The organism is Burkholderia sp. BC1 (assembly GCF_052683555.1).
The window spans coordinates 1-88,795 of record NZ_JBQYLP010000024.1 but is presented as its reverse complement, the minus strand read 5'-3'; the positions used below and the strand labels follow the sequence as shown (position 1 = coordinate 88,795).

Annotated in this window: 71 protein-coding genes and 3 pseudogenes; 15 read left to right on the top strand and 59 right to left on the bottom strand. The window is 69.0% G+C overall.

The genetic code is table 11. The annotated features are described in order from the left end of the window. The 4 genes from ACSHSS_RS14320 to ACSHSS_RS14305 all read left to right on the top strand — a co-directional run. A partial coding sequence (locus ACSHSS_RS14320; protein ID WP_445545149.1) for a DUF1427 family protein occupies nucleotides 1–307 on the top strand: 307 nt, incomplete at its 5' end. A gap of 25 nt (nucleotides 308–332) precedes the next feature. Further along, nucleotides 333–1,913 carry a cation:proton antiporter gene (locus ACSHSS_RS14315; RefSeq protein ID WP_445545148.1) on the top strand — a complete coding sequence of 527 codons (1,581 nt, stop codon included), beginning with the start codon at nucleotides 333–335 and terminating at the stop codon, nucleotides 1,911–1,913. A 54-nt stretch (nucleotides 1,914–1,967) separates the two neighbouring features. Further along, nucleotides 1,968–2,360, top strand: coding sequence for an OsmC family protein (locus ACSHSS_RS14310; protein ID WP_105853483.1), 393 nt, complete (start codon nucleotides 1,968–1,970; stop codon nucleotides 2,358–2,360). A gap of 25 nt (nucleotides 2,361–2,385) precedes the next feature. Continuing rightward, nucleotides 2,386–3,279, top strand: coding sequence for a pirin family protein (locus ACSHSS_RS14305; protein ID WP_059782255.1), 894 nt, complete (start codon nucleotides 2,386–2,388; stop codon nucleotides 3,277–3,279). A gap of 34 nt (nucleotides 3,280–3,313) precedes the next feature. Here ACSHSS_RS14305 and ACSHSS_RS14300 read toward each other — a convergent pair whose 3' ends face one another. From ACSHSS_RS14300 to ACSHSS_RS14240, 13 genes and pseudogenes are all read right to left on the bottom strand, one after another. After that, entirely contained in the window at nucleotides 3,314–3,508 is a 195-nt protein-coding gene (locus ACSHSS_RS14300; RefSeq protein WP_039224773.1) for a hypothetical protein, read from the bottom strand. Then, nucleotides 3,490–5,045, bottom strand: a pseudogene (gene bcsG / locus ACSHSS_RS14295) (cellulose biosynthesis protein BcsG). Before bcsG ends, ACSHSS_RS14300 begins: the two are co-directional and overlap by 19 nt. Nucleotides 5,046–5,070: 25 nt before the next feature. Then, entirely contained in the window at nucleotides 5,071–7,614 is a 2,544-nt protein-coding gene (gene bcsA, locus ACSHSS_RS14290; RefSeq protein WP_445545147.1) for a UDP-forming cellulose synthase catalytic subunit, read from the bottom strand. Next, a complete protein-coding gene (gene bcsQ / locus ACSHSS_RS14285) occupies nucleotides 7,611–8,390 on the bottom strand; it encodes a cellulose biosynthesis protein BcsQ (RefSeq protein WP_105757914.1) in 780 nt (259 codons plus the stop codon). Before bcsQ ends, bcsA begins: the two co-directional genes overlap by 4 nt. Then, entirely contained in the window at nucleotides 8,387–8,596 is a 210-nt protein-coding gene (locus tag ACSHSS_RS14280; protein WP_039224778.1) for a hypothetical protein, read from the bottom strand. Before ACSHSS_RS14280 ends, bcsQ begins: the two co-directional genes overlap by 4 nt. Beyond that, nucleotides 8,593–10,626 carry a cellulose biosynthesis protein BcsE gene (bcsE, locus tag ACSHSS_RS14275; protein WP_445545146.1) on the bottom strand — a complete coding sequence of 678 codons (2,034 nt, stop codon included), beginning with the start codon at nucleotides 10,624–10,626 and terminating at the stop codon, nucleotides 8,593–8,595. The genes ACSHSS_RS14280 and bcsE overlap by 4 nt, the downstream gene beginning before the upstream one ends. Before the next feature lie 8 nt (nucleotides 10,627–10,634). Then, nucleotides 10,635–14,585: a cellulose synthase subunit BcsC-related outer membrane protein gene (locus tag ACSHSS_RS14270; RefSeq protein ID WP_445545145.1), complete on the bottom strand. Its 3,951-nt coding sequence runs from the start codon at nucleotides 14,583–14,585 to the stop codon at nucleotides 10,635–10,637. Next, complete coding sequence (gene bcsZ / locus ACSHSS_RS14265; protein WP_445545144.1) at nucleotides 14,570–15,832, bottom strand: cellulose synthase complex periplasmic endoglucanase BcsZ; 1,263 nt, start codon at nucleotides 15,830–15,832, stop codon at nucleotides 14,570–14,572. The genes ACSHSS_RS14270 and bcsZ overlap by 16 nt, the downstream gene beginning before the upstream one ends. Nucleotides 15,833–15,835: 3 nt before the next feature. Then, nucleotides 15,836–18,157 (bottom strand): cellulose biosynthesis cyclic di-GMP-binding regulatory protein BcsB, encoded by a 2,322-nt coding sequence (gene bcsB / locus ACSHSS_RS14260; RefSeq protein ID WP_445545143.1) that lies wholly within the window; start codon nucleotides 18,155–18,157, stop codon nucleotides 15,836–15,838. A 210-nt stretch (nucleotides 18,158–18,367) separates the two neighbouring features. Continuing rightward, nucleotides 18,368–18,658 carry a hypothetical protein gene (locus ACSHSS_RS14255; protein WP_217104732.1) on the bottom strand — a complete coding sequence of 97 codons (291 nt, stop codon included), beginning with the start codon at nucleotides 18,656–18,658 and terminating at the stop codon, nucleotides 18,368–18,370. A gap of 111 nt (nucleotides 18,659–18,769) precedes the next feature. Further along, nucleotides 18,770–19,081: an AtuA-related protein gene (locus ACSHSS_RS14250; RefSeq protein ID WP_060044212.1), complete on the bottom strand. Its 312-nt coding sequence runs from the start codon at nucleotides 19,079–19,081 to the stop codon at nucleotides 18,770–18,772. Beyond that, the gene (locus ACSHSS_RS14245) at nucleotides 19,078–20,439 is read right to left on the bottom strand and encodes an acyclic terpene utilization AtuA family protein (RefSeq protein WP_445545142.1); all 1,362 of its coding nucleotides are present in this window, start codon (nucleotides 20,437–20,439) and stop codon (nucleotides 19,078–19,080) included. The genes ACSHSS_RS14250 and ACSHSS_RS14245 overlap by 4 nt, the downstream gene beginning before the upstream one ends. Nucleotides 20,440–20,481: 42 nt before the next feature. Continuing rightward, nucleotides 20,482–21,780 carry a CitMHS family transporter gene (locus tag ACSHSS_RS14240; RefSeq protein WP_445545141.1) on the bottom strand — a complete coding sequence of 433 codons (1,299 nt, stop codon included), beginning with the start codon at nucleotides 21,778–21,780 and terminating at the stop codon, nucleotides 20,482–20,484. A 98-nt stretch (nucleotides 21,781–21,878) separates the two neighbouring features. On the opposite strand from ACSHSS_RS14240, the gene ACSHSS_RS14235 reads away from it, so the two are divergent. Then, a complete protein-coding gene (locus ACSHSS_RS14235; RefSeq protein WP_006416221.1) occupies nucleotides 21,879–22,772 on the top strand; it encodes a LysR family transcriptional regulator in 894 nt (297 codons plus the stop codon). Between the two features lie 64 nt (nucleotides 22,773–22,836). On the opposite strand, the gene ACSHSS_RS14230 is transcribed toward ACSHSS_RS14235, so the two are convergent. The 5 genes from ACSHSS_RS14230 to ACSHSS_RS14210 all read right to left on the bottom strand — a co-directional run bounded on the left by ACSHSS_RS14230 (nucleotide 22,837) and on the right by ACSHSS_RS14210 (nucleotide 28,498). Continuing rightward, nucleotides 22,837–23,430 (bottom strand): flavin reductase family protein, encoded by a 594-nt coding sequence (locus tag ACSHSS_RS14230; RefSeq protein WP_012213612.1) that lies wholly within the window; start codon nucleotides 23,428–23,430, stop codon nucleotides 22,837–22,839. Between the two features lie 120 nt (nucleotides 23,431–23,550). Beyond that, a complete protein-coding gene (locus ACSHSS_RS14225; protein WP_445545140.1) occupies nucleotides 23,551–24,312 on the bottom strand; it encodes a hypothetical protein in 762 nt (253 codons plus the stop codon). Between the two features lie 52 nt (nucleotides 24,313–24,364). Next, entirely contained in the window at nucleotides 24,365–26,947 is a 2,583-nt protein-coding gene (locus tag ACSHSS_RS14220) for a TonB-dependent siderophore receptor (protein ID WP_445545139.1), read from the bottom strand. Between the two features lie 52 nt (nucleotides 26,948–26,999). Next, a complete protein-coding gene (locus ACSHSS_RS14215) occupies nucleotides 27,000–27,986 on the bottom strand; it encodes a FecR domain-containing protein (protein ID WP_445545138.1) in 987 nt (328 codons plus the stop codon). Between the two features lie 2 nt (nucleotides 27,987–27,988). Further along, nucleotides 27,989–28,498, bottom strand: coding sequence for a sigma-70 family RNA polymerase sigma factor (locus ACSHSS_RS14210; RefSeq protein ID WP_445545137.1), 510 nt, complete (start codon nucleotides 28,496–28,498; stop codon nucleotides 27,989–27,991). Nucleotides 28,499–28,535: 37 nt separating this feature from the next. Here ACSHSS_RS14210 and ACSHSS_RS14205 point away from each other — a divergent pair, with 37 nt between their 5' ends. Continuing rightward, entirely contained in the window at nucleotides 28,536–28,667 is a 132-nt protein-coding gene (locus tag ACSHSS_RS14205; protein WP_302055182.1) for a hypothetical protein, read from the top strand. A gap of 16 nt (nucleotides 28,668–28,683) precedes the next feature. Here the strand turns inward: ACSHSS_RS14205 and ACSHSS_RS14200 are convergent, their stop codons facing one another. Beyond that, a complete protein-coding gene (locus tag ACSHSS_RS14200) occupies nucleotides 28,684–29,016 on the bottom strand; it encodes a hypothetical protein (RefSeq protein WP_445545136.1) in 333 nt (110 codons plus the stop codon). A gap of 109 nt (nucleotides 29,017–29,125) precedes the next feature. Between ACSHSS_RS14200 and ACSHSS_RS14195 the strand changes: the two genes are divergently transcribed. Both ACSHSS_RS14195 and ACSHSS_RS14190 read left to right on the top strand, forming a co-directional pair. Then, the gene (locus tag ACSHSS_RS14195; RefSeq protein ID WP_006414743.1) at nucleotides 29,126–30,286 is read left to right on the top strand and encodes a porin; all 1,161 of its coding nucleotides are present in this window, start codon (nucleotides 29,126–29,128) and stop codon (nucleotides 30,284–30,286) included. Nucleotides 30,287–30,558: 272 nt separating this feature from the next. Then, nucleotides 30,559–31,770, top strand: a complete 1,212-nt coding sequence (locus ACSHSS_RS14190) for a lytic transglycosylase domain-containing protein (protein WP_088923379.1) — start codon at nucleotides 30,559–30,561, stop codon at nucleotides 31,768–31,770. 40 nt (nucleotides 31,771–31,810) lie between these two features. Here ACSHSS_RS14190 and ACSHSS_RS14185 read toward each other — a convergent pair whose 3' ends face one another. From ACSHSS_RS14185 to ACSHSS_RS14050, 28 genes are all read right to left on the bottom strand, one after another. After that, entirely contained in the window at nucleotides 31,811–32,131 is a 321-nt protein-coding gene (locus ACSHSS_RS14185; protein ID WP_053297375.1) for a hypothetical protein, read from the bottom strand. A gap of 123 nt (nucleotides 32,132–32,254) precedes the next feature. Beyond that, a complete protein-coding gene (locus ACSHSS_RS14180) occupies nucleotides 32,255–32,983 on the bottom strand; it encodes a winged helix-turn-helix domain-containing protein (RefSeq protein ID WP_445545135.1) in 729 nt (242 codons plus the stop codon). 76 nt (nucleotides 32,984–33,059) lie between these two features. Next, complete coding sequence (locus ACSHSS_RS14175; protein ID WP_105774760.1) at nucleotides 33,060–33,800, bottom strand: TenA family transcriptional regulator; 741 nt, start codon at nucleotides 33,798–33,800, stop codon at nucleotides 33,060–33,062. After that, nucleotides 33,797–36,214, bottom strand: a complete 2,418-nt coding sequence (locus tag ACSHSS_RS14170) for a putative bifunctional diguanylate cyclase/phosphodiesterase (protein WP_445545134.1) — start codon at nucleotides 36,212–36,214, stop codon at nucleotides 33,797–33,799. Before ACSHSS_RS14170 ends, ACSHSS_RS14175 begins: the two co-directional genes overlap by 4 nt. A 93-nt stretch (nucleotides 36,215–36,307) precedes the next feature. Continuing rightward, nucleotides 36,308–37,084: a Crp/Fnr family transcriptional regulator gene (locus ACSHSS_RS14165; protein ID WP_445545133.1), complete on the bottom strand. Its 777-nt coding sequence runs from the start codon at nucleotides 37,082–37,084 to the stop codon at nucleotides 36,308–36,310. 408 nt (nucleotides 37,085–37,492) lie between these two features. Next, nucleotides 37,493–38,521 (bottom strand): lipase secretion chaperone, encoded by a 1,029-nt coding sequence (locus tag ACSHSS_RS14160; RefSeq protein WP_445545132.1) that lies wholly within the window; start codon nucleotides 38,519–38,521, stop codon nucleotides 37,493–37,495. Nucleotides 38,522–38,523: 2 nt separating this feature from the next. Further along, nucleotides 38,524–39,621 carry an esterase/lipase family protein gene (locus ACSHSS_RS14155; RefSeq protein WP_445545131.1) on the bottom strand — a complete coding sequence of 366 codons (1,098 nt, stop codon included), beginning with the start codon at nucleotides 39,619–39,621 and terminating at the stop codon, nucleotides 38,524–38,526. Nucleotides 39,622–39,643: 22 nt separating this feature from the next. Next, a complete protein-coding gene (locus tag ACSHSS_RS14150) occupies nucleotides 39,644–40,066 on the bottom strand; it encodes a DUF4345 domain-containing protein (protein ID WP_445545130.1) in 423 nt (140 codons plus the stop codon). 16 nt (nucleotides 40,067–40,082) lie between these two features. Then, on the bottom strand, nucleotides 40,083–41,414 hold the full coding sequence (locus ACSHSS_RS14145) for a hypothetical protein (protein ID WP_445545129.1): 1,332 nt from the start codon (nucleotides 41,412–41,414) through the stop codon (nucleotides 40,083–40,085). Next, nucleotides 41,411–42,190: an outer membrane lipoprotein-sorting protein gene (locus tag ACSHSS_RS14140; RefSeq protein ID WP_060152538.1), complete on the bottom strand. Its 780-nt coding sequence runs from the start codon at nucleotides 42,188–42,190 to the stop codon at nucleotides 41,411–41,413. The genes ACSHSS_RS14145 and ACSHSS_RS14140 overlap by 4 nt, the downstream gene beginning before the upstream one ends. 37 nt (nucleotides 42,191–42,227) lie before the next feature. Further along, entirely contained in the window at nucleotides 42,228–43,655 is a 1,428-nt protein-coding gene (locus ACSHSS_RS14135; protein WP_445545128.1) for an ABC transporter permease, read from the bottom strand. Continuing rightward, the gene (locus ACSHSS_RS14130; RefSeq protein WP_006402202.1) at nucleotides 43,652–44,368 is read right to left on the bottom strand and encodes an ABC transporter ATP-binding protein; all 717 of its coding nucleotides are present in this window, start codon (nucleotides 44,366–44,368) and stop codon (nucleotides 43,652–43,654) included. Before ACSHSS_RS14130 ends, ACSHSS_RS14135 begins: the two co-directional genes overlap by 4 nt. Continuing rightward, nucleotides 44,365–45,741 (bottom strand): flavin-containing monooxygenase, encoded by a 1,377-nt coding sequence (locus tag ACSHSS_RS14125; protein ID WP_445545127.1) that lies wholly within the window; start codon nucleotides 45,739–45,741, stop codon nucleotides 44,365–44,367. Before ACSHSS_RS14125 ends, ACSHSS_RS14130 begins: the two co-directional genes overlap by 4 nt. Then, nucleotides 45,738–49,847: a cytochrome P450 gene (locus ACSHSS_RS14120; RefSeq protein WP_445545126.1), complete on the bottom strand. Its 4,110-nt coding sequence runs from the start codon at nucleotides 49,845–49,847 to the stop codon at nucleotides 45,738–45,740. The genes ACSHSS_RS14125 and ACSHSS_RS14120 overlap by 4 nt, the downstream gene beginning before the upstream one ends. Beyond that, on the bottom strand, nucleotides 49,844–56,077 hold the full coding sequence (locus tag ACSHSS_RS14115) for an SDR family oxidoreductase (protein ID WP_445545125.1): 6,234 nt from the start codon (nucleotides 56,075–56,077) through the stop codon (nucleotides 49,844–49,846). Before ACSHSS_RS14115 ends, ACSHSS_RS14120 begins: the two co-directional genes overlap by 4 nt. A gap of 76 nt (nucleotides 56,078–56,153) precedes the next feature. Continuing rightward, the gene (locus ACSHSS_RS14110; protein ID WP_445545124.1) at nucleotides 56,154–57,755 is read right to left on the bottom strand and encodes an acyltransferase domain-containing protein; all 1,602 of its coding nucleotides are present in this window, start codon (nucleotides 57,753–57,755) and stop codon (nucleotides 56,154–56,156) included. Next, the gene (locus ACSHSS_RS14105; RefSeq protein ID WP_445545123.1) at nucleotides 57,737–59,170 is read right to left on the bottom strand and encodes a TolC family protein; all 1,434 of its coding nucleotides are present in this window, start codon (nucleotides 59,168–59,170) and stop codon (nucleotides 57,737–57,739) included. The genes ACSHSS_RS14110 and ACSHSS_RS14105 overlap by 19 nt, the downstream gene beginning before the upstream one ends. Further along, nucleotides 59,167–61,377, bottom strand: a complete 2,211-nt coding sequence (locus tag ACSHSS_RS14100; RefSeq protein WP_445545122.1) for a peptidase domain-containing ABC transporter — start codon at nucleotides 61,375–61,377, stop codon at nucleotides 59,167–59,169. The genes ACSHSS_RS14105 and ACSHSS_RS14100 overlap by 4 nt, the downstream gene beginning before the upstream one ends. An 11-nt stretch (nucleotides 61,378–61,388) precedes the next feature. After that, nucleotides 61,389–62,666 (bottom strand): HlyD family secretion protein, encoded by a 1,278-nt coding sequence (locus tag ACSHSS_RS14095; protein ID WP_445545121.1) that lies wholly within the window; start codon nucleotides 62,664–62,666, stop codon nucleotides 61,389–61,391. Nucleotides 62,667–62,796: 130 nt separating this feature from the next. Continuing rightward, on the bottom strand, nucleotides 62,797–62,991 hold the full coding sequence (locus tag ACSHSS_RS14090; protein WP_006403005.1) for a hypothetical protein: 195 nt from the start codon (nucleotides 62,989–62,991) through the stop codon (nucleotides 62,797–62,799). Between the two features lie 772 nt (nucleotides 62,992–63,763). Then, nucleotides 63,764–64,744, bottom strand: a complete 981-nt coding sequence (locus ACSHSS_RS14085; RefSeq protein WP_445545120.1) for an NADPH:quinone oxidoreductase family protein — start codon at nucleotides 64,742–64,744, stop codon at nucleotides 63,764–63,766. An 86-nt stretch (nucleotides 64,745–64,830) separates the two neighbouring features. Then, the gene (locus ACSHSS_RS14080; protein WP_445545119.1) at nucleotides 64,831–67,152 is read right to left on the bottom strand and encodes a molybdopterin cofactor-binding domain-containing protein; all 2,322 of its coding nucleotides are present in this window, start codon (nucleotides 67,150–67,152) and stop codon (nucleotides 64,831–64,833) included. Continuing rightward, entirely contained in the window at nucleotides 67,149–67,610 is a 462-nt protein-coding gene (locus ACSHSS_RS14075) for a (2Fe-2S)-binding protein (RefSeq protein WP_012213640.1), read from the bottom strand. Before ACSHSS_RS14075 ends, ACSHSS_RS14080 begins: the two co-directional genes overlap by 4 nt. Nucleotides 67,611–67,713: 103 nt before the next feature. Next, nucleotides 67,714–68,832 (bottom strand): porin, encoded by a 1,119-nt coding sequence (locus ACSHSS_RS14070; RefSeq protein ID WP_445545118.1) that lies wholly within the window; start codon nucleotides 68,830–68,832, stop codon nucleotides 67,714–67,716. A gap of 56 nt (nucleotides 68,833–68,888) precedes the next feature. Then, nucleotides 68,889–69,647, bottom strand: coding sequence for a class II aldolase/adducin family protein (locus ACSHSS_RS14065; RefSeq protein WP_006403013.1), 759 nt, complete (start codon nucleotides 69,645–69,647; stop codon nucleotides 68,889–68,891). Between the two features lie 59 nt (nucleotides 69,648–69,706). Further along, entirely contained in the window at nucleotides 69,707–71,068 is a 1,362-nt protein-coding gene (locus ACSHSS_RS14060) for an MFS transporter (protein WP_445545117.1), read from the bottom strand. A 133-nt stretch (nucleotides 71,069–71,201) separates the two neighbouring features. Next, the gene (locus tag ACSHSS_RS14055; protein ID WP_445545116.1) at nucleotides 71,202–71,990 is read right to left on the bottom strand and encodes an SDR family oxidoreductase; all 789 of its coding nucleotides are present in this window, start codon (nucleotides 71,988–71,990) and stop codon (nucleotides 71,202–71,204) included. A gap of 77 nt (nucleotides 71,991–72,067) precedes the next feature. Then, a complete protein-coding gene (locus ACSHSS_RS14050; RefSeq protein WP_445545115.1) occupies nucleotides 72,068–72,538 on the bottom strand; it encodes a 2,4'-dihydroxyacetophenone dioxygenase family protein in 471 nt (156 codons plus the stop codon). A 243-nt stretch (nucleotides 72,539–72,781) separates the two neighbouring features. Here ACSHSS_RS14050 and ACSHSS_RS14045 point away from each other — a divergent pair, with 243 nt between their 5' ends. After that, complete coding sequence (locus tag ACSHSS_RS14045; RefSeq protein ID WP_253576628.1) at nucleotides 72,782–73,828, top strand: AraC family transcriptional regulator; 1,047 nt, start codon at nucleotides 72,782–72,784, stop codon at nucleotides 73,826–73,828. A gap of 15 nt (nucleotides 73,829–73,843) precedes the next feature. Here the strand turns inward: ACSHSS_RS14045 and ACSHSS_RS14040 are convergent, their stop codons facing one another. From ACSHSS_RS14040 to ACSHSS_RS14030, 3 genes are all read right to left on the bottom strand, one after another. Beyond that, entirely contained in the window at nucleotides 73,844–75,256 is a 1,413-nt protein-coding gene (locus ACSHSS_RS14040) for an amidase (RefSeq protein WP_445545114.1), read from the bottom strand. Nucleotides 75,257–75,331: 75 nt separating this feature from the next. After that, nucleotides 75,332–76,654: an MFS transporter gene (locus ACSHSS_RS14035; RefSeq protein ID WP_445545113.1), complete on the bottom strand. Its 1,323-nt coding sequence runs from the start codon at nucleotides 76,652–76,654 to the stop codon at nucleotides 75,332–75,334. 214 nt (nucleotides 76,655–76,868) lie between these two features. Continuing rightward, nucleotides 76,869–77,357 (bottom strand): MarR family winged helix-turn-helix transcriptional regulator, encoded by a 489-nt coding sequence (locus ACSHSS_RS14030; protein ID WP_105841662.1) that lies wholly within the window; start codon nucleotides 77,355–77,357, stop codon nucleotides 76,869–76,871. Between the two features lie 162 nt (nucleotides 77,358–77,519). Here ACSHSS_RS14030 and ACSHSS_RS14025 point away from each other — a divergent pair. Continuing rightward, nucleotides 77,520–77,711: pseudogene (locus tag ACSHSS_RS14025) on the top strand (hypothetical protein); the annotation flags it as partial. A gap of 147 nt (nucleotides 77,712–77,858) precedes the next feature. Here ACSHSS_RS14025 and ACSHSS_RS14020 read toward each other — a convergent pair. Next, the gene (locus tag ACSHSS_RS14020; RefSeq protein WP_445545112.1) at nucleotides 77,859–78,734 is read right to left on the bottom strand and encodes an aldo/keto reductase family oxidoreductase; all 876 of its coding nucleotides are present in this window, start codon (nucleotides 78,732–78,734) and stop codon (nucleotides 77,859–77,861) included. Nucleotides 78,735–78,838: 104 nt separating this feature from the next. Between ACSHSS_RS14020 and ACSHSS_RS14015 the strand changes: the two genes are divergently transcribed. The 4 genes from ACSHSS_RS14015 (at nucleotide 78,839) to ACSHSS_RS14000 (ending at nucleotide 81,019) form a co-directional block, all read left to right on the top strand. Continuing rightward, nucleotides 78,839–79,741, top strand: a complete 903-nt coding sequence (locus tag ACSHSS_RS14015) for a LysR family transcriptional regulator (RefSeq protein WP_369717442.1) — start codon at nucleotides 78,839–78,841, stop codon at nucleotides 79,739–79,741. Nucleotides 79,742–79,916: 175 nt separating this feature from the next. After that, nucleotides 79,917–80,471, top strand: coding sequence for an RNA polymerase sigma factor (locus tag ACSHSS_RS14010; protein WP_060099689.1), 555 nt, complete (start codon nucleotides 79,917–79,919; stop codon nucleotides 80,469–80,471). A gap of 12 nt (nucleotides 80,472–80,483) precedes the next feature. After that, entirely contained in the window at nucleotides 80,484–80,792 is a 309-nt protein-coding gene (locus ACSHSS_RS14005; protein WP_059938651.1) for a hypothetical protein, read from the top strand. Between the two features lie 2 nt (nucleotides 80,793–80,794). Continuing rightward, nucleotides 80,795–81,019, top strand: coding sequence for a hypothetical protein (locus tag ACSHSS_RS14000; RefSeq protein WP_181157951.1), 225 nt, complete (start codon nucleotides 80,795–80,797; stop codon nucleotides 81,017–81,019). Nucleotides 81,020–81,338: 319 nt separating this feature from the next. Here the strand turns inward: ACSHSS_RS14000 and ACSHSS_RS13995 are convergent, their stop codons facing one another. Beyond that, nucleotides 81,339–82,253 carry a LysR family transcriptional regulator gene (locus ACSHSS_RS13995; protein ID WP_059938655.1) on the bottom strand — a complete coding sequence of 305 codons (915 nt, stop codon included), beginning with the start codon at nucleotides 82,251–82,253 and terminating at the stop codon, nucleotides 81,339–81,341. A gap of 94 nt (nucleotides 82,254–82,347) precedes the next feature. Between ACSHSS_RS13995 and ACSHSS_RS13990 the strand changes: the two genes are divergently transcribed. Then, nucleotides 82,348–83,415 (top strand): SDR family oxidoreductase, encoded by a 1,068-nt coding sequence (locus ACSHSS_RS13990; protein WP_105841666.1) that lies wholly within the window; start codon nucleotides 82,348–82,350, stop codon nucleotides 83,413–83,415. A gap of 8 nt (nucleotides 83,416–83,423) precedes the next feature. On the opposite strand, the pseudogene ACSHSS_RS13985 reads toward ACSHSS_RS13990, so the two are convergent. From ACSHSS_RS13985 to ACSHSS_RS13955, 7 genes and pseudogenes are all read right to left on the bottom strand, one after another. Beyond that, nucleotides 83,424–83,966: pseudogene (locus ACSHSS_RS13985) on the bottom strand (POTRA domain-containing protein); the annotation flags it as partial. A gap of 55 nt (nucleotides 83,967–84,021) precedes the next feature. Continuing rightward, nucleotides 84,022–84,237 (bottom strand): hypothetical protein, encoded by a 216-nt coding sequence (locus tag ACSHSS_RS13980; protein WP_373421889.1) that lies wholly within the window; start codon nucleotides 84,235–84,237, stop codon nucleotides 84,022–84,024. Between the two features lie 21 nt (nucleotides 84,238–84,258). Beyond that, nucleotides 84,259–85,218: a hypothetical protein gene (locus tag ACSHSS_RS13975; RefSeq protein ID WP_445545111.1), complete on the bottom strand. Its 960-nt coding sequence runs from the start codon at nucleotides 85,216–85,218 to the stop codon at nucleotides 84,259–84,261. Between the two features lie 44 nt (nucleotides 85,219–85,262). Further along, complete coding sequence (locus tag ACSHSS_RS13970; protein WP_445545110.1) at nucleotides 85,263–85,835, bottom strand: hypothetical protein; 573 nt, start codon at nucleotides 85,833–85,835, stop codon at nucleotides 85,263–85,265. A gap of 122 nt (nucleotides 85,836–85,957) precedes the next feature. After that, on the bottom strand, nucleotides 85,958–87,709 hold the full coding sequence (locus ACSHSS_RS13965) for a ShlB/FhaC/HecB family hemolysin secretion/activation protein (RefSeq protein ID WP_445545150.1): 1,752 nt from the start codon (nucleotides 87,707–87,709) through the stop codon (nucleotides 85,958–85,960). A 67-nt stretch (nucleotides 87,710–87,776) separates the two neighbouring features. After that, nucleotides 87,777–88,097 carry a hypothetical protein gene (locus ACSHSS_RS13960; RefSeq protein ID WP_080559133.1) on the bottom strand — a complete coding sequence of 107 codons (321 nt, stop codon included), beginning with the start codon at nucleotides 88,095–88,097 and terminating at the stop codon, nucleotides 87,777–87,779. Beyond that, nucleotides 88,097–88,702 (bottom strand): DNA/RNA non-specific endonuclease, encoded by a 606-nt coding sequence (locus tag ACSHSS_RS13955; RefSeq protein ID WP_249470587.1) that lies wholly within the window; start codon nucleotides 88,700–88,702, stop codon nucleotides 88,097–88,099. The genes ACSHSS_RS13960 and ACSHSS_RS13955 overlap by 1 nt, the downstream gene beginning before the upstream one ends. Nucleotides 88,703–88,795 lie beyond the last annotated feature (93 nt).

The following is an 88,795-nucleotide window of genomic DNA, read 5'->3' as shown; positions in this document are numbered from 1 at the left end:
CCCACCCTTGAAATCAAATCCATTTTGGTCCGGTCTGGGTAGGAATTACCTTTTTTTTCAGGCAAACCCGATACGCTCTCATGACTTCGACCGCACCGTTCCGGCGCCGGTCGGCCACCCTCGGGCATTCCTCATGAAAGCGCATTCGTTCTCGCTGCTCGCCGGCCTCCTCGCCGTCGCGATCGACGGCACACTCGGCGTGAACTCTCCGGCATCTCCCGTCATCGCGCTTGTCGGCCTGTTCTGCAGGCTGCCCGGCGAACCGGTGCTGCCGGGCAGCGGCACCCGCGCGCGCAAGCCGTCGTGATCCGGCACGTCGCGAGCCGCCGCCGATGAGCAACGTCGAACTGTTCCATTACCTGCTGCTGTTGATCTGCGGCGCGGGCGCGCTGACGTGGCTCGCGGAGCGCCTGTCGATTCCGCCCGCCGTCGTGCTGCTGCTCGGCGGCTGCGTCGTCGCGGTCGCCGGCAAACGCGTGCCCGACATGGATCCGGCACTGCTGCTCGCGGCCGTGCTGCCGCCGCTGCTGATGTCGAGCGGCTTCTATACCGCGTGGAAGGCGTTCCGCCACGAGCTCGCGTCGATCGCCTCGCTTGCGCTCGGTGCCGTCGTATTTACGACGGTCGCGGTCGCGCTCGCCGTGCATGCGTTCAACCCGGCGCTGCCGTGGGCCGCGTGCTTCACGCTCGGCGCGATCGTGTCGCCGCCCGACGCGGTCGCCGCGAAGGCGATCCTGCAGCGCCATCCGCTGCCCGCGCGGCTCGTCGCCGTGCTCGAAGGCGAAAGCCTCGTCAACGATGCGTCGGGCCTGCTGCTGTATCAGATCGCCGTGTCGGCCGCGCTCGCGGTCACGATCACGACCGCGAGCGCGGCCGGCCTGTTCCTGTCGCTCACGCTGATCGGCATCGCCGTCGGCTTCGCGTGCGGTCAGGCGATGTGCTGGGTGCTGCAGCGGCTGCGCGAGCCGATGCTCGGCATCGTCGTGACGTTCGCGATGGCGTGGGGCAGCTACGGCATCGCGGAAGCGCTGCACGGCTCGGGCGTGCTGTCGGTCGTGAGCTGCGGGCTCGTGCTCGGCGTACGGCAGCATCGCGTGTTCGACGCCGACATGCGGATCAAGGCGAAGGCGACCTGGGAAGCGATCGTGTTCGTGCTCGACGCGCTCGTGTTCATCCTGATCGGCCTCGCGCTGCACGCGATCCTGGCCGGCGTCAATCGCGAAGGCGCCGTGCTGATGGCCGGATTGCGCGTCGCGCTGCCGGCCACCGCGGCCGCGATCGTCGCGCGCATCGCCTGGGTGTTCGTCGCGATGTGGCTGCCGGGCCGCCTGCGCGCGCCGCGTGCAGGCCATGCACCGTGGTCGTGGCGGGAAGCCGTCGTGCTCGGCTGGTCCGGCATGCGCGGCGTCGTCAGCCTCGCCGCCGCGATCGCGTTGCCGGCCGGTTTTCCCGGCCGCGACCTGATCCTGTTCAGCACGTTCCTGCTGATCATCGCGACGCTCGTCGTGCAGGGCGGCACGCTCGCCCCGCTGATCCGCGCGCTGAAGCTGCAGCCGGCCACGCGCCACACGATGTCCGAGCATGCGGTGCGCGCCCACACGTTCGGCGCGGCGCTCGCGGCCCTCGATGCGCGCGGGCAGCACGGTGCGCATCTCGAGCGCGCTTCGCTCGAGCGGCTCTTGACCGAATACCGCAATCGCGTCGCCTTCAACGAACGCGCATACCGCGAAGGCGCCGAACCGGCGGACGTGCGCGCGCGGATGCTGCGCGTCGAGCTCGAACTGGTCGGCGTGTCGCGCGATGCGTTGCTCGCGCTGCATCGCGACGGCCGCGTCGACGATGCGGTGCTGCACCGCATAGAATCCGAGCTGGACTTCGAGGAGCTGCGGCTGCAGCGCCTGCTCGAACCGTAAGTCCGGCGACGGGCGGCCGCACGCTGCCCCTTCCCTTCCCCACATGGAATTTCAATGAGCGAACTGTCCGTCGAAGCGAGCATCGGCTCGGTCGATTATCTGGTCCACTTCACCGACGGCGCCCATCAGTGGCGCGCCGACGAACCGGCGCCGCTCGGCGGCGGCGATGCGGCGCCGACGCCCGTCGCGCTGCTGCTGTCGAGCCTCGGCGCATGTACCGCGATCACGCTGAAGATGTACGCGCAGCGCAAGGGCTGGCCGCTTGCCGAAGTGCACGTGAAGCTCGCGCACGAATCGGGCAGCGGCGGCAGCACGATCGTGCGCCGCATCACGCTCGACGGCGAGCTGTCGGCCGAGCAGCGCGAGCGTCTGCTGCAGATCGCGAACGCGTGCCCCGTGCACAAGATCCTCACGCACCCGATCGCGATCGATACCGCGATCGCGTGACACGCCAACGAACCGGAACGCCGCGATGCCTGCCCCGATCAAGACCCTGCTCACGCCGCGCGAAAGCGACATCGGCAACCTCGTCGTGCGTCGCGTGCTGCCCGCGCGTGCCGCGCGCCTCGTCGGCCCGTTCATCTTCTTCGACGAGATGGGCCCCGCCGTGCTGCCGGCCGGCCGCGGCATCGACGTGCTGCCACATCCGCATATCGGTCTCGCGACCGTCACCTATCTGTTCGACGGCACGCTGATGCATCACGACAGTCTCGGCTTCCGGCAGAAGATCGTGCCGGGCGACGTGAACTGGATGACGGCCGGGCGCGGCATCGTGCATTCCGAGCGCTCGCCCGACGAAGACCGCCCGCGCGACCAGCCGGTGCACGGCATTCAGACCTGGGTCGCGCTGCCGGTCGAGCACGAGGACACCGCGCCCGCGTTCGTCCATCACGCGGCCGACACGCTGCCCGTATTCGAGCGCGACGGCGCGCGCGTCTGCGTGATCGCGGGCACGGCGTTCGGGCTGACGTCGCCGGTCGAGGTGTTTTCGCCCACACTCTATGCGTACGCGCAATTCGCGGCCGGCGGCCGGCTCGCGCTCGATGCGGAGCACGACGAGCGCGGCGTCTATCTCGTCGACGGCGACCTGCGCATCGACGACACGCCGCTCGCGACGTCCACGATGGCCGTGCTCGAACCGGGCGCGACCGTCACGCTCGCGAGCACGCACGGCGCGCGCGTCATGCTGCTCGGCGGCGCACATCTGCCGGGCGAGCGTTTCGTCGAATGGAACTTCGTGTCGAGTTCGCGCGAGAAAATCGACGCGGCGCGCGACGCGTGGGCCGCGCAGACCTTCGGCAAGGTGCCCGGCGAAGAAGACGAATGGACGCGCCAGCCCGCCCGCAAGCCGCAGTCGTCCGCCTGAGCACGCGAACGCGCGCGGCGCGGCGCGGCGCCGCTCAGCGCGCGAGCCCCATCAGCTTCGCGAGCACGGGCCAGCGCGCGAGCGCATCGACGTACGCGCGCCGCGCCTGTTCGTCTACATAGCGCTCGGGATCGAACGCCGGCACGTGGCGCGCGAAGCCGAGCACGTCGTTCGGTTGCGACAGGCGATCGTCGTCGATGTCGCCGCGGTTTACTGTTCGTCGATCCATACGCCGTCCGGAGTCTTGACCGCGTAGCCCGCGGCCGTCTGCATCGTCACCGTGCCCTCGTTCTCGCCGATCATCCGCGTGCGCGGCAGGTCCGCCGCGTATTGCGCGAGCGTCACGCCGAGCTTGAACGGGCTGTTCGATACCAGGTTCGACAGCAGCTGCGCGAGCGCGAGGAAACTCGTCGGCTGGTCGATCACGGTCGTCGTGCCGTGATCGCCGGCAAAGCCGACGAGCCGCACGCCGACCGGCCCGTGCACGATGCGCGGCGTCGGAATCTCGCGCAGGCCGGCACCTGGTTCCGGTCGCCGCGCAGCGCGGCGCCGTGCTCGGGCACGAACACGATCACCGCGCGCCGGCCCGATTGCGCGACGAGATCGGCGAGCCGGTCGACGTCGCTCATCAGCTTCGCCGCGCGCTGCGGATACGAGTCGATGCTCGTCAGCGCGCTGCCGACTACGCGGTTGCCGTCATGCAGGCTGATCGTGTTGTAGTACAGCGCGACGGGGCCCGCGACCGCGCCGCGCTGCGCATACCAGTTCGCGAGCGTCGCGTAGTCGTCCTTGATCGCCGAGCCGTCGAACGCGTGCATCGCGACGGGCGCCGCCTCGTTCGACACGAGCGGCGCGCCGGGCACGCCGATGTTGTCGCGAATCACCTGCAGGAAGTTGTCGAAGTGGCCGTCGTGGTTCAGGAGCGACTGCACCGTGTAGCCGGCGCTCGCGAGCTGCGCGAACAGATGGCATTGCTGCGGCGCGGGCTTGTACAGATCGGCATGCGCTTCCTGTCCACAGCTCGCGCGCAGCACGCGGATCGCGGCCGGCCCGCTGTAGCTCGCCGCCGTGCTGAAGTTCGTGAACAGGTAGTCGAAGCGGCTCAGCATCGGATGGTTGCGCAGCTTCGCCGCATCGAGGTCGTCCCACGACAGCGAGCACACATGCACGACGATCACGTCGAACTGCGCGGCCGGATCGCTGCCGAGATGGCCGAACGCGACCTGCCGCTGCGACTCCTGCGCGCGGAACGTCGCGAGCGCCGCGTTGTAATCCTCGGGCTGGCCCGCGCGCGCGGCCGTCGCGGCGCCGCCCTGCGTCGTCGTCGCCTGCGCGACGCGCGTCGCCCATCCGCTGCCCGCCTGCCACAGCGGCATCGCGATCAGGGCCGCGATCACGAACGTCGCGACGCGCAGCCAGCGGTTCACGACGAAATAGACGATCAGCACGCCGGCCACCGTCAGCAGCAGCGTCGGCGGCAGCAGCCGCGGCAGGATCTCGAGCCAGTAATCGGCGCGAAACGTCGCGACCTCGCGCGCGGCCTCCGCGAGCCGTGCCAGCGGCGGCGCATGCAGTTCGCGCGCGAGCAGCGGCACGGCGATCGCGACGGCCACGACCTGCCGCACGATGCGTGCGACGCGCGAACGCAGCGGCGCGCTCGCCGCGAGCGCCAGCGCGAACACGAGATTCGCGGCCCACATCGGCTGCAGATGCCCGGTCGCGAACAGCGCGAACTTCAGGATGAAATACAGATTCCAGAACGTCATCGATACCACTCCGTGATGCGCGGCATCAGTCGCGCGCGCGCTCGAGCTTCGGCGCGAGCAGCGCCTGCAGCCGCTGCGCGGTCCCCTTCCACAGCCGCACGTAGCCGTCGAGGCCGACGCGCAGCACTTCCTTCAGTCCGCGCAGCGGCGTATCAGCCGGCGCGCCGTCGTGCCAGTCGAGCCACGCATCGGCGCGGCCGAACGTGCACTGGATCAGCAGCCGCTCCTGCTCGAGCGTCAGCGCATCGAAGCTGACGCCGACATGCGTCGGCGTCACGCGGCTCACGCGCACCGGAAACGGAAACGACCGGTCGCCGCGCGACACGCACACCTGCAGCCGGTCGCCGACGGCGAGCGAGAGGCCGGGCACCGCGTCGAGCCCGAGGCCGCCCGTCGAGTAGTCGCTCGTGAAGCATGCGGCGGTCGTGCCGTCCGCGAGCAGCAGCGTGGCCGGCACGCGCATCGCGATCCGATGCGTGACGCGCACCTGCTTCGTCTCGCGCGCGACGGCGAGCGCGGCGCCGAGCATCGCGAGGTTGTAGACGGTCCAGCCGAGCGTGATCAGGATCGTCGTCGCCTCGTCGCCCTGCTCGGCGACGAGCCGCCACAGCCCGGCCGCGATCGCGAGCGCGTTCAGCGCGAGCAGCACGAGATACGGCTTCGACGTCGACCAGTCGACGTAGCCTTCGTCGATTCGCCCGCCCTTGTCGGTCACGTTGAACTTGCCGTGCTTCGGGCTCAGGAATGCGACGGTCGTCGGCAGCGCGATATACCACGCGAGCACCGATTCGTAGACTTCCGCCCAGAACGAATGGCGAAAGCGCCCCTGCATCCGCGAGTTCGCGACGTTCGCGAGCACGAGATACGGGATCACGTAGCTCGCGAGCGCGAGCGCGGACGCGTTGATGAAGTACAGATGAAAGAACAGATAGGCGAACGGAATCGTCAGGAACACGAGCCGCGGAATGCCGTAGAAGAAATGCAGCATCGCGTTGCCGTAGCAGATCCGTTGCACGAAACCGAGCCCGCGTCCGAGGAACGGATTGTCGATCCGGAAGATCTGCGCCATCCCGCGCGCCCAGCGCGTGCGCTGCTTCACGTGGCCGGCCAGGCTCTCGGTCGCGAGGCCGGCCGCCTGCACGGTCGGCAGATACGCGGACGTGTAGCCGCGGCGATGCAGCTTCAGCGCGGTATGCGCATCCTCGGTCACCGTTTCGACCGCGACGCCGCCCACTTCCTCGAGCGCGCTGCGCTTGAGCACCGCGCACGAGCCGCAGAAGAACGCCGCGTTCCACAGATCGTTGCCCGACTGCACGAGCCCGTAGAACAGGTTGCCCTCGTTCGGTACTTCGCGGAACGTCCCGAGGTTGCGCTCGAACGGATCGGGCGAGAAGAAATGATGCGGCGTCTGCACGAGCGCACACTTCGGATCGCGCAGAAACTCGCCCATCGTCGTCTGCAGGAACGAGCGCGTCGGCACGTGATCGCAGTCGAAGATCGCGATGTACTCGCCGTGCGTCTTCGGCAGCGCGCGATTGATGTTGCCGGCCTTCGCGTGAAGATTGTCGTCGCGCGTCAGGTAGCCGATGCCGGCGTCGCGCGCGAATGCCGCGAACTCCGGGCGGCGGCCGTCGTCGAGCAGATAGACGCGCAGCTTGTCCGTCGGCCAGTCGATGCTTTGCGCGGCGAACACGGTCGGCTTCACGACCGACAGCGGCTCGTTGTAGGTCGGGATGTAGATGTCGACGCTCGGCCACGTGTCGGGATCGGCCGGCAGCGGCACGATCGGCCGGTCGAGCGGCCAGGCCGTCTGCACGAAGCCGAGCAACAGGATCATCCACGTATACGCTTCGGCGCCGTACAGCAGATAGCCGGCGATCGCCTCGGCCGGGCCGCGGAAATCGAGCGTCTGCGTCGTGCGCCACCAGACGTAGCGCACCGCCGCGAGCAGCGCGAGCGACGCGAGCGCGAGCGTCGGCAGATGGCCCGGGACGCGGCGCAGCGCAAGCGCGAGCAGCGCGACGATCGCGAAGAACGCGAACTGCGCGCCCGGCATCAGCGGCGACATCCCGGCGGCCGCCCACAGCAGCGCGCCGGCGAGCAGCAGCAGCGGCGCAAGCCAGCGACGCCGGCCGACGCCGTTCGCGCGCGCATCCAGCCAGCCGCCCCAGCGCGTCCACGGCAGCCGCGCGAGCGCCGCGTCGATGCGCCGCATCAGCGCGCGCGCGGCGACGTAGACGGGCACCACGTAGCTGTCGAACCACGCGAGCGGGTCGCGCGCCGCCGGGCGCTCGACATCGACGGCGCGCGGCGCGCGCACGCAGGCGCGCCACAGCCATTCGCGCGGACTGAGCGGCTGCAGCACGCCCCACTCGCGCGCGAGCCGCAGGAACACGGCGCGCACGCCGCGGCGCACGACGTCCGGGCGGCCGGGCGGCGGCGCATGGAAGAACAGCCGCACGAGCCAGTCGAGCAGCGTGCGCTGCGCGGGCAGCCCGAGCCCGCGTGCGATCCACGCCGTCGTGCCGCGGCGCGCGGCGCGCAATCTTGCGACCAGGGCCGCCTTCATCGCGACGCTCCCGCACGGCCGGCGACGGCCGCCGTCAGCCACGCGTCGACCCAGTTCGCGACGCCGTGCAGGTCGTGCGACGCCTGCGAATACGGCGCGTCGTCGAAGATCCAGCTGCCGCGCGCGAACGCTTCGGGCACCGCGGCATCCGCATGGATGCGCTGTTCGAGCAGCGCGGTCGGGCCCGCCACCGCGCGCAGCATCGCGAGCGCGTCGCGCTGCATGTCGCGCGCGGGGTTCAGGCGGTTCACGACGATCTGCCATGCGCGGCCGCCCGCGCGCAGCGCGTCGAGCCGCGCGGCGAGCGTCGCGCATGCGGCGGGCTCCGGCGGCACGACGACGAGCGTCAGGTCCGCGCAGCGCAGCGCCTGCTCGGCCTGCTGCGACGGCTGGCGCGCGGTATCGATCAGCACGACGCCGTCGGGCGGCAGCGCGATCTCGTCGAGTGCGCGTGCAAGCCAGGCGCGATCGGCCGCGAGCCGCGCGTCGCAGGCGGCGGCGCCCGCCGCGTCGACCGGCCCGTACGGCACGAACAGCACGCCGTCCGCATTGCGCCAGGTGTGCGCATGCCAGGGCTCGGCGCCGCCGAGCAGGCTTTGCGCGAGGCCCGCGTCGGCGAGCGTGTCGAGGCCGAGCAGCGCGCCCATCAGGTTCTGCGGATCGAACTCGACCGCGACGACGGGCCGCCCGCGACGCGCGAGCAGCACGGCGAGCGCGGCCGCGAGCGTCGTGCGGCCGGCGCCGCCTGCCGTCGACGTAATGGCGATCGTCTTCATTGCGTGCCCTCGTCGGCGCGCGCCGCTTCGGGCAGCAGCCGCCCGCGCAGCGCCACCGGCACCAGCGTGCACGGCACCGCATCGCGCCGGCCGAGACCGCGCGGCGCCTGAAAACCGCGGCCGACGCCCAGATGCTGCGCGACGATCCAGACGGGCACCGCGATCGCGATGCCGACGAGAAATCCGATCACGAGTTCGGCGATCATGCGCCCTCCGGCTTGCGCAGCGGCATCGCGCTGCGCGTAGCGCCGCGCGCGTGCGCGGCGGGAAATACGGGATGTGCGGTGTCGGCGGCGACGGTCTGCGCGGCGGCCGCATCGGCGGACGATGCGGGCGACATCGTGCGGGCGGGCGTTGCGTCCTCGTGCCGTGGGCCGGCCGCCTCGACTGCGGCGCCGGCATCGTCTGCATCGTTTGCATCGTTTGCATCGTCTGCATCGTTTGCATCGTCTGCATCGTCTGCAGCGACCGCATCGATCGCACGGGCCGCCTCCGCTCCGCCGTTCGGTTCCGGCGACGCGAACAGGTCGCTGTAGTCGGCCACCGGCGCGCGCCGCTGCTCGGCCTTCAGCGCATGCAGTTCGGCCTCGATGCTGCCTTGCCCGAGACAGAGGACGCGGTCGGACAGCGTATCGACGGGCACGTCGAAGATGCGCGCGAGCGCGTCGTCGGCATCGGTCGGTTCGCACGCGAACAGAAACACGTACAGGTGCGTGGCGTCGACCGTCACGACGTCGCCGGTGCGGCGCGGCCGACAATGCCGCAGCGCGTCGACGTGCGATACCGCGGGCAGCAGCGTCAGCTTCGCGAGCGTATGTGGCAGCGCGAGCACCGCGCCGCGCTCGAGCACGGCGGCAATCCGCGCGCAGAACGTGCCGACCGGCAGATAGCCGAGCACCGGCTCGCCGAGCGCGGCCGCGAGCGCCGCACGATAGTCGGCCGGCACCGGACGCGCGAACAGTTGCCCGCGCAGCGCCTGCACGGCGGCCTGCACGCGCGACAGCGGCACGTCGCGGCCGACCACGCGGTTGGCGCCGACGCTCAGCACGAGTGTTTCGAACTGCTGACGCAGCACCTCGCCGCGCTCGACGACCGCGATCTTCAGCGCGCCGCCGCTGCGTCGGCGTAGCGTATGCACCTGTGCGCACAGCGACTCGAGCTGCGCGTTGGTGCGAAACGCGAGCACGGCCGTCGCGGCCTGCGCCTGCGCGCACGCGGCGACGACGGCCGCATTGTCGTCGACGATCTCCCAGCCGGCCGGCACGTGTGCGACGCCGTCGATCACCGCGCGGCTGACGACGACGCGATCCTCGTCGATCGCGAGCCGCGTGCGGCGCGCCGGTTCGGCCGCGCCCGCATCGACGATCGCCGACAGCCGGCCGTTCGCCGCGAAGCGCAGCGGGCGCACCTCGCCGGCCGCGAGCGTGCCGCCCGCGCGCCAGAATTCGACGAGCCACAGCAGTTCGCCGTGCGTGCGCTGCAACTGCGCGACGCCCGCGCATACGCTGTGCAAACCGCTGCGCGACGTGCGATCGGTGTCGCGCACGAACGGGCGATCGTCGGTACGCGCGTCGTCGGCGGCATCCGGATCGAGCAGCAGCACGAGCGCGATCCGGTGCGCGCGGCACCAGTCCGCGAGTGCGCGCGCTTCGTCCGCGAGCGCGGCCGGATCGTCCCAGCTGAACCAGCGCTGCGCGCCTTCGACGACATACAGCGACCGCGCGCGAAAACCGTAGCGCTTCAGCGCGCGCAGTGCGCCCGCGAGCCGCGCGAACGGCCGCGGCGCGACAGCGCGCGGTGCGTCGCGATGCGCGTCGGCGTCGGCGTCTGCGGCCAGCGCGTTCTGCACGGCGTCGCGCGCCTGCGGCGGCATCGCCAGCACGTTGAGATTGCGCGGCCAGCCGGCCGGCTGCGCGCCGCCCGCGAAGCCGCGCGTCTCCATCTGCGCGGCGACGTGTGCCGGATCGCGCGCGAGCACGACGGTCACGTCGCGCGTGCGCGCATGGCGCGCGCTTTCCCATACGAGCGCGTCGCAGGCGGGCGTCTGCGCGGCCGCGTAGAGCGCATAGAGGCCGCCCGCTTCGAGCTGCGTCCACGTATCGGGCAAGCCGTCGATCGCGAGCCGGCCCGGCGCGCCGGCGCGAGCGCCGGCCGCTCCGCTGCGCCAGAGCGTACGCAGCCGCTCGACGATCGCTGTGCCGAGCGCGGGGCGTGTAGCGTTGAAATCGGTATTCACGCGTTCCCCTAATAGTCCGAGTAGAGCCGCACGGGCGTCGGCGTGACGAGCCAGCTGCGCTCGGCGCGCGCGTCGAACGCATAGCGCAGATAGACGAGCGCCGAACTCGGCGCGTAGTCGTGCGACCGGTCGACATGCAGTTGCGCGCCCACGCTCAGATGCGCGTTCACGCGGTATTCCGCGATGCCGTTCACGCCGTACGAGAACGACACGCCGCGCGTCGAGCTGCCCGTGTAGACGAGGCCGGCCGCCTGCTGCTCGGCGCGCCGGTCCGCGAAGGTCGGATAGAACAGCGAATCCTTCTCGTAGCTGTTCGAGATGCCGGCCGTGACGGTCAGGTCCCACGACAGCGCGTCGCGCCGCCCGGCCCATTCGATCGGCACGCCGAGCGACAGATAGCGCTGCGGACTGTAGTAGCCGCCCTGCCCGTACGCGTAGTACCGCAGGTTCTGCGCGTAGTGCCACGCGTTGCCGACGAGCCCGGTGGCGACCTTCATCGTCGCGCGTTCGTAGACGGGCACCATGAAGCCCGTGCGCAGCGTGACCTCCGCATTGCGCTCGACGTTGCGGCCCGACAGCACGCCGGCGCCGAGTTCGGCGAACAGGTTCGCGCGGCCGACGTCGACCGACGCGCGCAGGTTCACGCCGTCGCGGCGCACGCCGCCCCACACCGCGCCCGTCCACGGGTCGCGCATGCCGGCATACGACAGCACGCTGCTCGTTTCCGGCCGCCGCGACGCGTTCACGCTGACGCTCGCGCGCCCCGCGTCGAACCGGTAGCGCACGCCGCCGACCAGGTAGTGCACCGGAAAGCCGAGCGGCGACGTGCCGAGATCGACGCGCCACGCGTCGGACCGGTAGCCCGCGCCGAGCGCGACGCCCGTCGTCGACTGGTGCAGCGCGCCGGGCGGATGCGCGATCAGCGCGCCAGCCGACGCCGCCGGCGCAAACGGCGGCGGCAGGCCGTTCAGCGCGTTGAGCGCCGCATACGTGCCGAACGTTTTCAGCGTGTAGGCGTCCGGGTTGCTTGTGTCGAGCGTGCCCGCATCGAGATGCACGGTGTCGAGCTGCAGGAACGCGTGGCCGTCGTAGTGCACGGGCACCTGCATATAGATCGGCACCTGCTGCGCGCGATACGCGGAAATGCCTTCGTCGCCGGACTTGTAGGCCGGCAGCCAGCCGATCTCGATCTCCGGATCGCGCCGCTGCTCGAGATCGGCGAACGCGGCCTGCGCGGGCGTCAGCCCGTCGCGGCCTGCGCGTACGCCGCTCGCGCGCTCCTGCGACATCGACAGCCGGTACAGCGACGCCGCGTCGTCGTAGCGGCGCTGCCCCTCGGCGACGCGGCCGGCCGCGACCGTCACGTCCGCGCGCGCCGGATACGCGGCCTGCAGCCGGTCGGTCACCTGCACCGCCGCATCGGAGCGGCCGAGCGCGTTCAGCCGCCGCACGACGGCGAGCCGCGTGTCGACGTCGTCGTCCGGCGTGCGCGCCAGCACCGCTTCGACGCGTGCGAGCGCGGCTGCGCGACGGCCGCTCTCCTCGTCGATCCGCGCGAGCGCGAGCTGCGTGTCGGGATCGTCCGGCAGGCGCGCGACGACTGGCGCGAGCGCGTCGCGCGCGGCATCGTAGCGGCCCTGCGCGCGTTCGACGTCGGCGAGTTCGAGCGCGTAGCGCTTGTCGGCGCGGCCCGCCGCACTGACGCGCGCGAGCAGCGCGCGGGCGCGCGCATCGTCGTGCTGCGCGATCGCATCGTCGGTCTGCCGCAGCACGACGCGCAGCGCCTGATCCTCAAGCCGCGCGGTCTGGGCGGGCGTCAGCGCCGGGTCGCGGCGCAGCGCATCGAGCCACGCGACGAGCGCATCGTCGCGCCGCGCGCTGCCGAGCAGATCGCCGTAGCGCAGCCGCACGTCGGCATCGGCGTCGGCCGGATGCGCGGCGATCCAGTCGTGCAGCGGCGCGAGGCCGCGCTCGGTCTCGCCCGCATCGATCCACTGCGCGCCGATCGTGGCAAGCAGGCCGGGATCGTCCGGTGCCTGCCGTTGCGCACGCTCGAGCGACGCGGCGAACGCCGTGCGGTCGCCGCGCGCGAGCGCGTCGCGTGCATCGGCCAGCGCGCGTTCCGCGTCGAGCTTGCGCGCGAGCGCGCGCATGCCGTCCGAGCGCTGCGCCTCGTCGATGCCGGCGAGCACGGCCTGCGCGCCGTCGACATCGTCGAGCGAATGGCGGTACAGCGCGCTCGCGTAGCGCATCTCGGCCGTATCGCGATACGCGAGCCCTTCGTCCATCACCGTGCGGCCAAGCTGCGGCAGTCCCATGTCGCGATACAGGCGCGCGAGCGCGAAGCGCGTCCAGGCCGCGTCGGGCGCCGCGCGCACGGCCGCTTCGTAGCGTTGCGCGGCCGGCCCGCGTTCGCCGCGCGCCGCGAGCGCGCTCGCCTGGCTGGCCAGCAGGTCCGCGCGCAGGCCGTCGAGCGCGCGCCGATCGTCGCCGCCCGTCACGCGGCCTTGCAGCGCATCGAGCAGCGGCCCGACGCGCTCCGCGCGGCCGGTGTTTTCGTAGAGCGTCGCGGTGTCGCGCACGGCCGCGATGCGCGGCGCAGGCGCGGCCAGCAGTTCGCGCAGCAGCGGTTCCGCGCGCGCCCAGTCGCGCTGGGCCAGCAGCGCATCGGCAAGTTGCAGCTTCGCATCCGCGCTGTCCGGCTGCATCGCGAGCGCGGCGCGCGCCGCACGCTCGGCTTGCGCCGCGCGACCGGCCGACGCCGCCGCGCGGCCCTGCGCGAGCAGCCCCCAGAATTGCGCGGTGCGCGCGAGGCTCTGCCACTTGCCTCGCTGATCGGTCGCGAGCGATGCGGCGCGTGTGAACAGCGCGCGCGCTTCGTCGTGCCGCCCTTCGCGCAGCCGCAGCAGCCCGAGGCCGCCGACCGCGTCCGCATCGTCGGCACGCGCACGCACCGCGCGCGTCAGCAGCGGCTCGGCCGCCGCGAGATCGCCGCGCGCGAGCGCCTGCAAGCCGCGCTGCTGCGCGATGTAGTCGGGATCGCGTTCGAGCCGCCGCCGCGCGTCGCGTTGCCGGTCGAGCTCGGCCGCGCGATCGCGGAACTCGGTATCGTCCGGCACGAGCGCGAGATAGGCATGCAGCGCGTCGAGATAGGCGGAATCGGCGCCGGCCGATTGCAGCACGTGCCGCCACAGCGTCATCGCGTCGGTATGGTCGGCGTCGGTGCGCGTCGCGAGCGACCACGCGATACGGTTGGCTTCGGCGCGCGTGTCGTCGCGCTGGTTCAGCAGCCGCGCGAGCGCGAGCGCCGCATCGGTGTCATGCGGATCGGCCGCGAGCGCGCGACGCAGCGCGGCGATCGCCGGCGCACGGCCGCCCGGCGCGTTCGCGACGATCTGGTAGTACTCGGCGCCGAGCGCACCGGACGGCGCACCGTTCGGAAACAGCGCGACGATCCGTCGGGCCGCTTCGTCGGTCCGGCCGCTACGCGCGAGCAGCCGGATCTGCGCCATCTCGCCGCGGCCGCTCGTCGCGACGCGCAATTCGTCGGCGCCGCGCCGCGTATCGGGCGCGTCGGGTGCGCGCGCCTGCAGCCGGGCGAGCGCGGCCTGCGCGCGTTGCGCGTCGCCGAGCCGCAGCAGCACGCGCATCTGTTCGGCGAGCAACTCGGGATCGTCGGGCGCGATCAGCAGCCCCTTGTTCAGCGCGTCGCGCGCGAGATCGTCGCGATGCTTGACGCCCCACATCCGCGCAGTCGCGAGCAGCCGGCGCGCATCGACCGCGTCGGCCGATGCGGGCGCCGCGCGCGCGGCTTTCGGGCTCGCGGGTCGCGCCGCGGCCGCGGGTGGCGTTGCAGCGGGCGCCGATGCGGCAGGCGCCGATGCGGCAGGCGCCGACGCTCCGATCGACGCCGCGAGCGCCGTGACGCCCGCGACGACGCGAATCAGCGGGCGACGCACGAACGCTCTCCCCAGCGCACGTCGAGCGAGCCGTCCGCGCCGAACCGGTAGCGCCCCTCGCGCCAGCCGAGGCCGAACAGCGTCAGCACGCTCGTGTAATAGCCGGGCGCCGACTCGCGCGCGAGCGCATCGACGCGCGCCGCCTGCGCATCGGCCAGCGCGTGCTGGCCGCGTGCGTCGAGAAACGGCACCGCGGCCGCGGAGAAGCCGCCGTTGCCGTCGTTCGGCCCGGCAACGCCGGTCGTCGTGTCGACTTTCTCGGGCGGCGCGCCATGCGCGGCGATGTAGTCGGCGAATGGTGCGAAGCGCGCGAGCAGCGGCGCGGCGAGCGGATCGGCGCGATCGAGCATGCCGGCCCACAGATAGACGCGAATCGCGTTGTACGCGCTTTCCGCATGCGTCTGCGGATCGGGACCGAAGCCCGCGCCCGCGCGGTACAGCGCCCAGTCCGGTGCAAAGCCCTTCGGTGCGGTATCGAGCAACACGCGGCCGGTGCTGGCGGCAAGCGCGGCCCAGCGGCGATCGTCGGGCAACCGTGCGGCGAGCGCGCGAATCACCTGCGGCGGCGAATAGCTCGGGTTCACGCGCCATCGGTCGCGCGCGAGCGCGAAGCCGGTCGGCCCCGGCAGCAGCGTGAGCCCGAGGCCCGGCACGTTCGCCGTCTCGTCGTCGAGCACGCGTTTGGCGAGCAGCATGCCGCGCGCGGTATAGCTGCGCTCGTGCCAGAGCCGCCCCGCTTCGACGAGCGCGTACGCGATCCACAGATCGGCATCGGACGCCGCGTTCGCGTCGAGCACGCGCCACGTGCCGTCCGGCGCGCGGCCCCACAGCCACGCCGGCAGCCGTGCGCTCAGATCGCCCTGCGCGAGATTGTTCTCGGTCCACGCGAGGATCGAGTCGAACGTGCGCCGGTCGTTCGCGACGAGCGCGAAGAACAATCCATACGCCTGCCCCTCCGATACCGTGCGCGAATCGCCCGAACCGACGTCGATCACGCGTCCGTCGGCCGACACGAACGCGCGCTTGAACGCGTCCCAGCGCGGCCAGTCCGCGCCGCAGCGCGCGTCGCCGGCGTCCGTCGTGCTTGCCGCGCCTGCTCCGCCTGCCGCACCGCCCGCCGTACGCGGCGCCGCTGCCGCGCGCGCGACCGTGCCGCCTGCCGCACACGCCGTCGCGACGGCCAGCACGAACGTCGCGCCGAGCCGGCGCGCCGATGCCGCGCGCCGCGTTCCGATTGCCCGCACCATCCGTTACATCCCCCGTCGACGCGCGGCGATCCGCTGCAGCACGCTGAACGCACCGAGCGCGAGCAGCAGCCCGGCGACCACGCCGACCGCGCCGAGCACGACCGGATGCCGGGCCGCATGCGTCCACACGCGCGCGTACCACGGCACGAAGCCGACGACGTACGGCTCGCCGACGCGCAGGCTGTCGACGGCGCCCGCCCGCACCAGCGCGACGTCGCCCTGCACCTGCGCGACGAGGCCGGGCTTCTCGAACACGTCGAGCAGCTCGCCGAGCCGGCGCGGCTCGGTCGCGGTCAGCGCGACCACGCTGCGGCCGTGGCTGCCCGGCAGCTCGAAACCGGCGAGCGTCGCGAGCGGCCCGCTCTGCTCGATGTGCGCGCCGCCGTCCGGCCGGCCGACGCCGTTGCGCCAGCGCTCGTCGACGGAAAACGCGACGCGCGTCGCGCCCGCGCCGCGCGGACCGCCGATCGCGACCGGCAATGCGGCGCGCCAATGCGCGAGCAACGGCGACGACGATGCGCCGTCGATCACGAGCAGATCCTTGCTGCCGCCGAGCGCGGCGACGTCGGCCGCGCGCGCGACCTGCACGCGCAGCGCCGGGAAGCCGGTCCATTCGCCCATGTGGCCGAGCATCGTCAGATACGCTTCGAGATCCTGCGCGCTCGGGCGGTCCGGCAGCACGACGGCGGTCTGCGACAGGTCCGCGAAACGCGTGAACGGAAAGCCGCTGTTCGCGAAGTACGCGAGGTTCGGCAACTGCGCGTAATGAACGAAATGCGAGAAGTCGATCGTCGAATCGGGATCGATCGCCGCGCGCTGCGGCTCGCTCGCGGTGCTCGAGCACAGGCCCGTCTTCTGCGAGTCGAGCGTGAAGCGCAATTGCAGCTGGTTGCCGCTGCCGACGCGGAACGCCGGGATGTCGACGTCGCTCGTCACGCGCCCGTCCGGCACCGACAGCAGCGGCAGCTGCAGGCGGCCGCGCGCATCTTCGGCGCGCGCAGGCGCGAGCCGGTACGACTTCACGAGCTGGTCGTTGATCTCGACCGCGAGCGTCGAATTGTCCTGCACGGTCGGCGCCGTATAGCGATAGCGCAGCGTGATCGGTACGCCGCTACCGTTCCACGAATGCAGATCGGCGGGCACGCGCAGGTTCAGCCGGATCGCGTCCGGCGCGGTGCCGCGCACTTCGAGCGCACGCGGATCCGACACGAGCTCGCGGAACGCGATCGGCCGGTTGACCGGCAGCCAGCGCGGCGCGTCGTACGGCTTGCGCGGCGCACCCGGATCGACGTGCGCGACCGTCGCCGCCGGTCCCGACAGCGCCGCGCGGCCGAGCACGAGCGTCGCGACCGCATCGTCGACTTCGGCGGCCGTGCGGCCCGTGACAACGAGCAGCTTGCGGCCCGGCGCGGCCGGGTTGTCCGCGACCGCGAGCAGCGGGCCGTTCACCGACGGCAGCGCAAGGCCGGCCGGCAGCGTCGCGGCCGTGCCGATCACGACCGCCTGATCGTCGGACGGCAGCGTCGTCGTGACCGGAAAGCGCGCATGCCGATAGTCGGCCAGCGCGCCGAACCACGAGGCGAGCACGCCCGCGCTGCGCAGCGTCGCCGAATCGGCCGACGCGGGCAGCACGAACGGCAGCCGCACGAGCCCGTTGTCGCGGCGGTCGAAGAACGGCGCGGGCAGCAGCGCGAGATCGTTCGGCAGACGCACCGGCGCCTCGTCGAGAATCAGTTCGCTCGTCGGGCTCACGTCGGCCCACAGCGCGGAATTGGCGGGATCCTCGCAGTGATCGAGCGTGTAATGCGCGATCAGCCGCACGCCGATCTGGTTGAAATCGGAGAAGTAGCGCGGATCGATCGGAATGTCCTGCGTGACCGTGCGGCCGGCCTGCGCGGCATCGAACGGGACGGTCGCGATCACCTCGCCGTTGACCGACACCTTCAGGTGCGACATCGGGAACACGAGCGACGGCGAATACGCATAGGTCAGGCGCAGCCGCGCGCCCGTCACGATACGGTCGAGCCGCACGCCGGCGTTGATCGTGCGCGCGTCGTCGGCGCCGCGCAGCCGCAGCGGGTCGAACGCGCCGAGCGACGCGAACGGCAACCGCACGGTCGTCGCGGGCAGCGCGGCCGACGGCGCGCCGGCCGCTGCGCTTGCAACCGATGACGGCGGCGCAGCCGTCCCGGCCGGTGACGCCGCGCCGGGCGCCGCCGACGCAACGGCCTGCCCGCCAGGCGCCGTCGCGGCGGCCAGCGCAGCTGCATGGAATGTGCCGGCCGCCGCAGCCAGCAGGACGAACCGCGACACGACCGGCGTCATGCGCCGCTCCGTTCGGTCCGGGACGTCCAATCCTCGATCACGCCGGATCCGGCGCGCGCAAAGCGGCTATGCCTGTGCGTGCACATCCCGTCTGCTTCCCCTCATCAATGGCCTTGATTCATTTATCGAAACGGCGCGGCGATTCTTTAGCCGCCGGCTCGTCGTACGGCGCGCGCGTCGCGGCGTCGCGCACCTGTTCGTCACGTTATCTCAAAAGTAGGACAAAACGCTGCCGGATTCCGGACAACGAAGCGAGAAAACGCTCGATTCGGTCAGAAATACCGTATGCGAAGAAAGAATGGCAACGATTGCGCCGCGGTTGCCGATCGGGACGAACATGATGCTGCCGGCGCGGTCGGGCGATGCCCGCCGGGTCGACATGCCGGCGGCGGTCCGTTGCGGACCGTCGTCCGGTGCGCGCTGCCGCGTGGGCGGCGCGTATGCTACCTCAAGCCCGCGTCGTTGCGCGCGGTTTGAGTGCGAAAAAGTGATCTGGATCAAATCGGCGACACGGCGTAAGTTGCGCGGCCGTAATCCGGGGGCCTCATCGTGTCGCCGGGGAGACGGCCGAAGGCTTCGTCGACGGCGAGCCGCTCGCCGCGCATCAGCGCCTCACACCGGATCGGGTACCTCGAGCGCGAGCAGCGCCGAACTGACCGATTTGCCATGCGCATCGAGCGCGAGCGAACGCGTGACGCCCCCGCCCAGCGCATCGCGCAGCACGAAGTTGAACGCCGCGAGCGCCGGCAGCTCGTAGCGCACGACGTCGCCGCGCACGATGCCGGCAAGCCACGCCTTCACCGCGTCCGCGCTCAGATGCGTGCGCAGATGCGCGTAGTGCCGCGGATCGTGGCAGATCACCGACACGTTCAGCGTATTGCCCTTGTCGCCCGTGCGCGCATGCGCGAGCTCCCGCAGTTTCATGATGCCTCCACGAACGAAAACGACGGCGTCACCGCGTCGCGCGGCAGCAGCACCGACTGCACGGCGACCACCTCGCGCGTCGACTTGAACGCGCCGCCGCCGCCTGCCGGCCCGTTCGTGTACAGCGTTTCGACCTCGTTGCCGATCCGCGCCGCCTGTTCCGCCGTGTCGGCGCGGCCCGCGACGCGCACGCGCACTTCGGCCGGCTCGCCGCCCGCACCCGTTCGTACGTCGCCGTACAGCGAATCGACGCCGATCAGATCGAAGCGCAGCTCGCTCGCCGCGACGCCGGTCAGCGCGAGCCGTTCGCGGACGATCTCGAGCGCCAGCCGCGCGCGCTCGAGCGCGCCCGGGCCGCCGTACGAGATCTGCCCTTCGCCGATGAAGCCGTCGACGTACGCGACCGACGCCTTCAGCGTGTCGGGTCGCGCGGCGCCGCGCCCGCCCGTCACGCGCACACGATCGCGCGCCGCTTCGACGATGCTCACCTGCGTGAAGTCCGCGACGACGTCCGGCTGCAGATAGCGCCCCGGATCGTGGATCTCGTACAGCAGCTGCTCCTTGCAGGTCGCCGCGCTCACGCGACCGCCCGCATGCGCGACCTTCGTGATCGTGACCGCGCCGTCGGCATCGACCTCGCCGATCGGAAACCCGAGCCGCGCGAGATTCGGCACGTCCTTGTAGCCGGGATCGACGAAGTAGCCGCCCGTGATCTGCCCCGCGCATTCGAGCAGATGGCCGACGACCGTGGCCTGACCGAGCGTGTCCCAGTCGTCCATGCGCCAGCCGAACGCGTGGATCAGCGGCGCCGCGAACAGCGACGGATCGGCGACGCGCCCCGTCAGCACGACGTCCGCACCCGCGTCGAGCGCCGCGACGATCGGCGCCGCGCCGAGATACGCGTTGGCGGCGACGATCCGCTCGCGATACGCGGCGACCTCGTCGCCCGATTCCTCGAAGCGGAACGCGCCGCGCAGCACGACGTCGAGCACGTCGTCGCCTTCGACCGCGGCGACCTTCAGTTGCGCGAAGCCGAGCGAGCGCGCGATCTGCGCGGTGCGGCGCGCGGCCGCGCGCGGGCTCGCGGCGCCCATGTTCGACACGATCCGCACGCCTCTCGGCACCGCGGCCGGCAGCACCGCGCGCATCCGCGCGTCGAGCAGCGGATCGTAGCCGTGCGCCGGATCGCGGCGCTTCGCCTGCTGCGCGATCGCGATCGTGCGCTCGGCCAGGCATTCGAAGACGAGATAGTCGAGTTGCCCGTGCTCGGCCAGTTCGACCGCGGGCTCGATGCGGTCGCCGGAATAGCCGGCGCCCGCGCCGATGCGCACGCGCCGTTTGTGTGGGATTGCTGTCATCTCTGCACCGTCGTGCGGCAGGTTGGCGATCCGGAGATCGAATCAAAATACGCCGAGCACGACGCATGCGATCGTCATCACGATCGATGCGCCGAACAGCAGCGGAAACGTGAACTTCTGATGCTCGGCCAGTTCGATGCCGCACAGGCCGACGACGAGAAACGTCGCGGGCGTGAGCGGACTGACCGGGAAACCGGTCGTCATCTGGCCGAGCAGCGCGGCCTGCCCGACCCTCACGGCCGGCACGCCGAGCTGGCCGGCGACCTCGGCGATCACCGGCAGCACGCCGAAATAGAACGAGTCGGGATCGAACAGCATGCTGAGCGGCATCGATACGATGCCGAGCACGACCGGAATGTGCGCGGCCATCGAGGCCGGCACGAAGCCGACCGCAGCCTGCGCCATCGCCTTCAGCATCCCGCTGCCCTGCATGATCCCGGTGAACACGCCGGCCGCGAGCAGGATCGCGGCCATCATCAGCGCCGCGCGCGCATGCGCGTCGATCCGCTTGCGCTGCATCGCGACGTCGGGATAGTTGACGGTCAGCGCGATGCAGAGCCCGACCATGAACACGATCGCGGGCGGCACCTTCTCGCCCATCGCGACCATCGTGCCGAGCACGACGAGCGTCAGCACGATGTTGAACCAGAACAGGTGCGGCCGGCGCAGCGCGCGTTCGTCGGCCGTCAGCTCGCGCGTCGGCAGCGCGATCGCCGGGTCGTGCCGCGTCAGGCCGAGCCGCTTCTCCTCGCGCCGTCCGAGCCAGTAGGCGACGCCGAACACGAACACGAGGCCGACCGCCTGTACCGGAATCAGCGGATTGAACAGCGTCGACACGGGCAGATGCAGCGACGCCGATGCGCGGATCATCGGCCCCGTCCACGGCAGGAAATTGATGCCGGCCGCCATCGACACGGCGGCCGCCAGCACGCGGCGGTCGATGCCGAGCCGGTCGTACAACGGCAGCACGGCCGGGATCGTCACGAGAAAGCACACGGCGCCCGAGCCGTCGAGATGGATCAGCAGCGCGAGCAGCGTCGTGCCCGTCACGATCCGCGTCGGCCGCGTGCCGACCGCCCGCAGGATGCGGTCGATGATCGGATCGAGCGTGCCCGCATCGGTGATCGTCCCGAAATAGAGAATCGCGAACACGAACATGCCGACCACGGGCGCGAGGCCCTTCAGCCCGTCGAGCACGAACTTGCTGGTCTGCAGCCCGAACCCGCCGAGCAGCGACGCGACGATCGGCACGACGATCAGCGCGACGAGCGGCGACATGCGGCGGGACAGAATCGCGGCGAGCAGCACGACGATCGTGCCGAGCCCGAGTAACGGCAGCATCGGTTGTCTCCTGTCTTGTCTTTTGTTGGAGACGAGCGTAAGGTCCGCGCAGCGATAGCACAATTGAAATGATTTGATCGCAGCAATCACGACCCGTTATGGATCTGAATCTTCGCGACATTCGCGCGTTCGTCACCGTCGCGCAGGCCGGCAACTTCACGCGCGCGGCCGCGCGGCTGCATCTGTCGCAGCCGGCGCTGACCGTGCAGATCCGGCGGCTCGAGGAAATCGTCGGCGCGCGGCTGTTCGACCGCAACAGCCGCAGCGTCGCGCTGACGCAGACGGGCCGCGAGCTGCTGCCGCTGCTGCAGCGCTCGCTCGACGACATGGAGCGCGTGCTGCGCGATGCGCGCGCGCTCGGCGAAGGCGCGAGCGGCACGGTGCGGCTCGCATGCCTGCCGACTTTCGCGTCGAGCGTGCTGCCCGAATTGATCCAGACGTTTCGCCGCGACGTGCCGCGCGCGGCGTTCGAGATTCGCGACGGCGTCGCGAGCCTCGTGACCGCGCTCGTGCGCAACGAGGAAGCCGATCTCGGCTTCACCGGCGGCGACGCGTTCGATGCGTCGCTCGACGTGCTGTACTCGGGCCACGATCGCCTCGTCGCGATCTGTCCGCGCGATCATCCGCTCGCCCGCAAGCGGCGCGTGACGACCGCCGATCTCGCGCGCGTGCCGCTCGTGCTGACCGCGCGCGGCACGAGCGTGCGCAGCGTCGTCGATGCCGCGCTCGACGCGGCCGGCTGTGTGCCCGAGCTCGCGTGCGAGCCGACCTACATGATGACGGCCGTCGCGATGGTGCGCGGCGGGCTCGGCGTGACGATCCTGCCCGCGACCGCGCGCGAGGTGCGCGCGGAACCGGATCTCGTCGCCAAGCCGATCGACGATCCGGCGTTCGTGCGGCCCGTTGCGCTCGTATGCAAGCGCGGACGCACGCTGCCGCGCGTCGCGCAGGCGTTCGTCGACACGATGCTCGCGCATTGGCGGCGCACCTGAGCCGCGCGTGGCGGGCGATGCGCGCGGCCGGCGCGCCAGCCGGCCTCGCGCGCGCCGCGGGCGATTACGCTGCGTCGGCCTCGCCCGTATCGGCGTTCAGCGCTTCGCCGATCGCATAGAACTTCCCGCCCGCGATGTAGTGCAGGCTGCGCAGTGCGGGATCGGCCGTCTCGAAATACCAGCGGCCGTCGCGAAACACGCGCGTGTCCGACCATGCGCCGACCACCTCGCCGACGAACAGGTCGTACGCCTGCTGGTTGTGCGGCTCCGGAATCAGACGACATGCGAGCCAGCCCGAGCAGCCGGCGACGAACGGCAGATCGTGGCCGTCGACGTCGAACAGCGTGACGCCCGCCTCGCGCAGCTTGTCGGGATGCTCGGCGAGACTGCGGCTGCCGACCGCGTGCGTGAGCTGCAACTGCGCGGCGGTCGGAATCTGGATCGCGAAGCGGCCGCTCGCCTCGACGAGCGCGCGCGTCTTCGTCGCCTTGTCGAGCACGACCGTCAGCTTCGGCGGCTGGAAATCGAGCGCGCACGCCCATGCGGCGGCCATCACATTGTCGACGCCGTCGTGCCGCGCCGAGACGAGCACGGTCGGGCCGTGGTTGAGCAGCCGGTAGGCGTGATTCGGCGCAACCGGGGCGATGTGACTGTCCATACGGGTTCCTTCGAAAACGAGGCGGCAAAGCTGCGCATTCTCGCATCCGGATGCGGGCGGCGCGAGCCAGGCCGGACCGCGGCCGCGCGAGCGGCGGCGGCCCGCCGCCGTAGCCGCGCGTCAGCGCCGCCCGGCCGCCCAGTCGAGCGCCGCATCGAACAGCGCGACACCGACCGGCGAGAGGTTCGCAAACGTGTCGTTGTCGAGAAACAGCATGACGCGGCGCGCGGGCGCGAGCGCTTCGTAGTCCATCGTCGCGCCCTTCTCGTACGCGAAAATCGCGGCCTTGTCGGGCTGCCCGTAGACGGTCGCGATCGTGATCGCGCCGAGCCCCGGCTTGCCCCAGCTCATCGGCGCCTGCCGGCCGTAGACGTTCGTCACGCCGGCCGGCAGCCCCGCCGCGATCGGATGCGGCGCGTTGACGAGCCACAGGTAGCGCTCGTTGCCGGTTTCGCCGAAGTCCGTATCGTGCCGCTTGCCCGTCATCGCGAGATCGTCGAGCACGTCGTTCTCCCAGGTGACGAGCGGCTTGTCGAACGTGCGCCAGCCCGGCTGCACGTGCTTCGACGAGACCGTCGACGAGATCACGACGAGGTCGGCATCGCGCGCGGCGTCGGGCGTGGCCGACTCGTCGAGCATGCGCACCGCGTAGCCGCGCGTTTCCAGATGGCGCGCGATGCGCTCGTCGGTCTTCAGGTTCGGGCCGCGCAGCTGCACGAGCAGCGCAACGCGCGCGACGGCCGGCGGCGCGTCGGCCGCCTGCGCGACGTTCATCGCGGCGGCCTGTAGCGCAAGCAGCGCACCCGCGAGCGCGCGCAGCGCGCGGCGCCGCGCACGATCGACGAGGCGGCGCGGTGTGCGCAGGTTCGTATTCGGTTTCATCGGGATCGACTCCGGCGTGGCGCGCGTGACGATACGCGCGCCGGTTGCATGATCAGAACTGCAGCGTGGTCAGCAGCGACACCTGCCGCGCGTCGCCGATCGCGACGAAGTAGCGGTTCGCGCTCGACGGGTAGTACGTGCGGTTGAACAGGTTCTTCACGTTCAGCTGGAACGACAGCTTCTGCTTGCCGAGCCGCGTGTCGTAGGTCGCGAACGCGTCGGCGAGCACGTACGACGGCAGCGTGAAGCTGTTCGCCGAATCGCCGGGCCGTGCGCCGACATAGCGTGCGGCCGCGCCGATGCGCAGATCGTCGCCGCCCGCGAGCGTGCCCACGTCGTACACGGCCGCGAGCGACGCGGTGTGACGCGCGACGTTCCACAGCCGGTTGCCGGCGTACAGCGGATCCTCGATCGTCTTCGCGTCGATGTACGCGTAGCTCGCGATCACGTTCACGCGTTCGCCGATGCGGCCCGACACGTCGAGCTCGACGCCGCGCGAGCGCGCCTTGCCCGACGTGCGCCAGTCGGTCAGCTTCGTCGCGTCGTTGAACTGCGAGACGAGCACGTTCTTCTTGTCGATGTCGAACAGCGCGAGCGTGCCGCTCAGTCCGCCCGGCAGATCGAGCTTGCCGCCGACTTCCCACGCGGTCGCGCGCTCGGGCGGCGTCGCGCCGTCGATCACGTAGCCGGACGCCAGCGGCGCGATCGACGACGACGGTTTCAGCGACTGCGAATAGCTCGCGTAGAGCGAGAACGTGTCGGTCCACTTGTAGACGATGCCCGCACGCGGCAGCCAGCGCGACCCGCTCAGATCGGTGTTCGCATGAAACGGCCGGCCGCGGCCCGCGATCTGGTTGTACGTGATGTAGCGCACGCCGCCCGAGACGATCCACTTGTCGGTCAGATGGATCGCGTCCTGCATGAACGCCGATGCCGCATGCAGTGTGTCGGTCTGGTCGCTGTCGCTCGCCGACACCGTGCTCGACGGCGGCAGCAGCCCGTACACGGGATCGACGTAGCTGAACGGCGTCTTCACCGCCTGCCGCAGCATGTCCTTGCGATAGATGCGGCGGTATTCGGTGTCGAAGCCGACCTGCACGTCGTGCCGCATCCCCGCGAGCGTCAGCTTGCCGTTCACGTAGCCGATCCCGTAGCTGTCGGTGCTCAGCGAGCCGTGCGTCGCATCGTTGCTGCGCGACAGCGTGCCTTTCACCGGATCGACGCCGGTCGTGCGCAGCTGGTTCGCGTCATAGGTCTCGCGGTTGTAGCTGTAGCCGAGATGCGCGCTCCAGTCCGCGTTGAATTGATGATCGACGCTCAACTGGGCGAGATGCGATTCGCCGTCCATGTTGTTGAACGGTTCGTCGATGCGCCGCCGCGCGGGAATGTCGAGCGGCGCGTTGGTACGCGGATCGAGCGCCGTGCCGCGATCGAACGGCGAGTGGAACTTGCGGTACTCGTACGACACCACGACCTGCGTGTCGCGGCCGTACCACGCGAGCGACGGCGCGACGAAGGTCTGCCGGTATTCGCCGAAATTGCGCCAGTACTGCTCGTTCGACTGGTCGACGATCAGCCGGTACGCAAGCCGCGAATCGCCGATCGGCCCGGTCGAATCGAACGTCGCGCTGCCGCCGTTCTTGCCGTGGCCGAAGGTCGACGCGCCCAGCGAAACCGCGTTGTAGCGCGCGAGCTGCGGCTGCTTGCTGACGACGTTGACGACGCCGCCCGGGTCCATCAGCCCGTACAGCAGCGAGGTCGGCCCCTTCAGCACCTCGACGCTGTCGACGGCGGCGTTGAACGAGCGCCCCTGCACGATCGGCATGCCGTTGTGCATGACCGAGCCGTCGCGGTTGTCGCCGAAGCCGCGCTTCATGATCGTGTCCTGCGTGCCCGCGAGCGTGTTGCCCTGCGTGATGCCGCTGACGTTGCCGAGCGCGTCGTCGAGGTTGCGCGGACGCTGGTCGCGCAGCACCTGCGCCGGCACGACGCTGACGGCCTGCGCGGTATCGAGCACCGGGATATCGGAGCGCAGCACGCCCGCCTCCTTCGGCGGCCGGTAGCTTTGCGCGCGCAGCGCACTGCTGCGCACCGCGATCGTCGGCAGTTCGGCCGCCGTATCGGCCGACGGCGCCGGCACGGCGGCACCGCTCATGCCGTTCGCGCCGTTCGCCCGCATCAACGTATAGCCGCCGCCCGGCTGACGCAGCGCGACGAGGCCGGTGCCCGCGAGCACGCGCGCGAGCGCATCGTCGACGTCGAAGCGGCCGTGCACGCCGCCGCTCGTCAGGCCGGCGGTCAGCTCGGGCGGGAACGCGATCAGCAGGCCGGCGTCGCGGCCGAACCGGTTCAGCGTCGCTTCGAGCGGCCCGGCCGGCACGTCGAATGCGCGGCGCGACGTGCGCGGCGCGGCGGCGGCCGCGTCGGTGTCGGCATCGGCGAGCGCGGGCAACGGCAGCAGCGCGGACAGCAGGACGGCGCCGGCAAGCCGGTGCGCGACGCGGTTCGGCGCGGCGGGCGCGATCGTGCGCCGCGTGTGCCGGGCGGACGCCGGACGGCGCCGCGGCATGAGACGGATGGAAACCATGATCGAGAAGTCGGTAAACGATGGGCCGGTGCGGCTTTCATTTCCCATGTCACGCGACGACCGTGAAATGGCTCACGCCGGCCGAAAATTTTTTGCGCGGTCACGAACGGGCCGGCACGACGGTCGCCCAGTAGCGCGTCACGTAGCGGACGTCGATCGGCAGCGTCGCCTTCAGCGTGTCGAGCACGCGCGCCGGATCGTCGAGCGGAAAGGTGCCCGACACGCGCAGGTCCGCGACGGCCGCATCGCAGCGCAGCGTGCCGCGCCGGTAGCGGTCGAGCTCCGCGACGAGTTCGGCGAGCCGCATCCGCGAAGCGACCAGCATCCCGTCGGTCCACGCGGCGGCATACGGCGCGAGCGGCGCCGGCGCGTCGACCGCGTCGCGCGTGAAGCGCGTGCCGCTGCCGGCCGCAATCGTGCGCGCGTCGGCCGCCGCGTGCGCCGGCTGCACGCGCACCGCGCCTGCGAACACGTCGACGCGCGTCGCGCCGTCGCGTGCGCGCACCGTGAAGCGTGTGCCGAGCGGTTGCACGTCGCCATCGGCCGTCGCGACGACGAGCGCACGCGCGGGCATGCGGTCGTCGTGGCCGCTCGTCACCATGATCGCGCCGCGCAGCAGCTGCAGCCGGCGCGCGCTCGCATCGAAGCGCACGTCGAGCGCGGTGTCGGTGTCGAGCACGACGACCGTGCGATCGGCGAGCGTCACCGTGCGACGTTCGCCCACCGCCGTGCGCAGATCGGCGGTGACGATCGCCCAGCGTCGCGCGGGATCGCCGAACGCGGCGAGTCCGCCCGCGAACAGCAGCACCGCGAGCGCCTTCACGGCCGCACGGCGACGACGCGAACGCGGCGGCGACAGCGCGGCGCGCGCCGCCTGCGCGTCGACGCCGGCCGCGAGCCGGCCCAGACGCTGCTGCATCGCTTCGAGATGACGCCACGCGGCGTCGTGTGCCGGGTCTTCGGCGCGCCAGCGTGCGAGCGCGGCCGCGCTCGCGCGCGTGTCGCCGCCCGCATGCAGGTCGACCCACCACTCGACGGCGCGACGCGCGACCTCCGGCGCGATCGCCGGGCTGCGGGACGCGGCCATCGTCATGCCGCCATCGCGAAGAAGCACTGCGCGCCGGCCTTGACCAGATAGCGCTTGACCGTCGCGAGCGACACGCCGAGCTCGCGCGCGATCTCCGCCTGCGTGAGCCCGTCGAGCTGGGCGAGCAGGAACGCGCGCTTTGCGGCAGCCGGCAGACCGTCGAGGAGACGGTCGATCTCGAGCAGCGTGTCGAGCACGACCGCCCGCTCTTCCGGCGACGGCGCATACACGTTCGCCCGCTGCGCGAGCGCGTCGAGATACGCGCGTTCGAGCTGCTCGCGCCGCCAGTGGTTGTACAGCACGCGTTGCGCGACCGTCGTCAGGAACGCGCGCGGCGCCTCGGCGCCGATCGGCTCGTCGCGCGCGAGCAGACGCATGAACGTGTCGTGCGCGAGATCGGCCGCGCGGTGCGCGCAGCCGAGCTTGCGGCTCAGCCAGCCGCGCAGCCATGCATGATGGCCGGCATACAGCGCGTCGATTTCTCGATGGAGGGACAGCTTGTCAGCAGACATGGCCGGATTCCGGAGGCGGTCGGGAGCGTTTCTGTAAATGAGAATGATTATTATATACAAAACCGACTACCCGACCGTCGCGGGCGGCGCCATGCGTGCGCTGCCGGTGCTGCGCTGGGAGACGCTTATCGAGATAGCGAGCGGAATCAACGTCCCACGTGGGGTGTGACGACCGGCACCGTCGATTACGCATCGCTTTCGGAGAGCGACATGCGCGATGACGACATGCATCCGCAATCGACGCGCGCGCGATGCACGATCGCATCGTCGCGAGAGCCGCACGCCACAATGGTTGCGCGCGCAAATAACATAATCGCGCCCGTTAAAGCGATTCGATTCATTAAAGAATCAATTGACGAATCCACGACAATCGGCCACCCGCTCGGCGCGTAATGAAAATCGCCAAAAATCGTCACGCGCCGCGTAAATTTCGAATATTGATACAGCGGATTCAGCGGCGATTGATACGCGATCGTCAATAATTCAGATCTCTCAATAGACCCTTCCGCAGCACGCATCTGTCTGCTTCAGGCCACAAAAGAGAATTTCATTTTTGTCGTTTGCGCGTGCATCGGTAGTCTCCTGCCATTCCGATTCACGCATACCAATCCACTCGCAGGAGATGAAATGAAACGCACGGCCCTCTCGCTGATTTCGCTTGCGTCGCTCGCGGCCGCGCCGCTTGCGCACGCGCAAACGAGCGTCACGCTGTACGGCGTGATCGATACGTCGATCACCTACGTGAACCACGCGCAAGGCAAGGACAGCGCGTGGCTGCTCGGCAACAGCAGCGCCGGCAACCTCGCGGGCAGCCGCTGGGGGATCAAGGGCGCCGAGGATCTCGGCGGCGGGCTGAAGGCGCTGTTCCAGCTGGAAAACGGCTTCGATCCGAGCAGCGGCCGCCTCGGCCAGGGCAACCGCATGTTCGGCCGCCAGGCGTTCGTCGGGCTGTCCAGCGATCGCTACGGCACGATCACGCTCGGCCGTCAGTACGATCCGCTGATCGATCTCGTCCAGGGCATCACCGCCGACAACTATTTCGGCAGCGTGTTCGCGACGCCCGGCGACGTCGACAACTACGACAACAGCTTCCGCGTCGACAACGCGGTCAAGTACACGTCGCCCGTGCTCGGCGGCCTGCAGTTCTCCGCGATGTACTCGTTCGGCGGCATCGCCGGCAGCACGGGTTCCGCGCAGTCGTATTCGGCGGCCGTGTCGTACAGCAACGGGCCGTTCAGCGTCGCCGGCGGTTACTTTCACGCGAACAACAGCCCCGCGTCGAACGGGCTGCGCGACGGCTGGACGAGTTCGTCGGACGGCACGTTCGACGGCCCGATCAACAGCGGCTACGCGAGCGCGCATTCGATCGGCATCGCGCGCGTCGCCGGTCAGTACGTCGCGGGGCCGTTCACGTTCGGCCTCGGCTACAGCAACGCGCAATACCGCCGCGACGGCAGCTCGGTGTTCGGCTCGAACGAGCACTACAACACCGGGCAGGGCTTCGTGAACTACCAGGCGACGAACGCGCTGCTGGTCGGCGTCGGCTACAGCTACACGCGCTCGGGCGGCGACACGTCGGCGACCTATCACCAGGTGTCGGCCGGCGCCGACTACACGCTCTCGAAGCGCACCGACGTGTATCTGACCGCCGCGTACCAGCACGCGAGCGGCCAGACCGGCGACGGCAGCGGCGGCACGATGGCGGCGCAGGCCTCCATCGGCTCGTACGGCTATGCGGGCACCAGCTCGCAGACGATCGTCAACCTCGGTCTGCGTCACCGCTTCTGAGCGGCGCGGCGCCGCGCCCGCTGCCCCTGTGCGGCGGTGCGCGGCACCGGTCCGGCGATCGATCGACACGGCGGCTTCGGCCGCCGTCGTCGTTTGCGGCGCGCGCACCGCGGGCGGGCCCGGCGCGGGCCGGCACGGCGCGCCGGCCGGAAACGACCACGCGCGAAATGCAAAGGAAGGTTCGACGCGAGCCATGGGTGCGTGCGCTATGGCACACTTCGCGTCTGCGTGATTTCCTTGCATCGGGCGGTCGCTTGCCGCCCCAACCTGCCATGCCGTGTCAGACCGTCCGTTCGATCAGCCGCGCCACGCTGAAATTCGCCGCGACCGCCGCGATGTCGCTCGCGCTGCACGGGCTCGCGCATGCGGACTGCCTCGACGACGCGGCTGCGTTCCAGCACGTGAGCGTCAGCCTGCTGCGCGGCATCGCGCAGGTCGAATCGGGGATGAATCCGAACGCGGTCAACACCAACGCGAACGGCACGATCGACATCGGGCTGATGCAGATCAACAGCTCGTGGCTGCCGACGCTCGCGCGCGAAGGCATCACGCAGCAGAGCCTGTTCGATCCGTGCACGAACGCCTATGTCGGCGCATGGATCCTCTCGCAGAACATCCGCCAGCTCGGCCCCAACTGGAACGCGATCGGCGCGTACAACGCCGCGTCGCCCGACAAGCGCCTCGCGTATGCGCGCAAGGTCTTTGATGCGATCCGCACGATGCCGGATTCTCCGGATACTCCGATGCCCATCCTTCCGCCTTCGTTCACGCCGCCGCAACAGCCGTACAACCCGTTCGCGAGCCTGACCGCACCCGCCCCGGCCGCCGCACGGCCGCGCGCCGCCGCCGCCGCGCCCGCCGCGCCGCCGCCGGCGGGCGGCCCCGCCGGACCGGCCGGCACGTATAACTTCGGCTGGACCGTCACGGGCGCCGACCAGGCGAAACCGACGCAGGTGTTCGACGACGGCGCGCGGATCTACGTACAGTTCAGCGACATGAAGCACGTGCCGGCGATCTTCACCGAAACGTCGTCGGGTCGCGTGCTGATGTCGTGGGAGCTGCAGTTTCCATATGCCGTTCTCACGCGTCCCGCGCAAACGTTGATCTTTCAGCTCGGGCCGTTCGAGGCGCGCGCGCAGCGCGGCGCGACGGGCGCGACTGCCGCCGCCGCCGCGCAGGCGGGCACCGGCGGCACGCCGCGGCCGGCCGCCGCGACGGTCGCCACCGGCCAGGCGCCCGCCCCGGCTTCGAAGCCGGCGGCCGGCGCGACGCCCGCGAAGCGGGCCGCGTCGACCGACGCGCTGTGGTATCTGAATACCGGCTCCCCGTCCGCGCCGGCCGCCAATACCGCAGCGGCCGCAGTGACGACGCCGAGCGCCGTGACCTCGAGCGCGGCGCCGGCGGCCGCGACACCGCAGCAGCCGGCTGCGCCGAGCCCGCGCTCGCGCGCGAGCGCCGACGCGCTCTGGTACATCTCGCAATGATGTGCGCCGCCGGCCGCGTCGCGACGCGGCGATGCGCGCGTCAGCCGCGCCGTACCCCGACGACCTTGCCGTCGCGAATCGCGAGGTCGCGCCGCTCGGGCCGATAATCCATCGTCCCCGGCAAGGACTTGCCGTCGCGTTCGATCACGCGCCACAGGCAGCCCTCGAGCAGCGCGGCCGCGTCGGCTTCGGTCTTGCCGATCAGCGCATCGTCGGGCGCCGCGTCGGCCTTGCAGGCGTGCCCCGCAGCGGGCGGCGAGGCCGGCATCTGTGTCTGCATCGTGTCGGCTCCATTCGCTGCGCATCCCGTGATGGTTGCGCACGCAACTGAAAATGCGATCGTCGTCATCGTTCGCTTCATCGATTTCTCCTTGTCCGATTGGGCTTGCGTGCCGCACGCCGCTTGCCGCGCGCCGCTTGCCGCACGCCGCTTGCCGCTTGCCGCACGCCAAGCCGTCCGCATGTTACCGCACCGGCAATGCGGTCAGCGCACGTCGTCGTCCGTCAGCGTGCCGAGCGGCACGAACATGTAGCCCTTGCCGCGCACGGTGCGGATATAGCGATAGCCGCCGACCGCGTTCTCGATCAGCCCGCGCAGGCGGAACACCAGCACGTCGAGCCCGCGCTCGGACTTCGCCGCCGCGCGCGGGCCGAGCCGCGCGAGGATCTCGCCGCGCGACAGCACGCACATCGGCCGCGACACGAACACGTCGAGCAGCGCGAATTCGCTGTCGCGCAGGCCAAGATCGCGGCCCGCGCGCGTCGCACGCCGGTTCTCGAAATCGACGGCGATGCCGCCGAACGTATAGGGCGGCCGCGTGTCGGGCCGCGGCACCGGCGGCCGTCGTGCGCGATAGCGGCGAAGCGCGCTGCGCACGCGCGCGACCAGTTCCATCGGCTCGAACGGATCGACCAGATAGTCGTCCGCGCCGATCTCGAGCGCGACGACCTTGTCGACGACATCGCGCGACCGGCTCAGCACGAGCACCGGCATGTCGTGGCCGGCGGCACGCAATGCGCCGAGCACCGCATGCGCATCGACGGCCGCGTGCGCGACGCGCAGCACGATCATCGCGGGTGGCGCTTCCGTCACGCGGGCCGCCAGCAACGACACGTCGGCGAGCGTCGACGCGTCGATCTGACAGCCGCGCAGCAGCGCGCCGAGCGCCTCGCCGGTGTGGCCGTCCGGATCGACGATCAGTACCGCACCCATCGCGCCCCTGCGCAGACGAACGCGGCGCGCCGCACCGTCGCTGCGTCAAGCGCAACGGGCTGTCGCATCGCCTGCGTCATCGTGCTTGCGTGCAGCAATCGAGGCTCGCCTCGAAATAGGTCAGGCTGTTGCGGATCGACTGCTCGACGGCGCGCACCTGCTCGGCGCTCGGCGCCTGGCCGAGCAGCGTCGCGACGATGTCGAGCGCTTCCCACGGATGCGTGTCGTCGTACTCCGCATGAAGCCGCAGCCAGCGCATCGCGCGATGGCGCAAAGACGGATCGAACTGCTGCTCGTAGTCCGTCTCGCAGAGCCGCGCGCTCCACTCGCCCGTCACGCCTTCGATCGCGTAATTGGTCGCGGCCATGCTTTCGGCGAGCCCGTCGGCGCTCGCGCTCTTCCAGCACCAGTGGCTCAGCGCGAAGCCGGCCGGCGGCGCATCGCCGCGCAGCAGCCGCTCGACCGCGACGCCGGACGCGTTCGCCCAGTTCACCCAGTGGTCGACGTGGTTCTGCTCGACGCGGATATTGCGGATCAGATAGCGCCGCGCCTTCTCGTCGCCGCGCGAACGCAGCGCGGCCGTCTTCAGCAGGTTCATCGCCATGTACTCGGGAAACTGGCTGACCACGGCCCAGCCCGTGACGAAAAAGGTGCGCAGCTGCGCGCCGCTCAGCGTGCCGCGGCTCATGTCCCCGAACACCGGATGCATGCGCACCCGCTCCTTCAATTCCGCCGTCGCGCCGACCACGTCGCGCAACCAGGCCGGGTAGCTGCCCAGATCCATCAGCTCACCGGTTCTCTCGAACGGCACTTTCATTCCACTTCTCCTTGTTGTACAGGCTCCCCGGCCTGCCATCGCGCGGGACGGCTGAAGTAGTAGCCCTGGCAGTAGTCGACGCCCAGCGAGCGAAGCATCTCGGCCGTCTCCTCGTCCTCGACGTGCTCCGCAACGGTCCGGTACTGCAGCAGGTGCGCGATATCGTTGATCGCGCAGACGATGCCGCGCTTCACGCAATCCGACGTCATGCGCGATACGAGCCCGCCGTCGATCTTCAGATAATCGATCGGCAGCTTGCTCAGATAGGAAAACGACGACATGCCTGCGCCGAAATCGTCGAGCGCGAACCGGCAGCCGAGATCGCGCAGCTCGTGCATGAAACGCGACGCGACTTCGAGATTGCGCACCGCGCTCGTTTCGGTGATCTCGAAACACAGCTGCGACGGATCGACGCCCGACGTCGTCAGCTCGCGCTTCACGAACTCGACGAAGCCTTCGTTCGTGATCGACATCGCGGACAGGTTCACGTTGCATTCGAAGTCGTTGCGCCGTTCGAACTGCGCGAGCCGCCGCACGACGGTGCGCACGACCCAGCGGTCGATCATCGTCATGTGCCCGTAGCGCTCGGCAGCCGGCAGGAATACCGGCGACACGAGCTTGCCGTCGGCGTCGGGGATGCGCAGCAGGATCTCGATGCGCTGCTGCGCGGCGAGCGCCGGCTGGATCGGCACGATCGGCTGCGCATACAGCTGGAATGTGTTCGACTCGAGCGCGGCCTTCACGCGGCGGCTCCACTCCAGGTGATACGCCTGCCGGCTCGCGCTCATGTCGCGCGGCTCGGCGACGTGGACGCGATTGCGGCCGCGATCCTTCGCGACGTAGCAGGCGACGTCCGCGAGCTGCATCGCCTTCTCGACGCTTTCGGGCCGGCAGTCGAGATTCAGCATCCCGATGCTGACGCTCAGCTTGAAGCGCTCGCCGTCCCAGCAGAACGTGTACGCCTCGAGGCTCGCGCGAAGCTGCTCGGCCTTGCCGCCGTCCGGCAGCGGGCCGCCCGTCGCGGTCAGCAGGATCCCGAATTCGTCGCCGCCGAGGCGGCCGAACGCGTCGTCGGCGCCGAGGCAACGCTGGAATACCGCGGTGACTTCGCGCAGCAGCGCATCGCCGGCCGCGTGGCCGCACACGTCGTTGACCTCCTTGAAGCCGTCGAGATCGAGCACGAGCAGCACCGTCGCCGCGCATGCGTTCAGCGCCTCGCCGACGCGCCGCTCGAACGCGGTGCGGTTGATCAGGCCCGTCAGCGCATCGTGCGAGGCCTGCCAGGTCAGCCGCTCGATCAGCTGATACTCGCGCGTCATGTCGCGCAGGATCAGCACGTAGCCGACGCAGCGGCCCGGCGCATTGTCCATCCGCGACAGCGACGCGCGCACGGCGACCGCCGGCGCATCGGCGCGGATCAGGTCGAGATCGCGCGTCAGCGTCGCGTCGCCGCTATTGCTGAGCGACGGCAGCAGGTTGATCGACATGCCGGTCGACGGATCGATCAGCGCCAGCACGTCGTTCACGGGCTTGCCGATGCAGTCGCGCGCCGATGTGCCGAGCAACTGCTCGGCGGCCGGATTGACGGTCTCGATGCCGCTCGTCAGACCGACCGTGACGATCGCGTCGGCAACCGAACGCAGCGCGGCTTCGGCGAGCGCCTGGCTGCGATCGAGCTCGCTCTGGATCGAGCGCTGCTGATGCTGCGCACGACCCGCCCAGCGCACGCCGAGAAAGACGATCAGCAACGATGCGGCGAGGTACGACAGGAACAGCTCAATGACGGCCGAGCGGAATTCCGCGCTCAGCTCGCTGGAAAACCGCTTCGGCAGCGGCTCGATCCGCGAGTTGATCTCCCATACGCGCTGCGCGAGCGCACGCGTGCGCGGCCCGTCGTGCGCCTTCACCGCATCGCGCAGCGCATGCGCGACGGTGCGCAACGCGTCGAGCTGCCGGTCGGCTGCCTGCCAGTACTGCAACGCGGGGTCGAGCCGCGCGAAGCTTGCGAGCACCGGATAGAACCAGACGACCGCGGCCGCATCGAGCGGATTGATGCCGGCCGCGATCATCGCGCCGCGCGCGGTCGCATGATCGGGCGGCACGGCCGTCATCGCCGCGCGCGCGACCGTCAGAAAGCGCAGCGTGCGATCGGTGCTCGCGTACGCGTCGAACAGACGCTCGTCGCCGGTCTCGCCGTAGCGGTTCAACAGGATGATCGCGTCCTTCTGCGCTTTGGACCAGTTGCTTTCGCCGCCGACGTACACGCGCAACGACATGATGATGATCAGGCTGACGGCGACGAAGCCCGCCAGCGCGACCATTACGACCACGATCGGCAGGATGCCGAGCGCGGGGCTCCAGGGCCAGACATGAAACGCACTGCGTTGACGCTGGAGCCTCGAAATGTTTTCCATACCGATTCACTGTTCTTATGCTAATTCGACACTCCCGGCCCGGAGTGTTCGCTGCTTGCGGCGCGGCTGCGCCGGTGACTTCGACTGCTTGCGCTACAGCGTATGCACGCGGCATTCGGCCGGCACGCGCGTCTCGCGATCGAACGCGAAGATGCGCCGCGCCTCGTCGCGAATCACGCGGTGGCAGCCGCACGTCGCGCTCGCGAGCGCCACCGGATCGGTCAGGACGACCGAGCCGCGATGCTGATGGATCAGCCCGAGCTTCTGCAGCGTCTGCGCCGTATCGGTGATCGTTTCGCGCCGCACGCCGAGCATCTGCCCGAGCATCCCGTGCGTGACCGGGATCTCGACGCTGCGCGAGCGGTCGTGCGCGATCAGCAGCCAGCGACCGAGCTGGTGCTGCATCGGATGGTGACGGCTGCAGAACAGCGTCTGCGAGATCTGCGCGAGCACGATCTGCACGCGCATGAAGATCTGCCGCCGGATCAGCGGCGACGCATCGCATGCGTCGGCGAAGCGCCGCGTGTCGAGCCGGTAGGCGAAGCCGCCGCGGTACACGACCACGCGCCGCGGCATCGCGCTGTCGCCGCCGACGACGTCGTCGCAGACCACGCCCTCGCAGCCGATTTCCGCGACGCCGAGCGTCGTCTTGCCGGCCATCGTGTATTGCAGCGACACGGCCGTCGTCACCGGAAAATAGACGGCCGACAGCGTCGAGCCGGCGTCGCACAGGATCTCGCCCGTCTCGACGTGACAAAGCTGCAGATGAGGCGCCAGTGCCGACCGATTCGCCCCATCCAGCGCAGACAAGAAGCGATTGGCATCGAGCGCATACGGCAGCTCGATGACGTTGTTTGTCTGATGTGTCACGGTGCACCTCGTACGATTGTGTTGCTACCCTCGGCCACCGAGCATGTCTTCGCATCGCCTTTGCGGTTTGCTCCCGCTTTTTGTCGCGACATTTTTGCAAAACGGTATCACGCGGGTCCGACGCCCGGAATGCCCCGCTTTCCTTACCTGAAGTAATTTGACAGTTGCGCGGCAGGCGACGCACGGGTGCGCCGGCGCGCGTCGCGCGATCCGTTTCGCGATGGCGCGCAATGCGATCGGATGCGCGGACAACCGACCGGTTTCGGCCGTCAATACCGCGCCGCGAGGAAACGATCGACCGCGATTCGCACGACTGTTTCGTGTCGCGCACGAAAGTGCGTTGAGTGGGATAGCCCGCATTTCCCGTGCGCATCGAACCGGGGACGAACCGCGCGCGGCGCGGTTGCGCTATTGCGCCGCAGCCGCGTCGCGCCCCGCGTCAAGCGCCGCGGCGCGCGTCGCCTCGGCCGGATTCGAGAACGCACGCTGCCGCCATTGCGCGAGCTGTGCATCGCGCGCTTCACGCGGCAGCGGCTGCGCGTCGATCCGGTCGCGCTCCGCCGCATAGTCGCGATAGCGCGCGCGCCATGCATCGTCGTCGTCGCGCAGCCGCTCGACACGCGCGGCCACGTCGGGCCCGAGCGTCGCGGCCGCCTGTGCGCGCAGCGTGTCCGTATCGCCGCGCGCGCGTTCGAGTCGCGCCACCGCGTCGAGCGCGTCGCGTTGCCGCTGTAGCCGCGCGTCGGCATCGCGCAGTGCCGCCGGTCGCAATGCGTCGAGCGCCGCAAGCCCGTCGCGCTTTTGTGCGTCGGTCAGCGCGGGATCGCGCACGATCCGCAAACGTTCGATGCGATCGCGCTGCTGCTGCCATTCCTCGTCGAAGAACGCGGCGCACCAGTCGCCGAGCGTGCGGCTCGCGAGTGCCGCGCGCCGGTCGAGCAGCGCCGCCAGCGCATCGGGATCGTCGCGTCCGTCTCCGACGCCGCCGCGCTCGCGCTGTTGCCCGAGTGCCGCGCGATACGCACGATAGCGCTGCCAGACGTCGAGCGCGTCGTGCTGCGCATCGGTGCCGTCCAGCTGCGCGGCGATCGCGCGTGCGACCTGCGCGTCGAGCGCTGCCGCGTCGAGGTCGTGCTCGGCCAGCAGGAAATAGTCGAAGAAGTCGCGCACTGCGCGCTGCTTCGCAAGACGGCCGCGCGCATCGAGCGGCAGCCGCGGCGCGCGCGAGCCGGCGAGCGACGCCGGCAGCGCAGCGGCGGACGCCGGCACGCTCGCCGTCGCCGCACTCGAGGCCGCCGTCCGCGCGGCCGGCTCGACACTCGCCACGACGAGCGGCGCCGACGCGCGCGTGCCGAACAGATGCCAGACCGCCGCGATCGTCACCGTGCCCACCGCCGCGTACGACGCACAGCGCGCGACCGTTGCCCGTACGCGCATGGCTAGACGCCCTGCAGCTTCAGCCGGTTCGCATGCACGCGCAGCGCGGCGACCGGATCTTCCGCATACGCGCCGCGGATCCCGAACAGCTGATTGATCTCGTCGAAGTGATTCCAGCGGTAGCCGGTCGAGATCACGGTGCCGAACCGCGCGCTGCACGTGGGCGTGAAGCCGTCGTTCGGGCCGCCGCCGCGCATCGCGATCACGGTGCCGGCGGTCAGGAACACGAGCGTCGACGGATCGAGCACGTTCGCCGGATCGACGAGCGGCAGCACGCTCGTATCGACCGCACCCGTCACGATGCCGAGCAGCGACGTCGGCTGATACGCGGTGCCGCTCCACGAGTACAGCAACTGCGTGTTGCCGCCGACCGATTCGACCGGCGCGCCGCCGCGGCAACTGCCGGCCGGCGCGAGGCCCGCACTCGGCAACAGCGCGTTGAAGCGCGTCGCGTAGGGCGTGCTCAGCGCGTTCAGCGCCGCGATCGCGTCCTGGTTCGTGTTGTGCGAGCCGCTCGTCAGCACGCCGAACACGTTCAGCAAGGCGCCGAACACGGGCGTCGACAGCCCGGTCGGATCGAGCTTCAGCGCATCGAGCACGAAATCGGCGAACGGCGAGCCGCGATGCGGCGTCGCGATCGTCGTCACCGACGCGACGCTGTCCGGCGCGACGGCCGCGACGTAGCGCGCGGTGAGCCCGCCCTGGCTGTGCCCGATCAGGTTCACCTTCGTCGCGCCCGTCACCGCGAGTACGCGCTTCACGTACGCGAGCAGTTGTTCGCCGCGCCCGTTCGGCCCGAGATCGCTCTGAAAGCCCGACAGGTCGGCGACGTAGACGGTCGCCCCGTGCCGCTCGAGATCCGACTGGATCGCATACCAGTACGGCACGACGCCGAAGTAGTCGTCGGTGCCGGTCAGACCGTGCACGAGCACGATCGGATAGCGTGTCGCCGCGTAGTCGTCGACGGCCGCCTCGGCCGCCTGCACGCTCGCGTACGGCGCGAGCACGCCCGCCGCGACGAACGCGGCAATCCGCGCGGCCGCCCGCGCGTGCAACAGTCCGCGGCGCAGGGCGTGCGCCGCACGTGAAATGATCGACATCGAATCCTCCGTGACGGGCTGATCAAACATGTTGCGCCGGCGTGCGCGGCCGCGCGTGTGCGGCGACGCGACGCTGCCACGCGACGAACAGCGGCGCGCCGACGATTTCGAGCACCGTGAACGCGACGAACGGCGGCCACGGGAAACCGAGCGCGACGAACGACAGCAGCCGGCCGATGCCGCCGATGAAGATCATCGTCCACAGCGTCGCGAACAGCCGCCCGTTGCGTTCGATCGCCGGAATCGTCGAGAACGCGGCAAGCCCGAGGCCGAGCCATACGCCCGCGTAGAAGCGCAGATTGCCGTCGAGCGTCGCGTCGGTCGGCAACGCGATCCCGAGCGAGGCATACAGCGGATCGCCGATGCCCATCATGCCGAGCACGCCGGTGATCGTCGGGACCAGCGCCAGTACGGCGGTCGCGGCCTGAAGCGCGCGTTTGTTCATGGGTTGCCTCCTTGCTTCATCGATAGAAAATGCCCAGCAGCTGGACGCTCGCCGATTCCGGCATCGCGCCGAAACGGCTCCACGACGGCCCGCTCTGCCGCAGCCATTGCAGTGCGACGTCGAACCGGTCGAAACGCCGTCGCAGCTCGATCCAGTACTGCCGGCCGCCGCCGAGATCGGCCTGCATGAACGCCGCCAGATCGAGACGCCGTACGCCGACGTTGCGCCACGCGGCCATCAGGAACAGCCCGTGGCGCGTCTGCAGTTCCTGCGCGGCGATCGAGCGCCGCACCGCATCGCCCCAGCGGTACGGATCGGCCGCCTGCAGCGTGCGCCACTGCGACGCACGCGCGCCGCCGCCGTTGCGCTGGAATTCCGCGGTCAGCGACAGGTCGATCGGCAATGTCCATGTCGCACCGATCGACGCGCTCGTACGAAAGGCGCGATCGGCGCCGCTGCCGGCCGCGCGCGCGATCAACGAGGGCCGGTAGCCGCCCGCCCACTCGAGATACGCGACCACGGCATTGCCGGCCAGCACACTGAGGTTCTGGCCGAACTGCGGCGACTGACCGCTTTCGCCGTACACGACCCATTGCGGCTGCACGAGCGCGCCGAGCCGCTGGCTCGCGACCAGCATCCAGCGATCGACGCCGTTCGTGCGCTGCAGGTCCGACGACGCGTCCGGATCGCCAGGCGCGCTGCGGCTCGCGAGTCGCGGCGATGCGAGCAGCGCGACCGAACCCGACGCCCAGACGTGCTGCGCACGCAGCGCGACGGTGCCGAGCCGGTTCGTGTGCCGGCTGTCGGGGTCGGGCGGCACGTCGAGGCTCACGGCGCCCGCACGGAAAAAATCGGTCGGGTTGTAGCCGATCGCCGCGCCGAGCCGCTCGTTGATGCGCCCCGCGTCGACGACGAACGCCGGCGTCGCGCGCCAGCTCGCGTACGCCTCCTTCACGAGCGTTTCGTTGCGCGACGACGTGCGCGAGCTGCCGAGCGGATCGAAGCGGTCGAAACGCATCGAGACGTGCGCGCCGAACGAAGGCGTGAGCCACTGCGCGTAGTCGAATTCGATCGACAGCTGATTGCGGCCGCCCTCGCCGCCGTCGCGATAGCGGCTCATCCGCAGCGCATTCTGCACGTCGAATTTCCACGGCTTCGCGACGTCGGCCGTCGCCGACGATGCGGCTGCGGAACGGTCGGCGAGATCGAGTGCGGCGGCATCGGCGTCGTCGACGGCGGCCGTCTGCACGGCCGCGTTGTCGGCTTCGCCCGCCTGCACGGCGCGCCCCGTTGCGAGCAGCAACGCGAGCGCGACCGCCACCGCACGCGGCCGGCTCCGGTTCGTCATTGCGCCTGAAAGCGCGGCAGATAATCGCGCTGCAGCCATGCGTCGGGAATGTCGCGCCACGCGTAGTCCGAAAACCGCATCACGGTGACCCAGTTGCTGTCGAGGCCGTCGATGATCACGGTCTCGGTCGGCCGCTCGACGCCGAGCTGCATCGTGTAGCGCCGGTAGAACGCGGTCTTCAGCAGGCGGCCGCTTTCCGCATAGAACCGCGCCTTCAGCGGCCGCTCGTTCGCCGCGTCGATCCAGATCTCGATGCGCTGATACGTGAGCCCCTCGCCGTGCCCGGTCAGCGCGAGACGGTATGCGCGGCGCGACTGCCGGTCGCCGTCGGCGATGTCCTCGATGCCCTTCAGCTCCGCCGTGTAGTCGTGCGCGAGATTGACGGTCACGACGTCGCCGTTCGCGGCCTGGCCGAGCAGCCGCTGATCGGGCGAGATCCGCACGCTCGCCTGGTTCGCCGGATCGTAGAACCACAGGTCGTTGCCGTTCTTCAGCATCAGCTTGCCGGCGTCGCGCGCCGGCGCGACGAAGCGCACCAGCGTGCGGAACGCGCCGCCCGGCGCGTCGGGCTTCGAATAGATCGACAACGTGTTGCCGTCTACCTGCTTACCGGCACGATATTCGATCAGCGTCGCGGTCAGCACGAACGACTTCGCGGGCGCGCGGATCGCGTCGCTCGCCGCGAGCAGCTTCTGCGGATCGGGCGACGGCTCGGCCTGCACGATGCCGGCCAGCAACGAAAGACTCAAACAGAGGAAACCGAACAGACGGCGCACGAATACTCTCCGATGGATGAAGGGGATCAAAACGGCTTCATACGTGGCGCAGCGCGTCGACGATCGACAGCCGCGCCGCATGACGCGCCGGCAGCCACGCCGACAATCCGGCGACGCACGCGAGCCCCGCGAAGGTCAGCGCGATGGTTCGCCACTCGCCCCACACGCGCACGGTCAGCGCGACCGCATCGATGCGCGCGGGCGGCGTCCATACGAGCCCGCTGCGGTTGATCGCGGCGGCGATCGCAAGCGCGACCAGCACGCCGAGCGTCGCGCCCGCAATGCCGAGCAGCGCGCCCTCGCAGACGAACAGCGTCTGGATGCCGCCGCGCCGCATGCCCATCGCGCGCAGCGTGCCGATTTCGACGGTGCGTTCGATGATCGCGGTGCTCATCGTGTTGCTGATCACGAACAGCACGATCGCGCTGATCAGCACGAACACGAAGCCGAAGATCACCGAGAACATCCGGTTCGTCTGGTCGTAGAACGGATTGAGCGTCGCGAAATCGACGACCTCGAGCGGCTGCCCGCGATAGCCGTCGCGCAGCAGCTGCTCGATGCGCGCGCGTGCGGCCGGCAGGTCGGCCGTCTCGTGCAGCTGGATCTCGATCGCGGTCGCGCGCGGCGCCGCGCCGCCGTAGACGAGCCGCTGCGCGAGCGGCAGCCGCACGGCGAGATACGCATCGTCGAATTCCTTCACGCCCTGCTGCTCGGCTTTCACGACCGAGAAGCGCCCGACGTTCGGCGCACCGCCCGCGCTCGCGGCGAGCACTTCGACGTGCGCACCGTCGCGCTCGGCCGGCCGGCTGCGCGCTTCGTCCTGAGCGAGCGCGAGGACGTCGGCCGGCGCATGCGCGGCGGCGCCGCCGTCGGGGCCGTGCGCGGCGTCGTCGACTGCGGCCGGCCCGGCCGGTGCGTCGCGGCAGTCGCGCACGCGCAGCGCCGCGCAGAGATGCAGCACGCGCGCCACGCCGACGCCGACCACGGCCGCGTCGTCCGGTGCGCCGCGCAGTGCGAACGCGCGCGGCTGCAGCGGAAAGCCGTACGCGTTCCATTGCTGCATGCGGTACTGGTCGTCCGGCAGCGTGCCGAATCCGATCACGGTACGCGACACGCCCGCCTCGAAATTGCCGGCGATCCCGCCGAACTGCAGCGTCGGCGTCACGACCGCGACGAGCGGCGCGAGCTGCCCGTCGCGCCGCAGCGTGTCGATCAACGCCGCGTAGTCGCGAATGCCGTACGCGGCCGGGTCGCCGGTTCCATACAGGAAATAGCCGCGCCGCTGGATCTGCAGATGGCCGCTGCGCTGCACGAAATCGGTCTGCAGCCCGAGCGTGATGTCGCGGCTGAAGCCGCCGAACAGCAGGATCGCGCTCACGCCGACGATCATCGCGAGCAGCGTGGTCAGCGAACGGCGTCGGTTGCGCTGCAGATTGCGCAGCGCGAGCATCAGCGTCGCGGTCATCGGCGCGCCTCCGTGGACGTCGCGCGACCGGCCGCGAGCTCGTAGCCGACGATACGGCCGTCGCGTATCCGCACGACCTCGTCGGCCGCCTGCACGATCTCCGGATCGTGCGACGACACGATGAACGACACGTCGTGCTCGCGCTGGATCGTGCGCATCAGCGCGATGATCGCGCGGCCGGTCGCGCTGTCGAGGTTGGCGGTCGGCTCGTCGGCAAGCACCATCGCGGGCTGCACCGCGAGCGCGCGCGCGATCGCGACGCGCTGACGCTGGCCGCCCGACAGCTGCGTCGGCCGGTGCCGCGCCTTGTCGCCGAGCGCGACCGCATCGAGCAGCGCACGCACGCGCGCCGCGCGGCGCGCAGGCGCCCAGCCGGCCATCAGCAGCGGATATTCGACGTTCTCGTATGCGGACAGCACCGGCAGCAGGTTGAACGTCTGAAACACGTGGCCGATGTGGCGTGCGCGGAAATCCGACAGCGCGTCGTCGGTCAGCGACGCGGTATCGTGGCCCGCGATCGACACGCGCCCGGTGTCGGGGCGGTCGATGCAGCCGATCAGGTTCAGCAGCGTCGTCTTGCCGCTGCCGGACGGACCGGCCAGCACGATGAAGCGGCCCGCGGCAAGCGTCAGCGAGACATCGGCGATGGCGCTCACGCGCACGCTGTCGAGCAGATAGGTCTTCGACACGCGGTCGATCGTCACGAGGTTCACGATGCACCTCCCGGACGGACCGCGTGCGGCTGCGCGCGCGACACCGGTGCGGCAGCCGCAGCGGCCGACAGTGCGCGAATCAGGCGCTTCAGCTGCAGCCGGTACGCGAAGTGTTCGACTTCGATCACGTGACGCGGCGTGCGGTGAAACGCGATCCCGCCGTTCCAGTCGGAACGGTCGCGCCGGATCAGTTCGTCGATGTGCGCGGCACGGTGCGGTGCGACGTCGCGTGCGCGCAGATAGCGTGCGAGCAGTTGCGCCTGATAGTCCATCAACGGCCAGTTGCCGGTCGACGTCTGGAACAGCCCGATGAAGAACAGGTCGCGATGCTGCGCATCGAACATGTTCAGATACAGCTTCGGCTGCGCCTTGTCCCACTGCAGATGCGCCTGATCGATGAACGGGAAGCTCGGCCGGTAGCCGGTCGCGTAGACGATCACGTCGACCGCCTCCTCGCTGCCGTCGACGAACGCGACGCGCTCGCCCTGCAGCGCGCGCACGTCGGGCCGCGCGACGAGATCGCCATGGCCGAGGTGGTAGAACAGCGTCGAGTTGATGATGAAGTGCGACTCGAACAGCTTGTGGTCCGGCTTGCGCAATCCGTAGTCCTCCGGCTGCCCGGCCGTCGTGAGCCGCAGCAGCCGCTCGCCGAAGAAGCGGCGCGCCCAGAGCGGCATGCGCAGCCGCAGCGGCCATTCGGCCCATTCGTCGGCCGGCATCCCGAACAGGAATTTCGGCCAGTAGAAATAGCCGCGCCGCGTGCTGTGAAAGACCGCCGCCGCGTGATGCGACGCTTCGACCGCGATGTCGCAGCCCGAATTGCCGGCGCCGATCACGAGCACGCGCTTGCCGGTGAAAATGTCCGGCGTCCGGTATTGCGACGAGTGCAGCTGCAGCCCGTCGAAGCGGCCCGGATAGTCGGGCAGCTGCGGATGCGACAGATGTCCGTTGCAGACGATCACGCCGCGATAGCGCCGCACCTCGCCGCGATCGAGTTCGACACGCCATTGCGTGCTGCCGGGCACCGGCGCGATCTCGAGCACCGAGCGGCCGAACTCGATCCGGTCGTACACGCCGAAGTGCCGCGCATACGCGCGCAGATACGCGAGCGCCTGATCGCCGCGTGCGTAGGTCGGATAGTCGTCCGGCATCGGGAAGTCCGGGTACTCCGAAAACCGCTTCGAGCTGATCATGTGGATCGACCGATACACGGCGCCGCTCGGGCGCCCGTAATACCAGTTGCCGCCGACGTCGTCCTCGCGCTCGATGACGTCGACGCCGATTCCGAGCGCCGCGAGATTCTTCGCGGCCGCAATCCCGGCCGCACCGGCGCCGATCACGCAGTACCGCTTGCCATGGTCGCGTTCCGTCATCGTCCATCTCCCCCGTTCGTGTCGAATGCGGCCACCGGTTCGGCCGCCGGCGCGCCCGCTGGCGCGTCGCCGACGAGCGCGGTGTCGCGCAGTTCCGCGATGCGCGCGCCGGCGCGATCCGCGATCGCGAAGCGCTCGCCCGAATAGCGGACGATCAGCTCCGCGTCGTCCGCGCACGGCGCGCCGACGTCGATGCGGCCGATCCGCCACGTATGCGGCAGCCCGCGCGCCGCCGGCCAGGCGCCGAACAGCGCGCGCAGTATGTTTTCCAGATGATTGACCGGCAGCCACAGCGCCGCGCCGGGCGCACCGGCCGCGGGATCGAGCGTCTGCCACAGCGCGTCGGGCTCGGCCGCGCGCACCTGCCCGAGCAGGCCATGCCAGCGCGCGGCCGGCAGCAAATCGCCGCGCCAGGCGACCGGCGCGCACGGCGCGGCCGGCGCGTCGCAGTCGTCCGGCGGCAGCACGACGGTCGTGCGTGCCGGCGTGCCGCGCCGGTAGACGAAGGTGGCCTCGAGCACCGTGCGGCCGCCGACGGTCGTGCAGCGCGCGTGCACGCGCCAGCCGTCGTCCGCGGCACCGCCGGCGACGTCGGTATCGACGTGCACGTCGCCGGATCCGTCGAGCGTGTCGGACAGCGCGTCCAGCCGGATCGTCACGTCGTCGATCCGGTGCAGCGCGACGGGTTCGCCGTCGGGCGTCGCGACCCAGTCGGCCGCGACGCGCGCATGCTCGAGCAGCAGCGAGGCCGGCGCGGCCGGGCGGCCGTCGTAGCGGAACGCGCGCGCGTACGGCGCGCCGACCGTCCGATAGTGCGTCGAGAAGCGCGCGAACGGCCGGAAGCGCCGCGGCTCGCCCGCATGAAGCGCGCGCGTCGCGAGCTCGTGCAGGTTCGGCAGGCCGTCGACCGGCCCGAATCCGCGCAGCTGCACCGGCGTCACCGCGCGGCCGACCGCGCCCATGTACATCGCTTCCCCGCTGCGGCCATCCGCGAGTTCCTCGAGCCAGTAGCGCACGCCGTCGTCGATGCGCATCGGGCTCACGTAGCGCCGCGTGACCGCGAGATGCGTGATCATCCCGACGCCGTCCCAGGTCGGCCATACGAGCGTCTTCACGACGCGGCCGTGCGCATCGTGCCGCGCCCACAGACCGAGCCGCGCGAGCGCCTCGTTGGCGGCCGCGTAGTCGGCCTCGCCCGTCATTCCGCCCCAGCGGCCCGTCAGCGAGCCGACGTTGAAAAAGCCCATCACGTGCGCGCGATCGCGCACGGCCGCATACAGGTTCATGAAGCCGCGCACCTTCACGCGCACGGTGCCGAGAAATTCGTCCGCCTGCTTGGCCGGCAGCCGTACCGGCTGATCGATGCCCGCGTTATGGACCACCGCGCGCAGCCGCGCGCCGAGCGAATCGCAGAGCGCGCGCACGGCCGTCGCATCCGTCACGTCGCAGACGCGGTACTGCAGCGGCACGCCGAGCGCGGCGGCCGCTGTCAGCGACGCACGCATGTCGCGGCGCCGTTCGAGCTGCCGCAGCCGCTGCCGGATCATCTTCGGCGTATCGCTGCGCGTCGCCTGCCGCAGTTGCTCGAACCCGTAGCGCCGGAACCCCGCCTCGTCGAGCGCGAGCCACGGCTCGTCGCCGACCGGCAGCGGCTCGCGGCCCGTCACGACGACCGTGCAGCCGCACCGCTTCGCGAGCGCGCAGGCGGCCAGCAAACCGATCCCGCGCGCGCCGCCGGAGAACAGCACGATGTCGCCCGGCCCCCAGCCGGGCGCCGCATCGGCCGGCAGCGGATCGTGCGCGGCCGTCAGCGTGTAGCGGCGGCCGCCCTGATGACCGATTTCGAATCGGCCGCCGCGATACAGCTCGCGCGCGATCAGCGCATGCACACGCCCGGTTTCGTCCGGCGCGATGTCGAGCACGCGCACGTTGCAGTTCGGCAGCTCCTGCGGCAGCGTTTTCGCGAGCCCCGCCCACAAACCGCCGAGCGGCTGCACGGGCGGCGCGTCGCCGTAGCCCATGCGGCCGTCCATCCATGTGACCGCGAGGTAGAACAGCCGCGACGTCGATTCCTCGCGCGACCAGTCGTCGTAGCACGCGTGCAGTAGCGCGATCGTGCGTCGCAGCGGTGCGTCCCACGCATCGTGCGCGTCGAGCGCAAACGCGGCTTCGATGCCGAGATCGACGATCGCGTCGAACGGGCCGTGCTGCAGGGCGAACGCCTGCGCGGCGGCGGCCGCGTCCGCGCCGTCGGGCGGGGCGAACACGGCGGGCTTCGTGCAAGCGCGCGTGAGCGCCGACACGACGCGCTCGACCGTCGACGCGCGGCCGTTCACGATCGCGACACGCTTGCCGCTCAATTCGGCGGCCGGCATCTCGGGCAGCGGGTCGGCTTCGATCGCGCGCCACGTGAAGCGGCGCGTGGGCGGCGCGTCGTCGGGCGGCGCAGAACGATGCTCGGTGCTCGCGCCGGTCACGCGCCGCAGATGCGCGAGCAGGTCGTCGGGCAGCACGGGGCCGGCGGCCGGCGATGCGGGAGGCGATGCGACGAGCGACGCGACGGGCGATGCGTCGGACGCGGCATGCGGCGTTTGCGTCGTGTGCGGCTGCATGACCGCACGGCCATCGTCTGCCCCGCCCTGCGGCTGCATGTCGCGCGCGAGCGGCACAGCGTCCGGCGCACGCGCGCCGCCGAACGGGCACGCGTCGGCACGTGCGTCCGCCCGCGGCGTGCGGGCGGACTGCGCGGCATGCGTTCGCGCGCGCGGCTTCGCGATCATCCGGATGCCGTCGCGCGGACGCAGCGAGATCGTCGCGCCCGTGTCGAGCGACTGCCCCGGCACGGCGCTCAAATCGACGTGCTGCGCGACGACCGCGATCAGCACGCGCATCTGCAGCAACGCGGTCTGGTAGCCGATGCATTTGCGCATCCCGCCGCCGAACGGGAAATACGCATACTTGTGCCGCGCGGGCGCGTGCGACGCGAAACGCTCGGGATCGAACGCATCGGGATGGCTCCACAGCGCCGGATGCCGATGCGTGACGTACGGCGACAGGAACACCGACGAGCCGGCCGGCACGTGATAGCCGCCGATTTCGTCGTCGTCGACGAGGTCGCGCGTGAAGCCCCAGATCGGCGGATAGACACGCAGGATCTCGTCGACAGTCTGCAGCAGATACGGCAGCCGCTCGAGATCGTCCGGCGCCGGCGCGCGGCCGCCGAGCACCGCGTCGAGTTCGTCGCGCAGGCGCCGCAGCACGTCCGGATGCTGCGCGAGCGCATACAGGCCCCACGCCATCCCGCTGCCCGTCGTTTCGTGACCGGCCAGCAACACCGTCATCACCTCGTCGTGCACTTCCCGCTCGGTCAGCGGCGCGCCCGTCTCGGCGTCGCGCGCGGCGAGCAGCAGCGAGATCACGTCGCTCGGCGCGCAGCGGCCCGCGCGATGCCCGGCGACGATCGCGTCGACGATCGTGTCGATCGCCCGCCGCGCATGGGCGATGCGCCGGTTGAACGGCGTCGGCATCCAGCGCGGCACGAAGTCGTTCAGGTTGCCCTGCGGCATCATCGCTTCGATGCCGAACCGCACCGCGGGGCCGACTTCGTCCGCATGCCGCGAGAGGTCTGCGTTGAACAGCATCAGCCCGAGCATGCGCAGGCTCACGTGCATCATCGCCTCGACGACGTCGAACGGTGCGTCGGCGTCCGGCCGCGCAAACCACTGCTCGACGAGCGCGAGCGCCGCGTCGCCGACCGCGGCCGCATGCGCGTCGACCTGCTTGCGATGAAAAAGCGGCTGCACGACGCGCCGATGGCGCCGCCAGAACTCGCCGTCGGTCGTCAGCAGCCCGTCGCCGAAGAACATCCGGAAGTTGTCGTAGAAGCGGCCGCGCACGTAGTTGCGATGGTTGTCCTGCAGCACGTGCTGCACGCCGTCCGGATGCGCGAGCGCGTGCGTGACGAACGGCCCGAGCCGGTTGCGCACGACGTCGCCGTACTGCTGCTGCAGCTTCAGCAGCATCGTGACCGGATTGCGCTTGTACGCGGCGAGGTTGCCCATCACGAGGCTGCCGCGCGGGCCGGGAGCGATCGCTTTCCTGCTCATGCGGACACCTGCCCGTCCGGCGCGTGTGCGGCACGTCGTTCGGACGCGCCTTCGGCGAGCCGTTCGGCGCGCCGTTCCTCGACCTCGGTGCGCGACGCAAAGGCACCGGTCGTCCGGTTCACGTAGCCGATGACGATTCCCGTCACGTCGCGCATCTGCATCAGCAGCCGGCCGTCCGGCCGCACCGCGACGAAGCGGTTGCCGCGGCTCGCGGGCCCTTCGAGCGCAAACGTACGCGGCGTCACGTGCAGCGCGATGTCACCGTGACGGCGCGCGAGTTCGACGTCGTTGCCGTCCTCGTACAGATCGATGCGCGCGATCGACATCGGCGCCGCGAGCGGAATGTAGTCGCCGCCGACGACGTCGAGCGCGGCGACGCGCGCGAGCCCGTCGAGCAGGATGCTCGGCACGACGAAGCGCGCGAACACCGGATCGTCGTCGCGCACGTTCAGCCGCAGCCGCGCATGCTTGCCCGCATCGCTCATCCCCGTGTCGGCGGTCGACACGAACATTCCGGTCAGCCGCACGGGCGCCGCGTCGAAGTGATACGGGTCGGGTATCGGCACGAAGCGGCCGGCCGCAGGCGCGTCCCACACCGGCGCGGGCGCGTAGCGCTCGGCAAGGCGCACCGTGATCTCGAAATGCGGCTTGTCGCGCACGAGGATCCGGCCGCCCGGCGCCGTGACGTCGCCCGAAATGCGCACGCGCACGAGCAGCGCGTCGCCGTCGCGGCCGATGCGCCGCGCGTGGATGCGCTTCACGCTCGGCCGCTTCGCGTCGTACACGCGCAGGAAATGCAGGAATGCGGCGTCCGCGAAACCGACGACCTTCAGCCCCGGCGCGAGCTGCAACGCGGCTTCGGCCGCGAGCTCCGGCACGAACGTGCCGGGCAGCGTCGGAAAGCCGTTCACGACGTGATGCAGCAGATAGGCGTCGCGTTCGAGATCGAACACGCGCTCGAACGTCACGCCGTCGTCGCTACGCGCGAGCTCGGCGCCCAGATAGAAGCGCGCGTCGGTCGCCGTACGCATGTGCGGCGTGCCTGCCTCGGCCGGCTCGAGCGCGGCGGCCGGTTCGGCCTGCGCGGAAGCCGGCGCATCGAAGTAGCCGGGCAGATGCGCCTCGATCGCGCGCCGTTCCGCGTCGCCGAGATGCACGGACATCGCCGCGCGTTCGCCGAGCGCAAGTTCGCGCAGGAAGTGATGGCGCCCCTCGTCGGTGCGCATGCTCGTAAACAGCCCGCTCTTCTCGAGAAACGCGCGCGTGACCGGATTCGCGCCGAGCCCGACCGAGCGCCACAGCGTCCAGCCGATCGTGCATTCGTCGTCGCCGAGCGCGGCGCGGCGATACGCGGCCTGCGTGTTCAGGAAGTCGTTCGCCGACGCATAGTCGGTCTCGCCCGCCTGACCGGTCAGCCCGATGAACGAGCCGAAGTTGCACCACAGCCGCGGCTGGCGCGCGCCGAAGGCCGCGCGCAGGTTCCAGTAGCCGCGCACCTTGATGTCGCGCACCGCGACGAAATCGTCGAACGACTTCACGCGTACCGATGCGGAACGGTTGAGCCCGGCCGCGTTCACGAGCAGGTCCACGCGCCCTTCGCGCGCGAGGATCGCGTCGATCGCCGCGCGCGTGCCGTCGGCGTCGAGCACGTCGGCGCGCACGTACGTCACGCGCTGCGCGCCGCAGAACGCCTTCATCGCGTCGAGGTTGCGGCACGCGGCGCGCGTCTGCGCTTCGCGTTCGAACGCGCGGATGATGTCGGCCAGCGGCCGCTCCGGATACTGCGCCTTCTGCGCGCGGATGTAGTCGGCGCGGCACTTCGCGAAGGCGTCGTCGTCGAGCGCGGCGAGCGTCGCGTCGCCTGCGTCGGCGTCGCTGCTGCCGATCAGGTACAGCGTCGGGCGCACGTGTTCGGCGAGCGCCTTCATCAGCTCGGCCGTGATCCCGCGTGCGCCGCCGACGGCGACGACGACCGCGTCGGCGCCGAGCGCGAAGCGTGCGTCCGCGCGCAACGTCCCCGGATCGCGCGTCACGCGCGGCGTGCGGCGACGGCCCGCGCCGAGCGCGATGACCGGCAGCCATTGATGCGCGGCAGTCTCGCGTTCGGCCTGGCGCACCGCGCGGTCGAGCGTGCACGCATCGGTCAGCACCGCGAGCGAGCGCGCGGCCGGCACCTCGATCGCGAGCGCCTTCGCGAGCCCCGTGAAGAGCCCGGCGTCCGGATGCGGCACGTCGCCTGCGAGCGCATCGAGCAGCAGCGCGATGAACGTGCCGCCGCGCTCGAGCGCACCGTAGCAGCGCTTCAGCGCGACGAACGCGAGATCGTGCAGCGCGAGCCGCTCGGGCGCCGCGCCGGCCGCACCGGACGCGAGCGTGCCGCCGTCGAGCGTCGTCAGCACGCGCACGTGGCCGATGTCCTCGGGCAGCCAGTCGAGCGACGCGGCGTCGACGCGTTCGACCCAGCGCCAGCCGGGCTTCGGCGTCGCGATCGGCCGCGTCGACAGCACCACGCAGCCCGCGTGCAGGCCCGCATGCGCGGCCAGCGTGTCCGGCATGTCGGTGACGATCACGCAGCGCGGCGCGAAGAACGGCGTCGCCGGTCCGACGGCGCGATACGGCGCGTCGGCCCAGTCGATCCGGTAGCGCGCGACGCGCAGCGGCTCGCCGTCGGCCGCGCGCGCCGTGTCGCGCAACGCGGGCGGCAGCGGCGCACCGGCGCGCGCCTCGGCGTTCGATGCGAATTCGGCCGGCGCGGCCCGTGTCGCAATCGCGCGCGCCGGTTCGGTGAACGCGGCGGCCGGCTCGGTGGCAGGCACGCGCGCCGGCGCGCCGGCCGACCGCATATCGTCGCCTGCGTCACCTACATCGCCTGCATCGTCACGTGCTTCGGGCTGCGGCTGCGCGCAAGCGATACGCAATGCATGACGCGGACGATCGCCGCCGCCGTCGCGCGCGAGCGTCACGGCCGGCGTGCGCGCGACCAGCGCGCGGAGCACGTCGAGCGCCGCATCCGCGCCCGCATACGTGACAGCCCGGCCGGCCGCATCGCGCGGCACGACGGGCTCGGCCGCGTCGCGCACGTCGCCGCCGCCGACCACCGCGAGCACCGGCAGGCCGGCCTCGCGTGCGCGGCGCACGGTCGTCACCGCGAACAGCGCAACGCCTTCGGCGAGCGGCAGGTCGAACGCCGGCTGCACTTCGTCGGCCGAATTGCCGTTGATGCCGCCGACGATCGCCATCTCGAGTTCGCCGCTGCACAGGAAGCGTGCGGCGACCTCGAACGCGGCGAGCGTCGATGCGTGCCCGGCGTCGACGGTCATGTTCATCCCGTGCAGGTCGTAATAGTTCGCGACGCGCGCCGGAATCACGTTCGGCATCATGCCCGAAAACGAATTCTCGGTCGTCGGCGCGACGAGCTGCTTCGTCGCGTCGGCGAAGCGCGCGAGCAGCGCGTCGGTGGCCGCGCGCTCGTGCAGCAGCGTCGCGTCGCGCACGGCAGCCGCGATGTCGTCGAGATAGCAGCGGCTCGCGTAGAGCGCCGCATTGCGCGTCGGGCCCATATGGCCCATGACGAGCCCGATCGTGTCCGCATGGTCGCGCCAGAATGCGCCGAGCCGTTCGCGCAGGTCGTGGGCGGCATCGAGCGCCATCAGCTGGCAACGGTCGAGCGCACGCAACACCGCGGGCGGCATCTTCACGCGCTCGAAGCTCGGCAGCGGATAGCGCGCGCCGAAACTCGCGTCCGGCGCGCGACCTTCGCCGCGCAGCCACGCCGCGACGGCCGCCTCGCCGTCGAGCGCCGGAAACTTCGCCGACCAGCCGACGATCGCGAGCGGCTCGCGCCGGAACCGCCCGCTCGCGCGTCCGGGCGGCAGATCGTCGCGGTACTCGGACACGATCAGATGGCCGTTCGTGCCGCCGAAGCCGAAGCCAGACACGGCCGCGACGCGCGGCGCATTGGCGCGCGCGGGCCACGGCACCGGCGCGGTCGGAATCCGCAGGTTCGTATTGGCGATGTCGAACGCGTCGGGCGGCTCGCTGAAGCGATGCTGCGGCGGAATCGTCCGATGGCGCAGCCCGAGCAGCACCTGGATCACCGATACGACGCCGGCCGCCCAGCCGGTATGACCGACGAGCGACTTGTTCGACGTGAGCTGCACCGGACGATCGCGCCGGATCGTGTCGCGCAGGCTCTGGAATTCGGCGAGATCGCCGGCCGGCGTACCGGTCGCATGCGCGACGATCCAGTCGACGTCGGCCGGCGCGGTCGCGGCCTGCGTATAGGCGCGCTCGATCGCGATGCGCTGGCCGGCCGGATTGGGCGCGTAGATCGCCTTGCCTTTGCCGTCCGACGACGAACCGAACGACTTCAGCACGCCGAGAATGCGGTCGCCGTCCGCCCGCGCGCGCGCGAAGCGCTTCAGGATCACGACGCCCGCGCCGTCCGCGAACAGCACGCCGTCGCAGTCGCGATCGAGCGGGCGCACCTCGCCGCTGCGCGACAGCCCGTGCAGCTTCGAGAACAGGATCGAGCCGCGCGGCGCGAGCGCGAACGCGCCGCCGCACGCGACCACGTCCTGCTTGCCGAGCAGCAGCGCCTTGATCCCGAGGTCGATCGAATAGAGCGACGACGAGCACGCGGTATCGACCATCATCGTTTCGGTCTCGGCCGGCAGAATCCCCTTCATCGCGTTCAGCCCGACGCGATGCGGGAAGTACGACGCGAGATCGCCGGCGCCGCGCGCATAGCGCGCGCTCAGCACCGCATCGATCGCGGCAATGCGGCGCGCGCGTTCGTCCGCGTCGATGCCGGCTTCGACGAGCACCGCATCGAGCCGCGCGCGCGCGGCGGCGAGCACCATCCCTTCTTCCAGATGCTGGTTGCCGTCGGCCGTGTAGCCGACGAGAAACGCGACGCGGTCGCTGTCGCGCAGCGTCACGCCCTCGAGCGACTGACGCAGCGCATGGCGCAGCCACAGCGTCGTCAGTTCGGTCGGCGCGGTGCCGGCGTCGAGTTCCGCACGCAGCGACGCGCACGGTTCGAAATGCTCGATGAAGACCGATCGCGACTGATAGCTCTTGTCCTCCGCCGACGGATCGGGCGAATGGAACGAGCGGTAATCCCAGCGGTCCGGCGGCACGTCGCCGAACAGCTCGGGGCCGTCGAGCGACGCGCGCCAGAACGCATCCGGATCGCTCGCGCCCGGCAGCGCGACGCCCATGCCGACGACGGCGATGTCGTCCGTGTCGGGCATGTCGTGCGTGTCGTCGGCGCGCGGCGACGGCCGCGAGGACGCAGGCGCGCTCGACGCCGCTGCCGCCGCCGACGCTGCATGCGCGCGCGCAGCCGACGGATCGGCCTCGCGCGCCGCCTGCGCGTCGTTCGCGGCGGGCGGCGCATCGGCGCCGTCGGCCGCGTGCCGCGGCGCGGCGTCCACCGCCCACGCGGCGCGCGGCGATAGCGCCTCGCTGCACAGCGACAGCCCGCCGTCGGCGACGACGACCTGGCCCGTCACCCAGCGCGCGGCATCGGACGCGAGAAACAGCACGACGTCGGCGAGATCGTCGGCGGTCGCGAGCCGTTTCAGCGGCGTCGCCGCGATGCTCGAGCGCTTCGTGTTGTCCGGATCGGGAAACTGCGCGGCGACGTCGCCGTCGATCAGCGTCGACGATGCGGCATTCACGCGAATGTTGCGCGGCGCATATTCGACGGCGAGATAGCGCGTCAACGATTCGAGCGCGGCCTTCGCGGTGCCGACCACCAGATAGTTCGCCGGCACGAGCGTCGCGCCGACCGACGACACGTTGACGATCGCGCCGCCGCCCGAGCGCTCGATCAGCGCGGCCGCGCGGCGTGCGCACCAGAACGCGCCCTTCAGGTTCGTGTCGAGCGCGCGATCGAAATGCTCGGCGCCGATCGCGTCGACGCCGAGCAGCGCACCCGACGCCGCGTTGTTGACGAGCACGTCGAGCCGCCCGTAGCGCCGCTCGATCTCGTCGAACATCCGGTCGACCTGCGCCTGCTGCGCGACCGACGCGCGGATCACGTCGACGGTCGCACCGAGCGCGCGCAGCTCGGCGGCCGTCTGCTTCGACGCGTCCAGCGAGTGAAAGAAATTCAGAATCACGTGTGCGCCCTGCTCGGCGAACCGCCTGCAGATCGCCTTGCCCACGTTCTTGGCGCCGCCCGTCACGAGAACGAGCTTGCCGCGCATGCTGGCATTCGACATGGAGCCTGCCTCATCGAAAACTGTGATCGCCGGCCGGGGTCGTCCCGGCCGGCCCGCGTACCGCGCGTCCGGCCGCTCAGCCGAGCGCCTTGCCCTGGTTCTCGTAGACGAAGTCGACGATCTGCCCCATCGCCTTGAAGTCGCCGCTGCGGAAGTTCGCGGGCAGCGGCGGCAACGCGTAGCGCGCGATGATCCGCTGGATGATCTCGGTCTGCTTGACCGAGTCGATGCCGAGCTCGGCTTCGAGCTCGATCGTCTCCGAGAACACCTCGGCCGGGTACTCCATCGCCTCCGCATAGATGTCGACGAGTTCGGCGAACAGCCGCTCGCGCGGCACGTGCGCGGGTTTCGCGGCACGCGCCGCGGGCGCGGCAGCCGGCGCATCGGAGCCGGCCGCTGCGACGCGCAGCGCGGCCGGTTCCGCGGCCGTCGCGAGCGCGATCACCGGCGCGGCGATCAGCGGCGCCGCGGTAACCGGCGGTGCGACCGGCGCGGCCGCCGCCGACGCCGGCTCGGCGTGCGCCGGCGCAGCCGTCCACCGTGCGGCATGCGCGGCGTCGAACGCCTGGCGCAGCTCGCCCTTCAGCCAGTCGACGATCAGCGGCCCGCGCGCATTCCAGAATGCGTCGAAGCCATGACCGGCCGTGTCGAAACGGATGTCGTCTTTCATGATTCGGTTCTCCTCGAAGTAACGGATGATCGTTGCGACGACGCTCGCTTCGTCGTCGACGCGCGACGGGCCGCCGAACGTGCGGACCGCGCCCGGTCCCGCGACGCGCACGACGATGCGCGCGAGCGCGTTGAGCGCGCCGCATTCGACGTAGCGCACGATGCCGTGCGCGCATGCGTCGCGTATCGCGTCCGCGAAGCGCACCGGCATCACCAGGTGCGACGCGAGACAGGCGCCGAGATCGTCGTCGTCGCGATAGCGGCGGCCGAGAATCGGCGAATGGACCGCATGCGCGAACGGCGCGCGGCCATAGGTCGCGAGGCGCGCCGCAAAGCGTTCGCGCGCGCGCGCCAGATCGGGATGGTGAAAGGCATACGGCGAGCGCAGCCGCTGCGCGGCGACGCCGCGCGCCGCGCACGCATCGACGAAGCGTTCGAGCGCAGCGCGCGGGCCCGACACGACGGTCTGCGACGCATGGTTCTCGACCGCGATGCAGACGCGGCCCGCGGCCGCACCGGCGTCGATCAGCGCGCGCGTCGCGTCGGCATCGGCGGACACCGCGGCCATCACGCCGTCGGCCGGTGCGTCCGCCTGCAACGCCGCGATCCGGTCGCAGACGATCTGCGCGCCCTGCTCGACCGAATACGCGCCGCCGCATACGAGCGCCGCGATCTCGCCGAAGCTGTGCCCGATCGATACGTCGGGCGCGACGCCGTGTGCACGCAGCACGCCGAACACGCCGACCGAGGCCGCATAGATGCCGAGCTGGAGCAGATCGGGCGCGTCGCGCAGCCATACGTCGGGGGCCGCACCGTCGCGCCACAGCGCGCCGGTCAACGGCCGGCCGAGTCGCGCCTGCGCGACCGCATCGACCGTATCGAGCGCGTCGCGCACGCTCGCGTGCGTGCCGGCCAGTTCGCGCATCGCGCTCGCGTAGAACGCGCCCTGTCCCGGAAACAGGAACGCGCAGCCGCTGGCATGCGCGCCGTTCAACCCGCGTCGTTCCATAGTCCCAACCTCCCGAGGCTTTCGGCCAGTTTCAGTCGCGCGATGCGCCATTTCGACACCGCGAGCACGCGCTGCCGGCGCGCGTCGGCGAGCGCCGACTGCGCATTGAGCAAGTCGGTGAACGTGCCGACACCGGCCTTGTAGCGGCCGCGTGCGATGTCGAGCGAATGCAGTGCGGTGTCGAGCAGGTGCTGTGAGTTGTCGAGGTTCGCGGTGTCGGTCTGCAGGCTCTGATAGCTCTTCCATACCTCGAGCGACACCTGCAGTTCGGTATTGCGCACGTCGGCCGCCTGCGCATCGGCCTGCGCCTGCGCTTGCGCGACGCGATAGCCGGACGCGAACCCTTCGAACAGCGGAATCGAGATCTGGATGCCGATCGAGTTGCTGTGGCTGCTGCGCAGTTGCAGCAGCGAGGCCTGTTGCTGATACGACGGGTTGTTGCGCGCGACGCTGCCCGTCAGCGATACCGTCGGGCGCGTCTGCGCGCGCACGGCGCGCACCTCGTCGCGCGCCGCTTCGAGCTTCTCGCGCGCGGCGATCAGCTTCGGATGATGGCGCTTCGCTTCGGCGATCAGGTCCGCGACGCCGCGCGCGAAATCGTCGCGATCGGGCGACGGCTCGCCGTCGGCGATCTGCAGCGGCGTATCGGCATCGACGCCGAGCGTCGTCGCGAGCGTGCCGAGCGCGGTCTGCACGTCGCCTTCCGCGCTGACGCGGTCGAGCACCGCCTTGCGATAGGTCGTCTGCGCCTGCAGCGCGTCGCCGAGCGTGCCCGCCCCGCCGTCGTGCCGCGCGCTCGCCTCGTTCAGGCTTTCCTGCGCCGCGCGTTCGACCGCATGTGCCGCGTCGAGCGCCGCGCGCGCGTCACGCAATGCGTAGTACGCGTGCGCGGCGTCGTAGAAAACGGTCTGCAGCGCATCGTCATGTGCGGCGTTCGCGGCGCGCAGCAGCGCGCGTGCGCGATCGAGCGCCGCGCCGCGCTTGCCGAAATCGAACAGCACCCAGCTCAGGTTCACCATCCCGTAGCGGCTCGTGCTGCGCTGATCCTGCGTAATGCCCGCGTCGTACTTCATCGTCAGATCGTCGCGCTCGATGCCGCCCGTCGCGTTCAGCGTCGGCCAGTACGCGGCCTTCGCGATGCCGACCGCGGCCGCCGCCGCGCGCGCATCGGACCACGTGCGGCGCAGCTGCGGATGCGAGCAGATCGCGAGCAGGATCGCGTCTTCGAGCGCGAGCGGCCGATCCGACGCCTGCGCGCCGTCGCACGACGTGGCCGACGCGAGCGGCGCGGATGGGCTGGGCGGCACGTCGGCGCGCGTCGCATAGACGTCGAACGCCTGCGCGTGCGCGCGCGGTGCCGCCGTCGCCCACGCGACGGCGATCAGCATGGCGGCGACACGCGGCGCCGTCATCATCGCCCCGCCACCGGTTCGGTCGCGCCACCGGTGCGCGCGGCCGGCGCGGCCGACGACGGCTGCGCGGCCGAGCGTGCCGCGCGCATCGCGGCCGTCGACTGGTCGAGCACGACCTTGCCGCCCTGCAGCATGATCACGCGATCGGCCGACGCGATCGTCTCCGGCCGATGCGCGACGACGATCCGCGTCATCGCGAGCCGCGTGATCGCCGCGTTGACCTGCATTTCGCGCTGCAGATCGAGATGGCTCGTCGCTTCGTCGAGCACGAGGATGCCGGGGCGCTTGTACAGCGCGCGCGCAAGCAGCACGCGCTGCTTCTGACCGCCGGATAGCACGGTGCCCATGTCGCCGACGAGCGTGTTGTAACCCATCGGCATCGCCGCGATGTCGTCGTGGACGGCCGCGATCCGCGCGCACTCGGCGATCCAGCGCGGGTCGGCTTCCGGATCGAAGAAGCTGATGTTGTCCGCGATCGAGCCCGCGAACAGCACGTCGTCCTGCAGCACGGTGCCGACGAGCGCGCGCAACCGATCGATGCCGAGCCGCGCGACGTCGAGCCCGCCGATCCGCACCGCGCCGCCGGTCGGCTCGTGAATGCCGAGCAGCACGCCGATCAGCGTCGTCTTCCCGCAGCCCGACGGCCCGACGATGGCGACCGATTCGCCGGCCGCGATCGTCGCGCTGACGCCGTCGAGCACGAGCGGCTCGCCGTCCGCGTAGCGGAACGACAGCGCGTCGATCTCGATGCGCGTGTCGAGGGCGTCGGCTTCGCCCGGCACGCTGCGCAATGCGGCGTCGGGCTCCGGCTGCGCGAATACGATGTCGGCGAGCCGCTCACCCTGCAGCTGCAGCATGCGCACCTCGAAATACTTGTCGACGAGGCTGCCGACGCGGCTGTCGAACTGCCCCTTGTATGCGTTGAACGCCATCAGCACGCCCACCGTGAACTGGCCGTCCATCACCATGCGCGCGCCGAGCCATACGATCAGCAGGTTCTCGATGCCGAACAGCAAGCCGTTCAGCTGCTGATAGAAGAGCTGCAGCTTCTGCACGTGCAGCCCCGCGTTGACCTGCTCGACGAGCAGCGTGATCCAGCTCGCGCGCCGTTCGATCTGCCGGTTGAACAGCTTGATCGTCTTCACGCCGCGCACCGTTTCGAGGAAATGACTCTGCTGCTTGGCCGCATGCACGATCTGATCCTCGGTCGCGCGGCGCAGCGGCGCGTACCAAAGCCAGCGGATCAGTGCGTACAGCGCCATCGTCGCGAGCGCGACGAGCCCGAGCGTGCGGCTGTAGACGAACATCATCGCGAGCGTGACCACCGTCATCAGCCCATCGATCACCGCGCTGACGAACGACGTCGTCAGCGTCTGCTGGATCGTGTCGACCGAGCCGAAGCGCGACACGATGTCGCCGAGATGGCGTCGTTCGTAATACCGCACCGGGAGATTGAGCAGATGCGTGAACACGTTCGCGCGCCACTGCACGTTCAGCGTGACGCCGACATACATGAGCGCCCACGCGCGAATCGCGCTCGTCGCCTGCTGCATCAGCAGCAGCAGCCCGAAACCGAGTGCGAGTACGGTCAGCAGATCGCGATCGGCGCTGACGATCACTTCGTCGATCACCCATTGCAGAAAGAACGGCTGCACGAGCGTAAAGACTTCGAGCGCGATCGCGAGCACGAGGATCTGCGCGAGCGCGCGCGACAGCCCCGACACGGGCCCGAGCAGATCGCGCAGCCGCACGGCAGCGCGCGCCGCGCGCGGAGCGAACGTCGCGCTCGGCCACAGTTCGAGCGCGACGCCGGTGAATGCGCGCGACACGTCGGCGAGCGGCAGCTTGCGCACGCCGTGCGACGGATCGTAAATCGTCGCCGTCTTGCCGTTCACCTCGCGCAGCACGACGAAGTGATTGAAATTCCAGTGCAGCACGCACGGCGTGCGCAGCTGGGCAAGCTGCGCCATGTCGAGCTTCACGGCGCGCGTGCCGAACGCGAGGCGCTGCGCCACCTCGATCACGCGCGCGAGCCCCGCGCCCTTCAGCGACACCGGGAACTGCGCACGCAGCGTCGCGAGGTCAACGTGATGGCCGTGATAGCCGGCCACCATGGCGAGACACGCGAGCCCGCATTCGGCGGCTTCGGTCTGCAGGATCATCGGCAGCTTGCGGCCGATGCCGAACGAGAGTCGATCGAGCAGGGACATTCGCGGCTCCGTCAAAGTTTGCCGGTCAGGCTGTACAGCGGCTCGAGCACCCACTCGTACAGCCGCCGCCGTTCCTGCAGGATGTCCGCCTGCAGCGCCATGCCGGCCTGCAGCGGCTGCGGCGCGCCGTACGCGCGCACGTGCTGTGCGTCCAGCGCGACGCTCACGCGGTAGTAGGTCGCATCCTTCCCGTCGCCCGGCACGGCCGCCGGGCCGCCGTCGTTCGCGAGTTCGGCCGCCGACAGCGCGGTGCGCGCGATCGACACGACCGTCGCGCGATACTGGCCGAACTTCTGATACGGGAATGCCTGATAACGGATCAGCACCGGCTCGCCGACACGCACGAACCCGATCGCCGCGCTCGGCACGAACAGATGCGCCTGCCAGCGCGCGCCATCGGGCACGACGCTCGCGAGCGGGCGCGACGTGTCGACCGCCTGCCCGACGTCGGCGATCGTCGCGGTCAGCACGCCGGTCTCCGGCGCCGTCACGACGATGCGCCGTTTCGCTTCGCTCTCGATCAGCGTGCGGTCGACGTCGATCACATTGCGATCGATCTGCGCGAGTTCGTTCTGCTGCTTCAGCGCGAGACCGGCCAGCGCATTGTTCGCTTCGGTCAGCGACTGCAGCGTCGACGCGCGCTCGCGAAACAGCCCGTTCAGCTTCGACTGCTGGTCGAGCAGGTCGGCCTCGCGCTGCTGCGCCTGATCCTTCGAGATGTAATCCTGGGCGAGCAAATGGCGATAGCGCTGCGCGCCGTCGGCCGCGATCGACGTGCGCAGCCGCTGCGCGGCGAGCTGATCGTCGATGCGCGCGAGTTCGCCCTTCAGGTTCGCGATCTTCGCGCGCACGGTGTCGCGCTCGTCCTGCTGAAGGCTGCGTGTCTTGTCGATTTCGGACAGCAGCGAGGCCTTGCGCTGCCGCGCCTGGTCGATCAGTGCGGCCTGCGTCGCGCCCTGCGCCGCGCTCTGCAGATCGGTCGACACCGTATAGAGCGTCTGACCGCGCGTCACGCGCTGCCCTTCCTTCACGTTGCGTTCGACGACGATGCCCGACTGCAGCGCATAGACCTTGACGAGCCCCGCATCGGGCATCACGACGCCCGCGACCGTCGTGCGGCGCGTGTAGGTGCCGAATGCGAAGAACAGCACGACGCCGACGGCCATCGCGACCGCCGCGATGCTCAGCAGCTTCAGCGACACCGGCCGGATCAGCACGATTTCGCCGAGCGCGCTCGCACGCTGCGCCTGCTGCGCCTCGATACGGAAAAGGGGGGATGGAGTCGTCAAGATCGGAATGGTCGGTTCGGTTCGACAGGTCCAGCGATGTCGCCGCGGCGCACCGGTCGGGCACCGCGGCGACAGGCGACGCGCGCGGCCGCGGCGCAATGCGCGCGACCGCGCGACGAACGCGTCCGGCTTAGGCGTGGTGGCCCGTCAGCAGGCCGAGCAGCGTGTTGCCCGTGCCGACGACGGCCGTCGTCAGCGCTTCGCCGACGTTGTACAGCGTCTGGCCGTACAGCTCGACCACGTTACCCAGCGTGTCGAAAATCGAGCCGCCGCCGTAGTAGCCGCCGGACACTTGAGCGATTTCCTGCTGATTCAGTTCTTGCATGGTTTTTCTCCAGATTGAGAATGCTAGATAACCCATCTAGCGGGGCATCGATCCCCATCGCGCAAGGCGATGCGAGTCAATATCGACAATCCGTTTCATTGAGGTCGAACGAAATCGTTCATTACGCATTCAATCGAAATTGACGCATTTCCGGTTTTATCCAGTACCGAATCGATAACGGCCGACAACGATTCACGGCCGAGCGCCGCCGGCGAGCGGCACGCGCGCAGCGTTTTCCGCGCCAGCGCGAGTGCAGACGGCTATTTCTCCGGGCAATTCAAACGGAACGATCCAGCGTCGATTACTTGTTGTTCGTCGCTATTCAATCAGTTAACGTAATTTGACTTTTCAGTGATTGCTTTTGCGCATTTACTGCACCGCGCCCCTTTTGCGTCGCGACGTATCGCCGGCCGCTCTTTAATTCGGCTCCATGGTGCCGAATCGACCTGTGTGAATCTGTACGATCGCGCACCATGATCTGAAAGAGTGATAAAGCGCGAATTCATTCCGTTTGAACGCGGAATGTCGCGCGTTAAAAGCGCGATTGAATGGCGGGAGTTGATGTTCGGCCGAAACCGATCCAAAGACACTGCGAACCGAGTCGCGTAAAAAAGGCGGGAAACGAGGAATCGACGTGATGTGCGATGCGTCTACATCGGAAATACGATTGCGAGATAGTTGCGCACGCAATCAATACGATCCATGCGTGCAGACGGGCAAAACCGGCGAACGCCGCGCCGACCGTCGACGGCATTCGCCTCGCCCGCCCCAATCACGCCTCGGGCAGAATCACGACCTTGCCCTTCACCTGCCGGTTCGCCATGCGCGCGATCGCGTCCACTGCGCCCGCGAGCGGCACGCGTTCGGTAATCGCGGGCCGAATCCGGCCGGCCGCGAACCATTGCGCGAGCTGTTGCATGTTCGCCGCGTGCTGCGCGGGATCGCGCCGCACGGCGTCGCCCCAGAACACGCCGAGGATGTCGCGCTCCTTCAGCAGCGCGAGATTCAGCGCGATCTTCGGGATCTCGCCGGCCGCGAAGCCGACGACGAGAAAGCGGCCGCGCCACGCGGTCGCACGCAACGCCGCTTCCGTATAGGCGCCGCCCACCGGATCGTAGACCACGTCCGCGCCGCGCCCGCCGGTCAGTTCGTCGACGCGTCGGCGCAGATCGTCGGTCGCATAGTCGATCGTGTCGTCGGCGCCCGCTGCGCGGCACAGCGCGAGCTTGTCGGCGCTCGACGCGGCCGCGATCACGCGTGCGCCGAGCGCCTTCGCGATCTCGATCGCCGCGAGCCCGACGCCGCCGGCCGCCCCGAGCACCAGCAGGGTTTCGCCCGCTTGCAGCCGCGCACGCTGCTGCAGCGCATGCAGCGACGTGCCGTACGCGAGCACGAGCGCGGCGCCCTGATCGAACGTCATGCCCGGCGGCAATGCCGCGATCTGGCGCACGTCGGCGAGGCACTGCTCGGCAAAGCCGCCGTGGCCCGTGAACGCGACGACCGCATCGCCGGGCCGCCAGTCGGTCACGCCGTCGCCAACGGCATCGATCACGCCGGCGAATTCCGCGCCGGGCGAGAACGGCAGTGCCGGCTTCGCCTGATACAGGCCCTGCACGATCAGGGCATCGGGAAAGTTCAGCGACGCGGCCTTCACGCGCACGCGTACCTGGCCGGCGCCCGGTTCCGGAACCGCGACGTCGTCGATGCGCAGGGCGTCGATCGGCCCGAACGCGGTACACAACACGGCTTTCATGGTCTGTCTCTCCTTGCGCGACGCGATCGCGCATCGATTCGAACGTCGCGTGCCGGACCGCATGCGGCCCGGCACGCGACGGCGGGTCACGCGGCCTTGCCGGTGCGCAGCTGATCCGCGATCGGCAAGCTGCGGATCCGCTTGCCGCTGGCCGCAAAGATCGCGTTGGTCAGCGCGGGCGCCACGGGCGGCAGGCCGGGCTCGCCGACGCCGCCGAGCGGCGTCGCATAGTCGTCCGGCGCGACGAGATGCACGCGGATCTCGCGCGGCGCCTCGTTCATCCGCAGCACCTGGAAGCCGTTGAAGTTGCTCTGCTCCGGCTGGCCGTCCTTGAACGTGATCTCGCCGTGCAGCGCGAGTCCGAGCCCCATCACGACCGCGCCTTCGAGCTGCGAGCGCACGCGCTCCGGATTCACCTGCGGACCGCAGTCGATCGCGATGTCGACGCGCGGCACCGCGATCGCGCCGTCGTCGCCGACCTGTACTTCGCACACGACTGCCGTGTACGACACGAAGCTGCGATGCGCGGCGATGCCGAGGCCATGTCCTTTCGGCAGCGTGCGCCCCCAGCCGGCCTCGCGCGCGACGGTCTCGACGACGCGCCGCAGCCGCCCCGTATCGACCGGATACAGCGCTGGATCCTCGCCGTAGTTGACGTTCTTCACCGCAATATGCGGCTCGAAGCGTCGCGCGGGGCCGATCAGGTCGAGCAGGAAGTCCTTCGGATCGCGGCCGGCGGCATGCGCGAGTTCCGCGACGAAGCTCTGGATACCGAACGCATGCGGAATGTTGTAGACCGACCGGAACCAGCCGATCCGCGTATGCGCGGGCGCGGCCGGATTCTCGATGCGCACGTTCGGAATCGCGAACGGCAGATCGGCGATGCCCTGGGCGAGCTCGCCCGGCTGCTCGTGCACGACGCCGGCCTTGAACGTCGACTGGATCGACGGTGCGACCGTCCGGTGCTGCCACGCGACGACCTTGCCCGCCGCATCGAGCGCGCCGTCGAACGCTTCGAGCGAGACTGCGTGGAAATAGTCGTGCGCGATGTCGTCCTCGCGCGTGAACGTGAGCTTCACCGGCGCGCCGACCGCCTTCGACAGCAGCGCGGCCTCGACGACGTAGTCGGGCTTCGACTTGCGGCCAAAGCCGCCGCCGAGCAGCGTCACGTTGACGGTCACGCGCTCCGCCGACAGCCCGAGCGCCTTCGCGACTTCGTCGCGTGTGGTCTGCGGCGCCTGCGTGCAGGTCCACACGTCGCAGCGGCCGTCGGCCACGCGTGCGAGCGCGGCCGGCGGCTCCATCGTCGCGTGCGCGAGATGCGGCACGTAGTAGGTCGCGCGCACGCGCTTCGCGGCACCCGCGAGCGCCGCGGCCGTGTCGCCGTCGTTGCGGATCACCTCGCCCGGCTGCGCGGCGGCCGCTTCGAGCGTCTTTCGATACGCGGCCGAATCGTAGCCGGCGTTCGGCCCGCGCTTCCAGTCGATCTTCAGCCGCTTGCGCGCCTGGATCGCCGTCCACGTGTCGCGTGCGACGACCGCCACGCCGCCGAGCGGCTGGAAGCTGGACGGCAGCGGCGTCGATGCGAGCGGTACGACCTTGACGACGCCCGGCAGCTTCTCCGCGGCGGCCGCATCGAACGATGCGACCGTGTCGCCGTAAGCGGGCGGCCGCGCAACGACTGCGTAGAGCATCCCGTCGAGCCGCGTATCGATCCCGTACTGCGCGCGACCCGCGACGATGTCGCGACCGTCGATCAGCGCGGTCTCGCCCTTGCCGATATAGCGGAACTCGGCCGGCGCCTTCAGTACGAGCGTCGCCGGATCCGGCACGGGCAGCGCGGCGGCCTTCGCGGCCAGCTCGCCGTAGCCGAGCCGGCGCCCGCGCTTCGTATCGACGACTTCATGCACGCTCGCCTTGACCTGCCGCACGTCGACGCCCCATGTCGCGGCCGCCGCCTGTTCGAGCATCGTGCGCGCGGCCGCGCCCGCGCGACGCAGCGCCGCGAAACTCTGGCGCAGGCTGCGCGAGCCGTCGGTGTTCTGGTTGCCGTAGCGCGCTTCGTCGCCGACCGCCTGCGCGACCTTGACGCGCGCCCAGTCCGCGCCGAGTTCGTCGGCGACGACGAGCGCGACGCTGGTGCGCACGCCCTGCCCCATCTCCGAGCGGATGCAGGTGACGGTCACGGTGCCGTCCGGCGCGATCGCGACGAACAGATTGGGATCGTCGCGCAGCCCGTGCGGCATGCCTGCGCCGCCGTATTGCGGATTCGCGCTGACGGGCGGCTGTCCCGCGGCCGCCCGCGCGAGCGACGGCACGCCGAACGCGAGCAGCAGCCCGCCCGATGCGAAACCGAGCAGCAGCGCGCGGCGGCTTTCGTTGCAGACGGAGAGTGGCTGCCCGTTCATGCGGCACCTCCGCGGCTCACCGCGAGCCGGATCGCTGCGCGAATGCGCGTGTAGGTGCCGCAGCGGCAGATGTTGCCGGACATCGCGTCGTCGATGTCGGCATCGGTCGGGTGTGGGTTCGTCTTCAGCAGCGACGCGGCCTGCATGATCTGCCCGGCCTGACAGTAGCCGCATTGCGCGACGTTCAGTTCCTGCCAGGCCTGCTGCAGCGGATGCGTCGCGTCGGCCGACAGTCCTTCGATCGTCGTCACGTGCTTGCCGGCGGCCGCCGCGACCGGCGTGATGCACGAGCGGATCGCGACGCCGTCGAGATGCACGGTACAGGCGCCGCAGAGCGCCATGCCGCAGCCGAACTTCGTGCCCGTGTGACCGAGCACGTCGCGCAGATACCAGAGCAACGGCATGTCGGGATTGCCGTCGAAGTGTTGCTCGCTACCGTTGAGGGTCAGCGTGATCATTGTTCACCTCCTGGTTGGGGACGCTTACCTGCACGCAGACTTTAACCGAACCGTGCATTTGGCGTCGCCGGCCGCCGCCGGCAGGTGTCGCACGCGGCGCGGCTCAGAACCGGTGTGTGATGCCGACGCCGGCGAGCACCTGCGTCGCGCCCGGCGCGGACACCGACACGCCGCTCCAGCTCGCGGTCGAGCTGCCGTTGTTGCGGATCCAGCCGGCACGCGCATAGACGCTCGTGCGCTTCGACAGCGAATGGTCGATGCCGAGCTCCGCGCCGATCGCATTGTCGTGCGCGCCGCGCACATTGCGGTGCACCAGCGCGACTTCGATCGTGTCGGATACCGTCGCCGCGATCGTCGCGCCGAGCTGCACGACGCTGTACGGGTGGGCGCTGTCGAGCCGGGCCGTCAGCGAGCCCGGCGACGGATCGTCCGGCCGGCTGTAGGTGTAATGAAACTGGAAGTTGACGATGCCCCACCGGTAACCGAGCGCCGCGCCGAAGTACTGCGCGCTCGGCACGTCGAGCGCGGCCGGCAAGCCGGGGAACGACAGCGTGCCCGAGCGCTGGTTGCCGTAGCCGATGCCGGCGTACAGTCCGTGTCCCGAATAGCTCAGCGTCGCGCCGAACTCGTTGCCGTTCGTGCGACGCAGCGGCTGCGTGACGCTCGACGCGAACGCGTACATCGCGCGCAGCCGCCAGCCGCCGAGCACCGGCGACTGATAGAGGATCGAGTTGTCCGCGCGGCCCGTGTCGTACTGCGTCGCGAGCGTGCGCCGGTCGATCGTCGCCATGTTGCCCGAGTACAGCGACGTCGCATCGTTCAGTCCGAACGGGTCGGTCGGATAGACGAGATAGAAGCCCGGACCGTACTGGCGGCCGAACGACAGCGTGCCGTAGCGATCGTGCTGCAGGCCGACCCACGACTGACGGACGAACATCGCGGTGCTGTCGAGGTACAGCGAACCGTTGTTGATGTTGAAGCCGTTCTCGAGCACGAAGCGCACGCGCAGGCCGCCGCCGAGATCCTCGGTGCCGGTCAGCCCGAACACCGACGTCGACGAGCCGCCGCTGCGCTCCGCAAACGAATGCGCGCCGCCGTTGCCCAGATACTGGATGAACGTGTCGGCGATGCCGTACAGCGTCACCGACGAGTCGGCCGCCAACGCGGCGCCCGACGCGAGCGCGAGCGTGGCGCCGCAGAGCGCCAGCGAGGTTGTCCGCATGTGTGTCTCCTTAGCTTCGTCGTTATGTCGGGATCGCGCGCTCGCGGCGCAGCCGCTCAACTCGCGTAGCCGGGATTGCGCCGATCGAGCCGGCGCAGCAGGCCCGGCCAGACGAGTTGCTCGGGGCCCATGTCGCGCGTGGTGATGCGGGACTGTCGCGCGATCCCGTCGAGGATCGGCTGCGGGATCATGCGGAGCGCGCCGCCGCCCGCCTGCGCGCGGACCTGGATCGCACATGCGGCTTCCGCGAAATACATGCCGACGAACGCAGCGGCCGCGCTCGCGCCGACCGTCAGCAGACCGTGGTTGCGCAGCAGCATCACGTTGCGCTCGCCCAGATCGCGCACGAGCCGCGGTTTCTCGTCCGGTTCGACCGCGATCCCTTCGTAGTCGTGATACGCGAGCGAGCGCATCACGAGCAGCGCCTGCTGCGAGATCGGCAGCAGCCCGTCGGCCTGCGCCGACACCGCGACGCCGTTCAGCGAATGCGTATGCATCACGCACGCCACGTCCTCGCGCGCGGCGTGCACGGCGCTGTGGATCGTGAAGCCCGCAGGATTGATGTCGTACTCGGACGGCGCGAGCTTGTTGCCGTCGAGATCGATCTTCACGAGCGACGAGGCCGTGATCTCGTCGAACATCATCCCGTACGGGTTCAGCAGGAATGCGTGCGTGCCCGGAATGCGCATCGAGATATGCGTATAGACGAGGTCGTCCCAGCCGAACAGCGCGGTCAGCCGGTACGCGGCGGCCAGATCGACGCGTGCCTGCCATTCCTGCGCGGACACGCTGCGCTTCACGTCGGATTCGTTCATGTCGTGCTCCCGTTCAATGGATGAAATGACTACCGGACCGGCGGCCGCGTCGCGCGCGCTCATCGGCGCTGCGGGCCGTGTGGGCCGTTCGGTCCGCGTGCGGCCGCGGGCAGCGCATCGCGCATCCCGTAGCCGAGCGCGAGCGCCGCGACCACCAGCATCACCGCCATCGCGTCGATCGCCGGCACGAGGCTGCCGGTATGTGCCTTGACGAGCCCGACGAGCGCCGGGCTCGCGCCCGACAGGCTCGCGAGCGAATTGACGAACGCGATGCCGGCCGCCGCGCGGCCTTTCGGAAAGTAGCGCGTCGCCATCGCCCAGAAGATCGGCGTCGACGACACGAGCGCCGAGCCGCCGAACGCGAGCGCGGCGATCGTCCACGGCAGGCTGTGCTGCACCGTGCGGCCGAGCGCGACGAAGCCGAGCGCGGCGACGACAAAGGCGAGCGCCCAGTGCAGGCGCTGTTCGTTGCGACGATCCGAATGGCGGCCGTAGACAAGCATCGCGACGATCCCGAAACCGTTCGGAATCACGGTGTACAGGCCGATCGCACGCGGATCGGCCACGCCGAGCTCGCGGATCATCGTCGGCACCCAGAACGCGAGGAAATAGCCCGCGCAACCGTTGACGAAAATGCCGAACGCGAGCAAGTACGCGCGCGGATCGGACAGCACGCGCAGCAGCGAACGCGGCTCGCGCGGCTCGCCGCTTTCCGCGAGCGCGGCGCGAATCAGCGCCTTCTCGGCATCGTCGAGCCATGCGGCCTGCTCGGGCCGGTCCGGCAGCAGCACGAACACGAAGCCGGCCGCGAGCATCGTCGGCAGCCCTTCGAGCACGAACATCCACTGCCAGCCTTCGAGGCCGCCCGCTTCGTGCAGCGACTTCAGGATCACGCCCGACACCGGGCCCGTGACGAAGCCGGCGGCGACGCTCGCCATCAGGATCATCGCGATCACGCGCGCGCGGCGGTTCGACGGAAACCAGTACGTCAGATAGAGCACGATGCCGGGAAAGAAGCCCGCTTCGAACACGCCGAGCAGAAAGCGCAACAGATAGAACTGGGCCGGCGTGCGCACGAACATCGTCGCGGCGGACGCCGCGCCCCACAGCACCATGATCCGGAACAGCGTCGCGCGCGCACCGATGCGCTGCAGCAGCAGATTGCTCGGCACCTCGAACAGCGCATAGCCGACGAAGAACATCGTCGCCCCGATGCCGTACGCGGCATCGCTGAAGCCGAGCGACGACTTCATCTGCAGCTGCGCGAAGCCGACGTTCGAGCGGTCGATGAAGCTGAACAGATAGCAGACGAACAGGAACGGCACGAGCCGTCGCGCGACCTTCGCATAGACCGCATCGATCTGCGGCCGCGGCGCGAGCACCAGCTCGGCGTCCGCATATTTGCCTGCACGGGAGGACATGGTCACCTTCGAGAAAACCGGCGGACGGCCGCGTTCCGACGCGGCGACCGCACGCACGTTGAAGCGGCCGCCGCGCGCACGGCACGGCACCGCACGAACGGGCCGGCATCGCGCCGCCCCGCACGATCGACGCTTACGCCGGACACAGCCCGCCGTCGACGACGAGCTCCGACGCGGTCACGAACCGGCTTTCGTCGGAGGCGAGATACAGCACCGCATACGCGACGTCGTCCGGTTCGCCGAGCCGGCCCATCGGGATGTGACGCGTGAGTTCGCGCGTCGCGGCTTCGTCGCCAAGCTGCTCGAACACGGCCGCGACCATGCCGGTGCGCACGTAGGCGGGATGCACGGAATTGCAGCGCACGTCGACACGGTTGCGCGTGCAGTCGATCGCGATCGACTTCGTCAGCATCGCGACCGCCGCCTTCGACGTGTTGTACGCGATCAGGTCGGGGTCCACGCGAAACGCGGCGACCGACGAGATGTTGACGATCGATGCGGGCTGCGCGTCGCGCAGATACGGCATCGCGTGCTTGCAGCCGAGCATGATGCTTTCGACGTTGACTTCCATCACGCGGCGCCACTCGTTCTGCGCAATCGACGCGAGCGCGCCGCGCGAGCCGACGCCCGCATTGTTCACGAGCACCGACACGCCGCCCATCGCGTCGGCCGCCTCGGCGAGCAGCGCCTGCCAGCGCGCTTCGTCGCGTACGTCCTGCACCGCGCTCCAGGCGAGCTGCTCGCCGCACGCGTCGTTGATGCGGTCCGCGAGCCGCGCGAGCGCGGCGGCGTCGCCGTTGTCGGTCAGGAACACGCGCGCGCCGTGCTCGGCCATCCGGCTCGCGATCGCGCTGCCGAGGCCGCCCGCGGCGCCGGTAATGAACGCCCGCTTACCGGCGAGACGAAGAGAGTTCGATTTCATGTCGTTCGATCCGAGTGAGAGTCAGCAAGCCGCGCGCGCCGTGCCGCGACGCGGGCGGGACGGTTCGTGTCGGCCGGTCAGCCGCCGAACGCGGAGATGTCCTTCGGCACGATGCCGTTGCGTTCGCAATGCGCGCGGTAGCGCTGCATCGCCGTCTTCCAGTTTTCGATCGACAGCACGCGATCCTCCTCGTCGAGATAGACGAGATCGCCCTGCACGATGTTGAGCGTCACGATGTCGTCGCCCGGCAGCGCTTCGGGCGTGTGGCTCGAGGCCGCCGTCTCGAACACGAGGCTGCCCGGGCCGGCGACCCAGTCGTGCTCGATGTATTTCCACTGCCCTTGCAGCGTGTAGACGATCACCGTTCCCGTGTGGTGATGCTTCGGCAGCCGGCCGTGACCCGGCGACTTCATCAGCACGATGATTTCGCCGCGCGTCGGGTCGAGCTTGAAATACTTCAGCAGCACGTCGGGCAGCTTGTCCGACATCGGTACCCATGGAATCGACGCGTCGTCGATGCATTCGGTCGCCACGTTTTCGTAGAACATCCGTCTTCTCCGTCGATGGCGCATCGCCGGCGTTCCCGGTTGGAAAACGCCTGCGCGACGCGCGCGGTGTCTGACAGCGGCACGGCCGCCCCGCGTGCGCCGCCCGCCATGCGCCGACGCATGCGTTGTGTGCGCCGGTCCACCTATGATGGTCAACCCCGGTTGTTCTGCCGTTGTCGAAATGGGACACTGCGTTATCGAATCGGGACAGCGCATCGCGCGCCCGGATAGCGGAGACATGTCGTGCGCCCTACCGTCCATCGCCTGCCTGGTCGCTACTACGCGCGCCTTGCGCGGATCGTCGCCGAACACATGCGCGACCCGAGCGAATTTATCGCGCGCTGCGGGTTCGACCCGCGTACGCTGCACGATCCGGCCGCGACGCTCACGCTCGCGCAGCTCGACCGGCTGATCGAAACGGCAAGCGCGGTCAGCGGCTGCGCGCACCTCGGGCTCGACGCCGGGCGCGACGCGCGGCTCACGTCGCACGGCCCGCTCGGCTATGCGCTGCTCAGCTGCAGCACGCTCGAGGAACTCGTGCGGCTCGCCGCGCGCTACTACCATCTGATCGTGCCGGTCGTCACGATGCGCTATGTGCGCCGCGGCCGGTTCGCGGAAATCACCTACACGCCGACCGTCGCGATGCAGGCGCGCACGCTGCGCTTTTTCGTCGAGGCGCTCGCGGTCGCGTTTCAGGTGCAGATCGACGGCATCGTCGGCGCGGAGACCGACGACTACGAAATCCGTCTGTCGACGGAGGCGCCCGCCGACGTCCACCGCTATCTCGGGCGCCGCCTCGCGCGCTATCGGTTCGGCGCGCGCAGTACGCCGGGCGTCACGGTCGTGATCGCCGCGTCGCTGCTCGAGCGGCCGCTGCCGATGGCGAACGCGCTGTCGAAACGCGTGGCGGAAGCGCAGTGCGAAGCGCGCACGCGCGCGCGTGCGGACGCAAGCGACGTCGTGGAACTGATCGAGATGATGCTGACGCAGAGCACGGATTTCCGGCTCTCGAGGGAGGAGGTCGCGGCCGCGATGAACGTGACCGTGCGCACGCTGAACCGCTATCTGAGCAGCGAAGGACACACGTTTCGCGACGTATGCCAGCGCACGCGGTTCGCGCATGCGTGCCGACTGCTCGACGAAGGCCGGCTGACGGTGACGCAGATCGCAGCGAAGGTCGGCTTCAGCGACGTCGCGAACTTCAGCCGCGGGTTTCGCGAGTACATCGGCGTATCGCCGACGCGCTACACGGCGCTGTCCGCGCGCGCATCGGCGAGAGACGCGGCGTGACGCCGCGCATGGCGTTCAGGCCGCCGCGCGTGCGGCCGCCGGCTCGGGCCACGGGCGCCGCACCGTGTCCATCTGTTCCCAGCAGTGCGCGAGCTGCAGCACGCCGAGATCGTCGAAGCGGCGCCCGGCGATTTGCAGCCCGATCGGCAAGCCGTCGCGCGTATAGCCGCAGTTGATCGACGCGGCCGGCTGCTCCGACAGATTGAACGCGAGCGTAAACGCGACCTGCTCGATCGGATGCAGCCCGTCCTGGTCGATATGGGTCGCCTCGGCCGCGAAAGGCGGCTGCGGAAACGTCGGCGACAGCACGTAATCGAACTCGCCTGTCGCCGCGACCGTCTGCGCGCGCAGCGCGAGCATCTGCGCATACGCCGCATAGATCGTATCGCCCGTTGCGTCCGCAACGACTTCCACGCGGCGGCGCACGAACGCGGCGACCAGCTCGCGCCGCGCAGCGGGCAACGCGGCCAGCGTGCCGCGCAGCCGCGCGCCCCAGAAACGCGCGACCGCTTCGAGCGCGCCGCGTGCGAGCCAGGGGCGCACCGGCACTACCGTCGCGCCCGCCGCCGCAAACGCGGCGGCCGCACGCTCGATCGCCGCGCGCACCTCGGACGCAACCTGCACGCCGTTGCCCGGATCGATCCACAGACCGATGCGCAGCCCTTTCGGGTCACGCTCGAGATTCAGCCAGTCGATCGGCTGATACGGCAGGCTCATGTGATCGCGCGCATCGGGCAACGCGATCGTCTGCATCGCGAGCGCCGCGTCCTGCACCGTTCGCGTCAGCGGCCCCGTCACGCGGCCCGGATACGGCAGGTCGACCGGCACGCGACCGAAGCTCGGCTTGAAGCCGAACACGCCGCAGAACGCGGCCGGAATGCGCACCGAGCCGCCGATGTCGGAACCGAGATGCAGCGGCCCGTAGCCGGCCGCCGCGGCCGCGCCGGCCCCCGAACTCGAGCCGCCCGTGTTGCGGCTCGGATCCCACGGATTGCGCGTCAGCGGATGAAAGCTCGACGCCGCGGCGCCGATCAGCCCGAAGTCCGGCATCGTCGTCTTGCTGACGAATACCGCACCCGCCTCGCGCAACCGTGCCGCCGGCGGCGAATCGTCGGCAGCCGGCGTCAGTTCCGTCGCCGCGCAGCCGAGCGGCACCGGCACGCCGCGCGTCGCGATGTTTTCCTTGATCGTCACCGGCACGCCGTCGAGCGGACCGGCCGGTTCGCCGCGCAGCCAGCGCGCTTCCGAGGCGCGCGCCATCGCGAGTGCGCCGTCGCGATCGAGCGCATAGGTCGCGCGGATCAGCGGCTCCCATTCGTCGATGCGCGCCAGCACGGCCTGCGTGACATCGACGGGCGACAGCGTCTTGCGGCGATAGCCGTCGACGAGCGTCGCGGCACTGAGTTCATGGAGCGGAGTGGTCGTCATGAGTTTTCGATGAACGCGCCGAACGGCGCTGTGACGGGAAACGTGCCGATGCGGCGGCGAGCGTGCGCGACGCGCTCACGCCGCGACGCGCGCTTGCTCGCGCACCGCTGCATCCTGCGCGAACGCGGCGAGCCGCCGCTTCGAACGCGCCGGATCGAGCAGTGCGACACCGAACGCGGCCGCGATGAGCAGCGCGATGCCGATCGATGCATAGACGACGCTGAATGCGCCGCTGTCGTGACCGAGGCCGCCCATCGCGTCCATCACGGCGCCGAGCAGGATCGGGCCGAGCACGCCGGCCGTCGACGCGATCGATACCGAGACCGCGATCACGGTGCCGCGCTGCGACGCCGGCGTCATCTCGGCGACGATCTGCGGGCCGAACGCGTTCACCTGCATCACCAACGCGCCGCCGATCGTCAGCCATGCGACTTTCGCGACGGGGCTCAGCCCCGTCAGCACCGCGAAATACGCGAGTGCGCCGACCATGCAGCAGCCGCTACAGAACAGCCCGCGCGCGACGCGCGTCGACACGCCGCGGCCGAGCAGCGACTGCGACAGCGCATTGATCGCGAGGCCGACCGGCACCTGCACCGCGACCTGTATCGCGAAGATCCAGCCCGTCGCCTTCGGCCCGTAGCCGAGCACCGACGTCAGATAGACCGGCCCCCACGTCAGCCCGATGACGGCGATCAGCGCGGCGAGAAACCACTGCGCGGTCACGACGACGACCGTCCGGTCGAGCAGCAGACGACGATACGGGAGCGCGCCGAGCACGTTCTCGGCAGCCGGCGCCCGGGCCGCCGCATGCTCGCGCAGATCGCCGCGCCCCTCTTCGCCCCACGCGAGCCATATCGCGACCCAGACGAGGCCGACCACGCCGAGCGCGAGAAACGCCGCGCGCCACGAATAGTGCGCGACGATCGCGGTCAGCGCCGGCGCGGCGACGACGACGCCGATCGGCGCGCCGGTCTGCACGATCGACGTCGGCACGCTGCGCTGGTGATCGTCGAACCACTTGTACACCGCATGCAGCGCGACCGGATACGCCGGTCCCTCGCCTGCGCCGAGCAGCACGCGGCAGACGAGCAGCGTGCCGAAGCCGACCGGCGTCGCCATCGGAAACTGCACCGCGGCCCAGACCGCCGCGAGCGCGAGCAGGATCCATTTCGTCTTCACGTAGCGCGTGAGCACGCCGCCCGCGACGCCAGCGATCGAATACAGCAGATAGAACGCACTGCCGAGCATGCCGAACTGCGTCGGACTCAAGTGCATGTCGCGCATCATCGGCAGCGCGACGAAGCCGAGCACCGACTTGTCCGCGTAGTTGATCATCATGAACACGAACAGCAGACCGACGATGTGCCAGCCCCGCTTCGCGTGCGACTGTTCCGACATGGCTTCTCCCTGCTGGATCGACGCGCATTCGCGCGTACGTTTCGACACCGGTTCGTGGCGTGCGCGACGTGGCGGCCGGCACGGTGCGATCAGCGCCAGGCGCGACGAAGCCGACGCCGTGCGCCGGTCACGGTGCCCTGGGCTTGTGCGACTGATTGCGATGGCAGCGAACGCGACCGCGACGCCGCTTGCGCGGCAGCGCGTGCGCCGCCGCTCAGGCGACGCGCTTCGGCGGGTTGGCCGCCTCCTTCTGTGCGGCCAGATGTTCGATCAGGCCGGCGGTGAGCTTGTCGACGACGCTGTTGAAGATGCGCAGCTCGTCCGCAGGCAGCGCGTTCAGCATCATCTGCTCCAGCATGTTGCCGCGTTCGTACGTGCGCTTCACGAGGTCTTCGCCCTCGGCGGTGAGAAACAGGTTGATCTGACGCGCATCGGCGCGGCCCACCTCGCGACGCACGAAACCGCGCTTGACGACCGCGCTGACGAGCTTCGACGCATGCGTCTTTTCGAGCATCGTCAGTTCGATCAACCGTGTCAGCGTCAGGCCGGGCTCGAGCGCGACGAGCCGCACGATGCGCAGATCGCGGATCGAGATGCCGAATTCGCTTTCGTAGACCTGCGTGCCGGCTTCCTTCGTCAGTTCGCTGAGCCGGTCGAGACGGAACGTCAGATATTCGAGGATCGGATGATCGGCCTTCGGCATGGGTGCCTCGTCGAGCAGTGAGCGTGCGATAGATTCTGGTCGCAATAGTTGCTCGATTCAACTAAGAGGAAATACCTAGGGCCGGCATGGCGTTTTTGACCGTCCGTCAGGCTTCCGAACGCTCGACTATCACTTCGCTGATCTGCAGTAAGGGCCGGCTATACCTGGCATCGTCCCGATGCACAGCAATGGGTGCATATCTACGAGCTGGTTTTCCGTCCGTACCAGCTGCTCATCGAGAGTTACGCCAAGGCGCAGGATGTTCTGAAGAATCACGAGCAGCGTCGAATCTGGCGCCGCGAGCCTGCCTATCGACGACGGGTCGCCCTCGCTCGCGAAACGACGTTGCGATGATCGCTGTCCCGGCAATCGGGGCGCTTTACATGGCTGTCGCACGCGATATCGACAGGCGGCTGGCGACGATGTCCGATGTGCAGTCGTCGCCGTCACGAGTCGGGCCGCATCGCGCATCGCCGTTTCGCAACACGCGCCGCCTTCGCGTCAAACGCCGGCCGACGCGATGCCGTCGAGTTCGCGCATCGCATCGTCGGGCAACACGAGCGCGCCTGCCGCGACGTTCTCGCGCAGATGCGCGACGGACGACGTGCCCGGAATCAACAGGATGTTCGGCGCGCGGCGCAGCAGCCATGCGAGCGCGACCTGCATCGGCGTCGCGCCGAGCCGTGCGGCGATCGCATCCAGCGTCGACGATTGCAGCGGACTGAAGCCGCCGAGCGGAAAGTACGGCACGTACGGAATACCGTCTCGGGCCAGCGCGTCGATCATTGCGTCGTCGTCGCGATGCGCGACGTTGTAGTGGTTCTGCACGCAGACGATCTCGCAAATCCGCCGCGCTTCGTCGATCTGCGCGGCCGTCGCGTTGCTCAGCCCGATGTGCCGCACGAGTCCCTGCCGCTGCAGTTCCGCCAATGCGGACAGCGGCGCTTCGATCGAGCCTTCGGCCGGGCCGTGCGTATCGAACATGATCCGCAGATTGACCACGTCGAGCACGTCGACGTGCAGATTGCGGAGGTTGTCGTGCACGGCCGACGCAAGCGCTTGCGCCGAGAATGCCGGCAGCCACGCGCCGTCCTCGCCGCGCTTCGCGCCGACTTTGGTCACGATCAGCAGATCGTCGCGATACGGATGCAAGGCATCGCGAATCAGCTGATTGGTTACGTGCGGCCCGTAAAAGTCGCTCGTATCGATGTGATCGACACCCAATGCAACGGCTTCGCGCAGCACCGCGAGCGCCGCCTCGCGATCTTTCGGCGGGCCGAATACGCCGGGCCCCGCGAGCTGCATCGCGCCGTAGCCGATGCGGTGCACGCGGCGTCCTGCGAAAGAAAACGTGCCGGACTGATCGATGGCGGACATGGTCAAGCTCCTCTGACGACGATGAACGAGTGCCGCAGGTTACGCCGCATTGCGCTGCGCGATAATCCGTCACAATCTGCACGACCTGTACGAAAGGACGAACAATGCAAGTCGATCTGGGCGATCTGAACGCGTTCGTTGCCGTGGCGCGGGCGAAGGGTTTCCGCGAAGCGGCGAGAACGACGGGCACGAGCGCGTCCGGTCTCAGCGAGGCCGTGCGCCGGCTCGAGACGCAACTCGGCGTGCGGCTGCTTCATCGCACGACGCGCAGCGTGGCACCGACCGAGGCCGGACAGCGGCTGCTCGCGCGGCTGATGCCCGCACTGAGCGAAGTCGAGGCCGCGCTCGACGTCGTCAACAGCTTCCGCGAGCGGCCGGCCGGCACGTTGAAGCTCAATGTCCCGCTCAGCGCGGCGCGGCTCGTGCTGCCGTCCATCGTGCCACGCTTTCTCGCGGCGTATCCGGAGATACGGCTCGAGCTCGTCGTTGAGGAAAGCTTCGTCGACATTCTCGAAGTCGGCTGCGATGCGGGCGTTCGCTACGACGAGCGCCTCGAGCAGGACATGATCGCGATCCCGATCGGGCCGCGTTCGCAGCGGTTCGCCACCGCCGCCGCGCCCGGGTATCTCGACCGGCGCGGACGCCCGAATCACCCGAGCGAACTGCTCGATCACGCGTGCCTGCGCGGACGGTTTGCCAGCGGCTCGATGCCGCTCTGGGAGTTCGAGCGCGATGGCGAACTGGTCCGCGTCGATCCGTCGGGCCCGCTCGTCGTGCAGATCGGCGGCGCCGTCGATCTTGTCGTGGAGGCCGCGCGCGCAGGGCTCGGCATCGTGCATCTTTACGACGAGTGGCTTCGTCCGCATCTCGACAGCGGTGCGCTCGAACCCGTGCTCGAAGGCTGGTGGCGGCCGTTCTCCGGCCCGTATCTGTACTACCCGGGGCGACGTCTCGTCCCGGCGCCGTTGCGGGCGTTTATCGATTTCATCAAGGCAGAGGGCGAATAGGACGGCGTGGTGAGCGGGCAAGAGCGTCGTGCGGCGTTGGAACGAGCCGGTTCGATCGGCGGCAGGAGGATCGTCGCGGGTCGATATGGCGCGTCGCGGATTTTTCGCGGGCGCCACAATATTCATGCGCCTGAAACGTCTTCGTAGACATGGATCGCCACCCACTTCGCGCACGATGACCGACCCCGACCGCGACATCACCGCGATAGTGATGCGAGAACGAGCGAGACTCGTGAATTTCATCCGGCGCCGCATCAGCAACCCGGACGATGCCGACGACATTCTGCAGGACGTCTTTCACGAGTTCGTGCAGGCTTATCGCCTTCCCGCGGCAATCGAACAGGCGAGCGCATGGCTGTTCCGCGCGGCGCGCAACCGCATCGTCGATCGGTTTCGAAAGAAGACGGAGCAACCGCTGTCCGACCTGCTCGACATCGACGACGACGCGGACGACGAATATCGCCTCGACCTTCCGCTCCCGACACACGACGCCGGCCCGGAAGCACTATACGCGCGCACGGTGTTGCTGAACGCGTTGCAGCATGCGCTCGACGAGTTGCCGCCGAACCAGCGAGACGTGTTCGTCGCGCACGAACTGGAAGGCCGATCCTTCAAGGAGATGGCCGCGCAAAGCGGCGTCACGCTCAATACGCTGCTCGCGCGCAAACGCTATGCGGTATTGCATCTGCGCGCGCGGCTGCAGCCGATTTATGACGAACTGGATATCTAGAGGAGTCTGCGAATGAATTTTCGAATCCGCTGTGCCGGCAAAGCGCTACTCGCCGTCATCGCCATCGTCGTGCTCGGATGGCTCGTCATGATGCTTTGGAACTGGGTGATGCCGGCGCTGTTCGTCGGTGCCCGTACGATCGACTTCGCACATGCGCTGGGCCTGCTGCTGCTTAGTCGCATCCTGTTCGGGGGATTCCGCGGACACCGCGGTTGGCACGGCCGGCGTCACTGGCGCAAGTGGGAATCGATGACGCCCGAGGAGCGCGAACGTGTGCGGAACGCCTGGCGATCCGGCAGCGAGCGGCGCGAGCAAGAGTAAGCATGCCGCGGCGATCGGCGCGCGTCGAATCGGACGCGCGTTTCCACCCATTCTCGACGCCGCCGCAGCAGCCGAACACGGCGATGCGCTCGCGATCGACCCTGCAGGATGGCATGCCCTTCAACGCCTTCGGTCATCAATTCCGCAATCAAGCCTCGGCTGTCGACATTGTCAGCATGTCGATCAAACTGCGCGAGGCAGCCGACAAGCGGCGATGCAGCGCATAGATGACGGAGAACGGTCGCGTGCGCCCGCGCAGATGAGGCAGTAGTTCGACGAGATCTCCGGCACGGATCCAATCCTCAACGATGAAGTCGCCGCAGTACGCGTCGAGGGCGGTACCTATCGGTCGATTCGCTGAGCAGGCACCGCACACATCGCTCCTGCGATCGACGAGGCGCATAGGCGCCTCGCACGCTCAAACGCGCTCCGGATGCGCTTCAGTCCCGGTCCCGGAACTGCGCAGGCGACAGGCAATGACGCGGCAGTCCCTGCGGCGATACCGAGATCTGACCTACCGCTCGCGCGTCAGACGGGACGATCTTGTCATTCGATATGCAGATGAGCTTCGAGCGTCTGCACCAGGACATGGATCTTCGGCGTCAACTGCCGCGCGACCGGCCATATGAGGCTGAGCGGCAAGCCGTCCGTTGCGGCTTCGTCGAGGATAGCGACGAGGCGGCCGGCCTTCAGATCGTCCCGTACCAGCCATGTCGCCAGTTGCGCGACGCCGAGCCCCGCGCGTACGAATGCGAGTTGTGCCTCGGCGTCGCCTGCGACGATGCGTGGCCGCACGACGCGTTGCTCGACCTGCCCGTCCGCCGCGGCATATGACCACAGCGACTGCGCTCCGTCGGGGCGTCCGTAGACGATGCAGGCATGTTCCTGCAGGTCGTCGACCGTTTGCGGTATGCCGTTTTTCTCGAGATAGGCCGGCGCCGCGCAGAAGATCAGTCGTTCGCGTCCGAGAAAACGCCGACCGAGCGACGGCGGCAGACCCGGCGGGCCGCCGATCCGCACGGCGAGATCGATGCCCTCTTCTGCCAGATCGACGAAGCGGTCCGTGAACAACAGGTGCGGCCGCACGTCCGAATACTGCTCCGAAAAGCGCACGAGCACCGGCACGACGCAGAGACGCCCGAACGAGGCCGGCAACGCGATGCGAACGGTGCCGACCGGCTCGCGCTGTTGCGCGGCGAGAACGGCCTCCGCCTCGGCAAGCTCCGCCAGGATGCGCGTGCAGGTTTCATAGAACGCACGGCCCGCGTCCGTGAGCACGAGCCTGCGCGTCGTCCGCTCGAACAGCACGACGCCGAGCCGCCGTTCGAGCCGGGCGACACTCTTGCTCACCGCCGAATTCGTGAGGTTCAGCCGCTCGGCCGCAGCAGTGAAACCGCCCGCGTCGGCGACACAGACGAATGGAACGATGCCCTTCAGATGTTCGGTCGGGAAGCTGGCCATTGTTGAATCCAATTCCATTAAACCCCGAAATACTATCCAAAATGAGAATCCAGGGCTGAAGTACGCTCGTATCACAAACGAACCTGGAGTCACGATGAATCATCGAGCACTGATCGTCGGTGCCAGCGGCATTGTCGGGCGAGCCCTCGCGGAGCGTCTGCTGTCGACCGGCTGGACCGTTTATGGACTATCGCGCGGACGTACCGCCAGCGTGCCGGGGTGTCAGCCCGTTGTCGCGGATCTCACGTCGGCCGAATCCGTCGCGGCGGCGACGCAGAACATCGAAGTGAGCCATGTGTTTTTCACTGCATGGGCGCGGCAGGCGACCGAAAAGGAGAACATTCGCGTGAACGGCGCGATGGTCCGCAACGTCCTCGATTCGCTGGGCCGCCGCACGAAGCTCGAGCATGCGGCGCTGGTGACCGGGCTGAAGCACTATCTCGGCCCGTTCGAGGCCTATGCGTCGGGTGCCGTTCCCGATACGCCGTTTCGGGAATCGCAGGGACGGCAGCCGGTCGAGAACTTCTACTACGAGCAGGAAGACCGGCTCTTCGAAGCCGCGGCGCGCGACGGCTTCACGTGGAGCGTGCATCGCCCGCATACGGTCATCGGCTTCGCGCGCGGCAACGCGATGAACATGGGGCAGACGCTCGCCGTCTACGCGACGCTATGCCGGCATACCGGGCAGCCTTTCGTCTTTCCCGGGTCCGCTGCGCAGTGGAACGGCCTCACCGACATGACCGATGCACGCCTTCTTGCACGGCATCTCGAATGGGCGTCGACAAGCGACGCGGGGCGAAACGAAGATTTCAACGTCGTGAACGGCGACGTTTTCCGGTGGAAAACGATGTGGGGGCAACTGGCCGATTATTTCGGCATCGAAGCCGCACCGTTCGACGGCATCGTGCGACCGCTCGAAGGTCGGATGCAGGACGCCGCGCATCACTGGCGCGATGTTGCCGCAAAGTACGACCTCGCGGAGCCCGACATCGATCGGCTCGCTTCGTGGTGGCACACCGACGCGGATCTTGGGCGCCCGATGGAAGTCGTGACCGACATGACTAAAAGCCGCAAGGCCGGGTTCCTCGATTACCAGGGTACACCCGATGCATTCTTCGATCTTTTCGAGCGGCTGAAGGCAGAACGGCTCATTCCGGAATAAGGTGCACTGGTACCGCGGACATTTTCGTCGGCGAAGCGCACATGGCGGATCACAACGGGGGATCAACGAAAACTCGAGGGTGCCGGTCGACAGATCCTGTTCGGGCAGCAGCACGCGTGTCGTCACGTACCCGCGTGCTAGGATCGCTTACGACAGTCCCTTGACGAGCACATCGAGCCCCGGTTTGCCAACGCACTGACCGGTGTAGTGCTCGAGCCATTCGCGGGCGAAGGAAAATCGATCCATCGGCAGGGCGGACGCGCCCTGAACCTTCGCTGCATCGGGCAATGAACTCGGCACATCGAGTGTAAAGCGGTCGATCCGAAAGCAGGGCGACTCCGATGGCAGTGTCGGAGCCCGGGACTTACCATCACGCCCGAACGCACCCCGGGCGCAGAGACCGTCCGTTCACGCTCGCGCGCCTCTTCTTGCTGACGTGCCTGCAGGTCATTGCCCGGAAGAATAGTGTGCGGTACTCCTTGCGCAGACAAGCTGGTCGCGACAAACAGCAGCGTTGCTGCTGCAAAATTTCCCCGATGAATAGTTTTCATGTATTTTTAGAAACTTGATCGTGACCGATAGCCGTTTCTCGCGCGTATCAACGCGTCACTTACGGTTTAACGCTGGCCATTCCGCAAACGCAAAAATCCAAATAGCAGCAAGATTCACACCAGGAATCAACAGCGCGAGCACCCACCAGCCGGAATGCCCGGTTCGACGCAAAATTCGAACATATGGATAAAGAAACAGGCCAAAGAAAATGGGCAACAGCATGAGAGCTATAGGCCCCCAACTCACAAACGACGTCATCACTTGGTTCATTGCTATATCCTCTATTAGAATTCAGATTCGTCCAAACAACCGGGCGAGCAAGCCACGTTTCTCCGCATTGGCTGTCGGAGACAGTTGGCGCACGGCCCCAAGATCCGGCATTCCCTCCCGCCTAAGCCGCGCGAGCGTGGCCTCCAATACGGAATCTGTATAGAACGGCATCGCGGGCCGGAGACGCGCATAAGCAGGCTGCATCAACGGATGATCGATGAATGGATTCCCAAGCCCTCGGATTTCGCGAAGTCGCTGCCACGCAAGAATCAGCGCTGGAAATCGTGTTAGTAGCAGATCATTCTGAAACTCATACCAATCGCTTCTCCGAGTCCGATGTGTGTAGTAATCGCACAGCCAAATAACATAATCCTGCATTGGCGCGAGATCTTGATCGCGCCAATGTTTAAGCAACTCGTCCAGAATTGGTTCACCTATCTTAAAATCCCCCTCTCCATCGGAATTTTCATCCAACGACAACTCCGCGTCGTCCAAGCACACCCGAAATATCCACTGGTAAAGTGGTTGTTGCAAAACCCCAAAGAATCTCCGTCGTTTATAGAGGATTTTGATTTCCTCAGTCAAAATCCGCGCTTCTTTTATCCAGCCAGCACACAGGCATGCTACAAGCGACGCGACTGCTTGGGTGAATGAAATCGATCGATCCGTGCGAACCGCACCAATTTCATGATAGTGACTAATACGCGTCCGCCAGTACTCATAGCCCCAAGACTTTCCTAAAAGGGGCTCCCATGCTGTATCAGTAGCGTGAGAAAATAATATCCGCTCTACTTGAGCATATTCGTAGCCAGCGCACGTGAGTGATTGACTAACATTCACGGCGACGAGTTCAGGCGTATGCTTGAGGCCGGGAAGGATAGGATACGGGTCGCCCCCCTCCGCATATGCCTCCAGTGCTCGGCGTCTAGGAGACCAAATCTCTTCACAATAGCGATCCCAGCCCTTTTCCACATCTGTCAAGAGCTTAGATTCAGAATCCCAACTATTATAGATTCCAAGGCGTTTCACAATTCCCTCACGGCGATGGCGGCCACGGCAAAAGCTCTCCAGTAACAGACCCCGTTGATCCCGGCCGAGGAATCTGCACTTGCATGACATTGTGACTTACTGTGTAGCCACTGTTTGGATTCAACCGGCTCGGCATTGCACCACGGCTGTCCATCGATGGCCTTCGGCGCACTCCCATTCGTAATGCGCGGCGATACCGATATACGTGTCGGCCAGACAGCGACCACTACGCTCCGTCGCCGCATCATGAAGACGTTCCAGCCGTCGGCATGGAGAAGCCCAGCAGCCAGTTCGTTTTTGGCACATTGTGGGCAGCGGTGGTCCTCCGGAATCTTGCGCCTCAGTAGTCCATTCATGTCCAGACGGACAGGCGAAGCGTTGGCGTGCCGCTTGACCGAGATAGGCTCCTCATGACAAACGATTCCGCGTTCACTCAACAGTTCTTGAAAGCGGAACTGCACGCGCACGTGTTCGCACTGGAGGCAAGTGATCGTACCTCGCATCGCGACGGTGCCGATGCGAGTGACGTCATGGCCCGATGCGCAGCGGAATTCATAGTAGGACTTCAACCCAACCCATTCCTTCGTCAGCAACGTAAGCCCACGCTCGGCGGCAATCTCAACCAGACGGGCATATGCAACATCGGGCTTGCGACGTGTACGTGTTGAAGACGCGTCTTGACTCATCGCCTTCAGAACTGGGCTGTCACCTGAAAACCGACCGTGACACGCGCCGTGGGGAATCCGGACGGCTTGTAGATCGGCGTGCCGGCGAACAGGTCATAGCCGTAGGCGCCGAAGCGTGTCGCGACACTGCCCTTCACGCCGATCACCGCGCCGGCGAGCTGCGTGCCGACGAGCGCGACCGGCTGCGGCCCCCACACGCGACCGTAGTCAATGCCGGTATAGACTGCTTGCCCGGTCTGCCCGATCGGCGCCTGCAACTCGTTACGCCAGTAAAAGCCGCGCGCCGCGGCGAGCATCGTTTCGCCATCGAAACCGCGCACCGTATAGCGACTGCCAATCGTCAAGTCGTCGATGTAGTAAAGCGTGTTTCCGGTGTACTGGCCGTGGAGTGTGCCGACATAGCGGAATGGTTGCTTGCCGATCGCGAACGGCACCGACAGGTTCGCATCGAGCACGGCCATCTTGAACCGATAGGTCGGTCCACCGCCCTCCGCCAACGTATCGTCTTGAGCACCCAATCCACCGACACCTTGACGATATGCAAGCGAGCCATCGAACTGAGCGCCACCGAAGTAGTGGCGATCGGTCAGCCCAAGCTCGATCGTCGTGTTGTTGCGACGTTGCTGCGAAATCTCGGTGTCTTCGATAAAGCTTTGTCCGAAACGACGCGACAGACGAGCGTACGCACCTAACACATCATTCTGGCTACGGGCGAGCACTCGGGCCAGCTTGAAATCGACCGTCTTTGAATTGCCGCTCGCCACGAATGTTTGGTTCACGCCGGCGATCTGCTGGTAGTAGGTGTTCGTGTACGCGGACAGCGTCGCGGTCCAGTAGCCCCACGGGATCGAATAGAAACCGTTCCAGCCGTGCGAGCCTAGGCGCTTGTCTCCGAATTCAAGGTCTTGGCTCACGCCGATGTTGAAAATGTCGTTCAGCCCGAGCGGATTGTCGATGCCGAGCGACAGATTGCCTTGCAGCTTGCCGGTCGCGCGCGTCCCCGAGTTGTCGATCGATGCTACAACCGTCCAGGGCTTGCCGCGCTTCACGTCGAGCACGACGTCGCTTTCGCCCGGTACGTCGGCCGGCACGATCTGCATCGACACGTCCTGGCTCGTCACGCGCTTCATCTGCTCGAGGCCCTGCTCTAGGTCGCGCAGGTTCAGCAGTTCGCCGTCGCCGTTCGGGAAGGCAGTCTTCCAGGTGCCGCGGAGCTTTTCGTCGGCGAAGCGGACGTAGCGGATCATGCCGGGGATCAGCGAAAGTTTGAGCGTACCGGTCGATAAGTCCTGCTCTGGAACGAGCACCCGCGTAGTGACATAACCTCTTGCCAGAATTGCCTGTGACAGCCCCTTGATCAGTACGTCAATACCTTGTTTGCCAACGCATTGACCAGCGTAGTGGTCCAGCCATTCCCGGGCGAACGCAAAGCGATCCATCGGTAAGGCGGATGCGCCTTCGGCCTTCGCTGAGTCGGGCAACGAGGCCGGAACGTCGAGCGTGAAGCGGTCGATAGGAAAACATGGCGCTTCGGTGGGAAGTGCTGGATATGCTTCATTGCGCGGCAATTCAGAACGAATTGAAGGCGCGCGCACCGCCGCGTCGCGTTGCTGCGCGTCGCGTTGCTGCTGTGCCTGCCGATCCTGCGCCGCGTTCGCCCGCGCGGCGGCGGCCTGATCAGCAGGCATCGGGACCTGCTGAGCCGACACAGCAACCGACATCAACGTTGTGATCGACAGCGCCGGCAGCCCCTTCATTATCTTCATTTTCCATCTATCCCTGATTCTGCCTAATCTCCATACAACCTATACGGGCCTTCTATTCTTAGTCGTATTTCAATTCCAATGAAAATCTTCCTTTATCCACATCAACAACAAGGATGAACAATTTCCATTTTGGTTGATTTTGCGAGACGAAAAATCGACGATGCTCAACTAACAATTCCAATAACCTACTGTTAAGACTAGCACTACCCAAAAACCATGAAGAATCTCCATTCTTCGCGATGGCATCAAACTCGAATTGCGCCTGATCGTCGTCGTCCGCGAGTTGCGCTCGCATAACGATCGAATGCGATCCCGCCGGAGCGGCGTCATAAAGCAGCTGGCCAATCTCTTTACATATATCAACATCTCGGCTGTCCATTACCTTCCTCCAGGCGAATTCCTAAAATACTGCTGCGCCGGTCGACCATTGCCTACTACGTACGTGATGTTAAACCCTTCAGGTCTTCGACTATCACCTTGGTATTGCGGTTCGATCGAAACCTTCACTTGCTTTCCCGCACTCAGCGCGTCGGCCCAACTATTCTCCAATTGCTTCCATGCTCCGCGATTCAAGTTTGAATCCATTGGAACTATGTTTAGCTTCTCTCCAGGCCCGTTCAATATGGTCGCGATCAAATGACCGCCATCATCTCCACTATCTCCTTCACGCCCCGCCTTGACCTGTTGGTAACCATTTCTATCCTTTGTCAACAAGGACAGGTCACCATCGACTCGAGTTACCCGTGCTAGGGAATCAGTTTGATATACCTTCGAATCGTCAACGTTATAGACCGTATTGGGCTTCGGATTATTCAGTTCAGCATTCCAGTTGGATTTCCCACCAGAAACGACTTTGATCGTACGAAGAGCGCCGGCGCCCACTGAGGTCAGTGCCCCCGCGGCTCCCGCGCCAATGCCGGGCGCAGCGCCGATGCCTAGCTCAGCAATCAATTGCGACCCTTGCAGAGACTTGAGCGCATCCATCCCCGCATAGCGAGTGTAGCTCTGAAGTGCCGACGTGCGTAATGTAGTGGCCTAATGAACCCGGACACTGATTTAGGCGAGAATGCTCGCCAT

Coding starts and splice junctions, on each gene's coding strand:
- ACSHSS_RS14050 (WP_445545115.1), bottom strand. CDS start 72,538: ATGTTCTACGAAAACGTGGCGACCGAATGCATCGACGACGCGTCGATT.
- ACSHSS_RS14175 (WP_105774760.1), bottom strand. CDS start 33,800: ATGAAAGTGCCGTTCGAGAGAACCGGTGAGCTGATGGATCTGGGCAGC.
- bcsZ (WP_445545144.1), bottom strand. CDS start 15,832: ATGGTGCGGGCAATCGGAACGCGGCGCGCGGCATCGGCGCGCCGGCTC.
- ACSHSS_RS14110 (WP_445545124.1), bottom strand. CDS start 57,755: ATGGAACGACGCGGGTTGAACGGCGCGCATGCCAGCGGCTGCGCGTTC.
- ACSHSS_RS14180 (WP_445545135.1), bottom strand. CDS start 32,983: ATGGGTGCGGTACTGATCGTCGATCCGGACGGCCACACCGGCGAGGCG.
- bcsQ (WP_105757914.1), bottom strand. CDS start 8,390: ATGAAGACGATCGCCATTACGTCGACGGCAGGCGGCGCCGGCCGCACG.
- ACSHSS_RS14195 (WP_006414743.1), top strand. CDS start 29,126: ATGAAACGCACGGCCCTCTCGCTGATTTCGCTTGCGTCGCTCGCGGCC.
- ACSHSS_RS14250 (WP_060044212.1), bottom strand. CDS start 19,081: ATGAAACTGCGGGAGCTCGCGCATGCGCGCACGGGCGACAAGGGCAAT.
- ACSHSS_RS14015 (WP_369717442.1), top strand. CDS start 78,839: ATGCAAGTCGATCTGGGCGATCTGAACGCGTTCGTTGCCGTGGCGCGG.
- ACSHSS_RS14115 (WP_445545125.1), bottom strand. CDS start 56,077: ATGTCGAATGCCAGCATGCGCGGCAAGCTCGTTCTCGTGACGGGCGGC.
- ACSHSS_RS14075 (WP_012213640.1), bottom strand. CDS start 67,610: ATGATCACGCTGACCCTCAACGGTAGCGAGCAACACTTCGACGGCAAT.
- ACSHSS_RS14035 (WP_445545113.1), bottom strand. CDS start 76,654: ATGTCGGAACAGTCGCACGCGAAGCGGGGCTGGCACATCGTCGGTCTG.
- ACSHSS_RS14235 (WP_006416221.1), top strand. CDS start 21,879: ATGGATCTGAATCTTCGCGACATTCGCGCGTTCGTCACCGTCGCGCAG.
- bcsB (WP_445545143.1), bottom strand. CDS start 18,157: ATGACGCCGGTCGTGTCGCGGTTCGTCCTGCTGGCTGCGGCGGCCGGC.
- ACSHSS_RS14040 (WP_445545114.1), bottom strand. CDS start 75,256: ATGACGACCACTCCGCTCCATGAACTCAGTGCCGCGACGCTCGTCGAC.
- ACSHSS_RS14205 (WP_302055182.1), top strand. CDS start 28,536: ATGAGAATGATTATTATATACAAAACCGACTACCCGACCGTCGCGGGC.
- ACSHSS_RS14005 (WP_059938651.1), top strand. CDS start 80,484: ATGAATTTTCGAATCCGCTGTGCCGGCAAAGCGCTACTCGCCGTCATC.
- ACSHSS_RS14245 (WP_445545142.1), bottom strand. CDS start 20,439: ATGACAGCAATCCCACACAAACGGCGCGTGCGCATCGGCGCGGGCGCC.
- ACSHSS_RS14090 (WP_006403005.1), bottom strand. CDS start 62,991: ATGCAAGAACTGAATCAGCAGGAAATCGCTCAAGTGTCCGGCGGCTAC.
- ACSHSS_RS14055 (WP_445545116.1), bottom strand. CDS start 71,990: ATGAAATCGAACTCTCTTCGTCTCGCCGGTAAGCGGGCGTTCATTACC.
- ACSHSS_RS14315 (WP_445545148.1), top strand. CDS start 333: ATGAGCAACGTCGAACTGTTCCATTACCTGCTGCTGTTGATCTGCGGC.
- ACSHSS_RS14080 (WP_445545119.1), bottom strand. CDS start 67,152: ATGAACGGGCAGCCACTCTCCGTCTGCAACGAAAGCCGCCGCGCGCTG.
- ACSHSS_RS13955 (WP_249470587.1), bottom strand. CDS start 88,702: ATGGATGCGCTCAAGTCTCTGCAAGGGTCGCAATTGATTGCTGAGCTA.
- bcsA (WP_445545147.1), bottom strand. CDS start 7,614: ATGAAGGCGGCCCTGGTCGCAAGATTGCGCGCCGCGCGCCGCGGCACG.
- ACSHSS_RS14305 (WP_059782255.1), top strand. CDS start 2,386: ATGCCTGCCCCGATCAAGACCCTGCTCACGCCGCGCGAAAGCGACATC.
- ACSHSS_RS14215 (WP_445545138.1), bottom strand. CDS start 27,986: ATGGCCGCGTCCCGCAGCCCGGCGATCGCGCCGGAGGTCGCGCGTCGC.
- ACSHSS_RS14135 (WP_445545128.1), bottom strand. CDS start 43,655: ATGACCGCGACGCTGATGCTCGCGCTGCGCAATCTGCAGCGCAACCGA.
- ACSHSS_RS13995 (WP_059938655.1), bottom strand. CDS start 82,253: ATGGCCAGCTTCCCGACCGAACATCTGAAGGGCATCGTTCCATTCGTC.
- ACSHSS_RS13960 (WP_080559133.1), bottom strand. CDS start 88,097: ATGGACAGCCGAGATGTTGATATATGTAAAGAGATTGGCCAGCTGCTT.
- ACSHSS_RS14060 (WP_445545117.1), bottom strand. CDS start 71,068: ATGTCCTCCCGTGCAGGCAAATATGCGGACGCCGAGCTGGTGCTCGCG.
- ACSHSS_RS14210 (WP_445545137.1), bottom strand. CDS start 28,498: ATGTCTGCTGACAAGCTGTCCCTCCATCGAGAAATCGACGCGCTGTAT.
- ACSHSS_RS14100 (WP_445545122.1), bottom strand. CDS start 61,377: ATGTCCCTGCTCGATCGACTCTCGTTCGGCATCGGCCGCAAGCTGCCG.
- ACSHSS_RS14185 (WP_053297375.1), bottom strand. CDS start 32,131: ATGAAGCGAACGATGACGACGATCGCATTTTCAGTTGCGTGCGCAACC.
- ACSHSS_RS14010 (WP_060099689.1), top strand. CDS start 79,917: ATGACCGACCCCGACCGCGACATCACCGCGATAGTGATGCGAGAACGA.
- ACSHSS_RS14200 (WP_445545136.1), bottom strand. CDS start 29,016: ATGCGTGCTGCGGAAGGGTCTATTGAGAGATCTGAATTATTGACGATC.
- ACSHSS_RS14170 (WP_445545134.1), bottom strand. CDS start 36,214: ATGGAAAACATTTCGAGGCTCCAGCGTCAACGCAGTGCGTTTCATGTC.
- ACSHSS_RS14280 (WP_039224778.1), bottom strand. CDS start 8,596: ATGATCGCCGAACTCGTGATCGGATTTCTCGTCGGCATCGCGATCGCG.
- ACSHSS_RS14125 (WP_445545127.1), bottom strand. CDS start 45,741: ATGACGGAACGCGACCATGGCAAGCGGTACTGCGTGATCGGCGCCGGT.
- ACSHSS_RS14310 (WP_105853483.1), top strand. CDS start 1,968: ATGAGCGAACTGTCCGTCGAAGCGAGCATCGGCTCGGTCGATTATCTG.
- ACSHSS_RS14020 (WP_445545112.1), bottom strand. CDS start 78,734: ATGTCCGCCATCGATCAGTCCGGCACGTTTTCTTTCGCAGGACGCCGC.
- ACSHSS_RS14160 (WP_445545132.1), bottom strand. CDS start 38,521: ATGCGCGTACGGGCAACGGTCGCGCGCTGTGCGTCGTACGCGGCGGTG.
- ACSHSS_RS14030 (WP_105841662.1), bottom strand. CDS start 77,357: ATGCCGAAGGCCGATCATCCGATCCTCGAATATCTGACGTTCCGTCTC.
- ACSHSS_RS14155 (WP_445545131.1), bottom strand. CDS start 39,621: ATGTCGATCATTTCACGTGCGGCGCACGCCCTGCGCCGCGGACTGTTG.
- ACSHSS_RS14070 (WP_445545118.1), bottom strand. CDS start 68,832: ATGCGGACAACCTCGCTGGCGCTCTGCGGCGCCACGCTCGCGCTCGCG.
- ACSHSS_RS14225 (WP_445545140.1), bottom strand. CDS start 24,312: ATGAAACCGAATACGAACCTGCGCACACCGCGCCGCCTCGTCGATCGT.
- ACSHSS_RS14150 (WP_445545130.1), bottom strand. CDS start 40,066: ATGAACAAACGCGCGCTTCAGGCCGCGACCGCCGTACTGGCGCTGGTC.
- ACSHSS_RS14240 (WP_445545141.1), bottom strand. CDS start 21,780: ATGCTGCCGTTACTCGGGCTCGGCACGATCGTCGTGCTGCTCGCCGCG.
- ACSHSS_RS13990 (WP_105841666.1), top strand. CDS start 82,348: ATGAATCATCGAGCACTGATCGTCGGTGCCAGCGGCATTGTCGGGCGA.
- ACSHSS_RS14065 (WP_006403013.1), bottom strand. CDS start 69,647: ATGAACGAATCCGACGTGAAGCGCAGCGTGTCCGCGCAGGAATGGCAG.
- ACSHSS_RS14300 (WP_039224773.1), bottom strand. CDS start 3,508: ATGGATCGACGAACAGTAAACCGCGGCGACATCGACGACGATCGCCTG.
- ACSHSS_RS13980 (WP_373421889.1), bottom strand. CDS start 84,237: ATGAACCAAGTGATGACGTCGTTTGTGAGTTGGGGGCCTATAGCTCTC.
- ACSHSS_RS13965 (WP_445545150.1), bottom strand. CDS start 87,709: ATGAAGGGGCTGCCGGCGCTGTCGATCACAACGTTGATGTCGGTTGCT.
- ACSHSS_RS14220 (WP_445545139.1), bottom strand. CDS start 26,947: ATGGGAAATGAAAGCCGCACCGGCCCATCGTTTACCGACTTCTCGATC.
- ACSHSS_RS14230 (WP_012213612.1), bottom strand. CDS start 23,430: ATGGACAGTCACATCGCCCCGGTTGCGCCGAATCACGCCTACCGGCTG.
- ACSHSS_RS14145 (WP_445545129.1), bottom strand. CDS start 41,414: ATGACGAACCGGAGCCGGCCGCGTGCGGTGGCGGTCGCGCTCGCGTTG.
- ACSHSS_RS14190 (WP_088923379.1), top strand. CDS start 30,559: ATGCCGTGTCAGACCGTCCGTTCGATCAGCCGCGCCACGCTGAAATTC.
- ACSHSS_RS14000 (WP_181157951.1), top strand. CDS start 80,795: ATGCCGCGGCGATCGGCGCGCGTCGAATCGGACGCGCGTTTCCACCCA.
- ACSHSS_RS14085 (WP_445545120.1), bottom strand. CDS start 64,744: ATGAAAGCCGTGTTGTGTACCGCGTTCGGGCCGATCGACGCCCTGCGC.
- ACSHSS_RS14120 (WP_445545126.1), bottom strand. CDS start 49,847: ATGAGCAGGAAAGCGATCGCTCCCGGCCCGCGCGGCAGCCTCGTGATG.
- ACSHSS_RS14105 (WP_445545123.1), bottom strand. CDS start 59,170: ATGATGACGGCGCCGCGTGTCGCCGCCATGCTGATCGCCGTCGCGTGG.